Below are 113919 nucleotides of genomic sequence, written 5' to 3'. Positions count from 1 at the left end.
ATTTTATGTTTTTTGTTTTTACTGCTCTTTGAGAGTTTTTTAATTGGTGTTTCTAGCTCAAAATTCGCTCTCAATACAGCCTCGGAAGTCGAATTGATAACGTCTACAATCGCGGAGCTGCCTTCTGTTTTTTTTGCGATTGCAACGAGCGCTTGGCGTAACTCCTCCAGCAATTGTGTGTCCTGATTTAATCGATCCAGAGTGAGAAAATTTTTGAAGTCGAAGGTTTCTACAAAGATGTTTGTTACGCCCAAAACGTTATTGAATAAATCTTCTTCGCCACGAGGACCTAGCGAAACAACGATTTTATTACTTCCGTTTATCTCGATCTTGGGCAGCAAGGTCATGAATATTTGAGTAATGTGATGGCTCAACTGACGTATACGAACACCCTCGGTGAGAGCGGATGCATCACTTTCTTGCAGAACAAGCAGGTTTAAATTCATGGCAGTGTTCACTTCAAAAAACTAACGATTATCAGGCATGCCGTATAATTTAAGGTAGCCATCTCTTGTGTCAACCTGCGGTAATGGGTTTTTGTGAATCGGTGAAGGCATGTCGCCGTTGTTTCTTGCCGCGTGCTTATCTGTAATTTTTTGTTCCGTAGCTTTAGCTTGAAGTCGTGTCTTGTTTTTCTCGACAATCACTGCCTTGTAGCGCCCTGCTTGGGGCTGGTTTAGCACATTGAGCTGTTGGTTTGCACGAGGTGATGTGCCATTTTTATTTAATGGACGCCCGCTGATTCCCGGCTTCATCATCCGGCCAGTTTTCGAATCAACGATGACATAGACGTGATTAGGGTTTTTGCTTGCATGGCTGTTTCCGTGGACCTTTCCACTGCCTCCACACGTCAGCCCTAATGGATCGATCCAGCCAAAGGGGTTATCGGCATACAGGTAATGATTGATGCCCCCCGCCAACCCAATCGGATCCGGCGTCGTAAACCGCCCCACATCCGGATCATAAAACCTGAACGTATTGAAATGCAGCCCCGTCTCCCGGTCCAGATACTGTCCCTGAAACCGTAAATTCTGCTCCTCAATGTAATAAGGCTCACGCACCTCTTCCAGCGTGTTGCCCCATACCCGATAAGTCGCCTGCCAGACGCTATGCCCATCGGCCTCGGTCAGTTGTTCCGGCAGCCCATTCAGATCGTTATGGTAGTAGCGAATTTTTTGCAGCGGCCCGCTGCCATCGACACGGGCCAAAGGCTCGTAGCCGTCGTCCTGGTAGACGTAAAGGCTGGTCTGACTGTGTTTATGCTCCTGCAACAACCGCAGGCCATCCCACGCGAACCGGGTTTCGCCCAGCGGATACCCATCGCTGCCATGCTCGGTCTTTTCGATGCGCCGCCCCAGCGGGTCGTAGTTCATCCTGACCACGCTGCCGCTTTCATCACGCACCTCAACCAACCGACTTTCAGCGTCATACGCAAACCGCTGCACGCCACGTTTGGCGCTGCGCTTCTCAATCATCCGGCCAAACGCGTCATAACGATAACGCTTGTCCTGATAGGTCAGCAGCTTGTTATGCACCACCAACCCGGCGCCCGCTTGCGGGCCATCCAGTAAGTTGGCAGCGGCGTCGTAGGCGAAGGTTTCGCGCTGGCCGTGCAGGCTGTCCTGGCTGGCGATGATGCGGCCGGTGGCGTCGTAGTGCAGCAGTTGGCGATGTTGCGCGGCGTGTTGCTGGTCGAGTTTGCCGATCAGGTTGTCGGCGGGGTCGTATTCAAACTGCTTTTGCGCCGCTGAGGGCATCAGCGTTGGCTGGCTGCTCAGGCGGCGTTGGCGTGAGCGCAGGCGGCCGCTGCGGTCGTATTCGCTGCGGGTGGTGAGCTGGCCTTGGGTGCGCAGCACTTCGCGGTGCAGGCGGTCGCGTTCGAAGTCGCTGATGACCTGGCCGTCGAGGTTGATCTGGTGCAGGTGGCCGCTGCCGTAGTAGAGGCGGTTGAGCCAGCGGCCGTCTGGTAGCTGGGTCTGGATCAGGTTACCGAGTTCGTCGTAGTGGTGTTGCAGGTTGCCGGCGGCACTCTGTTCGGCGAGTAACTGGCCGAGGGCGTCGTAGGCAAAGCCCAGGGCCTGCGCTTTGCCTTGCAGGTCGGTGAAGGTGACGGCGGTGAGTTGGTCCAGCGCGTCGTAGCGGTACTCGGTACGGCCATCGTCAGTGGTCTTGGCCGTCAACCGGCCGACGGCATCACGTTCCAGTTGGTGCACGATGGGCGCTGGCGGTGTCTCGGGAACCAGCGCCAGGCCGTCGCCGTAAGGCGCTGCAACGGCAGTCACCACCGTGATGTTATCCAGCCGGTCGTAGTCGTAGCGCTTGGCGCTGCCGTCGAGATCTTGCTGCTCGGTCAGCCGATCCCCGGCGTCCCATGCGAACCGATAGCTTTCACCGTTCTCGTTGACCAGCGCTTGCAGTCGCCCGTAGCTGTCGTAGCCAAACTGCACCTGCCGACCGTGGGCATCGGTGCGTTGGCGTACCTGGCCGCGTCGGTTGTGTTGGTAGAGCGTGGTGTGCCCGGCGGGGTCGGTATAGCCCACCAACCGTCCGCTGGCGTCGCGCTGATACTGCTCGGTGCGCCCATCCGGTAATTGGCTGGTGAGCAAACGCCCCTGGGCGTCATAGCTGAACTGCGTGCGTTCACCCAAGGCATCAGTGATGACCTGCAAATAACCGCGCTCGTCGTAGCTGAAACGCGTCGGGTAGCCCGAGCAATCGATATGCTCGACCAACTGCCCAAACGGGTTCCAGCGCAGTTGTTTGCTTTTGCCAGTGGCATCGATGATTTCTACTGGCTGGCCGTGGGCGTCATAGCGATAGCGGGTGATATAGCCCAGCGGATCGGTCTCGGCGATGCAATTACCGCGTGGGTCGTAGCGGTACTGCCAACTGTTGTCGGCAGCGTCGGTTTCCACCAGCGGCAATGCCCAATGTTCCAGCCACAAGGTCGAATCACTGCGGCCCAGCGGGTCGGTTTCGCCGATCAGGTTACCGCTCTCATCGTAGCTATATTCATAGCGCCCACCCAGCGGATCAGTCGCGCTGAGCAACTGACGTTCGTCGTCCCATTCGAACAGCCAAGTCTGGCCGAGGTTGTCGCTGTACTGAATGATCTGGTGCTGAGTGTTCCAGTGCCGGGTACTGACACGCTGCAAGCCATCGGTAATCCGTGTGATACCCGCCTGCAAGTCATAGTCGAATTGGTAAGCGTCGCCCTCATCGGTCCAGTGCCGGACCACGCGCCATTCCAGGCCTTCAACCAGCGACCATTCATAGAAGCAGCGCAATCCGGTGGGCAGTTGATGCTCCACCATTCTGCGACCGCTGTCGTATGCAAAACGCCGCTGCACCTGACCCGTTGCGTCACGTACTTCAGCCAAATTGCCCGCCGCGTCGTAGCCGTAGCTGACCAGCACGTCACGACGTTGATCGGGATAGAGCCGTTCGATTCGCGTCAAATGACCCTGATCGCGTATCAACTCAACCTGCACCAGATCGAAGGTGTCGCGCAGCCGCACAAGGCGCCCGGCATCGTCATAGTCGACATGGATACGGTTGTCGTTACGATCACCCAGCTGGCTCAAACGCAGATGTGACGGGTTGGCCGCAGTGGGTTCAAACAAACGGTAAAGGCCGTCATCGCTCTCAATCAGCAGTTGCCCATTGAGGTGCCGCCGCACGGCGAGCCCTTCACCGGCACTGAACACTGCGCCGCCAAGGGGGATCCAGCCCATGTCGATCGGGCGACCCTGCTCATCGGTGTAAACCAGCGTGTCGCCGCCTTCGGGATGTGGTTGGATCTCGACGCACACTTCATAGGGCACGCTCCAGCCGGTACCCAGCAGGCTGCCCGCGCGCTCGTCACGGCTGTTGTAAAAGCGTTGCCAGTCGATCGGCAAGATGCCCGGCAGCGCGAAATCCAGTTCCTCGGTATCGCCCAGCACCTTCGCGCCCGTCGCGGCATGCACCGGGTTCGACGAACCCATGGCGGCGTTGGCCGCAGCGCCCATCGCGCTGCTGATGGCCATTGAGGTCACCCCGCCGAGAATCATGCACGGCAGCTTGCTGAAGAATTTGCCCTTGCCGCCCTTGAGCATCAACAACGCCGAGACGGCTAATCCGACGCCAGGCGTCTTGCCGCTGCGAATCTCACGCACCACCACCGAACCGCCGCCAATGGTCACGTTCGATGAAATCAGCCCCGACGACACCACCGTCGCATCGCAGGTACTGCGATCACCACTGCGCACGGCGGGCTGGCCGTTGATCGTGACCTTTTCCGAACCCTCGGCCAGAAACTGCGGCGGCATTGGCGGGTGCTTCATACACACCACCAGGTCCAGCGGCTTGGGCACAGCGCCCGGCGCAGGCGTTGCTACGGTGGGGCGCCACATCTGCGAGAAGAAACCCTCGGCCATGTCCAGGTAGCTGGGTTCCGGCTCAGGTTTGGCTTCTTCCAGCTCGGTACCGGCCGGTGTGACATGGGAACTGATTGCCCCGGCCGCACGGGCGGCAGGCATGTTATTGGTCAGGGTATTGGTGGAGCCGCTGAGAATGTTCGCCTGCACCGTGGGCGGAAACAGGGCGTTACTGAAGGCATCGCATATCTTGGTCAGGCCTTTGTCTGCCCCGCTCTTGCTCATGAGCAGACCGACAATTGTGCCCACCACCGCACCCAGCAGGAAACAGCCGAGCCCGCCGGTGGCGACGGTAATACCGGTAGCAGCAACTACCGCCGCAGTCGCCACGGCCGTGATCGCGATATTGGCCGCCACCTCCAATACACCGCCGAGGATGTCGGCCATCATCGAGGTGTGGGAAAGCGCATCGCCCATGCGGGCTGCCCATAGCGCGTCAGACATTCGAATGGCTCATTAAGAAATAGCGTCGAATGACAGCGAGTTTTTTATTAAAGCCCAGTGCGCCGCCTCGTCATCGCCGAGCTTGTCTGCCTTTACATAACTCAAGGCAAGCATCTTGCGCGTGCCCGGAATCACCACCGCCAGCTGATACTGGAACACCTTGTCATTGCCCTTGTTGAACTGGCTGCGCAACTCAATGCCTTCCACCTCTTGAGCCGCGCCCAAACGCACATCGGCACTCGGTTGGCAGCGCAAGTCCTGCACCTGTTTTTCCAGACGCTGAAGCTGGTCGTTGAAGTTGCTGTGCAGGGTTTCACCCTCGTTGAGCAGGCTGCGGCTGACGATCAGGGAAGTCCCCAATTCCGGGAACTTGAGGATATTGATCGTCGCGTCCTGCAGCTCAGCGGCCGGTAGTTGAAACTGAAACTCATTGATTCGGTACGTCATGGAAGCAGATCTCGTCAGGAGCTTTTGGGCGCGGGGAACGCGGCTTTGATATTGGCATCAATGCTGGATTTTTTGCCTTGGCCATCGGGAGTGGCGCCGGGCCCGCCGCCGTTATTGAGGTGCAACACGCCCTTGGTGTTGAACTCGGCATCGCCGCTGGCATAGAAGCTGATGTTCACACCGGTGAGGTTGATCTGCCCGCTGGCGTTCAACTCCAGAATGCTTTCACCGCACACCAGCCGCAGGTTTTCACCCACTTCGATAACGTAGCTCTGGCTGATGCTGTCGGTTTTGCGCAGGCCCACCGAAAGGATGTCTTCCTGCTTGACGATGCGCACGCGATTATTCCCAATCGTCACCGTCTCGTTATGCCCAATACTCTTGTTCCGGTCATGCCCCACCGAATGGCTCTCATCCACCTCCACCACGATGTCCTGATTGCGCTCGGCGTGGATGTACAGCTGCTCCAGCCCCTTCTTGTCCTCCATGCGGATTTCATTGAAGTTGGCCGGCGTACCGCCCTTGCTTGATCGGCTTTTCATGCCGCTCTGGGTCGCGTTTTCCGGCAGGTCGTAAGGCACGGTCTGCTCGGCGTTGTACACGCGCCCGGTGATAATCGGCCGGTCCGGGTCGCCTTCCAGGAAGCTCACGATCACTTCCTGGCCGATGCGTGGAATCTGCATCGAGCCCCAGTTTTTCCCGGCCCAGGATTGCGACACACGAATCCAGCACGAGCTGTTTTCGTTGGACTGGTCGTGACGGTCCCAGTGAAAGTGCACCTTCACGCGGCCGTACTGGTCGGTCCAGATTTCCTCGCCTTTGGGCCCCACCACCAGCGCGGTTTGCGGGCCTTTGACGATAGGCCGGTGGGTGCTGGCCAAGGGGCGGAAGCTTTGCTGTGCGTCGATGCAGGTCAGGCTGCTTTCGAACTGCGCCGACCCTGAGCCGCCGCCGCTTTCCAGGCTTTCCTGAACGATGTAATAGCGGCAGCCGACGATCAAATATTCGCGGTTCTGGTCCTGGCGGCTGAAGCCGGTGAGGCTGAACAAATGCCCGGAGCCCAAGCCGCGTGCATTGCCGGCGAACTCGATCTGTTCATGCAGGGTTTGCAGGGCTTCGATGCGGGTGCGCGCGTAGTGTTCGCCGTCGGCGCTTTGCACGTAGGTGCCGGGGTAGTCGTACAGCGGGTAGTCGCCGGCGGTGTGCGGGCGCGGCATGGCCGAGCGCACATCAATGCGGGCGCTGGGGCGCTGGAAGTCGTAGTCGTTGAGCTCAAGCGACCCCGGCTGTACCTCCTGCGCCAGGTGCCAGTTGTGCATATGGTCGCGTTCGCGCTGCTGCTCGTCCTTGGGGTAGTACGGAATCGACGCGTAGCCCGGCACCGTGGTGTGGGCGCCGTAGGCGTCGGCCAGCACCAGCACATGACGGTCCTGTTCGTGGCGGAAGAAGTAGTAGATGCCTTCCTGTTCCATCAGGCGACTGACGAAATCGAAACTGGTTTCGCGGTATTGAACGCAATATTCCCACTCGCGGTACGGCCGGCTCAGGGCGTCTTCGAAGTCGGAAAACCCAAGGTCACGAAACACCTGCTTGATGATCTGCGGAATGCTCAGGTTCTGGAAAATCCGGCAGTCCGAGGTGCGGCTCAGCAGCCAGAACCACGGGCGCAGCGTGACCTGGTAACTGGCGAACTGGCCATGATCGATGTTCTGGCTGCAGCGCGCGACGAGGCCGTGGAAATACCGTTCGCCGCCGTCTGCCAGTTGCACGCCGACGCTCATCGGCTTGCCGAGCAATCTGTTGAGGTCGATGTTGGCGTCGAGAGAGGTCAGTTGCAGCTCATAGTTAAACAGCCTGCCCAGCTCCTCGCCGCCGCCCATTTCATTGAGCAACAGTACATCCGGCCCGAGAGGGCTGGTGATTTTGGCCAGGCGTGAGGCTTGGTTGAATAGCATCGGTTAACCCATAAATTGCGTAGTCACTGAAGAAACCTAATCCAATGTGGGAGCTGGCTTGTGTGGGAGCTGGCTTGCCTGCGATAGCATCACCTCGGTCTCACTGACATACCGAGGTGCCTGCATCGCGGGCAAGCCCGGCTCCCACAAAGCCAGCTCCCACATTTTGACCGTGTTTCGTCAGATCAGTCGGCGTCGCTGAAGTCGTAGTGCAATTCATTATCCCGACTGCTGATCCGCACCCCCGCCAGCGCCTTGCCTTCCAGCATGCGCGTGAGGAATTCACGGCTCATGTCCGGCAGCAAACTGTTGGTGAGGATGGTATCGATCATGCGCCCGCCACTTTCGGTTTCGGTGCAGCGCGAGACAATCAGATCAACCACCGCGTCGTCGTAGTCGAACGCGACTTTGTGCGTAGTCTCCACGCGCTTCTTAATGCGGTTGAGTTGCAGGCGAGTGATCGCCTTGAGCATCTCATCGCTCAGCGGGTAGTAAGGAATCGTCACCAGGCGGCCGAGCAGGGCCGGCGGGAAGATCTCCAGCAGCGGCTGGCGCAAAGCCTTGGCGATTTCTTCCGGCTCAGGCACGTTCGCCGGGTCTTTGCACACGCGCGAAATCAGCTCGGTACCCGCGTTGGTGGTTAACAGAATCAGGGTGTTCTTGAAGTCGATCACCCGGCCTTCGCCGTCTTCCATCACGCCCTTGTCGAACACCTGGAAGAAGATTTCATGCACGTCCGGGTGGGCTTTTTCCACCTCGTCCAGCAGCACCACGCTGTAGGGTTTGCGCCGCACCGCTTCGGTCAGCACGCCACCTTCGCCGTAGCCGATATACCCCGGTGGCGCGCCCTTGAGGGTCGATACCGTGTGAGCTTCCTGGAACTCGCTCATGTTGATGGTGATCACGTTCTGCTCGCCGCCGTACATGGCTTCGGCGAGGGCCAGTGCAGTTTCGGTCTTGCCCACGCCTGAGGTGCCGGCCAGCATGAACACGCCAATCGGCTTGCTTGGGTTGTCGAGGCCGGCGCGGGAAGTCTGGATGCGCTTGGCGATCATCTGCAGCGCATGGTCCTGGCCAATGATGCGTTTTTTCAGGTGCTGGTCGAGGTTGAGCACCGTCTCCAGTTCGTTGCGCGCCATGCGGCCCACCGGAATGCCGGTCCAGTCGGCAACCACCGAGGCTACGGCCTGGTAATCCACGGTCGGCAGGATCAGCGGGGTTTCGCCTTGCAGGGCGGTCAGGCGCTGTTGCAGGTCCACAAGCTGTGCGCGCAATTCATCGTTGCCGCTGTCCACAACACCGGCTGTCTCGCGCAAGGTGGCACGGGTGGCGAGCAATTCATCCACCAGTGTTTTTTCTTCGGCCCAACGACTTTCAAGTGTGGCGAGACGCTCACGTTCAGCACTCAATAGCGCTTCGCTGTTGCTCTGGCGCGCACCAATCGCAATGCCGATGGCATGCTCGCGGGCGATGATTTGCAGCTCGGTTTCCAGCGCTTCGATACGGCGGCGGCTGTCGTCCACTTCGGCGGGTACGGCATGCAAGCTGATAGCGACGCGGGCGCAGGCGGTGTCCAGCAGGCTCACGGATTTGTCCGGCAACTGACGCGCCGGGATGTAACGGTGCGACAGTTTTACCGAGGCTTCCAGGGCTTCGTCGAGGATCTGCACCTGATGGTGTTTTTCCATGGCCGAGGCCACACCGCGCATCATCAGCAGCGCTTTGTCTTCCGAGGGCTCGGCGACTTGCACCACCTGGAATCGGCGGGTCAGGGCCGGGTCTTTTTCGATGTGTTTCTTGTACTCGGCCCAGGTGGTGGCGGCCACGGTGCGCAAGGTGCCGCGGGCGAGCGCGGGCTTGAGCAGGTTGGCGGCATCACCGGTCCCGGCGGCGCCACCGGCACCCACCAACGTATGGGCTTCATCGATAAACAAAATGATCGGCTTGGGCGAGGCCTGCACATCTTCGATGACCTGGCGCAGGCGCTGTTCGAACTCGCCTTTCATGCTCGCGCCGGCTTGCAGCAGGCCCACGTCGAGGCTGCGCAGTTCCACGTCTTTCAGCGCAGGCGGTACATCCCCGGCGACGATGCGCAGGGCAAAACCTTCGACGACAGCGGTTTTACCCACGCCCGCTTCGCCAGTCAGAATCGGATTGTTCTGGCGGCGGCGCATCAGGATATCCACCAACTGGCGGATCTCCTCATCGCGGCCAACAATCGGGTCGAGCTTGCCGCTGCGGGCCTGTTCGGTCAGGTCCACGGTAAAGCGCTTGAGGGCTTCCTGCTTGCCCATCGCGCTTGGCGCCATCGCACCGCTGGCTTCACCCGGCACGGCGCCGGCGTTGAAACCGTCGCTGGCGGTAAGGGCGTTTTCCGGCGAGTCGCCGACGTACTCGTCAAATCGCTCGCTCAAGGCTTCGGGCTTGATTTTGTCGAACTCCGAAGACAGGTTCAGCAGCGCATGGCGCAGGCTTGGCGTCTTCAAAATACCCAGCACCAGGTAGCCGGTGCGCACCTGGCTTTCGCCGAACATCAGGCTGCCGTACACCCAGCCGCGCTCCACGGCTTCTTCCACATGGGAGGACAAGTCGGTGATCGACGTCGAGCCCCGTGGCAGGCGGTCCAGCGCTTCGGTCAGGTCACGGGCCAGGCGTGCCGGCTCGACGTTGAACTGGCGGATGATGCGGTGCAGGTCCGAGTCCTGCAATTGCAGCAACTGGTGAAACCAGTGGGCCAGTTCCACATACGGGTTACCGCGCAGTTTGCAGAACACGGTGGCGGCTTCGATGGCCTTGTAGGCCACGCTGTTGAGTTTGCCGAACAGTGCGGCGCGACTGATTTCACCCATGCTCTGGATTCCTTGAGGTGGTGGCCTGATCGGCATAGTGCCGGGCCAGGATTAGGTCGTTGGCGTCCTGTTCGGGCTTGCCGAGCCAGGTGTTGAAGCCCAGGCGGAAGCTGCCGTTGAGTTGCAGCGCCGGTACTTCGGGTTGTTGCAGAATCAGGTTCAAGTCCCAGTCCAGTTCATGGCCCAGGTACTCGGCGACCCACGCCACCAGCTCGTTGAACGGCTGGCTGCCAGGGAGCATGCCCATGTAGTCATCCAGCTTGAGCGGCCCCAGACGGATGCGGAATTTATGCTGGCGGTCCCACACATGGCTGCCCAGGCAAAAGTCCACGCCCAGCCTGTTCGCGCTCACACTCACGCGGCTGCGCTCGGGCAATTCCAGCCATTGGCCGACGTATTCTTCGATCTCTACCGGCAGGCCGAAGTACTCGCCGAGGATTGCTTTTAAACCATCCGGGTAGCGGGTTTGCGCCGACAAGTGGCCGCTGTAATGCAGCTTCGCCGTGTCGGGAATCAGCCCCTGATTGAGCAAGCTCGGCATACCCCGGCCACTGAGCGCGGCGAGGCGTGCAGACCAGTAGTCATCGTCCGGCCGGTCGTGGCTGACCGTCGGCCGCGCCTCGGCCCATGCCCGATAAAACAGGCTGAGCAGGCGGTGGTGGAACACGTCCAGGAACTGTTTGCTGGTGCTGTCGGCGTTGTTGCGCTGACGCTCGCGCACGTATTCAGTGATGTGCAGCGGCAACGGGCCGTTGGGGCCACCGAGGCCGAAGAAGAATTGCTCCAGCCGTGCGGGTTTTCCGTCACCGCCGGGGTCGACCGATGCCAGGGTGGCGGGGGCAAAGGTGCAATCGGCCTGCTGACCGAGACGCAGCGGGTCGTCCGTTAAACGCAGGGAATGGCCCAGGCGCGGCAGCTGTGGCGATTCGCACTCGATACGCCGCAGCGCCTGGAAGAAATCGTATTCCCAGGGCTCCTGATGCATCGCATCCAGTGTGTTCACAGGGTCGGACGACGCCCGGGCTTGGCTTTCCATCGCATGATCTCGCCGCGTTCGGTGGTACGGATCACCGTCTCGGTAAAACTGTTGATCGACACGTAACGTGCCAGGAAGCGTTCCAGCACCGCACCGAGCAGGAATACGCCGGTGCCGCGAAACGCGTTTTCATCAAATTCCAAAGTGATTTCCAGGCCACGGCCAAACACGATCGGACCGGGCATCGGCAAACGTCGGGTCACCGCTTTGCTGCTGACTTCACGCAGGCCTTCGATCTGCAATTGCAGCGCGGCGTCGTTGCTGTCGCCATACAAGCGCAGCAGTTCGCGCAAGGCGCCGGCGCCCTGGCCCTGTTCACTCAGCGACAAATAGTTGAGCGACAACTGGCTGATCAGGCGCCAGGCTTTTGCGTCGTGGGCATGGCTGGCGCGCGGGCGGCTTGGGCCTGCGACGCAGCGCACCGACAACACCGGGGCGCTGTCGGCCAGCGTGAAATCAGTCTTGCCGTTGCCCACGCTCATAAACAGCGGCAGGTCGCGGTTGGTGCACAGCGCAATCACGCCGAGCTGGCGCAGGTCGTGGCCATAAGGGGCTTGCCGACTGTCCACCAGGCTCACGAAGGTTTCGCTGCCCACATACGTCGAGCGCGGGCCGTTACGACGCTGGTCGCTGGACAACACGCGGGGTTCGCGGCGTACGGTGTAATAGGCTTGATCGCGACCATAGCGCGACGGGTCACGCACGGCATAAAACGGCAGGAACGGTTGCTCCGGCCCGGTGCCGTGGCCGGTGAGGCCGCTTAGCGAGTGAATCTCGAAATCCATGGGCCGGGTGCGGTCGGCAATCACATGGTGCTCGTTGACCCGGTCGGACAAGTGAATACGGTCCACACGCTTGGGGAACAGGTTGATTGCCGGCGTGCAGAACGGCATGAACTGCGCCGCGCCGACGCTGCCTTCCAGGCTTGGCTCGTGACGGTCGAACAGCACGATCAACTCCAGCTCCTGGCCATCGCAGCGTTTGACCGCTCGGCTCAGCTCGGCGAATTCGACGAACAGAAAGCGATGGGGCAGGGCGAAGTATTCCTGCAGCAGCCGATAGCCCTGGAACGCGCGCGCCACCACGGGCATGGCCGCGTCGGCATCGTCAAAACCTCGTGAGCGCAACGCGTCTGGCGGCAGACGTTCCACCCAATCGCCACCGGGCTTGCGCGCAAACACCGCGCAGGCATTGCCGAGCAGTTGTTCGTAAAGGCGAAATGGTTGTTCATCGGCGCCGCTGAGGTACAGCGGCAGATTGTCCAGGTCGAGGCTGTTGAACGGCAGTTCGGCGCCGGTGCGCAAGGTCAGGCGCAAACCGGCTTTGGCCTTTGGCTCGCTCGCAGCCAGGCGGCCCAACACGGCGGCGGGGTTGCCGAAGTACTCGGCATTGCTGACCTGCAATGGCCACAACGTTACCGGGTGCGCGGTGCGGTATTCGCAGCAGGTCTGGGTTTCACGGCCCAGGGCGGCGCGCAATACGGTGTCGCGCGGCAGCGGAAAACCGCTGGCCAGCGAGCCTTCATCCGGGTCGGTCTGCAACTGCACCACGGTCATCGACGGCGTCGGCGCCAGGTAGTGCGGGTAGGCGATTTCCAGCAGGTTATGGGTGAAGGTCGGGTACTCGGCGTCGAGCTTGAGCTGCACGCGGGCGGTGAGGTAGGCAAAACCTTCGAGCAAGCGTTCGACGTACGGGTCGGCGCAGTCCATGCCGGACAGGGTCAGCCGACTGGCGATCTTCGGGTATTCCTTGGCGAACTCGGCGGCGCTTTCGCGCACATGGTGCAGTTCCTGGTTGTACAGCTCCAGCAGGCGCGGGTTCATGGGCGCCTCCGCTGGTCGGCATTCACCACGCGGACATGGCCGGACTCCAGGTCCAGGTCGGTTTGCAGCAGCAGGCGTAACGGCACCGGCTGCGCCCACAGGTCGCCTTCGATCTCGAAACTCAGCGCGTTGTGGTTCATTTCGCCATGGCCGACGCGGGCTTTGACGCGCAGGGTGTGGCGCAGAATGCGTGGCTCAAAGGTGGCGATGGCCTGGTAAATCAGGGCTTCCAGCGCTTTGATATCGACGCTGGAAACACTGTTGCCCGCCAGCGCCGGCAGGCCGTAATTGACCACTGAAGTACCGGCCGGGGTGTGCAAGGTGGCATCGGCATCGAGCAACGATGTGGTGTTGAGCAGCCACGCCAGGTCGCGCAGCACCGAGGCTTTCAATTGGGTCAGAGACAGCACGCGTTTGTCGGCGCTTTCCTTGGGGTTGGTCGGGTCGTCGTCGGTCAGCCGGTCCAGCAGGGACGGTTGCAGACGGTCGCGGGAAGCGATTTCAGTTACCACCAAAGCAGCTCCACGGACGGGTTGCGAGAAGAACAAAGTGGCTGTGGCCGTGGCGCAAAGCCACGGCCACCAGGGCTATCAGCGTTTGGTGTTGGAGCGGATGTTCCAACCAAACTTGATCGCGCCGCCGTCTTTGGTGCCGTCGGCTTTCTGCGGCTGGTAGTCGACCATCACTTGGGCGAAGTTCAGGGTGACGTTCTCGGTCAGGCGGTCATCGGTACCCGAACCGCCGGTGCTCAGGGACGTGACCAGCACTTCTTCCAGGTTGATGATCATGTACTCGACCTGGCTTTCGCCACCGGCCTTGCGCACGGTCAGCTTGACCTTGTCGATGTGCTTGCCGCTGGCGCAGTGCATCATCAGGTTGGGCGACGCCTTGTCGACGTACTTGGTCAGCGACAGGTCCTGGATATTCACCTTGCCCGCGCCGCCACCACCGCCCACGTGCATGTTGCCGGACTGGGCCATGCCCCAGCTCCAGTTCAATACGTCGATTTCGTCCTTGTGGGCCTTGTCCATGGACTCGCCCTTGATGTCGCCGATCTTGATGAAAATATCAACAGCCATGTTTTCTCCCTGTGTGGCCCATGCCACGATATTTGTTTAAGCCCAATGGGGCTGTGCTTTTCTGTGGGAGCTGGCTTGCCTGCGATAGCATCACCGAGGTGTGACTGATACACCTCGGCGCCTGCATCGCGGGCAAGCCCGGCTCCCACAGAAGAGCCGGTTCAACCGTTATTTATGCGCTTTTTGCCGAAGGCAGCTTCGATACCAGGCGCAACGACACGGTCAGCCCTTCAAGCTGGTAGTGCGGGCGCAGGTAGAACTTCGAGTTGTAGTAACCCGGGTTGCCTTCGACTTCTTCCACGATCACTTCGGCAGCAGCCAATGGATGCTGGGCCTTGGTGGTTTCGGTGGAGTGGGCCGGGTCGCCATCGACGTAGTTGAGGATCCAGTCCTGCAACCAGCGCTGCATCTCGTCCTTCTCTTTGAAGGAGCCGATCTTGTCGCGCACGATGCACTTCAAGTAATGGGCGAAACGGCAAGTGGCGAACAGGTACGGCAAACGCGCGGCCAGGTTGGCGTTGGCGGTGGCGTCCGGGTCGTCGTATTCGGCCGGTTTCTGCAACGATTGGGCGCCGATGAACGCGGCGAAGTCGGTGTTTTTCTTGTGCAGCAGTGGCATGAAACCGTTCTTCGCCAGCTCCGCTTCACGGCGGTCGCTGATGGCGATTTCGGTTGGGCACTTCATGTCCACACCACCGTCATCGGTAGGGAACGTGTGCGCCGGCAGATTTTCCACTTCACCACCGGACTCGATCCCACGGATGCGCGAGCACCAGCCGTAGTGCTTGAACGAACGGTTGATGTTCACCGCCATCGCGTACGCGGCGTTGGCCCAGGTGTACTTGGAGCTGTCGGCGCCGTCGGTGTTTTCTTCGAAAGCGAAGGCTTCCACCGGGTCGGTCTTGGCGCCATACGGCAGGCGCGCCAGGAAGCGCGGCATGGTCAGGCCGATGTAGCGCGAGTCTTCCGATTCACGCAGCGAGCGCCAGCCGGCGTATTCCGGGGTGGTGAAGATCTTGGTCAGGTCGCGCGGGTTCGACAGTTCCTGCCACGAGCCCATGCCCATCACGGTCGGCGAGGCCGCAGCGATGAAGGGGGAGTGCATGGCGGCGCAGACTTTCGACAGCTCGCCCAGCAGTTCCACATCCGGTGGCGACTGGTCGAAGTAGTAGTCGCCCACCAGGCAACCATACGGTTCGCCGCCGAACTGGCCGTATTCTTCTTCGTACATCTTCTTGAAGATCGGGCTCTGGTCCCACGCCGTGCCCTTGAATTTCTTCAGGGTCTTGTGCAGTTCCGGCTTGGAGATGTTGAGCACGCGAATCTTCAGCTGCTCATCGCTTTCGGTGTTGTTGACCAGGTAGTGCAGGCCACGCCAGGCGCTTTCCAGTTGCTGGAAATCCTGGTGATGGATGATCTGGTTGACCTGGGCGGTCAGCTTGGCGTCGATGGCGGCGATGATCGATTCGATCGACTTGATCGCGTCATTCGAGACCAGGTCGGTTTGCGCCAAGGCTTGTTCGGCCAAGGTGCGCACGGCGGTTTCCACGGCTTCGCGGGCACGCTCGGTCTTGGGCTTGAACTCTTGCAGCAGCAGGTTGGCGAACTCGCTGGCTTCTTCGGTGGCGCCCAGGATCTGGGAGCCTTCGCGGGCGGTATTCTCGGTCATGATTACTGGTTCCCTGCCGGCTTCGGCGCGCTCGCAAGGGCCTGCAACAGTGCCGGGTCCTTGATCGCTTTCATGATGATTTCTTCAGCGCCGGTCTTGCCGTCCATGTAGGTCAGCAGGTTGGCCAGCTGAGTGCGGGCTTCGAGCAGTTGGTTCAGCGAGTCGACCTTGCGGGCCACGGCGGCCGGGCTGAAGTCGTCCATGCTTTCGAAGGTGATGTCCAGGCTCAGGTTGCCTTCGCCGGTCAGCTCATTCGGTACATGGAACGCGACGCGGGGCTGCATGGCCTTGAGGCGCGAGTCGAAGTTGTCGACATCCACTTCAAGAAACTTGCGGTCGGCCACAGCGGCGAGCGGCTCGGCAGGCTTGCCGGCGAGGTCGGCCATCACGCCCATTACGAAGGGCAGCTGGACCTTCTTCTCGGCGCCGTAAAGCTCGACGTCGTACTCGATCTGCACTCGAGGCGCGCGGTTGCGCGCAATGAATTTCTGAGAACTTTGCTTCGCCACGATGCTGCTCCTGGTCGCTTGAGCGACGGTGTTGTTACTGCACGGTCCGGCGGCTTACTCGCTGTCCGGGCCGCGCAGGTTTTCAAATTGGGACATGCCGTCGGGAATCAGATTGCGCACGATCGCCGCAAAGTCGGCGTGCACCAGATGTTTCGCCCGGTTCAACAGCACCGGCAGCGGGCTCGAAGGCTCGTGCCGGGTGTAGTACGCAAGGATCTTGTCGAGGCTGCGCAGCACGTCATCACGGGTGGCGATGTCGCCAGCGGGGCGAGGGGCTGCGGGTGCGGCGGCGTACTCGACCGAGGGGGCATTGTCGTCACTGACGGCCTCGGGTTCGCTGCTGCTGTCGGTGCCAGGCACCGCTTGGTTGAGTATGTGCAGGGCCTGCTTGAGCGGTTGCTTCAAGCCGCTCAAGTCCACGCCTTGGGCGGAACCGACTTGATCGTTGACCTGTTGTTCGATGGCTTCGCACGCCGCGCGCGCCGCGCTCAGGGCATCGCGGGTGGCCTGCAGCTGTTCGGGGTCGCTGTCGAGGAACGCCGCGTTGAGCTGCTGGCTGCCGAGCTGTTCATCGGCAAAAATCTGCAGGCCGCTGGCGTTGAGCGCCGCGCGCAGGCTCACGGGCCCGAAGGTGCGCGAGCGCGTGAGGATGCTTTCGCGCAGCAGACGAATGGTGGTGTCGCTCGTCAGGCCGGACAGCGCGTTGACGCGCACGGTAGGGTCGTTATCGTCGTCGGCATCCAGGCGCGGGTGCAGGTCGGCCCAGTATTCGCGCAGCAACGCGTTGATCAAGGTAAGGACTTCAGCCAGCCCGGCCACACCCTGAAGGGCGAGGGAGCTTTGCAGCAGGAAATGGGTGATGCGCAGGTCTTTGCTGCGTTGCAGCAGGTCGAGGCTTTGCTGCTGGATGCTGCGCCACTCCGGCGGTTCGGCGGGCAGGATCGAGTCGCCCATGCTGCGCTCGGGTTGGCCCTTGGCGTCACGTTCCAGCTGGAGAAATTGCGCGTCATATTCCATGTCTTCGCCACACGGCGAAGTCGCGGAAACGGCGGTGAGCAGCAACGGCACATCCACTGAATTTGATCTCCCTATCAGCCCGTTAGATGGCGGGCAACGCATGCACTAGTTGCGCGATGAACTAGGCATGTTTTCTTGGTCATAGTGGAACTTTGAATTCAAGTTGATTTCAAAGTGCCATCACTGGTGTTCAAGAAGTTGTGCATTTTTGGTGTAGTAGTTGGGCCTTGTCAAGGTAAGCTATTCGCCCTCTGTGACAGATGTGCGGTGTTTAACAACCTGCGCGACTGGTGGGTCTAGTGGCACACCGGAACAGGATTTTTGTCATGGAGCCCAGTTAAGATCAGCGATCATGCTGACAAAAGCAGGTTGTGAGGGTCGTTTGCACGACCTGGTGGGACTCCTCGGGAAGCGTAGCCCCGGGGATCGACTGCGCGCGAAGTATCAGCAAGGAGGCAAGATGTCGCTGTGTTTGACTATTACTAGTTATCACAAGATCACCCCTGGGCAGTGCCCCGAAAAGTCCTTGAACCAGGGCTCGATGGCGATCGGCCGCAGTTCCGACAATGACTGGGTATTGCCCGACCCAGAGCGTCTGGTCTCTTCGCAACACTGTGTTATTCAATACAAAGAGGGCCGTTATTATTTAACCGACAACAGCACAAACGGTGTCGAGTTGGTTAACGCCGGTATTCGTTTGCGCCGGGGTAATAGCGAGCTGTTGCAGGATGGCGAGTTGATCCGCATCGGCGATTACGAAATTCAGGCGCGCATTGATTTCAGCGTGCAAGCCGTTGATAGCCAACCGTTTGCCGGTGACTCGCCGAATAGCTTTGAAGCGCTGATGGGCGCCGTGGTCAACACGCCAACGCCGGTTCCTGTGATCGCGCCGCAGTTTCAGGGCGCCTCGTCGATGGATACCTTGCCGGACCTGTTCGACTTCCTCAGCCCGACCGCCGTGCCACCGCCGACCGTGGCGGACCACGTGCCCTCCGAGCAGCACGATTTCCGTCCGCCGACGCCCGTTTCAGTACCGCTGGTCGAAAAGCCGGTGGTCTCGGCTTCCGTGATTCCCGACGACTGGGACCTGTTTGCCGATACACCACCCGCCCCCGTCACCTCTGCGCCCGCTGCAATCATCCAGCCGCCACCTGTGGTTGAGCCTGCGCTCCCCGTGGCCGAAACGGCGCAGCAAGCTGATCTGCTGAACGCGTTCCTGCGCGGTGCCGGCCTCGACCAACTGCGCCTCGACAAAGCCCAGGCGGAAGCCCAAATGGAAAGCATCGGCCGCAGTTACCGGCTGATGGTCGAAGGCCTGATCGACGTACTGCGTGCGCGGGCCAGCCTCAAGGGCGAGTTCCGCATGCAGCAAACCATGATCCGGCCCGCCGAAAACAATCCGTTGAAATTCGCCCCGAATGCCGACGAAGCCTTGTTGCTCCTGCTGCGCCATGGAAACCAAGCGTTTATGGCGCCGGACGCCGCGGTGCGCGACAGTTTCGACGACTTGCGCGCCCACCAGTTGGCAGTGATGGCCGGGGTGGAAGCCGCAATCAAGCACCTGCTGACGCGCTTTGAGCCGGGTCAGCTGGAAGAGCGCATGGGCAAGCCCGGCGGGCTGTCGAGTATTTTCAACGGCTCGCGCCAGGCCCAGTACTGGCAGCAGTTCACCGAGCTCTACAGCAATATTTCCCGCGAGGCCCAGGAAGATTTCCAGGACCTTTTCGGCCGCGAATTCAGCCGGGCTTACGAAGAACACAGTGCACGACAGCGTCGCTGACCACCTGTAACACATGGATTTAACGGATAGCTAAATACGTCATTGAGGACGCAGGATGATTCCCAGGTTTCTACTCGCAGTTGCCACCGCGTTGCTGTTGACGGCGTGTGCCAAGGATGCCGCCAAACCCGACACCACCGCCGAGCTGCACTTTCACGCCATTGCCGGGCTCAACCCGGGCGCCAATGGCCAGGCCGCCCCGGTGCGGGTGCGCATTTTCGAACTGAAAAACGCCGCCACTTTCGGCCGTTCCGATTACTTCGCGCTGGCTGACCGCGCGCAATCCACGCTCGGCCTGGACCTGCTTGATCAGGACGAAGTGATGGTGCAACCCGGCCAGCAACTGAGCATCAAGCGCGACCTCGATCCTTCCACGCGCCAGATCGGCTTGCTGGTCGGCTATCGCGAACTTGACCGCGCGCAATGGCGCACGGTGATCGATGTGCCGGCGCGCCAATACACCGAATACCAGATCAGCCTCGATGTGCACGCCGTGCGTGCCGACGTCGTGGTTCCCCCCGCAAGCACTGCCCAATAACAAGAGATCGGAGCCCCCATGTCCTGGAACAATCGCGTGGTCTGGTCGGAAGGCATGTTCATCGGAACGCAGCACTTCCAGCAGCATGACCGTTACCTGGAAAACCTGATCGATGCGCGCAGCCGCCCGCTGTCGGCGGGTGCCTGGGGTTTTTCCGAGTTACTGATCGATCAGGGCCTGTTGGCCCAGGGCAAGCTGGCGATCGTGTCGGCGCGAGGCCTGCTGCCGGATGGCACGCCGTTCAATATTCCTCAGGATGATGTGGCGCCGAGCCCGTTGAACATTGACGACAGCCTGCGCGACGGGCTGGTCTATCTGGCGCTGCCGCTCAAGCGAGCGGGCGCCCGTGACACCGTGGATGAAGGCGAAGCGCTGGAAGCGGCGCGTTATGTGAGCCAGGTGCGCGAAGTGCGCGACGACAACGCGCCGTTCGAAAACCGCGCGCCTGTGGCTGTCGGCTCCCGCGCTCTGCGCTTGCTGACTGCCCAGGATGGCGTCAGCGATTACGCCGCCATCGGGCTGGTGCGCATCAAGGAAAAACGCGCCGACCGCGCGCTGGTGCTCGACGACACCTACATCCCGCCCGTGCTGGATGTGGCTGCGAGCAAACCGCTGACCGCGTTTCGCAGTGAACTGCTCGGCTTGCTGCACCAGCGCGGCGAAGCGCTGGCGGGCCGCGTGGTCGCCTCGGGCGCCGGGGGCGCGTCGGAAATTGCCGACTTCATGCTGCTGCAACTGGTCAACCGCGCGCAACCGTTGATCCAGCATTTGAGCCAGCTGACTCCGCTGCACCCGGAGCGTTTTTTCAGCGAACTGGTGAGCCTGGCGGGTGAATTTTCGACGTTCTCCACCTCTGGCCGACGCCCGCAGGAATACCCGCAATACCAGCACGACGACTTGGCGCTGAGCTTCGCGCCGGTGATGCAGGCGCTGCGTGAAGCGCTGTCGATGCTGATTGACAGCAAAGCCACGCCAATCCCGATTGTGGAAAAAGCCTACGGCATTCACGTGGCGATGCTGGCCGACAAAACCCTCATCGACAATGCCAGCTTCATCCTCGTGGTGCGCGCCGATGTGCCCGGCGAAACCCTGCGCGCGCGCTTCGGCCAGCAGAGCAAGGTCGGCTCGGTGGAGCACATCCGCGACCTGGTCAACCTGCAACTGCCGGGCATCGGCTTGCTGCCGTTGCCGGTGGCGCCACGCCAGTTGCCTTACCACGCGGGCTCCACTTATTACGAGCTGGACCGTGGCAGCGAACACTGGCAGCAACTGAGCAATTCCGGTGGTTTTGCCTTCCATATCGCCGGGCAGTTCCCGGGCTTGAACCTGGCCTTCTGGGCGATCCGAGGATAATCCGCGATGCATCCCAATGATGATGAACGCACCCAGTTCATGCCGCGTCCGGGTGGCCGCTCGCCTGAACCTGCAAACGGGCAACCTGCTCGCGCGGAACCGGCCCCTTTGTCCATGCCCGCCGCGCCGATCCTCACCGGTAAAAGCCATGGCCTGAACCCGCTGGAAAGCGCCGCCGGCCCGCTCCTGGCTTTGCTGACGCGCCTGCGCAACACCATCGCCCACCCGGCGCCGGCCAGTTTGCGTGCGCAGCTGCTGGCCTATCTGCGCCAGTTCGAAGAGCGCGCCGAAGCCGCCGGTGTAGCGCGCAACGAAGTGCTGCTGGCGCGTTACGCGCTGTGTACTGCGCTCGACGAAGCCGTGCTGAGCACACCATGGGGCAGCACCAGCGACTGGGGCAAACAGAGCCTGTTGATCACCGTGCACAACGAAGCCTGGGGCGGCGAAAAAGTCTTCCAGTTGCTCGACCACTGCCTGCAAAGCCCGCGCGAACGTTTGTACCTGCTGGAGCTGTTGTACCTGTGCATGTGCCTGGGTTTCGAAGGCCGCTACCGCGTAATGAACGACGGTCGCAGCCAGTTGGAAGCCCTGCGTGAACGCACCGCCGCGGCGATTCGCAGCGCGCGTGGCGAGCATGAGCGCGAGCTGTCGCCGCACTGGCGCGGCGTGACCGTGGCGCGCGATCGCCTGGCGCAATTCATGCCGCCGTGGATCGCCGTGGCCATCGGCCTGGCGCTGCTGCTGGCGTTGCTGTTCGGGCTGCGCCTGAAGCTGGCGTCGGATGCCGAGCCGGTGTTCAAGAATATCCATGCCCTTGGCGAGATCCCGGTGCAGGCCATCGATCGCCCGGTGGTGCAGCCAAAAGTGGTGGAACGGCCGCGTCTGGCGGGCTTCTTGGTGGAAGACATCAAGGCCGGTCGCGTCGCCGTCGAAGACAAAGTGGATCGCTCAGTCGTGACCATTCGCGGCGATGAGCTGTTCCCTTCCGCCAGCTCCAGCATTGTCGACGACTACCAGCCACTGATGCTGCGCATCGCCGACGCCATCCGCAAGGTCAAGGGCCAGGTGCGCGTGACCGGGCACAGCGACAACCGCCCGATTGCCACGCTGCGCTTCCCGTCCAACTGGGCCTTGTCCGAGGCACGGGCCAAATCCGTGCTGGAGATTCTGGCGGCCAAGACCGGCCAGGCGGACCGCTTCAGTGCCGAGGGCAGAAGCGACACCGAGCCTGTGGCAACGAACGCTACCGCCGAGGGCCGTGCCCGCAATCGTCGGGTTGAAATCACCGTATTGGCGGAGGGCGTCGAGTGAAGGCGTTTTTCAGTTTCATGATTCGCTGGGTGATCCCGTTGCTGGGCCTGATCGCCCTGAGCCTGATTATCTGGTTTGTCGGGCCGCTGCTCGATGTGCTGATGCCGGAAGGGCGCCGCTGGGCGCTGATCATTCTGGTGTTTGCCGTGTGGATCGCCTACCGCGTGTTCCGCGTTATCCAGGCCCGTCGACAGGCTGCTGAAGTGATGCGCAGCCTGGCGGCGGAAACCCCGGCTGACCCCAATTCTGTCGCAACTGCCGAAGAACTCAGCACCCTGCGCCAGCGCATGGACGAGGCCCTGACGCTGCTCAAGAAAGCCAAGCTCGGTGGCGACGAGCGCCGCAACCTTTACGAGCTGCCGTGGTACGTGATCATCGGCCCGCCGGGTTCGGGGAAGACCACGGCGCTGGTCAATTCCGGCCTGCATTTTCCGCTGGCCGCGCAGCTGGGCGCCGGTGCGGTGCGCGGCGTGGGTGGCACGCGTAACTGCGATTGGTGGTTTACCGATCAGGCGGTACTGCTCGACACCGCCGGGCGCTACACGACTCAGGACAGCAACTCCACGGTGGATAAAGCCGCGTGGCTGGGCTTCCTCGACCTGCTGAAAAAGCAGCGTTCGCGTCGCCCTATCGATGGCGCTTTTATTGCCATCAGCCTGTCGGATTTGCTGCTGGGCACGGACGCCGAGCGCGCTGCCCACGCCGCCGCGATCCGCCTGCGCATCCAGGAGCTGTACACCCAATTGGGCGTGCGCTTCCCGATCTACCTGATGCTGACCAAGCTTGATCTTGTGCCCGGCTTCATGGAGTTTTTCGACAACCTGAGCAAGGAAGACCGCGCGCAGGTGTGGGGCATGACCTTCGCGCTGGACGACGGCAAAAACACCGACAGCCCGCTGGCCCATCTGCAAAGCGAATTCGCCGGTTTGGAGCAACGCCTCAACGAACGTTTGGTCGAGCGTCTGCAACAAGAGCGCGACCCGGCGCGGCGTGACCTGATCTACGGCTTCCCGCAGCAGTTCGGCGCTTTAAAGGATTGTCTGCAAAGCTTCCTCGAAGGCGTGTTCAAGCCCAATGCTTTTGAAGAGCGCGTGTTGCTGCGCGGTGTGTACTTCACCAGCGGCACCCAGGAAGGCAGCCCGATTGACCGCCTGATCGGCGCCATGGCCCAGAGCATGAACCTGGACCGCCAGCACCTGGCGCGCCAGAGCGGCACCGGGCGCAGTTACTTCATCGAAAAACTGTTCACCGCCGTGGCCTTTGCCGAACGCGGGCTGGTGGGGGTGAACCCCAAGGTCGAACGTCGACGCAAGTGGATTGCGCGCGGTGTGCTGGCCGCCACTGTTGTTGGGGTGCTGGTGGTCAGCAGCCTGTGGTGGGTGAGTTATCGCGCCAACCAGGCGTATATCGCGCAGGTCGATCAGAAAGTCGCGCCACTCGGCCAGGCCGTGCAAACCCTCAGCCCGGCGCAGCGCGATGTACTCGCCGTGCTGCCGCTGCTCAACGCGGTAAAAGGCCTTGCCGGCGATTCACCGAACTGGGCCGAAGGCTTGGGCCTGTATCAGGGCGACATGCTCGAAGCCGAGTCGGGCAGCGTGTACCGCAAGCTGTTGATCGCCGTGTTCGCGCCGCGTCTGGTGACGCGTATCGAGGAGCAACTGCACGGCGGCGGCAATTCCGACTTCCTCTACGAAGGCCTCAAGGCCTACCTGATGCTGGCGGATGCCGAGCATTACGACCCGGACTTCATCAAGGCGTGGATCGCACTGGACTGGGACCGCAGCTTGCCGCGCGACCTGCCGGCCGATCAGCGTCAGGCGTTGACCACCCATTTGCAGGCCTTGTTCGAACGCCATCCACCCAATGCGCGCCTCGACCCACGGCTGATCGACGACCTGCGTCGACAGCTGCAACAACTGCCGGTGGCCCAGCGCGTGTATGACCGGGTCAAGCGTCAGAAACTGCCCGACGGCATCCCGGATTTTCGGATCAACGAAGCCGCCGGCCGTGACGCCGCGCTGGTGTTCAGCCGCAAAAGTGGCAAGCCGTTGGGCGAGCCGTTGAGTGGTTTTTTCACCGCCAAGGGCTATCGCCAGGCCTTCCTGCTGAGCAGCCTGAACCAGACCGGCACCCTCGCCGAAGAGCAATGGGTGCTCGGCCATGAGCAGGCCGATCAGCAAAATGTGGTGAGCCTGGCCGGTGATGTGCGCCGTTTGTATTTCCAGGACTATCAGCGCCAGTGGGACGCGCTGCTGGCCGACATCGACTTTGTGCCGATTACCAGCGTGGCCCAGGCTGCCGACGTGCTGCGGGTGATTTCCGGCCCGACCTCGCCATTAAAAAAACTGCTGGTGGCCGTGGCCAGGGAAACCGATCTGCAAGCCGAAGAACGCCAGCTGGCCGCCAAAGGCGTGCCGGTGGAAGGCGGCGTCGACAAGCTTAAAGAGCGCCTCGGCAACTTGCTTGGCCAGGAGCAACAGACGGCCAGCAAGCCCGAAGCGGCGGATGATCCGGTGACCGCGCACTTTGCCGAACTCAACAGCATCGTCAGTAAAAACGAAGGCGAACCGGCGGCCATCGACGGTCTGCTGGCCGATATGAACGCGCTGTATGTGCAGGTCAGCGCCATGGTGGGCGCCAGTGGCGATGCGTTGCTCGGCGAAGCGAAGAACCAGGCCGCGGCGGCTGCCACGCGGGTCAGCCTGAATGCCGAACGCCAGCCGCCGTTGGTGCAGGGCATGGTCAAGTCGGTGGTCAATTCCACCACCAACAGCATGATGGGCGGGGTGCGTAACCAGCTGAATGCGGCCTGGGTCAGCGAAGTGGTGAATGTGTATCGCCAGTCCCTGGCCGGGCGTTACCCGATGTCGCCGGGCAGTGCCCGCGATGCAACGCTGGATGACTTCGGCCAGTTCTTCGGCGTGGGCGGGGTGATGGATAATTACTTCCGCAAATACCTGCAGCCTTACGTGGACACGTCTACTCAGACGTGGCGCTGGCAGCCGGGCGCGGCGCAGAAGCTCGGCATCGCGCCGGGCGTATTGCAAACCTTCCAGCGGGCGGCGGCGATTCGTGATGCGTTTTTCCGCGCCGGTGGCACTCAGCCGATTGTGCGTTTCGAACTCAAACCGGTGTCGATGGACCCGACCATCACTCAGTTCCTGCTCGACCTCGATGGCCAGCAATTGAGCTACGACCACGGCCCGAGCCGCCCGGTTGCGATGCAATGGCCGAACCCCGGCAGCATTGGTGTGGTGCGTATTTCGATCATGCCGCCGTCGGCCAGCGGGCGTTCGGGCGTGACCCTTGATGGTCCGTGGGCCTGGTTCCGCCTGCTGGAACAATCGGACCTCACGGCGGGTAATTCGCCGGACCGCTTCAACCTGCGCTTGCGGGTTGATGGCGCGAGCATCGCCTATGAGCTGCGCGCGAACAGTGCCTTCAACCCGTTCAAGAGCCGTGTGCTCAGCGGCTTCAGCCTGCCGGAGCGGCTATGACGACGCCCGGTTTCTACGGCAAATTGGCCAGCCGCGGGGACTTTGTCAGCCGCGCCTTGCCCCAGAGTTTTATCGGCCCTTGGGACAGCTGGCTGGCGTCGGGTTTGCTCGCCAGCCAGAACAGCCTCGGCGGCGACTGGCTCAACGTGTACCTGGTCAGCCCGCTGTGGCGTTTTGTGCTCGCGCCGGGCGTGTGCGGGCCGGATGCGGCGGCGGGTGTGGTGATGCCGAGCATTGATCGCGTCGGGCGCTATTTCCCGCTGGCGGTGGTGGCGTTGCTGGATCACGACACCAATCCCGCTTCCTTGGTCGGCGGCCCGGACACGTGGTTCGAGCAGGCCGAGGAGCTGTTGCTCAGCACTCTGGATGCCGGTGCCACCTTTGAAAGCTTCAGCGATGGCGTCGACAACCTCGGCATTCCAGCCAGCGAGCTGCGCGCAGCAGACAGCCGCTTTGCCGGCCTGCAGCGGGTGGCCGCCACCGTGCCTCACAGCCGAATGACCGCACTCGCAGAATTTGCCTGCGAAGGCGCGAGCCTGTGGTGGGGCCGAGGTTCCGAACGTATTTCCCCCGGTTTATTGCGGTGTCAGGGCCTGCCTGCCGCCAGCGATTTTGCGCAGTTTTTGCTTGGACAAGAAGGTGTGGTGTAGATGGGCTCGACGTTCAAATCCGCAAGCAAAAGCCATGTGGGCATGGTTCGCCAGGTCAACGAAGACGCGTGCCTGGACCTGCCGGAAAACCGCCTGTGGGTGGTAGCCGACGGCATGGGCGGCCATGCGGCAGGCGACTACGTCAGTAGCCTGATTGTCGACAGCCTGCGCAATGTGCCGGTGGGCCGTTCCCTCGATGAATACTCGGCGGCGCTGCGCAATGACCTGATTCGCATCAACGCCGCCGTGCGCGAAGAAACCGCCAACCGTGGCGTGACCATGATGGGCAGCACCGTGGTGGTGTTTGCCGCCCGTGGTTTGCGCGGCGTGTGTTTGTGGGCGGGCGACAGCCGCCTGTATCGCCTGCGCGACGGCGTGCTGGAAAGCATCTCTCGCGATCACAGCTACGTGCAGGACCTGCAAGACAGCGGCCTGCTCAGCGAAGCCGATGCCCGCGTGCACCCGCGCGCCAATATCGTGACCCGCGCAGTGGGCGTGGAAGCCCAGCTGGAGCTGGCGGTGGTCGACCTGCTGATCGCCCCCGGCGACAGCTACCTGCTGTGCAGCGACGGCCTGAACAAAACCGTCGAAGACCACGAAATAGGCGAAGTTCTGGGCCATGACGCGCCGGATGAAATCGTGCGCAGCCTGGTGCACCTGGGGCTGAACCGGGGCGCGCCCGACAACATCACCGCCATTGTCGTGAAGGTCTCGCCATGAACATCGTGATTCCGGGTTATGACATCGACGGCGAGATCGGCGAAGGCGCCATGGCCAGCGTGTACCTGGCGACCCAGCGCTCACTGGAGCGCAAAGTGGCGCTGAAGGTGATGGCGGCGGCGCTGGCGGCCGACCCGAGTTTCTGCGAGCGTTTTTTGCGCGAGGGCAAAACCCTGGCGCGCTTGTCGCACCCGCACACGGTGACCATCCATGACATCGGCAATGTCGGTGAGCTGTATTACATGGCCATGGAATACCTGCCCAATGGCACGCTCAAAGAGCGCATCGCTGCCGGGCTGACGCCGGAGCAGGGCCTTACCTACATCCGCCAGATTGCCTCGGCGCTGGGTTATGCCCACGCCCAGGGGCTGGTGCACCGCGATGTCAAACCGGCGAACATTCTGTTCCGCGCTGACGGTACGGCGGTGCTGTCGGACTTCGGTATCGCCAAGTCGCTGGATGATCGCACCCAATTCACTCAGGCCGGTTTTGCCGTGGGCACGCCGAGCTACATGAGCCCGGAACAGGCGCGAGGCCAGGAGATTGACGGCCGCGCCGACCTGTATGCGTTGGGCGTGGTGCTGTATGAAATGCTCGTCGGCAAGCTGCCGTATAACGGCACCGATGCGCTGTCGACGGCGCTGGCGCACCTGACCGAACCGTTGCCGGAACTGCCGGTACACCACGGGCGATATCAGGACGTGTTGCGCAAGTTGTTGGCCAAAGACCCGGCCGAACGTTTCCCGGATGCGGCGGCGTTGCTGAGGGCGCTGGACCAACTGCCGGCAGAGTCGCTGGAAGCCACGCTGGTGCGGCCGCTGCCGATTCCGCTGAGTTTTGATCTGGCCGGCATCACGCCCGAATCCATCGAGATTCCCACCGACAAGCCCCAGCCCCAACCGGTGCGCCAACCCGTGGTCACACCGACGCAGCACCGTGCCGTTTCCGAGCAGCGCCGTGGGCCGGTGTTGGCGCTGGCGGCCGTGGCCGTCGCGGTTGCGCTGGCCATTGGTGGCGCCAGTTACTGGTGGTTGAGTGGCGGCGATGCGCCCGCCAAACCGCCCGTTGCCGTGGTCCCGAAAACCCCGCCGCCGGAGTTGAAGCCGGTGGTGGTCGAAGTCGATGGCGGCCAGCGGCCTCTGCTGATGGCGGGCAAAAAAACGCTGTTCCAGCGTGTGCTCAGCAAGCCCGGCGCGAAACTCTCCCATGACGCCGGTGGTGCTTCAGGCGAAGGCCTGCCGGCGTTTTCCGTGCTCTACGTTTACCAGCGCAAGGATGTCGACGGCAGCCCGTGGATTCGCGTCGGCGCCGCCACTGACGGGCGCAGCGACGGTTGGCTGCCGGCCTCGCAAGTCAGCGACTGGAAGCAAAGCCTGGTGCTCAAGTTCACCGAGCGTTCGGGCCGGGCGCCGGTGATGTTCCTGCGCCAATCGGCTGAAGTCGAGAAGCTGCTGGCTGACCCTGCCGCGGCCAAGAGCGTGTTGGCCGAGGCGCAGAAAAACGGCGAAGACAATCAACGGGTGTTAGCGCTTGAGCCAACCGCCAGCGCCGTCCCGCAGAACCAGTTCTACCTGCTGCCGATCTTTGATTCCAAAGAGAGCTTCGACGAAAATGGCCAGCCGGTGCAGTTGCTCAATGTGGCCTCCATCGACCCGGGCAGTGTGGCGGCCAAGCCTGCCACGCGGGCGATAAATTCCAGTGCCAACGCCGATGCCTTCCGCACCGCCGTAGTGCTGGTGGTGGACACCACTGTGTCGATGCAACCCTACATCGACCAGGTTCGCGACGTGGTGCACGAGCTGCAAACCCGCATCGCCGAACGCGGCGAGCTCGACAGCGTCAGCTTTGGCCTGGTGGGCTTTCGCAACAGCATCAAGAAAACCCCGGGCCTGGAATACGTCGCCAAAACCCTGATCACCCTCGACCAGGGCCGCGACCCGCAACGCTTTCTCGACATGGCGCGCCAAGTCAAAGCGTCCACTGTGTCGAGCCACTCGTTCAACGAAGACGCGTTTGCCGGGGTGATGCAGGCGGTGGACGGCATGGATTGGTCGGGCTACGGCGGTCGCATTATTTTGCTGGTCACCGATGCCGGCGCCCTGCGCAAGAACGACCCGTTCGCCACCACCCAGATGAACGAAGCCGAAGTACGCCAGGCCGCGCTGGGCAAGCAGATCAAAATCTACGCCCTGCACCTGCGCACCGACGCCGGCAAGAAAACCCATGCAGGCGCCGAAAGCCAATACCGCATTCTCACAGCCGACGCCAACCCGCAGATTGGCGACCTCTACACACCCGTGCCGGGCGGCGATGTGCACAAGCTGGGTGAGCGTGTCGATGAGATCGGCAGCGTGTTTGCCAACCTCGTCCATCAGGTGCGTAGCAACACGCCGCAGCCGGTGCCATTGCTGAGTGCCGCACCGACTCTGGCCGACAAATCCGCCGCCGTCGGCTACGCGATGCACATGGACTTCCTCGGCCGCAAAACCGCGAGCCAGGCGCCGCAACTGGTCAGCGCCTGGACCGCCGACCGCGACCTCACCAACCCGGCACTGCCGGCGTTTCAAGTGTGCGTGATGCTGACCAAATTGCAGCTCAACGACCTGCAGCAATCGCTGAAACTGATCGTGGACGCGGCGCGCAAAACCCAGACTTCGCCCAAGGACTTCTTCCAGGAAATCGCCAGCGCCTCGGCCTACATGAGCCGCGACCCGCAAGCCCTGCGCAAGGGCGGCAACCTGGCTGACGGCGGCATTCTCGGTGAATACCTGGAAGGCCTGCCGTACCGCAGCAAGTCGCTGAACATGACCCAGGACTTGTGGTTGTCGTTGAGCGTGGCTGAGCAGGAAGACTTTATCGACGAACTGGACTCGAAAATCCGTCTCTACGAAACCTTCCACAATGACCTGGCCAACTGGGTCCGTTTCGGCGATGCCGAGCCGGGCGATGCGTTGTACCGCGTTCCGCTGTCGACGCTGCCGTAATGCTGAATCTGAACGCAGTGCACAAGAGCCGGGGTGTCGGTAGCCAGCGCTATAGCCTGGTGATTCCGGCGTTGACGCTGCGCGCGGGTGAGCAAGTGGCGATTGTCGGGCCGAGCGGTTGTGGCAAAAGTACGTTGCTGGATCTGCTGGCGCTGGTGTTGGCGCCGGATCAGGTGGGGCAGTTTGAGTTCCATCAGCAGGACATTGGCGGGCTGTGGCGCGCGGATCAGCAGTCTGCCCTCGCAGCCCTGCGAGGCCAGCACTTGGGCTATGTGTTGCAAACCGGCGGGCTGCTGGGCTTTCTCGATGTGCGCGGCAATATTGCGTTGTCTCGCCAGCTGTTGGGGTTGAAGGATGACGGCAGCGTGGTGCGCCTGGCCGAGAGACTGGAAATCAGTGACCAATTGGCCAAGAAGCCGTCCGCGTTGTCGGTGGGTCAGCGCCAACGCGTGAGTTGCGCGCGCGCCCTGGCCCATGCGCCGCAACTGGTGCTGGCCGACGAACCGACTGCGTCCCTCGACCCGTTGAACGCCGAGCGCGTGATGCAGGCGCTGTTGGCTCAAGCCCGCGAACACCGCGCGGCCTGTGTGATCGCCACCCATGACGAACCCCTGGCCCGCGCCAGTGGCTTGCAGGTGCGGCGCATCAGTTGCCGTCGCGACACCGACGGCGGCGTCACGGCCACCCTCGGGGAGGCGTGCTGATGCGTATCGGTCTGGTGGCGTCGCTGGCCTGGCAGGATTACCGCAACGACGCGTGGCTGTCGGCCTGTTCAGTGCTGGCGTTAGTCGCGGTCATCGCGCCGTTACTGGTGTTATTCGGCCTGAAATTTGGACTGGTTAGCAGTTTGACCGAACGTTTGGAGACCGACCCCGCCACCCGTGAAATTATTCCGTTGGGCGGCGGTCGATTCAGTCGCGTATTTGTCGAGCAGCTTGGCGGGCGCGGTGATGTGGCGTTCGCCCTCCCGCGTACGCGGCAGATTGCGGCGACGGCGCAGGTGGGCACGTTGACTCTGGAAATGCTGCCGACTGCGCCGGGTGATCCTTTGCTGAGCGGCTTGCCGGTGCCGAAGGGGTTGGACCAGGTCGTGTTGAGCCACACCGCCGCCGAGAAGCTCGCGGCGCGGCCTGGCGACTGGCTGGAAACCAGCTTTGCGCGGCAGGTGGCGGGGCGCGTCGAAGCGCAGCGCACGCGGGTGCAGGTGCTGGCGGTATTGCCCCTGGAAGCCTTCGCCCGAGACGGTTTATTGGCTGATTTAAGCCTGCTGGAGGCTGCAGAAGATTACCGCGATGGTCGCGCTGTACCCGCCTTGGGTTGGGAAGGTGAAGCGGTGGGTGTGGGTGAGCAGCGGGTGTACCCGGCGTTTCGCCTGTACGCGCGCAGCCTCACCGATGTGGAACCGCTGCGGGTGTATTTCGCCGCGCAGAATCTGTTGGTGTCGACGCAGGCGAACACCATTGCCCAGGTGCAATCCTTGAGCCGCAACCTGTCAATTGTGTTTTGGGTCATTGCCGCGCTCGCATTGGCGGGCGCGTTTGCGGCGATTTTCGCCGGGGCGCTGGCGGCGGTGGCGCGCAAGCGTCGGGAGTTGTCGGTGTTGCGCCTGTTGGGGTTTTCCACCGGCGGGTTGTTGGTGTTTGTGGTGCTGCAGGCGCTGTACAGCGCAGGCTTCGCCGCCCTGTTGAGTGCCGGGCTGTATGGGTTGGCTGACGCGGCGTTGAACAAGCTGTTTGTGCAGGTGCCGGGCGAGTACGCCAGCCACCTGTTGGCGCGGCATTACGGTGTGGCCCTGGCGGCTGTTTTCGGCGTCAGCGCCGTGGCGGCGGCGTGTGGTGGTTGGCGAGTGGCGCGTATCCAGGCTTCTGAAGGAATCAGAGATGTATAAGTTACTGGGCGCCGCCGTGGCGCTGAGCCTGGCCTCGATGGCCTGGGCTGATGAGGCGAGCGACAAACTCGACAATCCAAAACCGCTGGCGGATGACGTGAGCCTGCCGCTGCCGTGCGAAGGCAGCATGGTGTTTCGCTACGCCTACGTGCTGGCGCAAGGCACCCTGGATGACCGTGAAATCAGCCTCGGCTACCCCTTTGCTGAAGGCGAGGCGGGCTATCAGCAATCGTTTATTTCCGGCTACCGCCGCGACTTCATCAATGGCCAGTTCACCCTCAAGGACCTGCCCAAAGACTGGAACAAGGTCATCGCGCCGCTGATGCCGAAGACCGACGCCAAAACCCCGCTCAAGCCCATGCTGTACTTCATCGGCAAGTACGAGGTGACCGCGCGCCAATACGCCGCCGTGATGGCGCAGGCGCAGTCTTTGGCGAGCAATGAACCGGCGCCAGCCTGCGACATTCCCACGGGTATGGCTGCGCGTTTGCCAAAGGTGAAGCTGTCGCGCTTTGAGGCCGAGCGCTTCTCGGCGGTGTACAGCGCCTGGCTGATGAAATACCACCGTGAGTTATTGCCGGTGAGTGGGCGTGGTTCTTCAGCCGAAGACGGCGGCCTGGGTTTTGTGCGTTTGCCGACCGAGGTGGAGTGGGAGTTCGCCGCGCGCGGTGGCCAGGCGGTGAGCCGCCAGGATCTGGAAGGGCGCCTGTTTCCTCGGCGTGTTGAAGGGAGCGAAAGCGACGGCCCATTGGGTGATTACGCAGTGTTCAATCAGGTCGCAGGCGGCACCGGTCAGGCCGCGCGCTTGATGCCGATTGGCACCAAATTGCCCAACCCGATCGGTATGTTCGACGTGATTGGCAACGCCGCGGAAATGGTCCAGGAGTCCTTCCAACTGGTGCATGCCGGGCGCCGTCAGGGCACTTACGGCGGCTTTGTGGTCAAGGGCGGCAACTACCTGGAAGGCGAGGGCACGTTGTTTACCGGCATGCGCCGCGAGTACCCGTTGTTTGCTGCCGACGGCACCGAACAGAGTAACGAGACCACCGGATTTCGCGTGGCAATTGGCGCGCTGTCGGCGCCGCGCTCGCGCTACAAGGAATTGTTCGAGCAGTGGCAGAAAGAGGGCCGTCTGGCCTCGCTGACCGACGCCATCGATGACGCCCAGGACCCAACCAAACGCCTGGACAGCATCATCGCCAGCAGCGTCGACCCCAAGCTGCAAGCCGAACTCGGGCTGGTCAACGAAGAGCTCAAGCGCAACGTTTCGCTTATCGCCCAACAGCGCGAGGAAGCGGCGGGCAACCTGATTCAGTCGGCTGCGTTGGTGGCCGAGACCATCAGCAACTACAACATCCGCTTGGCCAACCTGCAGAAAAGTCGCCAGCAAGCCAAAGACAATAAGGATGAGGCCAGCGCGCAGCTGTTCGACATGGCCATCACCAATGGCCGCAGCGCCCTCGACGGCGCCGTGGCGATTTATATCGACAACCTGGCCACCGGCACGCGCTACACCGATGCGGTGATCCAGGCGCAGTTTCAACGGATCAAGGAAGAGTTGGATCGCAAGCCAGTGCTCGGCAAGAGCCTGGTGACGCGCGCGACACTGTTCGTTCGCCATGTCGGCAACTACCGCAAGCAACAGCGGGCCGACCCGGCAACGATCTTGAAGGAATTGCTCGCAGCAAGCGGTCAGCGGTCTTGACCGATGGCTGTATAGCGAGCTTGGAAGGGACTCAGGCGGCGGTGGGCCGTGCTGGGCAAGTCAAACTTAAAAGAGAACACACCTATGCTTTTTTCACGTAAGGCGGTTTCCAAGCGTCACCTGCTGCTGATCGCGGCCGGTTTCAGCACCGTGCTGACCGGTTGTGCCACGTCGCCAGCCTCCAAGGTCGCGTCGAGCACCAAGGTCGAGTACTACCCGAACTGCTACGAGCCGGTGCAGCACTTGCGTGCAACCGATTCGAACATGACCAAATCGGTCGTGACCGGTGCGGCCATCGGCGCAGCCGGCGGTGCACTGCTGGGCGCCCTGACCGGCGACTCCGACAAGCGCGGCCGTAACGCAGCCATCGGCGCAGCGGGCGGTGCCCTTGCGGGCGGCGCGGCGGGTTACTACACCGAGCGTCAGAAGCAGATCACCGATGACAACCAGCGCATCGCGTCGTACTCCACCGACTTCAACAAAAGTGCGTCCGACATCGACCGCAGCACCGCGTACGCCAAGGCGTCCCAGCAGTGCTACCAGAGCGCGTTCACCAAGCTGGTGAATGATCGCAAGGCCAAGACCGTCAACGACACCGAAGGCCGCAAGCGCCTGGCGGAAATCGTCTCCGGCCTGAAAGAGTCGAACGACCTGATCGTTGCGGTTAACGGTAAGGCCAGCGAAGACCTCAACAACTACACCCAGGCCTACGAGCAAGACCTGCAACAAGTGGGCGTGCAGCGTGCCGACGTAGTGACTGTCGCCAGCGCCGACACCACGCCGCCAGTGGCTCCGGCCAAAGGCAAAAAAGCCGTGAAGCCGGCGAAAAAAGCGGTGCTGCCAACCGTGCCGAAAGAAGCGGTGACCACCGAGAAGAGCATCCAGACCGTGCAGGCCAAGCAAGCTGAAAGCAAGCAAGTGGCCAGCGCCGGTAAAGCGCAGATCGAAGGCACTTGCCGCGACCCGAACCTCGCCGACTGGGCGCCGGTGCCGTGCCCTAACGTTTAAGTAACATGCTGCTATAAGCGTCAAACGCCAGCCGATCTTCCGCTAATGCGCAAGATCGGTGGCGTTCTCTTTGCAAATCGTTACACTGCTTCGGCCACTTAATAATGATACCGAGGCCGTTTGCATGAAATTTCGTCTTTTGTTGTGGGTGCTTGGCCTGATGATGGGCAAAGCCAGCCGCACCAATCCTGCCTTCCAGCAACAGTTGGGTGACAAAGACCTGGCGTTCCAGTTGCAGACCCTCGACGGCAAGGTTGCCCGTCACTTCATCGTCAAAGACCAGCGCATCACCAGCCGCTCGGGCGTTCACCCGGCGCCGGCGTTTGCCATCGCATTTAAAGATGCCGCCTTCGGCTTCGCCACGATGCAGGCGAAGAACAAGCAACTGGCGTTCATGACGGGGATCCAGGACAAGACGATCCAGATCAAGGGCAACCCGGCGCTGGTGATCTGGTTCCAGGGGCTGACCAAGTATTTGAAGCCGAAGAAAAAGAAGTAGGGCTTTCAGATAGACCGAGGTGGATTCATCGCAGGCAAGCCAGCTCCCACATTTGACGGTGTTCACATATCAAAATGTGGGAGCTGGCTTGCCTGCGATAGCGGTCTGACAGGTGGGAAATTCAGCCCTGGCTGAACTGGGATGCCAGTTCGCGCAACAACACCTCAGCATCCAACACCTTACCCACCACTTCCTCCGCCTTGTCCCGGCTCAAGCCCAGGCGCTCAAGCAGTGCATCCGGAATCGCCTCGTCCGGCCCGGAGCCAATGCCGCGGCTGCGCAACAAGCGCACTGCCAGGCACACCAGGTTCGGGTACTCGGCGTATTGGCCGTCGTAGCTCGGGTCGTGCTGGAAGCGCAGGGCGGTGGACAGTTCGTCCGGCATGTCCCAGTAGCGCATCAGCCAGGCGCCGATTTGCTCGCGACTGATGCCCAGCAAGTGTTGCTCGACGTAGCTGTGGCACAGGTGCGGGTTGACCTCCAGGTGACGGCAGATCAGCGAGAAGTGCGGCGGGAACACGTGGGCCAGCAGCAAATAACCGAAGTTGTGCAACAGGCCTGCGAGGTACGTCAGGCCCGCTTCGGGGCGCTGGGCGCGCGGCATGGCGCGGGTCAGGCCTTCGATCACGGCGGCGGTGTAGATCGACTGGTGCCAGTACGGCGTCGACTGATGCGGGTGGTCTTTGGGCAGGCTCAGGGTTTTGCCCAGGGCCAGGCCCAGCGCCAGGTTGATCACCAGATCAAAGCCCAGCACGCGCACGATGGCGTCTTCCACCGAACGAATTTTGCCCGGTGAGGCGTAGTACGGCGACGCGGCCCAGCTCACCACTTGGGCGGCCAGGGCCGGGTCGGTTTCGACGACGCCGGTGATGTCATCGATGGTGGCGTTGGGGTCGACGCGCAGCTTGATGATCTTCTGCGCAGTGTCGGCCAGTGGCGGAATTTCGAGGGTTGCTTCCAGGCGCTGCTGGATGCGGCGGGCGGTGAACGCCTGCATGGCCTGGGTGATTTCCTCGCGGTCATCATTCGGGCGGTCAAGGTTGGGGCGAATGTTGCTCAGTGGCTCGCCGAAGTGGCCGGCGCTGGCCTTGGTGAGCATGGTCTTGAAGTCACCGCTGGCGATTTCCAGCAACAACCCGGCTTCGCCCGAGTGCACCAGCAGGCTCGGCTCGTTGAGCAGGCTGCCTTCGTACAAGCAGGGTGAAGTGGTCAGTGCGGGCAGGCCCGGCAGCAGGCTCAGGTCATGCTTGCCCAGCATGCGCTCGACACGATCCGGCGACACGGCCGTGAGGCGGCGGCCGGTCAGTTCGGCGAGGCGGTTAAGGTCAAGCAGTTGGTTCTGGGGGAACAGCACCATCAGCGCGCCAACGGCATCTTCCAGCAAGACTGCCTGGACCTTTTGCGCGGGATTCAGGCCAGGTTGCTCTGCAACCTCCGTGAACGGAATAGCGAGCTTTGCGAGCAGAGCCCGAATGACCGGCGGTGCGGTCAGTGGGGCTGTGGCGAGGGCAACTTCTGACATGGCCTGATCCAAATTCGTACAGTCATCGAAGTATAACCAGCTTGATACAACTGTAGGTTGGATAAGTGAGTCAGGCGTCACACTTGGCCGTATTGCTGCCCATGTCGCAGCCAGCGATCGAGCAACGGGCTGACATGCTCCGGCCAGCGCTCGAGCAGCGCTTGCGCCGCATCGCGCACGGCGGGTAACAGGTCGGCGTCGCGCATCAGGTCGGCGACCTTGAATTGCAGCAGGCCGGTCTGGCGTGTGCCGAGCATTTCGCCGGGGCCACGCAGTTCGAGGTCTTTTTCGGCGATGACAAAACCGTCGTTGGTTTCGCGCATGATGCCCAGGCGCTGACGCCCGATCTGCGACAGCGGCGGATGGTACAGCAGCACGCAATGGCTGGCGGCGCTGCCCCGACCGACGCGGCCGCGCAATTGGTGCAGCTGCGCGAGGCCCAGGCGCTCGGGGTTTTCGATGATCATCAGGCTGGCGTTGGGTACGTCCACACCGACTTCGATCACGGTGGTGGCCACCAGCAATTGCAGGTTGCCAGCTTTGAATTCGGCCATCACTGCGGCTTTTTCCGCTGGCTTCATGCGGCCGTGAATCAAGCCGACCTTGAGTTCGCCAAGGGCGCTGGTGAGGTCTTCAAAGGTGGTTTCGGCAGCCTGGCACGTCAGCTCTTCGGATTCTTCGATCAACGTGCACACCCAGTAGGCCTGGCGCCCTTCAGCGCAGGCGCCACGCACGCGCTCGATCACTTCCACACGACGGGTGTCAGTGACCAGCACGGTGTTGACCGGGGTGCGACCGGGCGGCAGTTCATCGAGGATCGATGTGTCGAGGTCGGCGTAGGCGCTCATCGCCAGGGTGCGCGGAATCGGTGTGGCGGTCATGATCAGCTGGTGCGGGTTCATCCGGCCGCCCACGCCCTTCTGACGCAGCGCCAGGCGCTGTTGCACGCCGAAACGATGCTGTTCGTCGATGATCACCAGCGCGAGGTTCTTGAACTGCACTTCATCCTGGAACAGCGCGTGGGTGCCCACCACCATCGGCGCGCCGCCGGCGATTTGCTCGAGGGCAGCGGCGCGGACTTTGCCCTTGAGCTTGCCGGCCAGCCATGCGACTTCCAGGCCCAAAGGTTCGAGCCAGCGTTTGAAGGTGATGAAGTGCTGCTCGGCAAGAATTTCGGTGGGCGCCATCAGTGCCACCTGATAACCGGCCTCCAGCGCCTGCAACGCGGCGAGCGCGGCGACCACGGTTTTGCCCGCGCCCACGTCGCCTTGAATCAGCCGCAGCATCGGTTCGTGCTGGCTCAGGTCATAGGCGATTTCATTGCCGACGCGTTGCTGGGCACCGGTCGGCGCAAAGCCAAGGTTGGCCAGGTATTGCGCAGGCAGGCGCGTGGCTTTAGGCATTGCCGGTGCACGCAGCGAGCGCATGCTTTCGCGCAGCCGTTGCTGGGACAGTTGATGCGTCAGCAGTTCTTCGAAAGCCAGACGGTGTTGGGCCCAGTGATGACCCAAGGCCAGCTCATCGACATCAGCATCGGCCGGCGGGTGATGCAGGTAACGAATCGCATCGTCCAGCGACGCCAATTGGTAGTCGCGGGCCAGCTCCAGCGGCAGCCAGTCGGGCAGGCTTTTCGGGCCAAGCATCGTCAGGGTCTGCATGCACAGCTGGCGCAGGCGTTGCTGGGTCAGGCCTTCGGTGAGCGGGTAGATCGGTGTGAGCGTGGTATCCACCGGCGGCGGCTCGTCGCCGGTAATGGCGCGGTATTCCGGGTGGTAGATCTCCAGGCCGGAGGCGCCGGGGCGCGCTTCGCCGTAGCAACGCACGCGAGTGCCGCGCTTGAGGCCTTCTTTCTGGGCGTTGCTGAAATGGTAGAAGCGCAGGCTCAGGCCGCCGGTGCCGTCTTGCAGGCGCACCACCAGGCTACGCCGCTTGCCCATCACCACATCCGCGCCGCTGACGGTGCCTTCGACCACTGCGTCCTGGCCGGGGCGCAACTGCCCGATGGGCACCACGCGGGTACGGTCCTGATAGCGCAAGGGCAGGTGGAACAGCACGTCCTGGAGATTTTCCAGGCCGACCTTGGCTAGTTTCTCGGCCATGGCCTCACCGACACCCTTGAGTGCCGTCACCGACACCTGCGACAGCTCAGTCATACGTCTACTTAGCTCGCAGCAGGCGGCTTGGCCACCGAACACAGGCGGATCGAGTCGGCGAGGATCTCAATGGCTTTCGGGCGCGGGAAGCTGGCACGCCAGGCGATCGCCACGGTGCGAAACGGCACCGGCGGCGTGAGTGGGCGCACAGCAATGACGCCGGGGGCGTAGTGATGGCTGTCCACCGCCGACAGCGGCAGGATCGAAATGCCCAGGCCGGAGGCGACCATGTGGCGAATGGTTTCCAGGGAGCTGGACTCCACGGTGGTGTGCTTGGCGCCGTCGTTGCCCTTGGCCAGGGTCGGGCAGGCTTCCAGCACCTGGTCACGGAAGCAGTGGCCTTCGCCGAGCAGCAGCAGGCTCTTGTCGTTGAGCAGGCTGGCGTCGATGGTGTCTTTTTGCGTCCACGGGTGCGAGGCCGGCATCAGCACGTAGAACGGCTCGTCGTAGAGCGGCAGGGTCAGCACGTCTGCCTCGTTGAATGGCAGGGCGATGATGATCGCGTCCAGCTCGCCGTTGCGCAGTTTGTCGCGCAGCACGTGGGTGAAGTTTTCTTCGATATACAGCGGCATCTGCGGCGCGACGCGGTGCAGTTGCGGAATCAGGTGCGGGAACAGGTACGGGCCGACGGTGTAGATGGCGCCGACTTTCAGCGGTGCCGTCAGCTGGTTTTTGCCGGCCTGGGCCAGCTCACGAATGCTTTGCGCTTGTTCCAGTACCTTCTGGGCCTGGGCAACGATGCCTTCGCCGACCGGAGTCAGGCGCACGGCGCTCTTGCTGCGCTCGAAAATCAGCACACCGAGTTCGTCTTCAAGCTTTTTCACACCCACCGACAGCGTCGGCTGGCTGACATGGCAACGCTCGGCCGCGTGGCCGAAGTGCTGCTCTTGAGCGAGGGTCACGATATAGCGTAATTCTGTAAGGGTCATAGCGAGCGTCCATGAGGTTGCGGGCCAAGCATACCGGCTGCAATCGATAGACGCACGTTATCAGACGCCTTGAGGTTTGCGACACCGCTAATCGGGTGTCGCAGGCCCTTTCAATCACTCAGTTCTGCGGGTATTTGAACGTAAAGGTCTCGGTGAACGGGCCCCACCATTCAGGTACGCCGGTTTCCTTGTCGACATGGTGGAAGAAGCCCTTGATCTGCGGGCTCTCGTAGCGCAGCACCACGGTATAGGTGCCGGGGCCGTCCATCTTCACGTTGTTGGCGTAGTGGGCGCCGTCTTTGGCCACCATCGGCAGCAGCGTGCCGATTTCCTTGTAGTTCGGCGAGCCCTGCTTGACCAGCGAGTAGCTGATGCTCAGGTACGGAATCCACTCACCGTTGGCGAACCCGTATTTGTTGTCGGCGGTGGCATGTACGTCGGTTTCGAGGTGGACCGAATCTTTGTCCATCACCATGCCTGGCGGCATCGGCGCCATTTCGATGCCAGTCAGGTAGGACGAGGCGATCTCCATGTCGTGGGCCTGCACGGGCCCGCCAATCGGATACTCACGCGCTTGGCTGTAAGTGGAAAACGCCAGGGTGGTGGCGAGTGCCAGTGCTGCGGCGACGGGTTTGTACAGGTGCTTCATGGGTGACGCTCCAGGGTGGGTGTTCATGATTGGGAGGGGCGGGAGTGAATCAGGCGGCTGCCAAGCACCAGGACGGCGAGTGTGATCAGCCAGGCGAACAACTGAATGCCCAAGGGGCGGTCGGTGTAGCCGGTCATGGCTTGCAGGGCCCGGCCGCCGAGGCTGGCGTCGGAGACCAGCCAAGAGGTATCCCAGAGCTGATAGCCCCAGGCGGGAATCAGGTTGATGCCAGCCAGAATCGCGGCGGCGCGCCCGGCCATGCCGGCGGCGAGCACGGCGATCATCCAGCTGGTGACCGAGAACAGCCGCTTGAGGCTGATGACCAGCAGGCCGCGGTACAGCAACCACGACAGCGCGCCGCCACCAGCAATACCGAGCAGGCCACCGATGAGCATGGTCAGGGGCTCGGTGTGGGTCGAGGCGGCGATGCCATACAGAAACAGAACAATCTCCGAGCCTTCGCGCAGCACCGCAACGGTGATGACCACGGCCAGGGCCAGCAGGGATTTGTCGCCTTTTTGCACGGCCAGGCCGGTGCTGCGCAGCTCGTTCGCCAGCTCACGGCCATGGCTGGCCATCCACAGGTTGTGCCAGCCCAGCATGACCACGGCGACGATCAGAATGGCCGCGTTGAAAATCTCCTGGCCGAAGCCGTCCAGCGCTTGCGTGATGGCGCCGGTGAACAACGCCAGAATGCCGGCTCCGCAAACGCCTGCAGCGATCCCGCCTGCGATGAATAGCCCGCGCCGGGCCAGGCCTTGGGTGGCGGCCATGACAATGCCGATTACGATCCCGGCTTCCAGCACTTCTCGAAACACAATCAACAGGCAAGCGAGCATGGCTTACTCCTTGGCTTCAACGGCAGTGACGGTGCCTTTGGCCTGGTCCGGGTGGTAATCATCGAAAAAGCTGTAGGTGCCAGGGTGCATCGGCCCGGCGAATACCGTGATGGTGTTGCCGGGCACGACGATTTTTTCGAACTTCATGTCGTAGCTTTCGAACTCGTCCACGCTGTCGTCGTTATTGGTTAGCTGGATGCGAAAGCGTTCGCCGGCCGGGACCGTGAAGGTCGAGGGCGAAAAGGTATGGTTCTGGACGGTCAGGGTGACCACCTGATCGGCATGGGCTGCGCAAGACGCGCCAGCGAGCGCGAGCAGTAGGGCGGGGATGCGCAGGGAGCGGGGCATCGCGAAAACCTCTCAAATGAGAACTGTTCGCGCATGCTTGGCTTTGTATTGAAATGTTACAAGTGAAGGTGCATGACATCGGTCATGCATTCAGCTGCGGTTCAGCAGCCGTAGAGCGAGGAGATAAAAGAGGGGTAATGGGCACCGGCGGGTGCCCATCGGGAGTGGCTCAGCGGCGACGCTTCTCGATGTTGTAAACAAACGGCGCGACGATTTCGACGCTGCCGCCTTTCAACATGTCGGCCGGTGGCTTGGGCAATGGCTGGGCACGACGAATCATGTCCAGGGTTGCACGGTCCAGGTCGGCGTTGCCGGAGCGGCCCACCAACTCATAGGACAGCACGTTGCCTTCGGCATCGACCACAAAACGCAGGCGGTTCAAGCCTTCCTTGCCACGCTGCTGTGCGCCTGGCGGGTACTTCTTGTACTTCTGCAGGTGTGCCAGCAGGGTGCCTTCCCAGGAAGCTTTGGCAGCAACCTGTTGCGGCGATGGGCCAGGCACCGGCTGGGCCGATTTTTCTGCGGGCGCGTTGGTCGGTGGGGTTTCGCTCGGCGGCTCTTCGGACGGTTTCTCCTTGGGCGGCTCGGGCTTCTTCTCCACAGGCTTGGGCGGCGCAGGCTTGGGCTTGGGTTTGACCGGCTTGGGCACCTGGATCGTTGGCTTCGGTGCCTCGGCCAGTTTCGGCAGGGGCAGCTCTTCCACCGGTGCAGGCGGTTGCGGCGGCGTGATCACCTTGGGCGGTGCCGGCGGCGGTGGGGCTGGCATCGGTGCCAGGTCAATGACCATGGCAGCCGGCGGCAGCAACACCTGATGTGGCGCGGACCACTGGAGCGCGATGATGATCGCGACGGCATGCACGCCCAGCACGACGGCAAGGCTGGCGCCATACCGCGTCAGTTTGTGGCGCGTCGTGATCATTTCTTGGCTGCCGTCTCAAGTCCGACCAGGCCTACCTTGAGGTAGCCGGCTGCCCGCAGGGCATCCATCACGCTCATCAGGTCGCCGTAGTCCACGCCTTTGTCGGCCTGGAAGAAGATCGTCGTGTCTTTCTTGCCTTGGGTCTTGGCGTCGAGCACCGGGCCCAGGGTTTCAGCTTTGACTTCTTCTTCGCCCAGGAACAGGCGTTGGTCCGCCTTGACGCTGAGGAAAATCGGCTTCTCCGGCCGCGGCGCAGGCTTGGCGCTGGACGCGGGCAGGTCGACCTTGATGTCCACGGTGGCCAACGGTGCGGCCACCATGAAGATGATCAGCAGCACCAGCATCACGTCGATAAACGGCGTGACGTTGATCTCGTGGTTCTCGACGAGCTCGTCGTCGCCTTGATTCAAATGCAGGCCCATGGCCGATTACCCCACTTTCACCATGTGCGGTTGCGAGCTGCGCTCGGTAGGCAGGTGATCGAGGTCGCGGCTGACCAGCAGCAGGACTTCTGCCGACGCGTCCGACACCTGGGCCTTGTAGCCGGCAATCGAACGGGCGAAGACGTTGTAGATCACCACCGCCGGAATCGCGGCTACCAGGCCCAGGGCAGTTGCCAGCAGGGCTTCGGCGATACCGGGGGCAACAACGGCGAGGTTGGTGGTCTGGGTTTTGGCGATGCCGATGAAGCTGTTCATGATGCCCCACACGGTACCGAACAGGCCGACGAAGGGCGCGGTAGAACCGATGGTTGCGAGTACGCCGGTGCCGCTGCTCATGTTACGGCCGCAGGCTGCAACCAGGCGCTCCAGGCGGAAAGCGACACGTTCCTTGATGCCTTCTTTTTCACGGGTGTTGGCTGACAGGCGCATTTCTTCCAGTGCGTCGTGCACCAGCAGGTTGGCCAGGGTGCCCTGCTTGGTCGCGGTGCTGCTCGCTTCCTTGAGGGTGGTAGCTTTTTTCAGGTGGACGATTTCAGTGCGCAGGCGGCGTTTGGCGCCCAGCAGCTCGAAGCCCTTGGAGATCCAGATGGTCCAGGTAATGATCGAGGCGATGGCCAGGCCGATCATTACGGCTTTTACCACCACGTCAGCGTTCTGGTACATGCCCCATGGCGACAGGTCGTGTGCCATGCCCAGGCTGTTGTCTTCTTCCAGCACCACACCCGAATCGTCAGCGGGGGCCGGGGTGGCAGCCTGCGTCGGGTCGGTGGCTGCAGGTGTCGCAGGTGCTGCCGGCGTCGCCGTGTTGTGTTCGGCTGCGGCTGGAGCAGCGGGGGCGGTAGCGTCAGCGAATGCGGCGGTCGGTGCCAGCAGAACGCTGAACAGCATCGCGGCAATCGCACGCCAGGCGCGGGATGGGCTGTGAGGCTTGGTTGGCGAAGCGGGGTTTGTATTACGTGTCATGCTGGCCGGACCTGAGAGAAAAAATGAGTGATCGTCCTGCCAGACCCGAAGAAAGGTCGAGGACAAATGGGTGGTCATTATTGCAAGTAATTCTTGTTAACAGAAGTAATACAGTTACTTTATTTGTCCTTTTGCTGGCCGCCGGTCATGTCCCGCGGCTAATCTGCGCCTTTAAGAATGGAGTTTTGTGATGTCTGCGCCTTCTGTTGTGATTGCCGGTTGCGGCGATGTGGGTAGTCGGCTGGCTAGCCAATTGCTGGCCTCGGAATGGGAGGTTCACGGCCTGCGCCGTGATGTTTCGAAGCTTCCCGACGGTGTGATCGGCATTGCCGGCGACCTGTTCAACAAAGATTGCCCAGATACCTGGCCGATCGGCGGGGTGGACTATTTGGTGTACTGCGCCGCGGCCACCGACCACGACGAGGCCGGTTATCGCGCGGCTTATGTGCAAGGGTTGCAGCATGTGCTGGAGTGGCTTGGCGACTACGGCCAGGCGCCGAAACACCTGTTGTTTGTTTCCAGCAGCAGTGTGTATGGGCAGCAGAAGGGTGAGTGGGTCGACGAAACGTCCGACACTCACGCGCAAGGTTATTCAGGCAAAGTGATGTTGGAAGCCGAGCAAGTGGCGCTCAACAGCGGTATTCCGGCGAGCATCGTGCGCTTGACCGGCATCTACGGCCCGGGCCGCGAATGGCTGTTGACCCAAGTGCGCCAAGGCTATCGCGTGGCGATCGACCCGCCTTTATATGGCAACCGGATTCACGCGGATGACGCAGCAGGCTTGCTCGCGTTTTTGTTGCGGCATGTGGAGCAGGGTGGTGCGTTGGACAAGGTCTACATCGGCGTGGACGATGCGCCCGCGCCGTTGGCCGAGGTGGTGGGCTGGTTGCGTGAGTATCTGGGTGTGACGGAGTGGGCGGACGACGCCAGTGTGCGGCGTGCGGGGAGCAAGCAGTGCAGTAATGCGCGGGCGAAGGCGTTGGGTTGGGTGCCGACGTATCCGACTTATCGCGAGGGGTATGCGGCGATTCTCAAGGGCTGAGGCGCGGTCAAAAATGTGGGAGCTGGCTTGCCTGCGATAGCTTCACCTGATTGCTCAGCTACACCGAGGTGATGCCATCGCAGGCAAGCCAGCTCCCACACAAGCCAGCTCCCACATTTGGATTCAGATCATGCTGGTTATTGCTTTTCCAGCAGCCACTGCCGTGGGCCGGGGGTGAACTGGGGCACTTCATCCGCCTGCGCCGTATTCACCGCCTGGAAGATTTCCAGCTTCTTGCCCTTGCGCGTGAAGATCCACGGGTTGCCCTGGCCGTTCAGTTGCAGCCAGATGCTGTCGTAGCCGCCGCTCATGGACGCGCAGTCGCCAGCCAGGCACAGCGAATACTGATCAACGCCAGGCAAGCCTGCCACTTTGCCATTCGCCTGGAACTGCACAATGGCGCCGTCACCGTTGCCGTCTTTGATCTTCCAGTCGCCGCCGAGGTAGGCCGCATAGAGTGCCCGTTCGAAGTTGGCACCTAAAGGTGCGCCTTCCGGAGCGGGGTCTTTGGCACGGGCGAACAGTTGCTCGGGCTCATTGTCGTTGGCCACTTGCAGCAGTTGTTTGCCTTTGCGCTTGAGTTCGGTGGCGGAGCTGCCGTAGAACTCGACGCTCCAGGCGCCGGATTTTTCACCGAGCAACTTGCCTTCAGCTACTTCAAAACCGTTGTAGTAGCGGGCCTGCGAAGCCTTTGGATTCACCTCCCATTCGAGGTTCGGGCCGAAGGTTTGCAAGGCTTCACGCAAAGGGCCGCCCTTGGCTGCCGCATCGATGGCGGCCTGGTTGACCCAGGTGCCGCTTACATCCAGGTCGGCGGGGTTGGTGGCACAGCCGCCAAGCAACAGGGCGAGCAACGAAGAAGCTACAAGCGCTTTGCGCATTACGAAATCCTTCTGAAACGAAGTCGGCGCAGCCTGGACAGGCTGCGCCGGGTGTTTTACTCGATGACCAGAATCGCGTCCATCTCAACCTGCGCGCCCTTTGGCAGGGCAGCAACGCCAATGGCGGCGCGGGCTGGGTAAGGTTGGTCGAAGTACTTGCCCATGATCTCGTTGACCTTGGCGAAGTGGCTCAGGTCGGTGAGAAAGATGTTCAGTTTGACGATGTCTTTAAACGAGCCGCCAGCCGCTTCGGCCACTGACTTGAGGTTTTCGAAGACCTGTACGGTCTGTGCTTCAAAACCTTCAACCAGTTCCATTGTTTTTGGGTCCAGCGGGATCTGGCCGGACATGTAGACGGTGTTACCCGCCTTGATCGCCTGGGAGTAAGTGCCGATGGCGGCCGGGGCTTTGTCGCTGGTGATAACGGTCTTGGTCATGTGTGACTCCTTGTAAGAGGTTTATTAGGCACGCATACGGGTGATGCGGATGACCCCGGTCAAGGCGCGCAGTTTCTTGATCACGCGGGCCAGGTGCACGCGGTCGTGTACGCTGACCACCAGTTGGACCACGCTGATGCGACCATCGCGCTCGTCCATGCTGATTTTCTCGATATTGCCGTCGGCCGCGTTGACGCTGCTGGCTAACAGGGCGATCAGGCCGCGCTGATGCTCCAGCTCCACGCGCAACTCGACGTTGAATTCGCCGGTGACATCCTTGGCCCACGAGAGCTGGATGCATTTTTCCGGGTTGTGACGGATTTCGGTGATATTGCGGCAGTTGTCCAGGTGCACGACCATGCCCTTGCCCGCCGACAGGTGGCCGACAATCGGGTCGCCCGGGATCGGTGTGCAGCATTTTGCGTAGCTGAGCACCAAGCCCTCGGTGCCGCGAATCGCAAGCGGGCCCTCGGGGCTTGGCAGCTGCTCGCCTTCGCCAAGCAAGCGGCGAGCGACCACATAGGCCATGCGGTTGCCCAGGCCGATGTCTTCGAGCAAGTCTTCGATGGTTTCCTGGCGATACTCGTGGAGCATCGCTTGCACGCGCTCCTGCGGGATTTTGTCCAGAGCGCTGTCGAAACCGTTGAGCACCTTGTTCAGCAGGCGTTCGCCCAGGCTGATGGACTCGGAACGGCGCTGCAGCTTCAGGGCGTGGCGAATGTGCGTACGCGCCTTGCCGGTGACCACGAAGTTGAGCCATGCCGGGTTCGGACGCGCGCCCGGGGCGCTGACGATCTCCACCGTGGAGCCGCTTTGCAGCGGCTCGGACAACGGCGCAAGACGACGATTGATCCTGCAGGCGATGCAGCTATTGCCCACATCGGTGTGCACCGCATAGGCAAAGTCGACCGCCGTGGAGCCTTTGGGCAGCTCCATGATCCGGCCTTTGGGCGTGAACACGTAGACCTCGTCCGGGAACAGGTCGATCTTCACGCTTTCGATAAATTCCAGGGAGTTGCCGGCACGTTGCTGCATTTCCAGCACGCCTTTGACCCATTGGCGGGCGCGGGCATGGGTGCCTTTTGGCTGCTCGTCACCACTGGATTTGTACAGCCAGTGAGCGGCGATGCCATTGTTGGCCATTTCTTCCATTTCGCGTGTGCGGATCTGGATCTCTATCGGCACACCATGCATACCAAACAGCGTGGTATGCAGCGACTGATAGCCGTTGGCCTTGGGAATTGCGATGTAATCCTTGAAGCGGCCCGGCAGAGGTTTGTACAAATTATGTACAGCGCCCAGCACGCGGTAGCAGGTGTCGACCTTGTCGACGATGATCCTGAACGCGTACACGTCCATGATCTCGTTGAAGGCCCGGCGCTTGCCGCGCATCTTCTTGTAGATGCCGTAGATGTGCTTCTGCCGGCCGCTGACTTCGCCCTCAATCTCGTCGATCGCCAGGCAATGGCTCAGCGACTCTTCGATCTTGTTGACGATTTCCTTGCGGTTGCCCCGGGCGCGTTTGACGGCCTGGTAGATGCGCGCCGAACGCATCGGGTGCATGGCTTTAAAGCCGAGGTCTTCGAATTCGATACGAATGGCGTGCATGCCCAGCCGGTTGGCGATGGGCGCGTAGATTTCCAGGGTTTCCTTGGCGATGCGCCGGCGTTTTTCGCCGGACAGCACTTCCAGCGTGCGCATGTTGTGCAGCCGGTCGGCCAGCTTGACCAGAATCACCCGAATGTCGCGGGCCATGGCCATGGCCATTTTCTGGAAGTTTTCCGCCTGGGCTTCGGCCTTGGTCTCGAAGTTCATCTGGGTCAGTTTGCTGACCCCGTCGACCAGTTCGGCCACGGTTTCGCCAAATTGCGCGCTGAGCGCTTCCTTGGCGATGCCGGTGTCTTCGATCACGTCATGCAGCATCGCGGCCATCAAACTTTGATGGTCCATGTGCATGTCGGCAAGAATATTTGCCACGGCAAGAGGATGCGTGACATACGCCTCGCCACTGCGGCGGCGTTGGCCGTCGTGGGCTTGTTCGGCGTAGAAATACGCTCGGCGGACCAGGTTGACCTGGTCTGGGCCGAGGTAGGCCGATAAGCGATCGGCGAGGGCGTCTATGCTCGGCAAAGTGTGAACTCCTGCCGTTGGCTGTGACCCCGCGCCGTGCTACGTCGACCAGGCATAGGCTTAGACGGCCTCGTTGGACTCGTCCTCGAACGCTGCAAACAGCGGTTCGTCTTCAACGATTTCGGCGTTGGCGATGAACTCGTAGCTCATCAGGCCTTCAGCGATTTCGCGCAGGGCGACTACGGTAGGCTTGTCGTTTTCCCACTGGACCAGGGGCTCTTTGCCGCCAGTGGCCAGTTGACGGGCACGCTTGGTAGAGAGCATGACCAGCTCAAAGCGGTTATCCACGTGTTCTAGGCAGTCTTCAACGGTTACGCGGGCCATGGTATTCCTCGGAGCGAATGCAAGATGCGCGCTGCCCGGTTGGGCGAGCGGACTAAACAGTTTAAAAAATCACCAGCGTTAAGGGAAGCGCTGATTTTTCCCGCGTCCTCGCAAAACCGCTACAAGTGCCAATGTAAAGCCCTTGCAGCGGTTTTGGGAAGAGCCAATCAGCCGAGCAGTTCGGCGAGTAATTTGCCAAAACGTTGCTGTTGACGCTTTTGCTGAAGCTGATTGGTGCGGAAAATCGCCTTCAAATCGTCAAGTGCGTGGGCAAAATCGTCGTTGATGATCAGGTAGTCGTAGTCGACGTAGTGGCTCATTTCGCTGACGGCTTCACGCATGCGGCCTTCGATGATCTCGTCACTGTCCTGGCCACGGTTGGTCAGGCGCTGGTGCAACGCTTGCAGCGACGGCGGCAGGATGAAGATCGAGCGCGCCTTGGGCATCAATTGGCGCACTTGCTCGGCGCCCTGCCAGTCGATTTCCAGGATCAGGTCGTGACCTTCGTCCAGAGTCTGCTGCAGGTGGCTCTGGGACGTGCCATAGAGGTTGCCGAACACTTCGGCGCGCTCGAGGAAGTCGCCGTGTTCGATCATTTTGACGAACTCGGTGCGCTCGACGAAGTGATAGTGCACGCCATTCACTTCACCCGGGCGCATGGCGCGGGTGGTGTGGGACACCGAGATGCGGATTTGCTCGTCAGCGTCGGTCAAGGCCTTGACCAGGCTGCTCTTGCCCGCGCCCGAGGGGGCGGAAATGATGTAAAGGGTGCCGGTGCTGTGGGTCATGGAGGTTGCCTTACTCAATATTCTGTACTTGTTCGCGCATCTGCTCGATCAACACTTTGAGGTTGACCGCAGCCGTGGTGCTGCGCGGGTCAAATGCCTTGGAACCGAGTGTATTGGCTTCGCGGTTGAGTTCCTGCATCAGGAAGTCCAGACGCCGACCGGCGGCACCGGCAGATTTCAGCACCCGGCGCACTTCAAGGATGTGGGTGCTCAGGCGGTCGAGCTCTTCTGCCACGTCGCTTTTCTGAGCGAGCAGGACCATTTCCTGTTCCAGGCGCACCGGGTCGAGGTCGGCCTTCATGTCGGTGAAACGGTCGAGGACCTTCTGGCGCTGGGTGGCGAGCATCTGCGGCACCAGTTCACGCAGGGTCACCACGTCTTCTTCGATTGAGGTCAAACGCTCGCTGATCAGGCGGGCCAGCTCTGCGCCTTCGCGTTCGCGGCCGGCCTTGAGTTCCTTCAAGCCCTGGTTGAAGAGGGCGAGGGCTTCGGCGTTGAGGGCTTGCGGGTCGGTGGCGTCGGCCACCAGCACGCCTGGCCAGGCGAGTACTTCCAGCGGGTTCAGCGCAGCGGGTTGCTTGATCAGACCGGCGATGGTTTCGGCGGCGGCGACCAATTGCGCAGCGCGGTCACGGTCAATCTGCAGCGGCTTGCCGGTGGATTCTTCGGTAAAACGCAGGGTGCATTCCAGCTTGCCCCGGGAGATGCCCTGGCGCAGCGCTTCACGCACAGCGCCTTCGAGGTCGCGGAACGATTCCGGCAGGCGCAGGTGCGGCTCCAGGTAGCGGCTGTTGACCGAGCGCAATTCCCAGCTCAGGGTGCCCTGGACGCCGGCTTTTTCGACGCGGGCGAAGGCGGTCATGCTGTGCACCATGGCGGTACCTCGCGATGCAGTCCCGCAAATACGGGCTGATGGTTAAGAAGGCGCAGGATTGTAGCGCAGTGGGACGAGCGCGCCCAAACAATGGGCGACAGGTCGATCATTCGTAACCGGATTTTTTAGAAGTGCCCCGAAACGGTTCGCGGCTCTATAATGCTCGGCAGTTTTTCGTCCTTCGTACAGGTATCCCCTATGAAACGTCCAAGTGGTCGCGCTGCCGATCAGCTCCGCTCGATCCGCATCACCCGCAACTACACCAAACACGCCGAGGGATCTGTACTGGTCGAGTTTGGCGATACCAAAGTCATCTGCACCGTCAGCGTCGAAAACGGCGTGCCGCGTTTCCTTAAAGGCCAGGGCCAGGGTTGGCTGACCGCCGAATACGGCATGTTGCCGCGCGCCACCGGTGAGCGTAACCAGCGTGAAGCCAGCCGTGGCAAGCAAGGCGGCCGCACCCTGGAAATCCAGCGCCTGATCGGCCGTTCCCTGCGCGCAGCCCTGGACATGTCCAAGCTGGGCGACGTGACCCTCTATGTCGATTGCGACGTGATCCAGGCTGACGGCGGCACCCGCACGGCGTCCATTACTGGCGCCATGGTTGCTCTGGTTGATGCCCTCAAAGTGATCAAAAAGCGCGGCGGCCTGAAGGGCGGCGACCCGCTCAAGCAGATGATCGCTGCCGTTTCGGTGGGCATGTACCAAGGCGAGCCTGTGCTGGACTTGGACTACCTGGAAGACTCGGCCGCCGAGACCGACCTGAACGTTGTGATGACCAGCACCGGTGGTTTCATTGAAGTGCAGGGCACCGCAGAAGGCGCGCCATTCCAGCCTGCTGACCTGAACGCGATGCTGGCCCTGGCCCAGAAAGGCATGACCGAAATCTTCGAACTGCAGAACGCCGCACTGGCTGACTGAGCCCGCCTCAAGGAGAAGCGCCATGAATGACAACAGCCAAATGCCCGTGCCCACGCCGTCCTACGAAGTGCGCCAGGGAGCAATGTTGTGCCATCTCGCGGCGTTTCTCGGGTTTGTGTTCCCCTTTGGCAGTGTCGTGGGGCCATTGATCCTGTGGCAGATGAAGAAGGAAGTGGACCCGTTCATTGATGATCAGGGCAAGGAAGCGTTGAATTTCCAGATCACCGTGGCCATCGCCTGGATCGTGTGCATCGTGCTGGCCTTCGCGGTTATCGGTTTTTTCCTGATGACTGCCCTGGCCATCGCCAGCGTGGTGCTGACGATCATCGGTTCGATCAAAGCCAACAAGGGCATCGCCTATCGCTATCCCTTGACCTGGCGACTGGTCAAATAATGAGCGCCCACAAAAAAACCGACAGCGATGTCGGTTTTTTTGTGCCTGGAAAAAGACCTTAGATGGTCAGAGTCCAATCGTAGTCCACGATCAGCGGCGCGTGCTGCGAGAAGCGTGGCTGACGCGGCAAGCGTGCGCTGCGTACAAAGCGGCGCAGGCCCGGGGTCAACAGCTGGTAGTCGAAACGCCAGCCCAGGTTGAGCATCTCGGCCTGTTCGTTATCCGGCCACCAGCTGTACTGGTCGCCTTCACGGCTGACTTCGCGCAGGGCATCCACATAACCCATGTTGCCGACAATCTCGTCCATCCAGGCCCGTTCCGGCGCCAGGAAACCCGGAGATTGCTGGCTGTCGCGCCAGTTCTTGATATCCAGCTTTTGTTGCGCCACGTACAGCGAGCCACAGTAAATGTACTCGCGACGTTTGCGTCGCTGTTTATCCAGGTAACGGGCGAAATCGTCCATTAGCTTGAACTTCTGGTTCAAGTCTTCATCGCCGTTCTGCCCCGAAGGGAGCAGCAAGGTCGCGATGCTGACCTTGTCGAAATCGGCTTGCAGGTAGCGCCCGTAGCGGTCGGCTGTCTCGAAGCCGAGGCCGCTGATGACCGCCTTGGGTTGCAACCGCGAATACAAAGCCACACCACCTTGGGTGGGCACTTCGGCATCGCAGGCATAAAGGAAGTAGCCATCCAGTTGGAAGGCTGGGTCGTCCAGTTCAAAGGCGGAGGCGCGGGTGTCCTGCAGGCAGATGACGTCGGCATTCTGTGCTTGCAGCCAACTGAGCAAACCACGCTCGACTGCAGCCTGAATACCATTGACGTTCACACTGATGATCCGCATAAATGGCCCCAAAAATCGCGTGCGTGTATGATACACGCCGTCTACCTAATTAGCTAAATCCGTGGTATCTGAGGCTTTTTTCATGCAGGCGTATCAACGCGATTTCATTCGTTTTGCCATCGATCGCGGCGTTTTGCGCTTCGGTGAGTTCACTCTGAAGTCCGGGCGCACCAGCCCGTACTTCTTCAATGCAGGCCTGTTCAACTCGGGATCGGCTCTGGCTCAACTGGGTCGTTTCTATGCGGCGGCCATCGTTGAAAGCGGTATTTCCTTCGACGTGCTGTTTGGCCCGGCCTACAAGGGTATTCCTCTGGCGGCCGCGACTGCGGTGGCCCTGGCTGAGCACCACGGCAAAGATTTGCCGTGGTGCTTCAACCGCAAAGAGGCCAAGGCCCATGGTGAAGGCGGCAGCCTGGTGGGCGCACCGCTCACGGGTGATGTGCTGATCATCGACGACGTGATCACCGCCGGCACCGCCATTCGTGAAGTGATGCAGATCATCGCTTCCCAGGAAGGCGCCAAGGCTGCCGGCGTGCTGATCGCGCTGAACCGCCAGGAACGCGGCAACGGTGAGTTGTCGGCGATCCAGGAAGTGGAGCGTGATTTCGGCATTCCGGTGGTGAGTATCGTGTCGTTGAACCAGGTATTGCAGTTCCTGGAAGATGACCCGCAGCTCAAGCAGCATTTGCCAGCAGTTCGTGCATACCGCGAGCAATTCGGCGTCTGACGTAGATCCCCTGTGGGAGCGGGCTTGCCCGCGATAGCGGTGTCTCAGTCGACAGAGTTGTTGAATGTTCCGCCGTCATCGCAGGCAAGCCAGCTCCCACATTTGGACCGCGTGCAAATAAAAAGCCCCCGCTCAATTCAATTGAGCGGGGGCTTTTTGGTTTTCAGCGATTAAGAGCGCTTGCGGTTACTGATCAGCGTGCCCATGCCGGTGTCGGTGAAGATCTCCAGCAGCACCGCATTCGGCACCCGGCCGTCGATGATCAACGAACTGCCCACGCCGCCCTGCACCGCTTCCAGTGCGCAACGGATCTTCGGCAGCATACCGCCGTAGATGGTGCCGTCGGCGATCAGTTCGTCCACTTGTTGAGTGGTCAAACCGGTCAGCACCTTGCCTTCCTTGTCCATCAGACCGGCGATGTTGGTCAGCAGCATCAGCTTTTCAGCCTTCAGTGCTTCCGCCACTTTGCCAGCCACCAGGTCGGCGTTGATGTTGTAGGACTCACCGTTGGCACCCACGCCAATTGGCGCGATTACCGGAATGAAGTCGCCTTTGACCAACAGGTTCAGCAGGTCGGTGTTGATGCCGATCACTTCGCCCACCTGGCCGATGTCGATGATTTCCGGCTGGGTCATTTCCGGCGTCTGGCGGGTCACGGTCAGTTTTTTCGCGCGGATCAGCTCAGCGTCCTTGCCGGTCAGGCCGATGGCGCTGCCGCCATGACGGTTGATCAGGTTGACGATGTCTTTGTTGACCTGGCCGCCGAGGACCATCTCCACCACGTCCATGGTCTGCGCGTCAGTGACGCGCATGCCATCGATGAAGTGACTCTCGATCGACAAGCGCTTGAGCAGGTCGCCGATTTGCGGGCCGCCGCCGTGCACCACCACCGGGTTGATCCCGACGGCTTTCATCAACACGATGTCGCGGGCAAAGCCGGTTTTCAGCTCGTCGCTTTCCATGGCATTGCCGCCGTACTTGATCACCAGCGTCTTGCCGACGTAGCGTCGAATGTAAGGCAACGCTTCGGACAGGACCTTGGCAGTGTTGGCAGCGGCTTCGCGTTCGAGGGTCATTCAGGGCTCCGGTAAAAAATCAGAACGGTAATTGGAGATCAGGGGCAACACGTTTCAACTGGGCGTGGAACACGTCCTTGATGCGCTGCAACTCAGCCTCGGTATCCGCCTCGAAACGCAGGACCAGCACCGGTGTGGTGTTGGACGCGCGAACCAGGCCCCAGCCTTTGGCGTAATCGACTCGCACACCATCAATGGTGGTCAGGTTGGCGCCTTCGCCCCATTGCGCATCGTGCAGTGCGTCAATGATGCTGAATTTGCTCTCCTCGGTCACATGGATATTGATCTCTGGCGTAGAAATATCATTCGGGAAGGTCTGAAACAGCTCTTCGGCAGTGGATTTTTCCTTGCTGAGGATCTCCAGCAGACGGGCGGCGCTGTAAATACCGTCGTCAAAACCGAACCAGCGCTCCTTGAAGAACACGTGACCGCTCATTTCGCCGGCCAACAGGGCGCCGGTTTCCTTCATTTTCTTTTTGATCAACGAGTGGCCGGTCTTCCACATTAGCGGGCGACCGCCGTATTCCTTGATCAGCGGCGTGAGGCGGCGGGTGCACTTCACGTCGAAGATGATTTCGGCGCCTGGGTTGCGCGCCACCACATCACGGGCAAACAGCATCAGCAGGCGGTCCGGGAACACGATTTCGCCAGTCTCGGTGACAACGCCTACGCGGTCGCCGTCGCCGTCAAAGGCCAGGCCCACGTCAGCCCCGGTTTCCTTGACCTTGGCGATCAGGTCCACCAGGTTTTCAGGCTTGCCCGGGTCCGGGTGGTGGTTGGGGAAGTTGCCATCGACCTCGCAGAACAACGGGATGACTTCGCAGTTCAGGGCTTCGAGCAATTGCGGGGCGATCACGCCAGCCGCGCCGTTACCGCAATCCACAACCACTTTCAGGCGGCGCGCGAGCTTGACGTCGCCGGTGATTTCATCCGAATAGCGCTGAAGAATGTCGACTTTGGTGATGCTGCCTTCGCCGCGGGTCAGGTCGTTGGTTTTGAGGCGCGTGTGCAGGGCCTGGATCTGTTCGTTGGCCAGGGTGTCACCGGCGATGACGATCTTGAAGCCGTTGTAGTCCGACGGGTTGTGGCTGCCGGTCAACATCACCCCGGATTTACCGGCCAGTACGTTGGCGGCGTAGTACAGCGCAGGGGTCGGCACCAGGCCGACATCGCTCACATGGCAGCCGCTGTCGGCCAGGCCCTGAATCAGCTGCTCCACCAGCTCCGGGCCGGACAAGCGGCCGTCACGGCCTACCGACACGTTGGGTTCGCCTTGGGCCAGGCTTTGGGCGCCGATGGCGCGGCCGATCCAGTAGGCGGTTTCGGCGGTCAGGGTCTTGGGCACGACGCCACGAATGTCGTAGGCGCGGAAGATGCTGTCGGGGAATGTCGGGGCTACTCGGGCTGCGGTACTCATCGCGGGGGGAAACTCCATCTGAAAGGGGCAAAGCTGGCCTGAATGTGGCTGACCGGCGGGCTCAAACTGAAGGGTATGACGGCGTTTTCGGCAGAGAGTTCGTGGTGCAAAAGTGCCATCGGCGTACTGGCTCCGCCTTGGCTTTCGCGTAATTAATTGATTTTATTGATTAAATCTCGCTGATTAACGCCGCGCATTCTTCATCCTGAAACGCCGGCCGGTGGCATCTGGCCGGACAACAGCGTCCGGCCAGATTCAGCTTAGTCAGTGGCTGCCGGAATGCCCGAAACCGCCCGCGCCGCGTTGCGTCTCGTCGAACTCTTGAACGAGTTCGAAGTGCGCCTGTACCACCGGCACCAGTACAAGCTGGGCGATGCGCTCGCCGATGGCGATGTTGAACGCGGTCTGGCCACGGTTCCAGCACGACACCATCAGTTCGCCCTGGTAGTCGGAGTCGATCAGGCCGACGAGGTTGCCCAGCACGATGCCGTGTTTGTGGCCCAGGCCGGAGCGCGGCAGGATCAGCGCCGCCAGGCCCGGGTCGCCGACGTAGATCGACAGGCCGGTGGGAATCAAAAGGGTCTGGCCCGGCTCAAGGACGGTGTCTTGTTTGAGCATGGCGCGCAGGTCCAGGCCGGCGGAGCCCGGTGTGGCGTAGGCCGGCAGCGGGAATTCAGTGCCGATGCGGGGGTCGAGGATCTTGGCTTGCAAAGCGTGCATGGAAATTAAACCTGGTTCAGCCGTTGGGCGATAAAAGAGATCAGTTGGCGGGCAATCTTGCCCTTGCTGGTCTGGGCGAAAAGGGTGGCGTGCAGGTCGCGGTCGATCACGCTGCAGGCGTTTTCCTCACTGTTGAAGCCGATGCTCGGGTTGGCGACATCATTGGCAACGATCAGGTCGAGGTTTTTGTCTTTCAATTTGCGTGCTGCGTAGTCCAGCAGGTGTTCGGTTTCGGCGGCAAAGCCAACGCTGAACGGGCGGTCCGGACGCGTGGCGATGGTGGCCAGAATGTCCGGGTTGCGCACCATTTGCAGGAGCAGGCCGTCGCCGCTTGTAGGGTCTTTCTTCAGTTTTTGCGGGGCGACGACTTCCGGGCGGTAGTCCGCAACCGCTGCCGAGGCGATAAACAGGTCGCAGGGAATTGCCGCTTCACAGGCCGCCAGCATGTCGCGGGCGCTGACTACGTCGATTCGCGTGACGCGATCAGGGGTCGGCAAATGCACCGGGCCAGTGATCAGGGTGACACGTGCGCCTGCCTCGACCGCCGCTTCCGCCAAGGCAAAGCCCATTTTTCCTGAGCTATGGTTGGTGATGTAGCGCACCGGGTCGATGTTTTCCTGGGTCGGGCCAGCGGTGATCAGCACGTGCTTGCCGGTCAGGGCCAGGTGCTGGAAGCACTCAGCAGCGCACAGCGCGAGGTCGGTGGCTTCGAGCATGCGGCCCATGCCGACGTCGCCGCAGGCCTGGCTGCCGGACGCCGGGCCGAACACCTTGAGGCCACGGCTTTGCAGCAGTTGGGTGTTGGCCTGGGTGGCCGGGTCGCGCCACATGGCCTGATTCATGGCCGGGGCGATGGCGACGGTGGCGTCGGTGGCCAGTACCAGGGTGGTCAGCAGGTCGTCGGCGATACCTTGGGCCAGGCGGGCGATCAGGTCGGCGGTGGCCGGGGCGATCAGCACCAGGTCGGCCCATTTGGCCAGTTCTATGTGGCCCATGGCGGCTTCGGCCGCCGGGTCCAGCAGGTCCAGGTGAACCGGGTGGCCGGACAAGGCCTGCATGGTCAGTGGGGTGATGAACTCACTGCCACCACGGGTCATGACCACGCGCACTTCGGCGCCTTGGTCCAGGAGCCTGCGAACCAGCTCTGCGCTTTTGTAGGCGGCAATGCCGCCGCCGACGCCGAGAACGATGCGTTTCCGATACAGACGCTGCATTGGTTTGCCTTTCCAGTTCAGTGATGCCAGTTCAGTGACGCCTGCAAAGCCCCCTCCCCAGGGGAAATGGCAGGCAAAAAAGAGGGCTTACGATAACACAGCGTCCGTTCAGCAACAGCGGCGCACACGGCGCATATGGATGGAAGGGAGGTGGGATGAGTATTCGCGATTGGCCTGTGGCGGAGCGTCCACGGGAGAAGCTGTTGGAGTGGGGCGCGGCGAGTCTGTCTGACGCCGAGCTGTTGGCGATCTTCCTGCGGACCGGAGTTTCCGGGCGCAGCGCGGTCGACCTGGCGCGTCATCTGCTGGCGCAATTTGGTGGCCTTCGCCCGCTGCTTGAGGCCAGCCAGACGCTCTTCAGCCAGCATCTGGGCTTGGGCCCGGCAAAGTTTGCCCAGTTGCAGGCGGTGCTGGAAATGTCGCGGCGCCACATGGCCGAACGGCTGCGCGCTGACTCGGTGCTGGAAAGCCCGTTGGCCGTGCGTGATTACCTCAAAGCCCTGTTGCGCCATGAGCCACACGAGATTTTCGGCTGCCTGTTTCTTGACTCAAAACACCGGGTGCTGGGCTTCGAGGCGCTGTTTCAAGGCACCATCGACACGGCGGTCGTGTATCCACGGCAGGTGGTCAAACGCGCCCTGGCGTACAACGCGGCGGCGCTGATCCTGTGTCACAACCATCCTTCCGGGAGCGTCGAGCCGAGTGCAGCTGATCGAAAATTAACCAAAATGCTGCAAAAGGCGCTGGAAACCGTCGATGTGCGGGTGCTGGATCACATCATCGTCGGCGATGGCGACCCGCTGTCGATGGCGGAATTTGGCTGGATCTAGCCCCGCCCGCCAGGGCGGGGCTGAATCTCATGGCTTGACGCTGACTTTGGAGTAGTCCTGGCGGCCGAACGGGCTGACCTGGTAACCCTCGACATTCTTGCGCGTCAGGGCGAAGGCCGTCGGGTGCGCCAGCGGCAACCACAGGGCCTGTTGCTGGATTTGCGCCTGGGCCTGTTGATACAGCTTGCTGCGCACGCCTTGTTCGCTGGTGGTTTTGCCGGCGCTGATCAGCTTGTCCAGAGCCGGGTCGCAGTAGCGGGCGAAGTTGGTGCCGGATTTAACCGCCGCGCAGGAGAACTGCGGGGTCAGGAAGTTATCCGGGTCACCGTTATCGCCGGCCCAGCCCATGAACAGCAGGTCATGTTCGCCAGCCTTGGCGCGGCGGATCAGTTCGCCCCACTCAATCACGCGGATCTCGGCCTGGATGCCGACTTTGGCCAAGTCCGCCTGCAGCAGTTGGGCGCCGAGGTTCGGGTTGGGGTTCAGCAGGCTGCCCGTCGGGCGAGTCCAAATGGTGGTTTTGAAGCCATCCTTGAGCCCGGCGCGGTCCAACAGGGCCTTGGCCTTGGCAATGTCCTGCGGGTAACCCGGCAAGTCCTTGGCGTAGCTCCAGGTATTGGGCGGGTAAACACCGTTGGCCGCTTCGGCGGTGCCTTCAAACACGGCCTTGAGGTAGCTGGCTTTGTCGAACGCCAGGTTGATTGCCTGGCGCACTTCCGGCTTGTCCAGCGGCGGGTGCTGGCTGTTGATGGCGACAAACGCGGTCATGAAAGCGGCGGTTTTTTCGACCTTGAGTGCCGGGTCTTTCTGGGCTTCGCCTACGTCCAGCGGTTTGGGCGAGAGCGCGATCTGGCATTCATCACGGTGCAGTTTCTGCAGGCGCACATTGGCGTCCGGGGTGATGGCGAAGATCAAGTTATCCACAGCCGGTTTGCCGGCGAAGTAGTCCGGGTTGGCTTTGTAGCGCACCACGGCATCTTTCTGGAAGCGCACGAAAACGAAGGGCCCGGTGCCGATTGGCTGACTGTTGAGTTTTTCCGGCGTGCCGGCCTTGAGCAGTTTGTCGGCATATTCAGCCGGGTAGATTGAGGCAAAGCCCATGCTCAGGGCGGCGAGGAAGGTAGAGTCGGCGTGGTCCAGGGTGAAGCGCACAGTCAGAGGGTCGAGGGCGTCGATCTTCTTGACCAGTGTCGGCAATTGCAGGGACTGCGCGTGTGGGAAACCGCTCTGGGCGATCTTGTGCCACGGGTTGGCCGGATCGAGCATGCGTTCGAAGCTGAAGCGCACGTCTTCGGCGGTCAGGGTGCGGCTTGGCGTGAAGTACTCGGTGCGGTGGAATTTCACGTTCGGGTGCAGCTTGAAGGTGTAGGTCAGGCCGTCCGGCGAAACGTCCCAGCTATCCGCCAGGCTCGGCACCAGCTTGCCGCTGTTGGCGTCGTAGTCCACCAAGCGGTTCATCAGCACGTCGGCTGAGGCGTTGGTGGTGGTCAGCGAGTTGTATTGCACCACATCGAACCCTTCGGGGCTGGCCTCGGTGCAGACGCTCAGATTGGTGGCCGCAAAGGCCGCCGGAGCGATAAATAGAGGGGCGAGCAATAGCGGTAGGGCAGCGAGGCGCATATTCGGTTTCCTTTACAGATCGAAGGCCCATCTGCAAGTGCAGTCTGGAAAAGTCCTACCGTAGTGGTCTGATTGATAAATGACTAGCCCATTTTTGCCTGTGCTTTTGCCGCAAATGCTGTTTTGATGGCGCCTCAGCGCGTTTGGCTGTGCACTTTCCAGTGCGCGCGGGCGTTGTAAATCATTCTGTGCGACGAGTGGTCGGCTGTTCCAGCGGCCCCCAGTAGCAACGGTTCAGGCGCCTTTTACCAGGATTTACGCCAGTAAAAACTCACGGGCTGTTGTTGCACCGGGGTCTTTCTGGTATAAAGCAGCGCTCTTTTCTAGGGGCCCGGTTCCTTCGCTTGTAGGTGTAGCCGGTAAGACCCTAAAGAAACGCGGCGCCTGGCGCCAAATGACTGAGAGATTAAGCGGCCAACCCATGCCGGGTTGGGCATGTGGTTTTAGAGGGCTGAGGCATGTCGAGAGTATGTCAAGTTACCGGTAAGGGTCCGGTGACTGGGAATAACATTTCCCACGCAAATAACAAAACCCGTCGTCGTTTCCTGCCAAACCTGCAGCATCACCGCTTCTGGGTTGAAGAAGAGAAACGTTTTGTCCGTCTGCGCGTATCCGCTAAAGGCATGCGCATCATCGACAAGCGTGGCATCACTGTCGTGCTGGCCGAAATCCGTGCCGCTGGCAAGATCTAAGGAGCTCTATCATGCGTGAATTGATTCGAATGATCTCTAGCGCCGGTACTGGTCACTTCTACACTACCGACAAGAACAAGCGTACTACCCCGGACAAGCTCGAAAAGAAAATGTTCGACCCGCGCGTTCGCAAGCACGTGATCTACAAAGAAGGCAAAATCAAGTAATTGATTTTCCTCCTTGTGAAAAAAAGCCCGTCTCTCACGAGTCGGGCTTTTTTTTGCCTGGTGTTTACCTGATCGTTCCCATGCTCTGCGTGGGAATGTTGCCCCGGACGCTCCGCGTCCCGCTTTGGCGCAAAGTCCGCCACTTGCGCAATGGTGACGCGGAGCGTCACAGGATGCTTTCCCACGCAGAGCGTGGGAACGATCAAACGATAGATTTTTTTGCCTGCGATTTGCTGATCAAGCTTTCTGTTCAAACACCACGTAGATCTTGCGGCACGCTTCCAGCACTTCCCAGGTGCCGCTGAACCCGGCCGGGATCACGAAGCGGTCGCCGGCACGCAAGGTCTTGGCGTTGCCGTCGGCATCGCGCAGCACCGACACACCCTGCACAATTTCGCAGTACTCGTGCTCGGTGTAATTGACCTTCCACTGCCCGACTTCCCCTTCCCACACGCCGGCGCTCATCTGGCCGCACGGGCTGTTGTAGTGGTTATAAATCGTTTGCTCGGGATCGCCCTTGAGGATTTTCTCGGCGGCGGGGCGGTAGCGGTCTGGGGCGGTGTTGGCTTGGCTGAAGTCGACGATGTCCTGGATGCTCATGTGCGTGTCCCGTCTGGCCTGCGGTTGGAGAGCCCAAAGTCTATGTTTATTAAAATGAACATCGCAAGGGCGTTTAGCGGTGTTATGTCAAATATATTGAAACACCCCCGGCCGCTGGTTTAGGGTGGCAGCTGCCTTGAGCCGAACAGCAGGCTGGCCGGGCAAGAATTCTTTGAGGCTGCCGGGGGACATCACCTGGCCCTTGTATTCAATAAGAGGAGGACACTCGCATGACCACCCTGACCCGTGCCGATTGGGAACAACGCGCCAAGGATCTGAAGATCGAAGGCCGCGCCTACATCAATGGCGAATACACCGCCGCCGCTTCCGGTGACACCTTCGAATGCATCAGCCCGGTCGATGGCCGCTTGCTGGCCACGGTTGCCAGCTGTGACGCCGCCGACGCCCAGCGCGCCGTGGAAAACGCCCGCGCCACCTTCGATTCCGGCGTCTGGTCGCGCCTGGCGCCGGCCAAACGCAAGGCCGCCATGCTCCGTTTCGCCGCGCTGCTCAATGCCAATGCCGAAGAGCTGGCGCTGCTTGAAACCCTCGACATGGGCAAGCCGATCTCCGACTCCTTGGGCATTGACGTGCCTGGCGCAGCCAATGCCCTGAGCTGGAGCGGCGAGGCGATCGACAAGATTTACGACGAAGTCGCCGCCACTCCGCACAACCAATTGGGTCTGGTGACCCGCGAGCCCGTCGGCGTGGTCGGCGCCATTGTGCCGTGGAACTTCCCGTTGATGATGGCCTGCTGGAAGCTGGGCCCTGCGCTGTCCACCGGTAACTCGGTGATCCTCAAACCGTCTGAAAAATCCCCGCTGACCGCCATCCGCATCGCTGCCCTGGCGGTTGAAGCCGGCATTCCAAAAGGCGTGCTGAACGTGTTGCCGGGTTACGGCCACACCGTGGGCAACGCGTTGGCTTTGCACATGGACGTCGACACGCTTGTGTTCACCGGTTCCACCAAGATCGCCAAGCAGCTGCTGATTCGCTCCGGCGAGTCGAACATGAAGCGTGTGTGGCTGGAAGCGGGCGGCAAGAGCCCGAACATCGTGTTCGCTGATGCCCCGGACCTGCAGGCCGCTGCTGAGTCCGCTGCGGGCGCCATCGCCTTCAACCAGGGCGAAGTGTGCACCGCCGGTTCGCGCCTGCTGGTCGAGCGTTCGATCAAAGACAAATTCCTGCCGCTGGTGATCGAGGCCCTCAAAGGCTGGAAGCCAGGCAACCCGCTGGACCCGGCAACCAACGTCGGCGCTCTGGTGGACACCCAGCAGATGAACACCGTGCTGTCCTACATCGAAGCTGGCCACGCCGACGGCGCCAAGCTGGTGGCGGGCGGCAAGCGCACCCTGGAAGAAACCGGAGGCACTTATGTCGAGCCGACGATTTTCGACGGCGTGACCAACGCCATGAAAATCGCCCAGGAAGAGATCTTCGGCCCGGTCCTGTCGGTGATCACCTTCGACAGCGCGGAAGAAGCGATCAAGATCGCCAACGACACCGTCTACGGCCTGGCAGCCGCCGTGTGGACCGCGGATATTTCCAAGGCGCACCTGACCGCCAAGGCCCTGCGCGCCGGTAGCGTGTGGGTCAACCAATACGACGGCGGCGACATGACCGCGCCGTTTGGTGGCTTCAAACAGTCGGGTAATGGTCGCGACAAGTCGTTGCACGCGTTCGACAAGTACACCGAACTGAAGTCGACCTGGATCAAGCTGTAAGCAACACCGCAGATCCCCTGTAGGAGCAAGCCTGTGTGGGAGCTGGCTTGCCTGCGATAGCATCACCGAGGTGTGGCTGACACACCGAGGTGCCTGCATCGCGGGCAAGCCCGGCTCCCACATAGGTTCGCTCCTACAGTTCGTTTTGATCCCTCAAAAAATTATCCACAGGAGCGTGGAAATGCGTTGGGCGACTTATTTCGCCGTTCTTGCCTCGGTGCTCAGCGTTGGCCTGGCGCTGGGTGTCAGCATGCCGCTGGTGTCCCTGCGCCTCGAAGGCTGGGGCTACGGCAGTTTCGCCATCGGCGTGATGGCGGCGATGCCTGCGTTCGGCGTGTTGCTGGGCGCCAAGGTGTCCAGCCGACTGGCCTCATGGCTGGGCACCGCCAACCTGATGCGTCTGTGCCTGTGGGCGGGCGCCGTCTCCATCGGCTTGCTGGCAATCCTGCCCAGTTATCCAATATGGCTGGTACTGCGATTGATGATCGGCGTGATCCTGACCATCGTGTTTATTCTCGGCGAAAGCTGGATCAACCAGTTGGTGGTGGAGCAATGGCGTGGCCGGCTGGTGGCGTTGTATGGCTGCAGTTATGCCTTGAGCCAGTTGTCGGGGCCGCTGCTGCTGGGGGTGCTGGGTACTGACCATGATTACGGCTTCTGGGTCGGCGTGGGCCTGTTGATGGTCGCGCCGCTGCTGTTGCTGGGCCGTTCCGGCGCGCCGACGGCTGAATCCTTCAGCGTCACCTTTGGCGACTTGTGGCGGTTCTGCCAGAGTCTGCCGGCGATTGCGTGGGCCGTGGCGCTGTTCGCCGCGTTCGAAGCGATGATTCTGACGCTGTTGCCGGTGTATTGCCTGCAACAGGGCTTCAGCGCCGAGATCGCTTTGGCGATGGTCAGCACGGTGGTGGTCGGCGATGCGTTGCTGCAACTGCCGATTGGCGCGCTGGCGGACTACTTGCCGCGGCGCACGCTGTTCCTGAGTTGTGCGGTATTGCTGTTGGTGTCGAGCCTGGCCATTCCGCTGTTGATGCACACGCTGTTGATCTGGCCGGTGTGGGTGCTGTTTGGCGCCAGTGCCGGCGGGTTGTTCACGCTGTCGTTGATCCTGATCGGCGAGCGCTACCGCGACGATGCGCTGGTGCGCGCCAATGCGCATATCGCGCAACTGTGGGGGATTGGTTGCCTGATCGGGCCGTTGGTGGCGGGGGCGGGGAGCCAGTGGATCAGCGGGCATGCGTTGCCGCTGTTGATGGCGGCCGGTGCGCTGGGCCTGGTGGTGCTTCTGCTGCGCCAAGGCGCGTTCGGCGCCGCACAACCTGCCTGACCTTGAAACGCAATCAACTGTGGGAGCTGGCTTGCCTGCGATGGTGGTGTATCAGGCCATAAATAAGTGGCTGACCCACCGCTATCGCAGGCAAGCCAGCTCCCACAGTTTTAATCTCCTCTGGTTTCAGAGCATTCGCTCAAGCCCGACAGAAGTGGCAAACCAGGCATTAAACCGCCGCCACCAACTGCCCGGCTCGCGAGTCAGCGTATGTATCTGGCCGTTATCTTCGGTCACCCACACCACGTTGCCGTCCTGCAATTTCGCCTCATAACTCAAGGCTGGCGCCATGCCCTGTAACGCCAGGTTACGCACGTGCTCCGCCAGTTCCGGGCTGTCCACCAGCACCCCAACCTCGGTATTCCACAGCACCGAGCGCGGGTCGAAATTGAAGGAGCCGATAAACGACTTCTCCCGATCAAAGATCATCGCCTTGCTGTGCAGGCTGGAGTCCGAGCCGTGGAAGCTACCCCGGCGAAACAAGTGCGGGCCACTGCCGCCGCTCGGGTCGCCCGGCTGGCGGCGCAATTCGTAGAGTTTTACGCCGTGCTCCAGCAGCGCCTTGCGATAGGGCGCGTAGCCGCCGTGCACGGCCGGTACGTCGGTAGCCTCCAGGGAATTGGTCAGCAGGCTCACCGAGACACCCGCATCCGCCCGGCCAGTCAGGTACACCAGCCCCGGTTGCCCCGGCACGAAGTACGCCGAGATCATCATCAGTTCATGATTGACGCCTTCCAACTCCGGCGCCAGTTGCGTGGTCAGCAGCAGGCGTGGGTCCGGCTCGGCCGTGGCCAGCACTTTGCTCGGCGCGTCCCATAGCGCCTGGTTCCAGGCCCAGATCAGCTCGCGGCGCCAGATGTTCATGCGCGGCTGGGTTTTATAGGTGCGCAAACGGTTGTACAACGCGTGGTTCTTCTGGCGCGACTCGGCCAGCGACGCTTCCAGGCGCACTCGGGCCGCCGCCAGGTCGCCCTTGGACGGGGCGCTGGAGACGAAATCATCAATGGGCTTGCTCAGCGCACTGTTCCAGTACTGGTCGAAGCTGTGGCCCAGTTGCTCCGCGACCGGCCCGACGCTGAGCATGTCGATGTCGGTGAAATTCAGGTTGGGTTCGGCATCGAAATACTCATCGCCCAAATTGCGCCCGCCGACGATGGCCACGCTGTTGTCCGCCAGCCACAGCTTGTTGTGCATGCGTCGGTGTTGCAGCGAGAGGTTGAACAGGCGCCCCATGGCCCGCGTTACGCCGGTGCTGCGCCCCAGGTGCAACGGGTTGAACAGGCGAATCTCGATCTTGGGGTGGGCGGCGAGGGTGGCAATAATCTGGTCAAGGCCGTCGCTGGTAGTGTCGTCCAGCAAGATGCGGACGCGCACGCCACGGTCGGCAGCCTTGAGCAGCTCATCCACGAGCATGCGAGTGCTGATGCCGTCGTGGACGATGTAGTACTGCAGGTCGAGGCTGGTCTGGGCGTTGCGGATCAGCTCGGCACGGGCCATGAAGGCTTCGCTGCTGTTGGGCAGCAGACGAAAGCCGGAGCGGCCTTGATACGGCGCCGCCTGGGCCTGGATCGAGCGGCCGAAGGAGGATTGCGCGGCGGGCAGGGCGTCGCTGGGTATGCGCGGTGAATCCACTGTGGCGCAGCCGCCCAGGGCGAGGGCGCCCAACAGGAAAAACGGTAAAAGCCGTCGAATCATCAAGGGCGCTGCTTCCAGGTCAGGGCGATTGTGGGCATATGACGGCTATTTCCCATGAAAGGTCAGTCTGCCGCCTCTGCCAGCATCTGTATTGCGGCGGCACCGACCTTGCGCACGGCTTCTTCAATCTGCGGCGTTGGCTTGGCAGCGTAGTTCATGCGCAAGCAGTTCCGGTACTTGCCCGACGCCGAGAAGATGCTGCCTACGGCCACCTGAACGCCTTGTTCTACCAGCAGGCGGTTGAGCTTGAGGGTGTCGAAGCCTTCCGGCAGCTCCACCCACAACATAAAGCTGCCCTGAGGCCGGCTGGCGCGGGTGCCGGCCGGGAAGTAGCGGCTGACCCAATCCAGCATCAAGTCGCGATTGCGCTGGTATTGAGTGCGCATCCTGCGCAAATGCGGCTCGAAATGGCCGCCTTTGAGAAACTCGGCGATGGCAATTTGCGGCTGGGTCGCCGTGGAGCCGGTGCTGATGTATTTCATGTGCAGCACCCGTTCCAGGTAGCGACCCGGGGCGACCCAACCAATGCGCAGGCCTGGCGCCAGGGTTTTCGAGAATGAGCTGCAAAGCAGTACACGGCCATCCTCATCGAAAGATTTGATGGTGCGTGGTCGCGGGTAGCTGTAGGCCAATTCGCCATACACATCGTCTTCGATGATTGCCACGTCAAAGCGCTGGGCCAGGGTAAGCAGCGCCTTTTTGCGCGCCTCCGGCATGATGTAGCCCAAGGGATTGTTGCAGTTGGGGGTCAGCTGGATGACCTTGATCGGCCACTGTTCCAGCGCCAGTTCCAGGGCGTCGAGGCTGATGCCGGTGATGGGGTCGGTGGGGATTTCCAGGGCTTTCATGCCCAGGCCCTTGAGGGTTTGCATGGCGCCGTGAAAGCTCGGCGAGTCCACCGCGACGATATCTCCAGGCTCGCAGATCGCGTGGATGCTGGCGGACAGCGCCTCATGGCAACCGGTGGTGATCACAATGTCTTCGGCGGTGAGCTGGCAGCCGGAATCCAGAGACAGTCGGGCGATTTGCTCGCGCAACTCCATACAGCCAAGGATATTGTCGTAATACAGACCCGGCAGGTCCTGGCGACGGCTCACGCGCGCCAGGCTGCGCAACAGGGGTTTCATCGTCGGTGACAATACATCCGGCATGCCTCTGCCCATCTGTATTACGCCTTTGCGCGGCACTGCGCGAATCAGCTCCAGCACTTGGTCCCATTGGGAAATTTCCACCGGGCGCTGGGCCGGGCGGCCTACTTCCGGCAAGGCCGGCAGGTCACGCCCCACGGGCACAAAATAGCCTGACTTGGGCTTGGGCATCGCCAAGCCATTGTCTTCGAGCATGCGATAAGCCTGTTGCACGGTGCTCAGGCTGACCCCGTGTTCCACACTCAATGCACGGACTGACGGCAAGCGATCGCCGGGGCGGTAAAAGCCCTGTTCGATGCGCGTGCCCAGCAATTCGGCGAGGTTGACGTAGAGGGTCATGGCGGTCGCTCCTGAAGGACCAGTACAGATAGGGGGAAAATACAGGATTCAGGCGCCGACAGGCAGTGTCTGTATGGATTTAATAAAAGAGGGTTGAATCTGTAATGGTTTTGCCCGTGCGCTCACTCTAGTCACTCATGGCAACAAGCAAATGAGGGGCAGCAAAATGAGCGGCATGAGCGATGCGCGGTTGGCGTTACACGGTCAGGAATTGGTGGCGGGGCAAGAGCAGGCGACAGCGCCACGCACTATCAGCGGCTGGAGTCTTTTCTGGCACCGTCGCCACACCCGTAAAGCCTTGCTGACACTGACCCCAGAGCAGTTGCGCGATATTGGGTTGACCGCCGAGCAGGCCCGCCAGGAAGGCCTTAAACCCTTCTGGCGCAGCTGATTCACACCAGTTCTTTGAGCCGGTGCCACAGCATCCCCAAGGCCAACAGCGGCGAGCGCAGGTGCTTGCCGCCAGGGAAGGTGATGTGCGGCACTTGGGCAAACAGATCGAAGCGCCCCTGTTGCTGGCCGCTGATAGCTTCGGCGAGCAGCTTGCCGGCCAGGTGCGTGGCGTTGAGGCCGTGGCCCGCATAGGCCTGGGCGTAATACACATTCGGTTGGTCCGCCAGCCGGCCGATCTGCGGCAAGCGGTTGGCGCCGATGCCGATCATGCCGCCCCATTGAAAGTCGATTTTCACCTCGGCCAATTGCGGGAATACCTTGAGCATTTTCGGCCGCATATAGGCGCCGATGTCCTGCGGGTCGCGTCCGGAATAATGGCAGGCGCCGCCGAACAGCAAGCGTCGGTCGGCGGACAGTCGGAAGTAGTCCACCGTCACGCGCTGATCGCACACGGCCATATTTTGCGGCAGCAGGTCGGCGGCCTGGGCTTCGCTCAACGGCTCGGTGGCGATGATGTAACTGCCGGCTGGCAGCACTTTGCCGCTGAGCTGGGCGTTCAGGCCATTCAGGTAGGCGTTGCAGGCCAGCACGAGGGTCCTGGCGCGCACGTTGCCCTGAGCGGTGTGCACGTTGACCTCGGGGCCGTAGTCGATGCGCGTGACTTCGGATTGCTCGAACAGCGTCACGCCCAATTGCTGGGCGACCGCCGCTTCGCCGAGCGCCAGGTTCAGCGGATGTAAATGCCCCGAGCCCATGTCGATCATGCCGCCCACGTAGCGGTCGGAGCCAATTACGCTGTTCATCTCACTGGCTTGTAACAAGCGCACGTCATGGCGATAGCCGAGGTCGCGCAGTTCTTCGGCGTCTTCGGCCAGGCCTTGCAGGTCGCGCGGTTTGTTGGCGAGGTCGCAGTAGCCCCACGTCAGGTCGCAGGGGATTTGGTAGCGTTCGACGCGTTCGCGCACGATTTCGACGGCTTCCAGGCCCATCAACTTCATCTGGCGCACGCCGTCGGCGCCGATCACGTTGGCGAACTGATCCAGTCCGTGGCCGACACCGCGAATCAACTGGCCGCCGTTGCGTCCGCTGGCGCCCCAGCCGATCTTGCGCGCCTCCAGCAGCACCACGCTGAAGCCGCGTTCAGCCAGCTCCAGCGCAGTGTTCAGCCCGGAATAACCGCCGCCCACCACGCACACATCGGCGCGCACTTCGCCCGTCAACGCCGGGTAATCGGGTTGCGGCACGCTGCTGGCGGCGTAGTAGGAAGCGGTGTGCCGGGCGCTGGCAGTCATGGGGAGCATCCCTGTTTGGAAAATTTGACGCAGGATACAGCGGTCGGACGAAGCTGTCTGCGCGGGGCTTTTTGCGGCAGAATTCACGCCTATTCGCGGTTCGGTAAGTGTTTCGATGAGTTGCAACAGTCAGAAAATCAGCGCGCTGCGCAGGCAGATTCCTTCGTTCGAGTGCGTCCCCGGTTGCCACGACTGCTGTGGGCCGGTGACGACATCGCCCGAGGAAATGTCGCGCCTGCCGCGCAAGACCGCCGCCGAGCAGGACGCTGCGATGGACGAGCTGAACTGCGTGCACCTGGGGCCGAACGGCTGCACGGTGTATGACGAGCGGCCGCTGATTTGTCGGTTGTTTGGCACCACCAAGACCTTGCCATGCCCGAATGGGCGTGGGCCGGTGGAGCTGATTCATCCGCGGGTGGAGAAGCAGATTCATGAATACATGGCGAGCACGCGGCAAGTACTGGTCTAGCTCGGTCAATGTGGGAGCTGGCTTGCCTGCGATAGCGGTGGGTCAGTCAGTACATATTTCGCCTGACAGACCGCCATCGCAGGCAAGCCAGCTCCCACATTTTTTGATCGTGTTCTATCAGTCAGTCCGGAATCGGCAGGTTAAGGCTCTCCTTCACCTCTTCCATCACGATATAGCTCTTGGATTCGCGCACATGCGGCAGCTTGAGCAGGATATCGCCGAGCAATTTCCGATAAGACGCCATCTCCGAAATACGCGCCTTCACCAGGTAGTCGAAATCCCCCGACACCAGATGGCACTCCAGCACGTGGGGCAGTTTCAGCACCGCGCGGCGGAATTCTTCAAAGGTGTCGCCAGACTTGTAATCCAGGCTGATCTCGACAAATACCAGCAAACTCCCCTTCAAATGCTGCGGGTTGAGCCGTGCGTTGTAGCCCATGATGATGCCTTCGCGCTCCAGACGGCGTACTCGCTCGGTGCACGGCGTGGTCGACAGCCCGACCTTTTCCCCAAGCTCGGTGAACGAAATTCGCCCGTCCGTTTGCAGGATACGCAGGATATTGCGGTCGATCTTGTCCAGCTCCCGCTTGGTCTGGGTGTTGGTACGCATAGGGGATACGCCTCTGTGAAAAGGGTTTTTGCCGAGAATTGTCGCCAAATATAGGTGCTTATATAGTGAAATGCACTGGCAATAGTTTTTTACACTGCGCTCATCATTGCTCGAATAACACACGTCAGCGGCAGAGCCCGCGATGAGGATATAAAAATGCGCGTTCTGGTCTTGGGTAGCGGCGTGATTGGTGTGACCAGTGCCTACTATTTGGCGCGGGCCGGCTTCGATGTCGTCGTGGTCGACCGCCAGCCAGCCGCTGCCATGGAAACCAGTTTCGCCAACGCCGGCCAGGTCTCGCCTGGCTACGCCTCGCCATGGGCTGCACCGGGTGTGCCGCTCAAGGCCATCAAGTGGCTGCTGCAACGCCACGCGCCGCTGGCGATCAAGGCCACCGCTGATATCGACCAATACCTGTGGATGGCGCAGATGCTGCGCAACTGCACCGCCAGCCGTTATGCGGTGAACAAGGAGCGCATGGTCCGCCTGTCCGAGTACAGCCGCGACTGCCTCGACGAATTGCGCGCCGAAACCGGCATTTCCTACGAAGGCCGTAGCCTCGGTACTACCCAATTGTTCCGAACCCAAGCCCAGCTTGATGGCGCCGCCAAAGACATCGCCGTGCTGAAAGAGTCCGGCGTGCCGTTCGAGCTGCTGGACCGCGCCGGGATTGCGCGCGTTGAACCGGCCCTGGCCAGCGTCACCGATATTCTCGCGGGCGCACTGCGCCTGCCAAACGACCAGACCGGTGACTGCCAGATGTTCACCACGCGTCTGGTCGAGATGTGTAAACAGCTGGGTGTGGAATTTCGTTTTGAACAGGACATTCAGCGCCTCGACTACGCGGGTGATCGCATCAACGGTGTGCTCATCGACGGCAAGCTGGAAACCGCCGACCGCTACGTGCTGGCCCTCGGCAGCTACTCGCCCAAGTTGCTCAAGCCGCTGGGCATCAAGGCGCCGGTGTACCCGCTCAAGGGTTACTCGCTGACCGTGCCGATCACCAACCCGGCGATGGCCCCGACTTCGACCATTCTCGACGAGACCTACAAGGTCGCGATCACCCGTTTCGACAACCGCATCCGCGTCGGTGGCATGGCTGAAATAGCCGGTTTTGACCTGTCGCTGAACCCGCGTCGGCGTGAAACCCTGGAGATGATCGTCAACGACCTTTATCCTCAGGGCGGCGATTTGACCGAAGCCAGTTTCTGGACCGGTCTGCGCCCGACCACGCCCGATGGCACGCCGATTGTCGGTGCCACCCCGTTCAAGAACCTGTTTCTGAATACCGGCCACGGCACGCTCGGCTGGACCATGGCCTGTGGTTCCGGCCGTTTGCTGGCTGACCTGATGGCGAAGAAAACGCCGCAGATCAGCGCCGCCGGCCTCGATATTTCCCGTTACGGTAACCACCAGGAGTCCGCACAACATGTCAATCCAGCGCCAGCTCACCAATGAGCGCATGAGCCAGATCGTTGTTCACAGCGGTACCGTGTATCTGGCAGGGCAAGTCGGCGACGACATGAGTGCCGGGATTGAAAAGCAGACCCGTGAAACCCTGGCCAATATCGAGCGTTTGCTGGATCTGGCTGGCACCGACAAGACCAGGTTGCTGTCGGTGACGATCTACCTGAAAGACATCGACGCCGATTTCGCCGGCATGAACGCGGTGTGGGACAAGTGGCTGCCTAAAGGCGTCGCTCCGGCCCGTGCAACCGTCGAAGCCAAATTGTGCGAACCGGACATTCTGGTAGAGCTGTCCGTCGTGGCGGCGCTGCCTTAAACACAGATCCCTCTTGCGGTGCCGACGTGTTTGTCGGCGCCGGTTTTTTCTTCACTTTGCCGCCTAGAAGCCTGCCGCCATGCGTCCTGCCCGTGCCCTGATCGACCTCCAAGCCCTGCGCCATAACTATCAACTGGCCCGTGAAGTCACGGGGGCCAAGGCGCTTGCCGTGGTCAAGGCCGATGCCTACGGCCATGGCGCCGTGCGCGTGGCTCAGGCGTTGGAAGCCGAGGCGGATGGGTTTGCGGTCGCGTGCATTGAGGAAGCCTTGGAGCTGCGCGCCGCCGGCATTCGTGCGCCGGTGCTGTTGCTGGAAGGTTTTTTTGAGGCGGACGAGTTGCCGCTGATCATTGAGCATGATTTCTGGTGCGTGGTGCATTCGCTGTGGCAACTGGAGGCGATTGAGCACGCCAGGCTGAGCAAGCCGCTGACCGTCTGGCTCAAGCTGGATTCGGGCATGCACCGTGTCGGCCTGCACCCCAAGGACTACCACGAGGCGTATCAGCGCCTGCTGGCCAGTGGCAAAGTCGCCAAAATCGTACTGATGAGCCACTTCGCCCGCGCCGACGAGCTCGATTGCGTGCGCAGTAACGAGCAGGTCGCGGTGTTCGAGGCGGCGCGTCAGGGGTTGTCGGCTGAAGTGAGCCTGCGCAACTCGCCGTCGGTGATGGGTTGGCCGAGTGTGTCCAGCGACTGGGTGCGCCCGGGCATCATGCTCTACGGTGCGACGCCGTTTGGCGAGGATCAGGCCATCGCCGCGCGTTTGCAGCCGGTGATGACCCTCGAATCGAAAGTGATCAGTGTGCGCGAACTGCCGGCCGGGGAGCCGGTGGGCTACGGCGCCAAGTTCATCACACCCAAACCGATGCGCATCGGTGTGGTTGCCATGGGCTATGCCGACGGTTACCCGCGCCACGCCCCCACCGGCACGCCGGTGTTGGTGGCGGGGCAGCGCAGCCAATTGCTCGGGCGTGTGTCGATGGACATGCTGTGCGTCGATCTCACCGACGTGCCACAAGCCGGGCTCGGCTCCACGGTGGAGCTGTGGGGCAAAAATATCCTCGCCAGTGACGTCGCCGCCGCCGCCGAGACCATTCCCTACCAGATCTTCTGCAACCTGCGCCGCGTGCCAAGGCTCTATTCCGGCGCTTGAGGCGGGACGACGAGCCAAGCCTTCCAGGATTTAGGCCCAAGTGTTGTAAATACTGAACGCTGTCGCCATGATAACGCTCAATTACAACAAAGCTGAATCCTAGGAGGCTCCTGCATTGGACGTCGGCGAACGACTGCAATCCATCCGTAAACTGAAAGGTCTTTCCCAGCGTGAGCTCGCCAAGCGCGCGGGTGTCACCAACAGCACCATTTCGATGATCGAAAAAAACAGTGTCAGCCCCTCAATCAGCTCCTTGCGCAAGGTGCTGGGCGGCATCCCCATGTCCATGGTCGAGTTCTTTTCCGAGGAGATCCTCCAGGAAATACCGACGCAGATCGTCTATAAAGCCAATGAGCTGATCGACATCTCTGACGGCGCCGTCACCATGAAACTGGTGGGCCGGGCGCACCCGACACGGGCGATTGCGTTTCTCAACGAAATCTACCCACCGGGCGCCGACACGGGCGAAGAAATGCTCACCCACGAAGGCGAGGAAACCGGGATTCTGGTTGAAGGGCGTCTGGAATTGGTGGTCGGCCTTGAAACTTTTGTGCTCGAAGCTGGCGATAGCTACTACTTTGAAAGTACCAAGCCCCATCGTTTCCGCAATCCGTTCGACGTGCCGGCGCGACTAATCAGCGCAGCCACACCCGCGAACTTTTGACAGAAGAGGCGTGCTGCCAGCGTTGCAGACACGCCCGTCGCAGTAACCGTACGGCTGAATCTCCCTTTATTTAATAGGGTTGTTTCGGGCTTGCGGGCTAACCGTTATAATTTCGCCGCCTGCGAAACCGTGGCCGCAGGCGTGAATAGCCACCATTGAGGGTGAACGCGTGAACCTAATTATGAAAATGCTGGCTGCACCAGCAACCGTACTGGCCCTATGGGCTGTCAGCGCTCAAGCTGCGACCAATGATGAAATTGCCAAGCGCCTGGAGCCTGTCGGCCAGGTTTGTGTTCAGGGCCAGGAATGCAAAGGGATGGAGGTTGCAGTGGCAGCGGGCGGCGGCGGCGGTGCGAAAACGCCGGACGACGTGATCGCCAAGCATTGCAACGCCTGCCACGGTACCGGCCTGTTGGGTGCACCGAAAATCGGTGACGCCGCCGATTGGGGCAAGCGCGCCAAGGAGCAAGGCGGGGTGGATGGTCTGCTCGCCAAGGCTATTACCGGCATCAACGCCATGCCACCAAAAGGCACCTGCAGTGATTGCTCGGACGACGAGCTCAAGGGTGCAATCGAGAAGATGTCGGGCCTGAAATAAACCGATCTTCGCCAAAAAGCCGCTGACCAGCGGCTTTTTTGTGCCCAGGATTTGTATTTCCAGGCTGTTCATTGCAGCAAAGACCCGGCAAGCTCGGTCCAACCCCTAATCATGGAATGTTCAGGAGGGTCGGATGGTGCAGTTGTGTTCAATCGAGCAAGCAGTTGACGACGTGCTGGCGCGCTTGCCGGCGCATATCCACATGGGCATGCCTCTGGGGCTGGGCAAGCCGAACCTGTTTGCCAACGCGCTGTACCGGCGCATCGCCAAATTGCCCGAGCGGCAATTGACGATCTACACCGCGCTGAGCCTGGGCCGCCCGCCTTTCGGCGATGGTTTGCAGAAGCGCTTTCTCGAACCCTTCATCGAGCGGGTGTTCGGTGATTACCCCGAACTGGATTTCCTCGCCGACCTGCACAAAGACAAACTCCCCGCCAATATCCGCGTGCAGCAGTTCTTCATGCAGCCCGGCAGCCTGCTCCACAGCACGTCGGCCCAACAGGACTACGTCAGCAGCAACTACAGCCATGCCGCCCGTGACATCAACGCCGCCGGCCTGAACCTGGTGGCGCAACTGGTGGCCAGCAGCACCGAACACCCCGACCGCCTGAGCCTGAGCTGCAACCCGGACATCACCCTCGACCTGCTGCCGATGATCGAGAAGCGCCGCGACGCGGGTGAAACCATTCTGGTGGTCGGCCAGGTCCACAGCGATTTGCCCTACATGCCCGGCGACGCCGAGCTGGGCATGGACGCCTTCGACTACCTGATCGACGCCAAGGACAGCACCACGCTGTTCTCCACGCCGAACATGCCGGTGGGGTTTCAGGATCATTTCATTGGCCTGCACGCCAGCACCCTGGTGCGCGACGGCGGCACCTTGCAGATCGGCATCGGCTCCATGGGTGACGCACTGACCGCCGCCTTGCTGGCGCGCCAGGCCGATAACGAGGCCTACCGCCTGCTGCTGACGGACCTCGATGTGTACCAGTGGGCGCCGTTGATCAGCCGAGAAGGCGGCGTCGACCCTTTTGCCCGTGGCCTCTACGGTTGCAGCGAAATGTTCGTCAACGGCCTGCTGGTGCTGGCGGATGCCGGGATCATCCGGCGCAAGGTTTACCCGGATGTCGCGACTCAGGAACAAGCCAACGCAGGCACGCTGGATGACGCCGCCCAGCCCGATGGCGTGTCGATCCACGGCGGTTTCTTCTTAGGGCCACGTAGTTTTTACCAGCGCTTGCAGGAAATGACCCACGCCAAACGCCTCGAATTCAACATGACCCGCATCAGCTACATCAACGAGCTGTACGGTCAGGAGGAACTCAAGCGCCTGCAGCGACTGGACGCACGGTTTATCAACAGCGCAATCATGGTGACCTTGCTCGGCGCGGGTGTGGCGGACCAGTTGGAAGACGGCCGCGTGCTCAGCGGTGTCGGCGGGCAATACAACTTTGTTGCGCAAGGCCATGCACTGGAAGGTGCGCGCTCGATCCTGATTTTGCGCAGCTGGCGCGAGTCGGCGGGGGAGGTCAGTTCCAATATCGTCTGGGAATACGGCCACTGCACGATTCCCCGGCACCTGCGGGATATCGTGATTACCGAGTACGGAATTGCCGACTTGCGGGGGCAGACGGATGCCAAGGTGATCGAGGCATTGCTCAACATTACCGATTCACGCTTCCAGGATGAGCTGATCGAACACGCGAAGAAGGCCGGCAAGTTGTCCAAGGATTTCCAGCTGGATCCGCGCTTTGCCGACAACACGCCAGAACGCTTGAAAGCCATTCAGGCTAAACACCGGCGGTTGTTCCCGGAGTATCCGTTGGGCAGTGATTTCACCGATGAAGAGCGGGATTTGTTGCGGGCGCTGAACTGGCTCAAGAGCAAATTCAAGCTGACGGAGATTCTGGAGCTGGGCAAAGCCGCGCTGGATGCGCCGGAGCCGGAGGCGTTTCCTGAGCATCTGAAGCGGATGCGGTTGAACAACCCGGAGGGGCTGAAGGAAGACCTCTACCAGCGGTTGCTGCTCGCCGGTTTACAGGCCACCGCCCACTAAAAACCAACACAAAACTAACTGTGGGAGCTGGCTTGCCTGCGATAGCGGTGTGTCAGGCGACAGAGATGTCGACTGTCAGGCCCTCATCGCAGGCAAGCCAGCTCCCACATTTTTTACTGCGGTGTTATCGAGTCACTCGATAAAGGTAACCACGCCACCGGCCAACGATTTAACCCGCGCCAGCGATTCAACCCGATAACCCTGCGCATCCAGCTCCGCACGGCCGCCCTGGAACGACTTCTCGATCACGATTCCCAAGCCAGCCACGGTCGCACCGGCCTGCTTGATGATCGAAATCAGCGCCTGGGACGCCTTGCCGTTGGCCAAAAAGTCATCGATCACCAGCACGCGGTCGCTGCTGGTCAGGTGACGCGGGGAAATCGCCACGGTGCTTTCGACTTTCTTGGTGAAGGAATACACCGTCGCCGACAGCAGGTTTTCAGTCAGGGTCAGGGACTGTTGCTTGCGGGCGAAGATCACCGGCACGCCGAGGTTCAGGCCGGTCATGATCGCCGGCGCGATGCCCGACGCCTCGATGGTGACGATCTTGGTGATGCCCGAGTCCTTGAACAGCGCGGCGAATTCGTCGCCGATCAGTTTCATCAGCGCCGGGTCGATCTGGTGGTTCAGAAAGGCGTCGACCTTGAGTACCTGATCGGAAAGCACGATGCCTTCTTCGCGAATTTTCTTGTGCAGTGCTTCCACGGAAAGCTTCCTCTAATGGCGCGCGGTGCGCCGAAAGTAGATTAAAAAGTAGTCGATTCTAGCGCTTTAACATCGCGCGTATATCCGCCAAGGCGGTGTTGCCGCGAACGGCCTTCACCTCGGTGGGGGTGTCGTCATTGCCTTCCCAGGCCAGGTCGTCCGGCGGCAGCTCATCGAGGAACCGGCTGGGTGCACAGTCGATGATCTCGCCGTATTGCTTGCGCTTGGCGGCAAAGGTGAAAGCCAGGGTCTGACGCGCGCGGGTAATGCCCACGTAGGCCAGTCGGCGTTCTTCCTCGATGGTGTCAGCTTCAATGCTGGAACGGTGTGGGAGAATTTCCTCTTCCATGCCCATGATGAACACGTAGGGGAATTCCAGGCCCTTGGAGGCGTGCAAGGTCATCATCTGCACGCCCTCGGCGCCATCTTCCTCTTCCTGCTGGCGTTCGAGCATGTCGCGCAGCACCAGCTTGCCGATGGCGTCTTCGACGGTCATCTCGCCTTCTTCGTCCTTCTCCAGCGTGTTTTTCAACGCCTCGATCAGGAACCAGACGTTGCCCATGCGGTAATCCGCGGCCTTGTCGCTGGAGCTGTTGGTGCGCAGCCAGTTTTCATAGTCGATGTCCATGACCATGCTACGCAGCGCGCTGATCGGGTCTTCGCCGGCACACTGCTCGCGCACCTTGTCCATGAAGCGCTTGAAGCGCGCCAGGCGGTCCGTGAAGCGCGTGTCCAGATGTTCGCCCAGGCCGATTTCGTCGGTGGCGGCGTACATCGAGATCTTGCGTTCGGTCGCGTAGTTGCCGAGCTTTTCCAAAGTGGTCGAGCCGATTTCGCGGCGCGGCACGTTGATCACGCGCAGGAACGCGTTGTCGTCGTCCGGGTTCACGATCAGGCGGAAGTAGGCCATCAGGTCTTTCACTTCCTGGCGTCCGAAAAAGCTGTTGCCGCCCGACAGGCGATACGGAATCTGGTGATGCTGCAGCTTCAGCTCGATCAGCTTGGCCTGGTAGTTACCGCGGTACAGGATCGCAAAGTCGCTGTACGGCCGGTCGGTGCGCAGGTGCAAGGTCAGCAGTTCGACGGCCACGCGCTCGGCTTCGGCGTCTTCGTTGCGGCAGCGGATCACGCGAATCTCATCGCCGTGGCCCATCTCGCTCCACAGCTGTTTTTCAAACTCGTGGGGGTTGTTCGAAATCAGCACGTTGGCGCACCGCAGAATGCGGCTGGTGGAGCGGTAGTTCTGCTCCAGCATCACCACTTTCAGGGACGGGTAGTCGACCTTGAGCAGCATCAGGTTTTCCGGGCGGGCGCCGCGCCAGGCGTAGATCGACTGGTCGTCATCGCCCACCACGGTGAACTGGTTGCGCTTGCCGATCAGCATTTTCACCAGCAAATACTGGCTGGCGTTGGTGTCCTGGTATTCGTCCACCAGCAGGTAACGCACCTTGTTCTGCCATTTTTCGAGAACGTCGGCGTGTTCCTCGAACAGCTTTACCGGCTGCAGGATCAGGTCGTCGAAGTCCACCGCATTGAACGCCTTGAGCGTGCGCTGGTAGTGGGTGTAGACGATGGCCGCGGTCTGTTCCTTGGGGTTGCGCGCGTTTTCCAGGGCCTGGGCGGGCAGGATCAGGTCGTTTTTCCAGGCGCCGATCATGTTCTTGATCTCATCCACGCCGTCGTCGCCTGCGTATTCCTTTTGCATGATGTCGGTCATCAGCGACTTCACATCGGTCTCGTCAAAGATCGAGAAGCCCGGCTTGTAGCCCAGCCGCGCGTGCTCCTTGCGGATGATGTTCAGGCCCAGGTTGTGGAAGGTACACACCGTGAGGCCACGGCCTTCGCCGCCCTTGAGCAGCGTGCCGACACGCTCCTTCATTTCCCGCGCCGCCTTGTTGGTAAAAGTCATGGCGACGATGTACTGAGCGCGGATGCCGCACTGCTGGATCAGGTGCGCGATCTTGCGGGTGATCACGCTGGTCTTGCCGGAACCGGCACCGGCGAGCACCAATAGAGGGCCGCCGACGTAGTTCACGGCTTCTTGCTGCCGGGGATTGAGTCGGGACATAAAGAGTTCAGGGAGTCGTCTATCAAAAGGGCGGGCATTTTAACAGGCTCGCAGGATTCTGCTCTCACAGAACGACAGTGTGACGTACCACTCGATCTAAATTTGCCGGTTTTGATACTTTGCCGCAGGATGTGGTGGGCTTTTTTCGGCTAAGGTTGCGATTAAGGTCCGTAGTCTGCGTGTTTGATAATTACTATCATTGGTGATTGTCAGGCCGCACGTCATAATGCCCGCCGCCAACGAAATCTTGCAGAGTCTAGGGAGCTAGCTTGTCTACGCCTGTCGAACCCTTGCGTTTGCTGCTACTGGCCGATGAGCCAGCGTGGGCAGCGTTGTTGCGCGAGTGCCTGGTGCCGATGGGCGAAGGGGCTGTGCTGATCAGTGCACCCAACTGGGACTCGGTGAGTCGTCTGTTCGATGACGACCACGGTGCCGTGTTATTGACCACACCTGGCTTGCAACCCGGCCCAGGCCGCTGCAGCTTGCCGTGTGTATTGCTGTTGGAGCAGGAACCGCTGGTGTCGCCGCTGGGCGTCAGTGACTGGCTGGTCCATGACGGTTTGGACGCCGATACGCTGCGCCGCTGCCTGCGCCATGTTCGCGAGCGCGGCGTGCTGGAAAACACCCTGCAACGCCTGGCCGAACAGGACCCGCTGACCGGTATCGCCAATCGCCAGGGTTTCCAGACCTTGCTGGCGGCGCGTCTGGCGGAAAACGAAGGTCGCGGCCTGGCGCTCGGCCATCTGGACCTCGATAACTTCCGGCATGCCAACGATGCCCTCGGCCACCAGGCGGGTGACCGGTTGATCCTGCAAGTGGTGTCGCGGCTCAAGAGCCAGCTCGAAGCCGGGGACCAACTCGCGCGTCTGGGCAGCGATGAATTCGCCTTGCTGATCGACACCCGTCGTGCCCCTCAGCGCGCCGAGTGGATGGCTGAGCGCATCACCGAAGCCATGGCCGAGCCCTATTGGGTGGATGGCGAAAGCTTGCTGATCGGCTGCAGCCTCGGCGTGGCCCATGCGCGCGCCCGCGCCGGTGCCGACCCGTTGATGTGGCACGCGCATATCGCCATGCAGCAAGCCAAGAGCACTCAGGGCTGCACCTTTCATATCTTCAACGAACGCATCAACCGCAACGCGCGCAGCCTGGCCGACCTGGAAAGTGAACTGCGCCGTGCGTTGCGTCGTGATGAACTGGAGCTGCATTACCAGCCGCGCCTGGACCTGGACGACGGGCATATCGTCGGCCTGGAAGCGTTGGTGCGCTGGCGCCATGCCGAGCGAGGCCTGTTGCCGCCGAGCGAATTCGTGCCTTTGGCCGAGCAAAGCGGGTTGATCGTGCCGCTGGGCTACTGGGTGATCTCCCGCGCCTTGCGCGACATGCAAGACCTGCGCGAACGTGGCCTGCCGCCGTTGCACATGGCGGTGAACCTGTCGTTTCGCCAGTTCCAGGACAGCCAGTTGCTGTCGACGTTGAGCCGGTTGATTGCCGAGCGTGGCGTGGAAGCGCAATGGCTGGAATTCGAGCTGACCGAAACCGCCGTGATGCGCCGCAGTGATCTGGTCAAGCAGACCATGGACGCCCTCGGGCGGCTCGGTGTGCGCTTTTCCCTGGATGACTTCGGCACCGGTTTCTCATCATTTGTGCACCTCAACAGCCTGCCGATTGCTTTGTTGAAGATCGACAAAAGTTTCGTTGGCGGCATGGAAGAGCGCGAAGAGAACCGCAAGCTGGTGCACGCCATGATCAACCTGGCGCACAACCTGAATCTGGAAGTGGTGGCTGAAGGGGTGGAAACCCCGGAGCAGTTGGCGTTGCTGAGGTTGTTTGGTTGTGATCAGGCCCAGGGGTATTTGATCAGCAAGCCGTTGCCGTTGCCGGAGTTGGTGGAATACCTGACGTTCGGCAAGAGCCAGCAGGCGCTATTGGGCTGAGTGTTGTAAACCCAATCAAAAAATGTGGGAGCTGGCTTGCCTGCGATAGCGGTGGGCCAGCCAATAAGTCCTTTGCTTGACACACCGCCATCGCAGGCAAGCCAGCTCCCACATTGGCCGAGTACATTTTTCAGTCTGGCTGCATAGCCGGGAACTGTGCACGAACCTGCGGCTCCCGCCGAATCATCCGCCTCATCTTCACCTCAAACGCCCAGGTCAAACTCACCGCCGCACACGCCAGCCCCAGCGCCAAACCCCACCAAACACCCGTCGGGCCCCAGCCCCATGTTAACGCCATCAACCACGCGGACGGTGCACCAATCAGCCAATAGCACCCCAAACCCACCAGAAAGGTGGTCTTGGCGTCTTTCAGCCCGCGAATGCAGCCCATGGCGATAGTCTGCACGCCGTCGAACAACTCAAACCAGGCCGCGACGGCCAACAGGCTGACGGCCAGCACGATCACGTCATGGAAGGCCGGGTCGTTATGATCAAGGAACAGCCCTATCAGCGGGTCGGAAAACAGCCACAACACCACGGCAAATCCCAACATCACCGCCGCACCAAAGCCGATGCCGACACGCCCGGCCAATCGCGCGTCATGCAACTGCCCGGCACCGTAATGCTGGCCGATGCGCATGGTGATCGCGTAGGACATCCCCGCCGGCACCATGAACGCCACCGAGACGATTTGCAGGGCAATCTGATGCGCTGCCAATTGCGTGCTGCCCATGGTGCCCATGCACAGCGCCGCGAAGGCAAACAACCCGACTTCCACCGCGTAAGTGCCGCCAATCGGCAGGCCCAGGCGCCACAGCTCGCGCAAATACTGGGTGTTGAGGCGCAGCAGACCCTTGCCGAGCGGGTAGGCCGTGTAAGCCCGGTGAATGCGGATGTACCACCACAGCGCCAGTGCCATGCAGTTGGCGACAATGGCGGTCACCAGGCCGATACCCATCAGCCCCAGTTTCGGCAGGCCGAACATGCCCTCGATCAAGGCATGATTGAGCAGGTAGTTGAGCACCGTGCCGCAAAGGCTGATCACCATCACCGGCGTGGCTTTGCCAATGGCGCTAGTGAAACCGCGCAAGGCCATGAAGCTCAGGTAGCCAGGCAGGGCGAAGGGCAGGATCGTCAGAAATTGCCCCGCCGCGTGCACGTTGGTTTCGGTCTGGCCGAACATCAGCAGCACCGGTTTGAGGTTCCACATCAGCAACCCCGCGCCCAATGCCATCAGCCAGGCCAGCCAAAGCCCGGCCTGCGTCAGTCGGGTGGCGCCTTCGATATCGCCAGCGCCATGCCGGATGGCGACGAGGGTGCCTACAGCCGCAATTACGCCGATGCTGAAAATCGCCACGAACGAATAACTCGCCGCGCCCAGGCCACCACCGGCCAGCGCTTCGGGGCTCAGGCGCGCCATCATCAGGGTGTCGGTCAGCACCATCAGCATGTGCGCCAACTGTGAGGCAATCAACGGCCCTGACAGCCGCAGAATGGCCCAAAGTTCGGTACGTGCAGGATGTTGCATGATCATCGCGCTCAAAAAGTCAGAGGGTTGGGGAAGGGTTGATTCTCGGCGCTTTCAGCCCATTGCACAAAAGGATAAAAGCGATGGCGTGCATGATTAAAACTCATGTAAGAGCGATTCTGGTAGGGTTTGGGCATTGCGCCGTCGGAGCTTTCCCTATGTCTCGTCGTCTACCTCCGCTTTATGCCCTGCGTGCTTTTGAAGCCGCCTCGCGGCACAACTCTTTCACCCGCGCGGCAGAAGAGCTGTCCATTACTCAAAGTGCGGTGAGCCGACATATCCGCACGCTTGAAGAGCACTTTGCCTGCCGTCTGTTCCAGCGCAGCGGACGCACCTTGCAACTCACTGAAGCCGCGCGCTTGCTGCTGCCCGGCGTGCGCGAAGGCTTCGCAGCGCTGGAGCGGGCTTGTCACACGTTGAATGCCGAAGACGACATCCTGCGCATGAAAGCGCCGTCGACCTTGACCATGCGTTGGTTACTCGCGCGACTCAGTCGTTTCCGGGCTTTGCAGCCGGGCAACGAGGTGCAGCTCACCAGCGCGTGGATGAGCGTGGATGAAGTGGACTTCAATAACGAACCTTTCGACTGCGCGGTGCTGTTGAGCTACGGGCATTTTCCGGCGGACTGGGAGGCGAGCTACCTGTTCCCCGAACTGCTGATTCCGGTGGGCGCGCCCAACTTGTTGAATGATGGCCCGTGGGACGTAAACCGCTTGGCCGCCGCCGAGCTGCTGCACCCCACCCCCGATCGTCGCGACTGGCGCAACTGGCTGGAGCGCATGGGGTTGTCGTCCCAGGTTTCACTTAAGGGCGGGCAGGTGTTCGACACGCTGGAGCTGGGCATGATCGCCGCCGCGCGGGGTTATGGCGTGTCCATGGGCGACCTGTTGATGGTGGCCGAAGACGTGGCCCAGGGTCGATTGAGCTTGCCTTGGCCGACGGCAGTGGCGAGTAGGGAAAATTACTATCTGGTGTGGCCGAAAACCCGTCCCGGCGGCGAGCGTTTGCGCCGGTTGGCGGAGTTTCTTCAAGGTGAAGTCAAGGCCATGGAACTGCCCCAGGTTGAGCGCCTCGATTGACCATTCGTGCAATCGTTTGCGCGATACCCCTGCGAATCGCTCAAGTATTCGCTGTGCCCGCCGAAGAAGGTGTGTTGGAGCCTTCTCGCCTCGACGTTTCCCACCAGATAATTTGCCGAGTAGCGCTATGAGATCAGGATGATCCTGGCCTCGGCCAGGAGCTTTTATGTCTCAACCCCGCGCTCGGATCGCCTCCCAGTTAGGCCTCGCATTGGCCGTTATTTTGGCTGTCGTCATCAGCGGCAGCACGGTTTTCGCCTTGCGTTCCCTCGACTCCGCCAACCTCGACACCCGCGAGGAACACTTGGCGAGCGAGGCGCGCTTGCTGGCCGACCAACTCAATACCTTCCACAGCACCTTGCGCGAAAGTACCCAGCGTTTGAGCGGGCTGTTTGAAAAGCGCTTCGGCGCGGGCTTGAGTGTACGGGCGGACCAGCCGGTGACCGTGGCCGGCGTGCAGACTCCGAGCCTGTACCTGGGCCAGGACGTGCTGAACAACAACTTCGATGAAGTGGACGAGTTCAAGCAAATGTCCGGCGGCGTGGCCACGGTATTCGTGCGCAGCGGCGAAGACTTCATCCGCATCAGCACCTCGCTGACCAAGCAGGATGGCAACCGCGCCATCGGCACCGTACTCGACCACCAGCACCCGGCTTACCAACGCCTGCTGGCCGGTCAGAGTTATGTAGGCCGCGCGGTGCTGTTTGACCGTTCCTACATGACCCAATACAGCCCGGTGCGTGATGCCAGCGGCAAAGTCATCGCCGTGCTGTTTATCGGTTTTGATTACACCGACGAGCAGAAAGCCCAGTTCGACAACCTCAAGCGCTTCCGCATCGGCCAGACCGGTTCCCTGGCGCTGCTGGATGAGCAGAAGCACTGGCTGGTACCACCGGCGGGCGTGCAGGCGCTGGATCAGGCGATTCCGGTGATGCTCGACCTGGCCAAGAAACCGGGTGAAGGCCGCTTCTGGAGCGACAAGAACGAAGATTTCTACAGCGTCTCGGTACCGTTCGAAGGCGGGCCGTGGTCGGTGGTGGCAAGCATGCCGAAATCGGAAATCCGCGCCGTCACTTGGGCTGTCGGAATTCGCTTGGTGATTGGCAGCGTGCTGGCGATGTTGCTGGCGGTGGGCGCGGCGGTCTGGTTGCTGCGCAGCAAATTGCAGCCCCTGAGTGATCTGGTGCGTCAGGCCGAAGCCTTGGGGGCGGGCGATTTGAGTGCGCGCTTGAACGTCTCCAGCAACGATGAAATCGGCCAGTTGGCGGGCAGCTTCAACCAGATGGGTGAAGCGCTGTCGACCATGGTTTCGCACATTCGCACGGCGGCCGAAGAGGTCAACAGTCGGGCGCAGGCGCTGTCCGGGTTGTCCGGCGGGGCCTATGAAGGCATGGAGCAGCAGTCCGGCGAAATAACCAGCATGGCCGGCGCGGTGGAAGAGTTCAGCGCTACCTCGCTGAACATCGCCGACAACATGGGCAACACCGAGCGCCTGGCTCAGGAAAACGCGCAGCAGACCCGGATTGGTCGTAACTCGATGCAAGAGGCGTCGTCGTCCCTGGAACATATCGCCACTTCCCTGAACAGCACGGCCACGGTGATCAACACCTTGGGTCAACGCTCCCAGGAGATCGGCGGGATCGTCGGCGTGATCACCTCGATCGCCGAGCAGACCAACTTGCTCGCGCTCAACGCTGCCATCGAAGCGGCCCGCGCCGGTGAGCAAGGCCGTGGTTTTGCCGTGGTGGCCGACGAAGTGCGCAACCTGGCGTCGCGTACCCGTCAGGCCACTGACGAAATTTCGGTGATGATCCAGAGCATCCAGCAGGAAACCGGCAACGCCATCAGCACCATGGAACACGGCAACACGCTGATGCAGGAAGGCCTGTCGCGTAACGCTGACGTGGCTTCGGCCCTGGCGCGCATTGATGAGCAAAGCCGTTCGGCTGGTCAGCAATTCGCCGCGATTACCACCGCGACCCAAGAGCAGAGCAGCACCGCGACCTTGCTCAGCAGCAACCTGCAAAGCATTGCACTGGCCAACAGCGAGCAGCGCGAAGTGGTGTCGAACCTGGCGGTTACCGCCAAGGAACTGGAAACCCTGGCGGCCGGCTTGCGCCATGAAGTGGACCGGTTTCGTTAAGGTTTAGCGCTCGCCCAGGCCTGGGTCAACGCGCTTGCCGATGTCTTTGAGACGCGCCAGTTGATCGACCATCCCTGGCGCTTCATCCAGGCTGCTGACGAAGGTCCACAGGTAGGTCATCACCGCGTAGATGTGGCCAGCCTTCACCGCTGGCGACAGGGCCAATTGGCTGATCGCGACCACAAACAGCAGGGCTGCCAGCGTGCCGATAAACAGGAAGGCGGCGGCCTCGCGGTCAGACAGCCAGATGCGCAGGCGCGACAGCACGTGATAGTGACGCTGCAACGTCTGCGCGCCGACCTTTTCCACCAGGCCGATTTCCTTCTCCAAACGGTCGTTCAAGCGCTCATGCAACTGCTGATTGCGACGCGCAAAGCGTGGTAGCAGGGTGGTGCACAGCAGTAAAGCCGTCAGGCACGCCAGGCCAATCCACGGTTCGATCACCAGCAACATCACCGCCGCACCGACGATGGACACCAGTGCCGTCGCGATGATGGGCACGTGTTTTTCGAAGAAATCCACAAAGTCCCGCGCCAGCACTACCCGTGCTGCGGCCCGTGACGTGCTGTGGTTTTGCAGGCGTTGATTGAGGATCACCGGCACCGCGAGGTCGGCGTAGATGCGCGTAAAGGTGCGCGTGTCCAACGCACGGCGTGCCGCGCCCACGACCCAGAACGCCAGCACCACAGCGGCGTAGAACAGCGCGCTGCCGGCATCGCCACGAATGATCGAGTCCACCGCGAACCCTGCAAACAGCGGATACGCCAGTAGCAGCGCGTTCTCCAGCGCCACCAGCGACAGCGTGCAGAACAGCTTGCCGGGGTAGGCCTTGGCGATTGCCTTGAGGGTTTGGCTGGCGGATTGCTGGCCAATTTTCTGGCTTTCTTCGATCAGGATTTGCGGTGTGACGGATGACATGGGGTGCACCAAAGGAGTGTAAGACGCTATTATTGAGCGACTGCTCAAGTATCCTTGAGCGACCGCTCAAAAAGCAAGCGCCGCTCATCTAGCGGCGCCTGAAGGAATTGCCCATGTCGCGTATCGACCGTAAAGACCAGATCATCGCCGCCGCCCTGGAGCTGTTTCGCAGCAAGGGTTTCGCTGATGTGTCCACCCGTGACCTGGCTGAACATGCCGGGCTGTCGCGTAGTCACGTTTATCACTATTTCAGCGACTGGAATGAGTTGCGCCGCGAAGCCTTTGTGCGCTTTGCCAACGAGCAACTGGATGAAGTGCGCGCGCCGTTGGTGGGCCTGCCGCCGCAGGAAGCGCTGGTCGGATTTTTGCGCGACTGCCTGCCAAGTACCGCCGACGCAGGCTGGGCGCTGTGGCTGGATGCCTGGGATGAGGCGATGCATGACCCGCAAATGGCCGAGGCCTATCTGGTGATCAACGCCCAGTGGCAAGGCATGCTCGCTGAGGTGATCGAGCGGGGCGTGGTTGCCGAAGTGTTCCGCTGTGATTCGCCGAAACGCGCCGCCCGGCAGATCTTTGCTGTGGCGATGGGGTATGCCGATGATTTGATGCTTAAACCGTCCACTGAGTCTGCAGAAGCGGCGCTGGATGAGGTGATGGAGGTGGCGCGGTTGTTGTTGGGTTTCTCCGCCCCGGCAACTACATAACATTCGACGGCTGCCAAATCCCACTGTGGTGAGCAGGGCTGGTTTTTGTGGCGAGCGGGCTTGTTGTGGTGAATGGGCTTGTTGTGGCGAGCGGGCTTGCCCGCGTTGGGCTGCGCAGCGGCCCCAGAACCCGACGACACGGTCTATCAGTTGAACCGCAGCGGCCGAATTGGGAGCGCTTCGCACTCCAACGCGGGCAAGCCCGCTCGCCACAACAAGCCCGCTCGCCAGGGCAGGCCCGTTCACCACAACAGACCTGCTTGCCACAGGGAGTCAGCTCAATGCCGCTGGTCGATATTGCAGCGCTTCGGCCAAATGATGCCGGGCGATGTTCTCAACCTGTTCAAGGTCAGCCAGGGTGCGCGCGACTTTGAGCAACCGATGGGCTGCTCGCAGCGATAAGGTCAGCCGTTCGCAGGCGCTTTCCAGCCAGCCTTCGTCAGCCTTCGCCAGTTTGCAGTGCGTGCGTAATCCCGGTAGATCAAGGAAAGCGTTGGCGCAGCCCTGGCGCTTTTGCTGGCGCTCGCGGGCTTCGGCGACTTCTGCCGAAGCCTTTGCCGTGTTGTCACCGGGTTGTTGGGTTGGATTGAGCGCGGTGGTTTCCCGGGCGACGGTGAGGTGCAAATCGATCCGGTCCAGCAACGGCCCTGAAAGTTTGTTGCGGTAGCGCTGGATCTGCTCCGGTGTGCAACGACAGCGACCGCTGGGTTCGCCCAGGTAGCCGCAAGGGCATGGGTTCATCGCCGCGACAAGCTGGAAGCGTGCCGGGAAACTGACTCGGTCACGGGCACGGGAAATCACGATTTGCCCCGACTCCAAAGGTTCGCGCAGCACCTCCAGTACCTTGCGATCGAATTCCGGCAGCTCGTCCAGAAACAGTACGCCGTGATGGGCCAAAGTAATCTCACCCGGTTGCGGCTTCGACCCGCCGCCCACTAGGGCCGGCCCTGAGGCGGAGTGATGCGGCTGACGAAACGGCCTGTGTGGCCAATGGCTCAAAGGTGCCAGGCTGACCACTGACTGAATCGCTGCCACTTCCAGGGCTTCCTGCTCGCTCAAGGGCGGCAGCAGGCCGGGCAGGCGGCTGGCGAGCAAGGTCTTGCCGGTGCCCGGCGGCCCGCTGAACAGCAGGTTATGCGCGCCGGCTGCGGCAATCAGCAGCGCGCGTTTGGCCGCCAGTTGACCTTGCACCTCACTCAAGTCCGGGTAGGGCTTGTTCAGGTACAGCAAACCGTCGGACTTGTACGGCTCAATCGGCACATGCCCATTCAGGTGCGCCACCACTTGCAGCAGGTGATCCACCGCAATTACCTTCAACCCCGACGCCAGGCAAGCCTCCTCGGCATTCGCCCGTGGCACTATCACGGTGCGCCCGGCCTTGCGTGCCGCCAGCGCTGCCGGCAACACGCCTTTGACCGCGCGCACTTCGCCGGACAGCGCCAACTCGCCCAGGCACTCCACGTCGTCGAGCATCAATGATGGGACTTGCACGCTGGCCGCCAGAATCCCCAGGGCAATCGCCAAATCAAAACGCCCGCCGTCCTTGGGCAGGTCGGCGGGCGCGAGGTTGAGGGTGATGCGCCGGGCCGGGTATTGCAGCGCGGAGTTGAGGATGGCGCTGCGTACGCGGTCCTTGCTCTCCTTGACGGCGGTTTCGGGCAGGCCGACCAATGTCAGGGACGGCAGACCATTGGCCATGTGCACTTCAACGGTGACGGCTGGGGCTTCAACGCCAATTTGGGCGCGGCTGTGGACAATGGCGAGGGACATGCTCGTTCCTTGAAAGGGAGGCCGCTTCCTGCGGGTTTTTTCAAGGGTAGACGAGGTGGGGAAAGGTGAGGCGGGGGAGGTTTTACAGAACGTATCCAGAGTGGATCACAACGCTTTATGTGGGAGCTGGCTTGCCTGCGATGGCGGTCTATCAGTTAGCCCTGTGATATCTGGCCCACCGCTATCGCAGGCAAGCCAGCTCCCACAGGGGCCGAGTTTATTCAGCAGTGGGCGGCGTTAACTTGGCTTCCAGCTCGGCCACTTTCGCCTCCAGGCTCTCCAACCGTGCACGCGTGCGCACCAACACCACCATCTGGCTATCAAACTCCTCCCGGCTCACCAGGTCGAGTTTGCTGAAGCCGCTTTGCAGCAGCGCCTTGAACTGGCTTTCGATTTCGTTGCGGGGCAGCGGGGTGTCGCCGCTGAACAGGCGAGAGGCGTGGCCGCTCAGGGCGTCGAGGAGGTCTTTGGGCGCGAGCATGGGAAATATTCCGGAAAACTGTTGGCCGGCAGTGTATCACGCAGCGTCTATAGTCTTTTTCAGCGCCGGCCACGCACGCTTTTCGCGCAGCGTACCGGGCAGTCGCGCACTGTTTGAGTGCGCATTGGTGTTGCCGGAAAGCCCCGCAGGTGGGCATAAGTGGGCAAAGGACTGATTTCAGTGATTTTTACGGAGCTGGCAAGGTTTCTGCTTAGACGATCATGACCCATGCACTGATGCAGTCGCTGTGACGAATGCAGTGCGCCGACGGATCAGGGGTACAGGTTTCGTCACCAGTGGTTCGCTGGCGTCGCAACGGTAAATGCCGAGGCGACGACGCGTTACAAAGCCAGGCACTGCGCTTAGACTTGAGACGGGTTTGTTTTCCTGGGGCAAGTCCACCAATTCGGGAGAGAGTTTTCATGAAGCTAGTCACTGCCATCATCAAGCCGTTCAAGTTGGACGATGTACGCGAGTCGTTGTCCGAGATCGGCGTGCAGGGCATTACCGTTACTGAGGTCAAAGGCTTCGGTCGGCAGAAGGGTCACACCGAGCTGTATCGCGGCGCGGAATACGTGGTCGATTTTCTGCCAAAGGTGAAGATTGATGTCGCCATTGACGACAAGGATCTTGACCGGGTTATCGAGGCGATAACCAAGGCGGCCAACACCGGCAAGATCGGTGACGGCAAGATCTTCGTGGTCAATCTGGAACAGGCTATTCGCATCCGTACCGGCGAAACCGATACCGACGCAATCTAAGCCGCCAAACCCCCAACGCCCCAGGAGAAAACAATATGACTCTGCGTAAATTCGCAGGGCTAGGAGCCCTGTTGTCCCTCGTAATGCCGGCCCTGGCATTGGCGGCGGACCCAGTCCCAGCTCCAGTCCTCAATTCCGGCGACACGGCGTGGATGCTCACATCCACCGCGCTGGTACTGTTCATGACCATTCCGGGCCTGGCGCTGTTCTACGGCGGCATGGTTCGCTCCAAAAACATTCTGTCGGTGATGATGCAGTGCTTCGCCATCACCGGCCTGATCTCCATCCTCTGGTTCGTGTACGGCTATAGCCTGGCGTTCGACACCACCGGTATGGAAGCAGGCGTCGTCAACCTCAACTCGTTTGTGGGCGGCCTGTCCAAACTCTTTCTCTCGGGTGTGACCCCGGCCAGCATCACCGGCCCGGCGGCGTTGTTCCCTGAGTCGGTGTTTGTCACCTTCCAGATGACGTTTGCCATCATTACTCCTGCGCTGATCGTGGGTGCTTTCGCCGAGCGTATGAAGTTCTCCGCGATGCTGATCTTCATGGGCATCTGGTTCACCCTGGTTTACGCGCCGATTGCTCACATGGTGTGGGGCGGTCCGGGTTCGTTGCTGGGCGACTGGGGCGTGCTGGACTTCGCAGGCGGCACCGTGGTTCACATCAACGCCGGTGTGGCTGGCCTGGTGGCGTGCCTGGTACTCGGCAAGCGCAAAGGCTTCCCGACCACCCCGATGGCACCGCACAACCTGGGTTACACCCTGGTCGGCGCCGCCATGCTGTGGGTTGGCTGGTTCGGCTTCAACGCAGGCTCTGCTGCTGCGGCCAACGGCACTGCCGGCATGGCGATGCTGGTTACCCAGATCGCTACCGCTGCTGCGGCGCTGGGCTGGATGTTTGCTGAGTGGGTCACCCACGGTAAGCCAAGCGCACTGGGCATCGCCTCGGGTGTGGTTGCAGGCCTGGTAGCAATCACTCCGGCTGCCGGTACTGTGGGCCCGATGGGCGCTCTGGTGATCGGCCTGGCGGCTGGCGTCGTGTGCTTCTTCTGCGCCACGACCCTGAAACGCAAACTGGGCTACGACGACTCCCTGGACGCCTTCGGCGTGCACGGTATCGGCGGTATCCTCGGCGCAATCCTGACCGGCGTGTTCGCTGCACCGGCGATGGGCGGCTTCAACGCCACCACCACTGACATCGCGGCGCAAGTCTGGATCCAGTGCAAAGGCGTCGGCTTCACCGTGATCTACACGGCCATCGTGACCTTCATCATCCTCAAAGTGCTGGATGCGGTCATGGGCCTGCGGGTTACCGATGAGGAAGAGGCGGTCGGCCTCGACCTGGCGCAACACAACGAACGCGGCTACAACTTGTAAGTACGCGTAAAAAAGATGCCCGGCTTGCCGGGCATTTTTTTGTCTGGCGTTTGTCAGTGATAGGGCGCTGTACCGGTTTTTGCGCAAAGTTTGTGATGGAGCGCACACGGCACTTTTCAGCGTGTGAAAGTCTTACAGGTATGTAGGCGTATTCGACACTTTGTTTTTTCCCAGAGCGCGCTAGAATGCGCGCCGATGGGCGGAGAACTGTATGTGGCAACAGACCCTGATAACCCTGCGGGCCAAGCCCCGGGGCTTTCACCTGGTGACGGACGAGTTGCTCGCCGGCTTGCCTGAATTAAAGGCGTGCCGTGTGGGCCTGTTGCATCTGTGGCTGCAGCACACCTCGGCCTCGTTGACGGTCAACGAGAATGCCGACCCGGCGGTTCGCCGTGACTTCGAGCGTTTTTTCAACTCGCTGGTGCCGCAAGGGCGTGCAGGGTTCGAACATGACGACGAAGGTCCGGATGATCTGCCGGCGCACTTCAAGGCCAGTCTCCTGGGCTGCCAGCTGAGTTTGCCGGTGAACGCCGGCCGCTTGGCGATGGGGACCTGGCAAGGTGTTTATCTGGGCGAGCACCGTGATCATGGCGGTGCTCGTAAAGTCCTCGCCACGTTGCATGGTGATGAGGCATAAGCCACTGGTTAACCAGTGGATGTTGATTTTTTTCCGGCGACCTCGACAGAGGGTGAAGCTGGGCTATAACTAATCTGCTTTTCGCAAGTCATGAGGTAGAACATGAGCGACGATGATCTGGAAAACGACGAACTCGAATCGGGTGACGAAGACGATACCGAAGAAGGTCTTGAGGCAGCGGTCGAAGACGTTGCTGACGAGGGCGATGACGGTGGCGAAGACGCACCTGCCAAAGCAGCCAAAGGCAAAGCCAAGGCTGCAGTGTCGGTAGACGAGCTGCCAAGCGTTGAAGCCAAGAACAAAGAGCGCGATGCGCTGGCCCGTGCGATGGAAGAATTCCTCGCTAAAGGCGGCAGAGTGCAGGAAGTCGAGGCCAACGTGGTGGCTGATCCACCGAAAAAGCCTGATAACAAGTACGGCAGCCGACCTATCTGAGGTCAGTTATCGCTTGTAAGAAAAAGCCCGCCGTCGCTGCGGGCTTTTTCATGCCTGGAATAAATCCTCTGTGGGAGCTGGCTTGCCTGCGATGGCGGTCTATCAGCTGGCTCTGTGATGTCTGGCCCACCGCTATCGCAGGCAAGCCAGCTCCCACAGGGGTTTAGTGTTGGTTCCAGCTACGAAGCAAGGGCGGCAGCTCGGTCAGGTTGCGAATCTGCGCATCTGGAGCTGTCTCGCCCTCCCAGGCCTTGCCCGTCGGGTTAAACCACACCGCCCGCAGCCCTGCCTGTTGCGCCCCGGCAATGTCATCGCCAGGGTGATCACCAATATGCACCGCCTGGCTCGCCTCCACACCGCCACGCTGCAACGCTTCCTGAAACAATCGCGCGTCCGGCTTGGCGATGCCGATGTCTTCAGCGCGCAGGGCAAAGTGGAAGTAATGTGCCAGGCCTACGCGCTGTACGTCCGCGTTGCCGTTGGTGATCACCCCCAGCAGAAAGTGCTCGCGTAGGGCTTGAAGCATCGGCTCTGCTTCAGGAAAGGGCGTGAGCTGGTGCCGCACGTGGATGAACGCCTCGTAGCACACGTCCGCCATTTCAGTGGCCTGCGGCTGTGGATAACCCGCCTCTTCAAACGCGTGCATCAGCACGCGGTGGCGCAGAATGCTGATGCGGTATTTCAGCTCGGGATGGCGCTCCAGCACGGTCTGGCGCAGCTTTGCGAAGTGCTCCAGCGGCAGGTCGCCCACTTTGGAGGCGTTCACCGCCAGCCACTCGCGCATCGACGCTTCGGCGCCGATGATGACGGGTACGTTGTCCCAGAGTGTGTCGTCCAGGTCGAAGGTGATCAGCTTGATACTCATGAGTCGCCGCCCTTGATGCGTTTGGCCCGTGGATGGGCGCTGTCGTACACCGTTGCCAGGTGCTGGAAGTCGAGGTGGGTGTAAATCTGCGTGGTCTTGATGTCGGCGTGGCCGAGCAATTCCTGCACGGCGCGCAGGTCCTGTGATGATTCCAGCAGGTGGCTGGCGAAGGAGTGGCGCAGCATGTGCGGGTGCAGGTTTTGCCCCAGCTCACGCTCGCCGGCCGCCTTGACCCGCAGCTGAATGGCGCGTGGACCGAGGCGTCGGCCTTGCTGGCTGACAAACACCGCGTCGTCCGCCGGGTTGGTCAACAGGCGCAGTGGCAGCCACAGTTGCAAGGCTTCGCGAGCCTTGCGCCCCACGGGCAGCACGCGGGTTTTGCTGCCCTTGCCGAGCACTTGCACCAGGCCGTCCGCGAGGTCGAGCTGATCGAGATTAAGGCCGGTCAGCTCCGACAGGCGCAGGCCCGAGGAGTAGAACAACTCCAGAATCGCCTGGTCACGATGGGCCAGGAAGTCGTCCTCGACGGCGCCATCCAATAGTTGAAGGGTGCGGTCCGTATCCAGCGTCTTGGGCAGGCGCCGCTCGCCCTTGGGCGGCGATAGGCCATTGGCCGGGTCGTGGTCGCACAGGCCTTCGCGATTGAGGTAGTGATAGAGCCCACGCACCGCCGACAGCAAGCGCGACAGGCTGCGCGAAGACTGACCAGCCTGGTGCAAACGCGCGATCAGGCCACGCAGGCTCTGGATATCCAGGGCCTTCCAGCTGCTGATGTGATGTTTTTCGCAGTACGCCAGGACCTTGTTCAAGTCCCGCCGATAGGCTTCCAGTGTGTGGGGTGACACCTGGCGCTCGTTGCGCAGGTGAGCGCAGTAAGCGTCCAGTTGCCGTTCCATGGCTAGCGCACCGCGCGCAGGGCGGTGGTAAAGCGCGGCAGCACGCGGCCCAGCACTTCGGCGATGTAGGTCAAAAACAGCGTGCCCACGGAGCTTTTATAGTGCGCAGGATCACGGCTGGCGATGGCCAATACGCCGTGCAGGCCTTGGTGGCTGAGGGCGACGACGGCGGTGGAGCCGATCTGTTTGCGCTGTTCGGCACCAAACAGAAAGTCCAGCTCGTGCTCACGCAAGGTACCGCTGATGGTCTTGCCTTCGGAGAGCAAGCCGCCAATGGCGGTCTGTGCGTCGCTGCCGCTGACCCAGCGGCCCACCGGCATCGGGTTGTCGCTGAACAGGATCAGGCTGACAAAAGGCACCTGAAAGTCCTGGCGCAGGCTGTCTTCCACGGCGATCACCGTTTCTTCCAGGCTGGTAGCGTCCATCAGCGTCAGAATAAGGCGCCGGGTCTTGTCGAAAAGGCGGTCATTGTCGCGGGCAACGTCCATCAGCTGTGAAAGCCGATGGCGCATTTCGATATTGCGCTCGCGCAGTATCTTCATTTGCCGCTCCACCAGCGACACGGTATCGCCGCGCTGGTGAGGGATGCGCAAGGCCGGCAGCAGTTCTTCGTGCTCGACGAAGAAGTCCGGATTAGCCTCAAGGAACGCCGCAACTGCAGCGGCCTCCAGACTTTCACTTGGAGATGCTTGGGCGGGTACTTGAGGCTTATCGGTCATTGGCTTGGCTCACTCATAGACGGACCTGTCCTTCGTATACACGCGAGGCCGGCCCGGTCATTAATACCGGGTGGCCAGGGCCTGCCCATTCGATGGACAAACGCCCACCAGGCAGGTCGATCAGCAGGGGCGAATCCATCCACCCCTGGCTGATCGCGGCCACGGCAGCGGCGCAAGCACCGGTACCGCAGGCCTGGGTTTCGCCGGCGCCGCGCTCCCACACGCGCAATTGCGCGCGGGAACGGTCGATCACCTGCAGAAAACCCACATTCACCCGTGCCGGAAAGCGCGGGTGGTGTTCGATCTTCGGCCCCAGTTCATGCACCGGGGCATTGTTGATGTCGTTGACGCGCAGCACGGCATGGGGATTGCCCATGGACACGGCGGCGATATCAACGCTTTTGCCATCAACGTCCAGCGCGTAGCTGGCTGCCTGCTCGGTAGCCTGGAACGGGATGTCCGCCGGCACCAGGCGTGGCGCGCCCATGTTGACGCTGATCTGGCCGTCGCTGCGGATATCCAGCTCGATCACACCGCTTTTGGTCTCGACGCGAATCTGGCGCTTGGCAGTCAGGCGCTTGTCCAGCACAAAGCGCGCGAAGCAGCGCGCACCGTTGCCGCACTGTTCCACTTCGGAACCGTCGGAGTTGAAGATCCGGTAACGGAAATCCACCTCCGGGTTGCTCGGCGCTTCCACCAGCAGCAACTGGTCGAAACCAATGCCGGTGTGGCGATCGCCCCACTGTTTAGCGTGTTTGGGCAGGATGTGCGCGTGCTGGCTGACCAGGTCCAGGACCATGAAATCATTGCCCAGCCCGTGCATTTTGGTAAAACGCAGCAGCATGGCTTACTCCGGCAGCAGGCTTTCGCCAGCATACAACTCGGCTACCGTCTCGCGGCGACGCACTTCAAACGCTTGATCACCGTCCACCAGCACCTCGGCGGTACGGCCGCGGGTGTTGTAGTTGGAACTCATGACAAACCCGTAGGCACCGGCCGAATGCACGGCCAGCAGGTCGCCTTCTTCCAGCGCCAACTGACGATCCTTGGCCAGGAAGTCGCCGGTTTCGCAGATCGGGCCGACGATGTCATAGGCGCGCGCTTCGCTGTTGCGAGGCGTCACGGCGGTGACATTCATCCAGGCCTGATACAGCGCCGGGCGGATCAGGTCGTTCATCGCCGCGTCGACGATGGCGAAATCCTTGTGCTCGGTGTGCTTGAGGTACTCGATCTGGGTCAACAGCACGCCGGCGTTGGCGACGATGTAGCGGCCCGGCTCGAACATCAGCGTCAGGTCACGGCCTTCAATGCGCTCGCGCACCGCTTTGATGTAGTCGGCGATCAGCGGCGGCTCTTCGTCGCGATAACGCACGCCTACACCACCACCGAGGTCGATGTGGTGCAGGTAGATGCCGCATTCGCCGAGGCGGTCGATCAACGCCAGCAGGCGGTCGAGGGCGTCGAGGAAGGGTGGCAACGTGGTCAGCTGCGAACCGATATGGCAATCCACGCCCAGCACTTCCAGGTTTGGCAGTTGGGCGGCGCGGATGTACACGTCCTCGGCGTCGGCAATGGCGATGCCGAACTTGTTCTCTTTGAGACCGGTGGAAATGTACGGGTGGGTGCCGGCATCGACGTCCGGGTTGACGCGCAGGGAGATCGGCGCGCGAACGCCCATCTCGGCGGCCACGACCTGCAGGCGTTCCAGCTCGTCGGTGGATTCGATGTTGAAGCAGTGCACACCCACTTCCAGCGCGCGGCGCATGTCTTCGCGGCTTTTACCGACGCCGGAAAACACGATCTTTTCAGGCTTGCCACCGGCCGCCAGTACACGTTCCAGCTCGCCACGGGAGACGATGTCAAAACCGGCGCCCAGGCGTGCCAGGACATTCAGTACACCCAGGTTGGAGTTGGCCTTGACCGCGTAGCACACCAGGTGTGGAACGCCGTCCAGTGAGTCGGTGAAAGAACGGTATTGGGCTTCGATATGCGCACGCGAGTACACATAAGTCGGGGTGCCAAAGCGCTCGGCAATCGCGGACAACGCCACGCCTTCCGCGAACAGCTCGCCGTCCCGGTAGTTAAAAGCGTCCATGGAGTTCCCTTATTCGTAGGTGTCGTGCTTGTGCGCTTTTGATGGCTTTTGCGACGATTGCGCCTGGTCATTCGGGTCTTTGCTGTCATCGGGCAGGTACAGCGGGCCTTTTTGACCACAGGCACTAACGAGGCAAGCGACCGCGACGAGCGCAGCAAGGGAAGAGATCAGGCGCTTCATGGCGAAATCCTTGAATATGCATTAATTGCGCCCGAGTATACCGACCACCCGCCAGCTTGCCTATGCGCCGGAATACCCGTCCGGCGGGGGTTTGCCGAGATAGTTGAGAAGCAGGCTACGCTGGCTGAGGAATTTTCATGCAGCTGGCGCGGATGAAATCAGTATCCTTTGCAATCGGCGAAGCTCGCCCGTATCGTGCGGCGCTTGAGCAAGACCAGACACTTTTGAGGTTGCCACAATGAGTTTGACCGAAGCCCGTTTTCACGACTTGGTGGATTCGACCCAGCAGGCGCTGGAAGATATTTTCGACGACAGCGGCCTGGACGTGGACCTCGAAAACTCGGCCGGCGTGTTGACCGTCAAGTTCGAGAGCGGCCAACAGTTGATCTTCAGTCGCCAGGAACCGCTGCGTCAGCTGTGGCTGGCGGCGCGCTCCGGTGGTGTTCACTTCGACTATGACGAAGAAAGCGGTAAATGGCAGTGCGACAAGAGTGAGGAGCTGTTGGGTGAAATGCTCGCGCGCCTGGTCGAGGAATATACCGGCGAAGCGCTGGACTTTGATGAGTTGGGGCAGGACGAGATCTGACCGTGACCCAGCCTGCACCTGTACGTCCGCCCAAGCCGCTGTTCAGCAATGTCAGCCCGGCGGTGCCGTCACCTTGTATCAGTTTGTGTCGCCTGGACGATCAGAAAGTCTGCCTCGGTTGCTTCCGCCACGTGGAAGACATCCGTGAATGGCGCTCCGCCGACGATGCCCGCCGCCGGGTGATTTGCGCCCAGGCTGAGCAGCGCAGGGCGCACGCCTGAGGTCGCCTTGTTTATTTGTGTCGCTGTGGTAGTGTCCGGGTACGCCTCAACTCATCGAGGCCCGTGAGAACCCCGCCTTTTTCTGGCGGGGTTTTGCTTTTTTGTGCAGAAAAAAGGAGTCTGCCTGAATCATGACCGCACCTTCCATCATCCTCACCCGTCTGGACGTGCAGCGTCTGGAGCAACTGATCGACCGCCTGGGCGACGAGTTTCCTGGCGTAGAAGCGTTGCAAGCCGAACTCGACCGCGCTGAAGACGTGGTTGGTCACGATGAAGTGTCTGCAGGTGTCGTGACTATGAACTCCAGCGTGCACTGCCGTGAGCAGAGCAGCGGCAAGGACTACCACCTCACCCTGGTCTACCCGAAAGACGCGAATGCCGACGAAGGCAAGATTTCGATCCTCGCACCTGTGGGCAGCGCGTTGCTGGGCTTGCAGGTGGGTCAGCACATTGACTGGCCGGCACCCGGCGGCAAGACCCTCAAGCTGGAATTGCTCAATGTTGAAGGCCAGCCTAAAGACGGCGGCGCTTTCGCTCTTTAAATTTGGCTCAGCGCTGAATTGAGTGACAGTTCCAGCTCGGCCTTGTAGCGCAAATACAGATTGCTCGGGCTTTGCACATCACCGAGCAGCCCGGACAAATCCAGGTCAGTGATGTAGCAGCGGTAACGCTCGGTTTCCTGGCGTTGCCCGACGATCTCCTGGGCGACCACTGCAAACAGCTGGTCGCCAAACTCCAGTTCGGAAAACTCTCGCTGATTGCAATACAGGGTAATTCCCACCTGACCCGGTGCGGCCTTGCCGATAATCGCCTGCACGTCATAAAACGCTTTGTTGGCGGGGGTGGAAGGGGCGGGTCGCGGTTCGATGCCGCGCGCGCGTAAGCTTCCCGACGGCAACAGTTGGTAATACAAGATTTGCACTTCGCCCAGCGGCTGTTGCGAGTCGAGGGGCGAGAGCGCTTCGCGGCGAAAGAGGATGGATTGCAGAAAACGCTGCAGTGGCGCCAACAAACTCTGCTCATCATGGAACGGCAAGCGCTGCTGCCAGAGCGCGTTGAACTCATCCAGCACGTACAGCTCGGCGAAACCTTCGTTGACCCGGTAGAACACCTGCACGCAATCGGCCAGCCCCATGGGCAGCAGCAGCGCGAGGTCATGGTCTTCCAGCGCCCTGGCGTCCAGGTGCAGTGGGCTATATGCCGCCAACTCTTCACTGAGATAGGCGATCAGCGCGTCCTGAGTCGGCAGTGACACATGCGTGGCCTGGCCCGGCATCAATTCCATGACGTGATAGTGCTGCTGCACTTGAAGCAGGTAACGATGATTGCTTTGGCCGAGCAGCAGGTTTTGCGCGGTATCGAAAACCTCCTCCACGCGCTGGGCAATGAACTGCGCACGGTTGTGACAGAAGCAGCGCACTCGCAGCCGGGGAAGATGGTCCGGCGGCAGCTGATTGAGGTAGTCGCGCAGGCAGTCGAGCAGTGCGTGCGGGCCGTCGTAGCGGCTGACCATCACCTCGTTCCAGCTGTTAAGCGTGACCTGGTCTAGGGTCAGTACCAGGTTGTCGCGCACACCGGCGTAGCTCAAGGAGTCGGTGCGCTCGGTGGTCATCAGGATGTTCAGGTCGCGGTGATGCTTGAGTGGGTCGACGCCAACGTTGATCAGCAGCAAGACTTCTTCCGGCACGGCCGAGCGCAACAGGCGCTCTTCATCGACGCCCGTCAGGGGCAGGGCGATGGTCTGTTGCAGACTGCCCAGCAGGTTGAACAGCTCGAATTCGGTCATGTCGCTGACGCCCGGGTGCAGCGCCAGGCGGGTGCTGCTGTCAATCACGCCGTTGCGGTGGCACCAGGTGAGCATTTCCAGCAGGTCGCGGCTGCGCTTGATCGGCGCGAAGTGCTCCCACTCCAGGGCCGTGAGGTTGCCGTTGTACAGGCCCCAGTGGTGCTGGCCCGGTTCTTTGCGATTGGGCGATTGCACCAGCGTCAACGTGTCTTCGGCCAGGTCTGGAGCAATGCCTGGGTTGATGAATTCGACTTTGCCGGCCTTGCGTTCAAACGCGGCATACAGGCGGCGGCCCAGCACATTCAGGTCGCGCTTGTTGATCAGGCTGGCGGTTTGCTCGGTGCGGGCGAATTGGGTCAAAAACCGGTAGCTGTAATTCAGCTCATTCACCAATGCGCGGCGCTCCGAGGCGACCTGACGCACTTTCCACTGGCTGCGGCTGTCCAGCAAGGCCAGTTGGCGCTGGTCCCAGCCCCATTCATGGGCCAGACGCTCGAGCAGCAAGCGCTGCCAGCTGGTACTGCGCTGGCCGGCGCTGAGCTTGCGGTTGACCTTCAAATACAGGCTGCGGCGTACCAGTTCCAGGCGTTCCGGCTCGTTGCGCGCCTTGAGGTATTCCTCGATACGGCGGTAGACCACGATGTATGGGTCCAGCTCATCCAGGTCCATCTGGTTGGCAAACACCGCGCGTTTAAAGCGCAGGCTCAGGCAATGCACGTTCGGGTGCTCGCTGGCGTAGACCTCGGTCAGCAGCAGCTTGAGCACCGACTTGTAGGGCGACTCGATGCCCTTGAACAGCTGCCACAGCCCGGCGCCGATAAATTCCCCTGGCGGGATATGCGCCAGATGACCGAGGTCGAGTGTTTCATCCGCGCGGATAAAACGTTTGGAGATCAGCGCGTGAGTAAATTCGGCGTAGCGGCTTTCTTCGTAGACCGGTACCAGCCACCAGATGGGCGTGCGGCCGGCCAGCCAGATGGCGGTGCGGTAGAACTCGTCCAGAAGCAGGTAGTGCTGGGTGGTGCCGCAATCGTCGGAGCTCAGTTGCGTGTCGCGTTCGCCCAACACAAAGCGCGTCGGCTCGATCAGGAAAAAGTGCGCCTCGGCGCCCATGGTCTGGGCCCAGACTTCCAGCAACTGGCATTTTTTGCGCAGCTCGGCCAGTTCGTTTTCACTCAGGTTCGGCGCGTGGCACACCCACACGTCCATATCGCTTTGGTCCGCCTGGGCCAGGGTGCCAAGGCTGCCCATCAGAAACAGGCCGTGGATGGGCCGGGGTGGGTTGCCATGGCGCGGCTTGTAGGAAAACGAACGGGTCAGGCGCTGAGCTTCGGTCAGGGCTTGGGCGTCGGGTTCGAAATTCGACAGCCCGGCGGGCGTGCTGCTCGACACATAGCCTGGCAACAGCGGGTGATTGACGTGAAAAAACAGTGGCAGCAGCGTCAATACGCTTTGCTGGCGCGGGGTCAGCCCCTCGACGGCTCGCGCCATGCGGCCTTCGTTGAGGGCCATGAAGCGCGCGCGCAGCTGGGCCAGCACCTTGCGGTCGATGCCTTCGTCCAGGTCGGGGCGGATTTCATGGGTGCGGGTCATGTCGAACTCGGTGGCTCGCAGGGCCCGACGTGGGCGGCCGTGTAGGAGTTTACAGACAGAAGCGTAGGAGGTTTAGAGGGAAATGGTTTTTGGCGTCAGAATTTTGAGTAATCCACAGCAACGCCCTCGGAATCCGCAAGGGGCGGACTCCATGGGCGGTTTCAGGTGTTACGCGGCTTCTTTGGTGGAGGCGGTGGTCAAGATGGTCAGCAGGGTTTGGGCCTGCTCTGCAGCGTCCCGGCCAAGGCTGGTCAGGTAGCCGCCGTCCGGTTGGTCGATAAGCCCTTTCGCGTGGAGGCGCTTGGCAGCGGCGATGGCAGTGGGTGCGGCGGTCTGGTGGACTTTCAGACCTTCCTGGGTGCTGCCCAGGCTGAAGAGTGTAAGGATTTCCAGTTCGGCAACCAATTCAGGGGTATACGACATAAGGACTCCAGACTTTCTAAGAATTTATTAGAGGCTAGCAGGGCATAAGGTGAACGCACTTTGCTGAACTGTCCAGCCGGTTGTGGGAGCTGGCTTGCCTGCGATGCTGGCGACTCGGTTTAACGGTTGCGCAGAGGCGATGCCATCGCAGGCAAGCCAGCTCCCACAGGGATCAGCACCCGCCTGGAGTTTTGGATGTTATTGGTTCTCTGGCGGCAATTCGGGCAGGGCCCGCAGCGCTGTTTCGTACCATTCGGTATCGAATGCGCGGTCTTCTTCGAGCATTTTGTCGATTTCGACGGCCAGCACGTGGGCCATCAGGTTGAGGATGTCATCCCGCTCGTAGCCCACCAGGGTCAACTTGTTGAATGTCGCTTTGGCCGCAGGCGGGTTGTCGCTCTCAAGCTGGTTTTCGATCGCCTGGATCAGCGTGCTTTCGGTGAAATCTTCTTCGTCGTTGTCGATATCGGTTGGCTCGCTCATGGCAGGCTCCTCAAGGAAAGGCCGCCAGTCTACGCCCATTCAGACGGGTGATGCTGCTGGTCAGGACGGGCCCTGGGATCTATAACTCTTGCAGCCAACCCCACACCCGGCCTGGAGGCAGTCGCAATGCTCAAGCTCTACGGATTTTCGGTCAGCAACTACTACAACATGGTCAAACTGGCACTGCTGGAGAAGGGGCTGCCGTTTGAAGAGGTGCCGTTTTACGCGGGCCAGACCCCCGAAGCGCTGGCCGTGAGCCCTCGGGGCAAAGTGCCGGTGCTGGGCGTCAAACAGGGTTTTATCAACGAAACCAGCGTGATCCTTGAATATATCGAGCAAACCCAGGAAGGCCCTGCGTTGCTGCCTGGCGAGCCGTTTCAGCGCGCTCAAGTGCTGGCGCTGTGCCGGGAAATCGAGCTGTACATCGAACTGCCTGCCCGCGCGTGTTTCGCCGAAGCGTTTTTCGGCATGCCGGTGGCGGAAGCGATCAAGGAGAAATCCAAGTCCGAGCTGTTGCTCGGGATCGCTTCGTTAGGTCGGCACGGCAAGTTCGCGCCCTATGTGGCGGGGGAGAGCTTCACGATTGCGGATGTGTACTTTATGTACAGCGTGAACCTCGCCTGCGCGGTGGGCGAGAAGTTATTTGGGCTGGATTTGCTGGCTGAAATGCCTGCGGCGAAAGCGTTGCTGGAAAAGCTGCATGCAATGCCGAATGCACAGAAGGTGGCGGCGGACAGGGAGGCGGCGATGCCGGCGTTTATGGCGATGATAGCGGCCAAGAAATAGATTCTCGGTGCCTATGAAAAAGCTATCGCGGGCAAGCCCGCTCCCACACTTGACCGAGTTCCAAGCTGGAATGCAGTCAAATGTGGGAGCTGGCTTGCCTGCGATGCTTTTAGCTTTCAGCGGCTGGCGAGCAGTGCCTGGCCGCGCACGACAGCTGCCTTCACCTGCGCCGGCGCAGTGCCGCCGATGTGATCACGGGCATTCACCGAACCCTCCAGCGTCAGCACCGCAAACACATCCTGCTCGATCTGGTCACTGAACTTGCGCAACTCTTCCAGGCTCATTTCCGCCAGATCTTTGCCGGTGTCCACACCATACTTCACGGCGTGGCCAACGATTTCGTGGCAATCACGGAACGGCAGGCCACGGCGCACCAGGTAGTCCGCCAGGTCGGTCGCGGTGGAAAACCCGCGCAGCGCCGCTTCACGCATGATCGCGTGCTTGGGCTTGATCGCCGGGATCATGTCGGCAAACGCGCGCAGCGAGTCGCGCAGTGTGTCGGCGGCGTCGAACAGCGGTTCCTTGTCTTCCTGGTTGTCCTTGTTGTAGGCCAGAGGCTGGCCTTTCATCAGGGTCAGCAGGCCCATCAGCGCGCCGAACACACGGCCGCTCTTGCCACGTACCAACTCCGGCACGTCGGGGTTTTTCTTTTGCGGCATGATCGAGCTGCCGGTGCAGAAGCGGTCCGGCAGGTCGATGAACTGGAACTGCGCGCTGGTCCACAACACCAGCTCTTCGGAGAAACGCGACAGGTGCATCATCGCGATGCTGGCGGCGGCGCAGAATTCGATGGCGAAGTCGCGGTCCGACACGCCGTCCAGAGAGTTGCCGCCCACGGCGTCAAAACCCAGCAGTTGCGCGGTGTATTCGCGGTCGATCGGGTACGTGGTGCCGGCCAGTGCTGCGCTGCCCAGCGGCATGCGGTTGGCGCGTTTGCGGCAATCCACCAGACGCTCGTAATCGCGGCTGAGCATTTCGAACCAGGCCAGCAGGTGGTGGCCAAAGGTCACGGGTTGTGCGGTTTGCAGGTGGGTGAAACCGGGCATGATGGTGCCCGACTCACGCTCGGCCTGCTCCAGCAGCCCTTTTTGCAGGCGGGTGATTTCGCCCAGGATCAGGTCGATTTCATCGCGCAGCCACAGGCGGATATCGGTGGCCACTTGGTCGTTACGGCTGCGACCGGTGTGCAATTTCTTGCCGGTCACACCGATACGGTCGGTGAGGCGAGCCTCGATATTCATGTGCACGTCTTCCAGGTCGACGCGCCAGTCGAACGTGCCGGCTTCGATCTCACCACGGATGGTGGTCAGGCCGTCGATGATGCTGTCGCGCTCGGCGTCAGTCAGCACGCCGACTTTCGCCAGCATCGTGGCGTGGGCGATGGAGCCCATGATGTCGTGGCGGTACAGGCGCTGGTCGAAGGTGACGGAGGCGGTGAAGCGGGCGACGAAGGCGTCGACGGGTTCACTGAAGCGGCCGCCCCAGGACTGGTTGGTCTTGTCGGTGCTCATGGATTCGCTCGTGATCTGCTTAAAAGAGGCGTGGAGGTGTGCCGCCGATAATAACAGGGTTGCCCGTGGAGGCGGTGCTGCGGGTGGTCGGCATTTTTATTTGCGCCACAGATGGCTAAGTGCCTTGCCGCCGACCGCGTCCGGGACGAGACTGCAAGCAGAGGCTTATTGATGCGATATTTTACGAATGAGCTATATCGTCTCAGCGAGCGTCTACAGTTGGACTGATAGTGTGTGAATGCACCAAAGTCGGGTGATGCGGTCATAGCCCAGACTATCCATTAAAAAAGGGGGGTATTCGGATTGTGTATCAGCAAACCCTATGACGATGCGCAAAGGCAGCAGGTCTTGGGCGTTATTGAACAGGTCCGGGTAAATTTGGGTGCCGCTCTCGGGGCACTTTTTGCCGCTCGCGCTAGTCTTAGCGTGGATCGCTGTGACGCAAGTCACCGCACCTGTCTACGCTATCCTTGTGCGAGACTCACGCAGGAATCCAGCGCAATATGAATGTCCTGATCGTTGATGACGAACCCCAAGCCCGCGAGCGACTGAGCCGTTTGGTCAGTGAGCTTGAGGGCTATACAGTCCTTGAACCCAGCGCCACCACGGGGGAAGAGGCGTTGACGCTGATCGACAGCCTCAAACCGGATGTGGTGCTGCTTGATATCCGCCTGCCAGGCCTTGATGGCCTGCAAGTCGCCGCTCGCCTGAGTGAGCGAGAATCGCCGCCTGCGGTCGTGTTGTGCGCCGCGCAGGATGAGTTTCCCGAGCAGACGCTGGAAGACAGTGGCGTTGCCTTCCTGCTCAAGCCGGTCACGGGCGAGGCATTGCTCAAGGCCCTGAAAAAGGCCGAGCGCCCCAACCGCGTCCAGCTCGCCGCCCTGACTCAGCCCGCCGCTCAAAGTGGCAATGGGCCGCGTAGCCATATCAGCGCACGGACCCGCAAAGGTATCGAGCTGATCCCGCTGAACCAGGTGGTCTATTTTATTGCCGATCACAAGTACGTGACCCTGCGTCACGAGGCTGGCGAAGTGTTGCTCGATGAGCCGCTCAAGGCGCTTGAGGATGAGTTCGGCGACCGCTTTGTGCGTATCCACCGCAACGCGCTGGTGGCGCGAGAGCGAATAGAGCGTCTGCAACGCACGCCCCTGGGACACTTTCAGCTGTTTTTGAAAGGGCTTAACGGCGATGCCTTGATCGTCAGCCGCCGCCACGTCGCTGGCGTGCGCAAAATGATGCAGCAGCTTTAGCCCGAGGGCTGTGGCGCGGCCTCTAACCCTTATCCCGGTGCGACGCGGCCAGGGAGGCCCCGCACTTGCTGATTCAAATCAAAGCGTGTTTGCCTGAGCTGTTATTATCTGCCGTATCTATTCAGTACGGATTGATCCATGTCCTCTCGCGAAATCCGCATCGCCACCCGTAAAAGCGCCCTTGCCTTGTGGCAGGCCGAATACGTCAAAGCACGCCTTGAGCAGGCCCATCCGGGCCTCAAGGTTTCCTTGGTGCCCATGGTCAGTCGCGGCGACAAGCTGCTTGACTCGCCACTGTCGAAGATCGGCGGCAAGGGTTTGTTCGTCAAGGAACTGGAAACCGCGCTGCTGGAGAACGAAGCCGACATCGCCGTGCATTCGATGAAAGACGTGCCGATGGACTTCCCGCAAGGCCTGGGCCTGTATTGCATCTGCGAGCGCGAAGACCCGCGCGACGCCTTTGTGTCCAACACCTACGCGTCCTTGGATGAGTTGCCGTTGGGCAGCATCGTCGGCACGTCCAGCCTGCGTCGCCAGGCGCAATTACTGACCCGGCGCCCGGACCTGCAGATTCGCTTTCTGCGCGGCAACGTCAATACCCGCCTGGCCAAGCTGGATGCCGGTGAATATGACGCGATCATCCTGGCGGCGGCTGGCTTGATCCGCCTGGGTTTTGAAGACCGTATTACTTCGGCGATCAGCGTCGAAGACAGTTTGCCGGCAGGCGGGCAGGGCGCGGTGGGCATCGAGTGCCGCACCGCCGACAGTGAAATCCATGCATTGCTCAAACCGCTTGATCACGCCGACACCGAAGTCCGTGTCACGGCCGAACGCGCACTGAACAAACACCTCAATGGCGGCTGCCAGGTACCAATCGCCTGCTACGCCGTGCTCGAAGGTGAAAATATCTGGCTGCGCGGTCTGGTCGGTGATCCTGAAGGCGGTTTGTTGCTGACTGCCGAGGTGCGCGGGCCACAGCGTGATGCCACAGCCTTGGGCATTCAGGTCGCGGAAGAACTGTTGGAAAAAGGCGCCGGCGCCATCCTGCAAAAAATCTACGGCGAGGCGGGTCCACAGTGACCCAATGGCGTGTGCTGCTGACGCGGCCTGCCGAGGAGTCGATGGCCCTGGCGGCGTCGTTGTCCGAAGCCGGTATCTTCAGCAGCAGCTTGCCTTTGCTGGGCATCGAACCGCTTCCTGTTACACCTGAACAGCAAGCGGTCTTCCGTGACCTGGGCCGTTATTGTGCGGTGATCGTCGTCAGCAAGCCTGCGGCGCGCCTTGCCGTGGCGCAACTTGAGCGAGCATGGCCACAGTTGCCATGGTTCAGTGTCGGCGCAGCCACCGGGCAGGTGCTTGCCGAACATGGCCTGAATGTTAAGTACCCCCCTACTGGCGACGACAGCGAGGCCTTGCTTCAATTGCCCGCCTTGCGCGAGGCTATTGCACGCCCTGATGCCCGGGTGCTGATCCTGCGCGGCGAGGGTGGCAGGGGGCTGCTGGCTGAGCACTTGCGCGCGAGAGGTGCTAGTGTCGATTATCTCGAGTTGTATCGGCGCTTCCTGCCGGTTTACACCGGCGCAGAGTTGATGGAACGCATCCAGTTGGAACGCTTGAACGGCCTGGTGGTCAGCAGTGGGCAGGGTTTTTTACACCTGCAGGCCCTGGCCGGCGGCGATTGGCCGCAGGTGGCGCAGTTGCCGTTGTTCGTGCCCAGCCCGCGTGTGTATGAAATGGCGCGCGCTGCTGGCGCCGAAAAAGTTGTGGATTGTCGCGGCGCGAGTGCCGCGGCTTTGTTAGTGGCGTTGCGCAGTTCTGCCCCATGAAGCAGGCCGCCCCCACTCTCTGATACGCAAAGGACGGATACGTGAGCGAAACAGCCTTGCCTAAAGATGAAACCCAACCCGCACTTGATGCGCCGGTTGAGTCACAGGTCACCGCGCCACGCCGTGGCAATGGCCTGGCAATCCTCGCCCTGTTGCTCGGCGCCGCAGGTGTTGCCGCCGGCGGTTGGGGGATCTGGCAGGTCCGCGCCCTGCAAGCCAGCAGCCAGCAGCAGCTGGGCCAGGTGCAGACGCTCGATGATCAATCCCAGTCCCTCAAGCAGAGTCAGCAACAACTGGCTGCACGCCTGGCGCAGTTGCCTGCGGGGGACGAGCTGGAGGAGCGCCGCCGCCTGGTCGCCCAGTTGCAGGGTGATCAGCAGCGTTTGAGCCAGCGTCTGGAAACCGTGCTGGGCGCCAGCCGACAGGACTGGCGACTGGCCGAGGCCGAGCACTTGATCCGCCTGGCCAGCTTGCGTTTGTCCGCCTTGCAGGACATCAACAGTGCCCAGTCGCTGGTACAGGGCGCCGACGAGATTCTTCGTGAACAAAGCGATCCGGGTTCCTACGCAGCCCGCGAACAATTGGCCAAGAGCCTTGCCGCGCTGCGCAGCACCGAACAACCGGATCGCACCGGCCTGTACCTGCAATTGGCGGCGCTGCGTGATCAGGTCGTGCAACTGGCGGCGATCGCACCCGAATACCAGCTCACTGAACCTGGGTCTGATGGGCGCCCGACTACGGATACAGACAATCGCTGGAGCCAATGGTGGGAGCAGATTTCCCGCTACTTCCGCATCAATTTCAACCCGGACGACAACATCCGCCCTCTACTCGCCGGCCAAGGCTTGAACCAGGTACGCCTGGCCCTCAGCCTGGCCCTGGAGCAAGCGCAATGGGCGGCGCTCAATGGCGAAACAGCGGTATACAGCCGCTCGTTGGGTGAAGCGCGCAGCGTGCTGCAAGACAACTTCAATCAGGACAACCCGCAGAGCAAGGCCATGCTGGCGCGTATTGCCGAGCTTGAGCCCAAGGCGGTTTCCGTGGTGACCCCCGACCTGGCCGCGAGCCTGGCGGCTGTGCAGGCCTATCTTGAGCGCCGTCATCTGTCTGCCGATGAAGCCAAGTCGTCGGCGGCCGCGCCGGCGGCCCAGGAGTAGAGCCGATGAAGCGTTTCTATGTGGTCCTGGTGCTGGCGATTGCGATCGCCTTGGCGCTGGCTGTGGGCATTTCCAAACACACCGGTTATGTGCTGATTACTTATCCCCACGTGTTGCATTACGAATCGAGCGTGTGGGCGACGCTGCTGGCGTTGTTTGCCATCGGTCTGGCGATCTACCTCGTTCGCGTGCTCATAAGCCTGGTTACTACTTCCGGAGGTGTGGTTAACCCGTGGTCTCGGCGTAATCGCAGCCGCCGCGTGCAGATTGCGATCGAGCAGGGCCAGATGGACCTCGCCGAAGGCCGCTGGGCCAGTGCCGAGCGCCATTTGCATCGCGCTGCCGAGGCGGAGCGCCAACCCTTGCTGTACTACCTCGGCGCGGCCCGTGCGGCCAATGAACAGGGCCGTTATGAAGAGTCCGACGGTTTGCTGGAGCGCGCCCTCGAGCGCCAGCCCCAGGCGGAACTGGCCGTCGCCTTGAGCCATGCGCAATTGCAGATGGACCGTGGCGATACGGAAGGTGCTCTGGTCACCTTGCAGGCGATGCATGAGCGTCATCCGCATAACCCGCAGGTCTTGCGTCAGTTGCAGCGCCTGCATCAGCAGCGCGGCGATTGGTCGTCGGTGATTCGCCTGCTGCCCGAACTGCGTAAAGACAAAGTACTTCCGGCTACCGAGTTGGCCGAACTGGAGCGTCGCGCCTGGGGCGAGAACCTCGGCCTGGCCGTCCAGCGTGAAGAGCAGGGCGAAGCGGGGTTGCAGTCCCTTGAACGGGCGTGGGAGCAACTGACTTCCGCCCAGCGTCAGGAGCCACAACTGGTCTTGGCGTACGCTGAACAATTGCGTCGGCTGGGCGCGGATGCAAAGGCCGAAGAAGTGCTGCGCGGTGCAATCAAGCGCGGTTACGACAGCCATTTGATTCGGCTTTATGGGCTGCTGCGCGGCAGCGACCCGGCCCGGCAACTGAAGTTTGCCGAAGGTTGGCTAAAGGACCATTCGGATGACGCCAGCCTGCTGCTGACCCTTGGCCGGCTTTGCCTGCAAAACAGCTTGTGGGGCAAGGCGCGGGACTACCTGGAAAGTAGCCTGCAAGTGCAGCGCAACCCTGAAGCCTGTGCCGAGCTGGCACGCCTGCTGGCACAATTGGGCGATACCGAGCGTAGTAATCAGTTGTTCCAGGAAGGCCTGGGCCTGTTGGACAGCCGCCTGCTGGCATCGCCGTTGCCAGTGCCTGCGCGCGTTTAACGTAGGAAAAAAGCGAAGGTTGGCCCGGATATTTCGTGGGGCCAATCTTCCATACGCTTTGGAAGCTAAGGTCTAAAGCGCTACGTAGCAAATTCCTACCGCCATCCGCCCAAAGTCATCCAGGTTCTGACGGCATATCCCTATGCTCTCGCGGAATTGTCTGCGTCAGTGCGTATTGAAAGCGGTCGGGCCTTTCCTCTACCGTAACGGCCTATCTCTTGCGGTACGGATAAAAATGTCTTTGGCACCTTCACGCTCCCTGTTTCTCCTGGCGTTCATGGCTGGTGCGCTGACGTTGGGTGCGTCGTTTTATCTTGAATTTGGCGCGCTGCTCCGGCCCTGTTTCCTGTGCCAGATGCAGCGCCTCTACCTGGCCACTTTCACCCTGATCAATCTGGTCGCGGCAGTTCATAGCCCCAAGCGCACCACGGCCTACCTCTATGGGCTGGCGAGTATGGGCTGCGCGCTGCTTGGCGCCATCACGGCGGTGCGCCAGGTGCTGCTACAAAATGCCACGCCTGAGCAGGCGTCGGATTGCTGGCCCAGTGTGCAGTTCATGATTGAAAACCTGTCGTTTTGGCAGGCGCTGCAATCGACGGTCAGAGGCACTGTCGACTGCGTTGAAATCAGCTGGACGCTGTTTGATTTGAGCCTTCCGGAGTGGAGCCTGTTGTTCTTCCTGTCGATGTTGATCCTGGGCGTCATGCAGTTTTCACACTCGCTCTCGAGCCGCCGCTTGCAGCTCGTGCAGCACTGAAAATGCGTTGTGGTGTGTAGGACAGGATTAAACACTTGTATGAACTTTCTCTCCTGCGTACCTTGAAGCCATAGTCATGCGGGCATAATCTGGCCCGCACGCGTTAATGAAACCGTTTGTCAGACGCGGCCTTGTCCGCCTGCTGCTCTACCCCTGAAGTATTGAGCGGTCACCGGGCAGCAGCGCCCCTATAGGGAAGAGAGATCATCATGCTGGAAAGTTGTCAGAATGCTCAGGAACGCTGGGGTGGTGTGCACAAGCTGATCGACAGCTGGTTGAAGGCACGTCACGAACTGGTTCGGGCCTTTGATGCTCTCGGCGCAAAGCCCGAAGCATTGGCTGAGAATCGCGAACCGTTGCAGGATTTTTGCGGTGTGTTGGTGGACTACGTGTCTGCCGGCCATTTCGGTGTTTACGAGCAACTGACCAAAGAGGCGGAAGCCTTTGACGATCAGCGTGGTCTGGACTTGGCCGAAACCATTTACCCGCGCATCGATGTCATCACTGAAAAGCTGCTGGCATTCACCGACCTGTGTGATGCCGGTAATTGTGTTGCTGAAAAATTCAAGGAATTGGGCGGGCTGCTTCACGAGCGTTTCGAGCTGGAAGACTGCTTGATCGAAGTGCTGCACAACGCCCACAAGGAAGAGTCCGCCACCCAGGTTTGACCCCTGCGGGCGAGATAAAAAAAGGTGCGCATGGCGCACCTTTTTTATTGGGTCAGTGGCGAGTGCCAAGCAACTCGATTTCGAAAATCAGGGGTGTATACGGCGGGATCAACTCTCCAGCGCCGTCGGCGCCATAGGCCTGGGCGGATGGAATCACCAGGCGCCACTTCGCACCCACCGGCATCTGCTGTAACGCGCTGCTCCAGCCGCTGATCACACTGTCCAGGCGAAACCATTGCGGTTGAGTGCTCTTGTCAAAGACGGTCCCGTCGGGCAGGCGGCCCACATAGTTTACTTGTACCTCATCATTGGCTGACGGCTTGCTGCCTGTGCCGGGCGACAGCTCGGTGAGCAGGATGCCATCTGCCAATTCACGCACGCCATTCGCGGCTTTTTCTTTGGTCAAAAATTGTTGTTCGGCGGCAAGTGCTTTTTCACTCTGCGGTGCCTGAGCATCAGCAGCGCTTTGCGCTTCGTGTTGCGCGAGAATCTGCTCGATACGCGCGTTATCCAATGCCAGTGGCTTGCCTTGATAAGCTTGTTTGAGGCCATCGAGCAGCGCCTGAATCTGCAGGTCGGGGACTTCCTGGCGCAAGCGCTCACCGAGGCTTGCGCCCAGGCTGTAGGCGAGGTCATGCGGGTCTTGCGTAGTAGTTTTTGGTGGCGCTTGCTCGCCTGCATTGGCCACCGAAATCGCCAAGCCAAGCACTAGAAAAAGGTAACGCGACATGGGCATGCTCCCGCCGAAAGTGCGACGGATTATGCCAGTGTGAGTGCTTAAAAAGTGCCGCGGTTTTTCGTTATATCGATAAGAATTTTCTCACGGTGCAACGCAAGGCAAACGATACTGTCAACATGCCCTAGCGGCGGTAAGAGCAGAGGGCTAGTATGAGCCGCACCCACGTCAGCCAGGAGGTAAACCATGTCGGCCAAACAGAAGCCTGTTAATACCCCGTTGCATTTACTCCAACAACTCTCGGGCAGCTTGCTCGAACATCTGGAAAGCGCTTGTTCCCAAGCCTTGGCCGATGCAGAAAAACTGCTCGCCAAGCTGGAAAAACAACGCGGTAAAGCGCAAGAAAAGCTGCATAAATCCCGCACCAAACTGCAAGACGCCGCTACTGCCGGCAAGGCCAAGGCGCAAGCCAAAGCCAAAGACGCTGTCAAAGAACTTGAGGACCTGCTGGACGCCCTCAAGGATCGCCAGGCTGAAACCCGCACCTACATTTCCCAACTCAAAAAAGATGCTCAGGAAAGCCTGAAACTGGCCCAGGGCGTTGGTCGTGTGAAAGAAGCTGTGGCTAAAGTACTGGGTACTCGTACCCCGGCAAAAGCGGTTTCCGCGAGCACAGCGAAAAAGCCTGCGAGCAAAGCAGTTGCTGCCAAGGCGCCAGCTAAAGCTGCAGCCAAGCCAGCTGCCAAATCGGCTGCTGCAAAACCAGCCGCC

General features: G+C 61.2%; 104 protein-coding genes and 1 pseudogene (1 of these 105 cut by a window edge). 50 read left to right on the top strand and 55 right to left on the bottom strand.

Translation table 11 applies throughout. The features are described 5' to 3' along the window. From BFW87_RS10695 to tssA, 12 genes are all read right to left on the bottom strand, one after another. Positions 1 to 446, bottom strand: partial view of a hypothetical protein gene (locus BFW87_RS10695; protein ID WP_254865866.1) — the 5' portion only. 202 nt of this gene lie to the left of the window's left edge; the window shows 446 of its 648 coding nt (coding positions 1–446); it begins with the start codon at positions 444 to 446; its stop codon lies off the left edge, out of view. Positions 447 to 467: 21 nt separating this feature from the next. Continuing rightward, positions 468 to 4862, bottom strand: coding sequence for an RHS repeat-associated core domain-containing protein (locus tag BFW87_RS10690; protein ID WP_176159727.1), 4395 nt, complete (start codon positions 4860 to 4862; stop codon positions 468 to 470). Positions 4863 to 4874: 12 nt separating this feature from the next. Then, on the bottom strand, positions 4875 to 5309 hold the full coding sequence (locus BFW87_RS10685) for a DcrB-related protein (protein WP_078739804.1): 435 nt from the start codon (positions 5307 to 5309) through the stop codon (positions 4875 to 4877). Positions 5310 to 5323: 14 nt separating this feature from the next. After that, complete coding sequence (locus BFW87_RS10680) at positions 5324 to 7264, bottom strand: type VI secretion system Vgr family protein (RefSeq protein ID WP_078739803.1); 1941 nt, start codon at positions 7262 to 7264, stop codon at positions 5324 to 5326. Between the two features lie 185 nt (positions 7265 to 7449). Next, positions 7450 to 10113, bottom strand: a complete 2664-nt coding sequence (gene tssH, locus BFW87_RS10675; RefSeq protein ID WP_078739802.1) for a type VI secretion system ATPase TssH — start codon at positions 10111 to 10113, stop codon at positions 7450 to 7452. Beyond that, the gene (tssG, locus tag BFW87_RS10670; RefSeq protein ID WP_078739801.1) at positions 10106 to 11149 is read right to left on the bottom strand and encodes a type VI secretion system baseplate subunit TssG; all 1044 of its coding nucleotides are present in this window, start codon (positions 11147 to 11149) and stop codon (positions 10106 to 10108) included. The genes tssH and tssG overlap by 8 nt, the downstream gene beginning before the upstream one ends. After that, a complete protein-coding gene (gene tssF, locus BFW87_RS10665; RefSeq protein ID WP_078739800.1) occupies positions 11113 to 12972 on the bottom strand; it encodes a type VI secretion system baseplate subunit TssF in 1860 nt (619 codons plus the stop codon). Before tssF ends, tssG begins: the two co-directional genes overlap by 37 nt. Then, positions 12969 to 13484: a type VI secretion system baseplate subunit TssE gene (tssE, locus tag BFW87_RS10660; RefSeq protein ID WP_005792513.1), complete on the bottom strand. Its 516-nt coding sequence runs from the start codon at positions 13482 to 13484 to the stop codon at positions 12969 to 12971. Before tssE ends, tssF begins: the two co-directional genes overlap by 4 nt. A 78-nt stretch (positions 13485 to 13562) precedes the next feature. Then, positions 13563 to 14051 carry an Hcp family type VI secretion system effector gene (locus BFW87_RS10655; RefSeq protein WP_078739799.1) on the bottom strand — a complete coding sequence of 163 codons (489 nt, stop codon included), beginning with the start codon at positions 14049 to 14051 and terminating at the stop codon, positions 13563 to 13565. Between the two features lie 172 nt (positions 14052 to 14223). After that, positions 14224 to 15720 carry a type VI secretion system contractile sheath large subunit gene (gene tssC, locus BFW87_RS10650; protein WP_078739798.1) on the bottom strand — a complete coding sequence of 499 codons (1497 nt, stop codon included), beginning with the start codon at positions 15718 to 15720 and terminating at the stop codon, positions 14224 to 14226. Between the two features lie 2 nt (positions 15721 to 15722). Continuing rightward, on the bottom strand, positions 15723 to 16229 hold the full coding sequence (gene tssB / locus BFW87_RS10645; RefSeq protein ID WP_078739797.1) for a type VI secretion system contractile sheath small subunit: 507 nt from the start codon (positions 16227 to 16229) through the stop codon (positions 15723 to 15725). A 54-nt stretch (positions 16230 to 16283) separates the two neighbouring features. Continuing rightward, positions 16284 to 17303: a type VI secretion system protein TssA gene (gene tssA, locus BFW87_RS10640; RefSeq protein WP_078739796.1), complete on the bottom strand. Its 1020-nt coding sequence runs from the start codon at positions 17301 to 17303 to the stop codon at positions 16284 to 16286. A 403-nt stretch (positions 17304 to 17706) separates the two neighbouring features. Here tssA and tagH point away from each other — a divergent pair, with 403 nt between their 5' ends. From tagH to BFW87_RS10575, 13 genes are all read left to right on the top strand, one after another. Continuing rightward, positions 17707 to 19026: a type VI secretion system-associated FHA domain protein TagH gene (tagH, locus tag BFW87_RS10635; protein WP_078739795.1), complete on the top strand. Its 1320-nt coding sequence runs from the start codon at positions 17707 to 17709 to the stop codon at positions 19024 to 19026. Positions 19027 to 19081: 55 nt separating this feature from the next. After that, entirely contained in the window at positions 19082 to 19564 is a 483-nt protein-coding gene (gene tssJ, locus BFW87_RS10630; RefSeq protein ID WP_078739794.1) for a type VI secretion system lipoprotein TssJ, read from the top strand. A gap of 18 nt (positions 19565 to 19582) precedes the next feature. Further along, complete coding sequence (gene tssK, locus BFW87_RS10625) at positions 19583 to 20917, top strand: type VI secretion system baseplate subunit TssK (protein WP_078739793.1); 1335 nt, start codon at positions 19583 to 19585, stop codon at positions 20915 to 20917. A 6-nt stretch (positions 20918 to 20923) separates the two neighbouring features. After that, positions 20924 to 22228 (top strand): DotU family type VI secretion system protein, encoded by a 1305-nt coding sequence (locus BFW87_RS10620; RefSeq protein WP_078739792.1) that lies wholly within the window; start codon positions 20924 to 20926, stop codon positions 22226 to 22228. Then, positions 22225 to 25725, top strand: coding sequence for a type VI secretion system membrane subunit TssM (gene tssM, locus BFW87_RS10615; RefSeq protein WP_078739791.1), 3501 nt, complete (start codon positions 22225 to 22227; stop codon positions 25723 to 25725). The genes BFW87_RS10620 and tssM overlap by 4 nt, the downstream gene beginning before the upstream one ends. Then, positions 25722 to 26375, top strand: a complete 654-nt coding sequence (gene tagF, locus BFW87_RS10610; RefSeq protein WP_078739790.1) for a type VI secretion system-associated protein TagF — start codon at positions 25722 to 25724, stop codon at positions 26373 to 26375. Before tssM ends, tagF begins: the two co-directional genes overlap by 4 nt. Continuing rightward, positions 26376 to 27095 carry a PP2C family protein-serine/threonine phosphatase gene (locus tag BFW87_RS10605; RefSeq protein ID WP_078739789.1) on the top strand — a complete coding sequence of 240 codons (720 nt, stop codon included), beginning with the start codon at positions 26376 to 26378 and terminating at the stop codon, positions 27093 to 27095. It abuts the gene before it with no gap. Then, positions 27092 to 30079, top strand: a complete 2988-nt coding sequence (locus BFW87_RS10600; protein ID WP_078739788.1) for a serine/threonine-protein kinase — start codon at positions 27092 to 27094, stop codon at positions 30077 to 30079. Before BFW87_RS10605 ends, BFW87_RS10600 begins: the two co-directional genes overlap by 4 nt. Further along, positions 30079 to 30783 (top strand): ABC transporter ATP-binding protein, encoded by a 705-nt coding sequence (locus BFW87_RS10595; protein WP_078739787.1) that lies wholly within the window; start codon positions 30079 to 30081, stop codon positions 30781 to 30783. The genes BFW87_RS10600 and BFW87_RS10595 overlap by 1 nt, the downstream gene beginning before the upstream one ends. Beyond that, on the top strand, positions 30783 to 31967 hold the full coding sequence (locus BFW87_RS10590) for an ABC transporter permease (protein ID WP_078739786.1): 1185 nt from the start codon (positions 30783 to 30785) through the stop codon (positions 31965 to 31967). Before BFW87_RS10595 ends, BFW87_RS10590 begins: the two co-directional genes overlap by 1 nt. Next, positions 31960 to 33672: a formylglycine-generating enzyme family protein gene (locus BFW87_RS10585; protein WP_078739785.1), complete on the top strand. Its 1713-nt coding sequence runs from the start codon at positions 31960 to 31962 to the stop codon at positions 33670 to 33672. Before BFW87_RS10590 ends, BFW87_RS10585 begins: the two co-directional genes overlap by 8 nt. An 84-nt stretch (positions 33673 to 33756) precedes the next feature. Then, entirely contained in the window at positions 33757 to 34680 is a 924-nt protein-coding gene (tagQ, locus tag BFW87_RS10580) for a type VI secretion system-associated lipoprotein TagQ (protein ID WP_078739784.1), read from the top strand. A gap of 124 nt (positions 34681 to 34804) precedes the next feature. After that, a complete protein-coding gene (locus BFW87_RS10575) occupies positions 34805 to 35179 on the top strand; it encodes a helicase (RefSeq protein ID WP_078739783.1) in 375 nt (124 codons plus the stop codon). A gap of 121 nt (positions 35180 to 35300) precedes the next feature. On the opposite strand, the gene BFW87_RS10570 is transcribed toward BFW87_RS10575, so the two are convergent. The 9 genes from BFW87_RS10570 to exbB form a co-directional block, all read right to left on the bottom strand. After that, the gene (locus BFW87_RS10570; protein WP_078739782.1) at positions 35301 to 36701 is read right to left on the bottom strand and encodes an aminoacyl-tRNA deacylase and HDOD domain-containing protein; all 1401 of its coding nucleotides are present in this window, start codon (positions 36699 to 36701) and stop codon (positions 35301 to 35303) included. Positions 36702 to 36778: 77 nt separating this feature from the next. After that, the gene (gene recG / locus BFW87_RS10565; RefSeq protein ID WP_078739781.1) at positions 36779 to 38854 is read right to left on the bottom strand and encodes an ATP-dependent DNA helicase RecG; all 2076 of its coding nucleotides are present in this window, start codon (positions 38852 to 38854) and stop codon (positions 36779 to 36781) included. Between the two features lie 8 nt (positions 38855 to 38862). Then, positions 38863 to 39783 carry a hydrogen peroxide-inducible genes activator gene (locus BFW87_RS10560; protein ID WP_078739780.1) on the bottom strand — a complete coding sequence of 307 codons (921 nt, stop codon included), beginning with the start codon at positions 39781 to 39783 and terminating at the stop codon, positions 38863 to 38865. A gap of 118 nt (positions 39784 to 39901) precedes the next feature. Further along, positions 39902 to 40432 carry an iron transporter gene (locus BFW87_RS10555; protein ID WP_078739779.1) on the bottom strand — a complete coding sequence of 177 codons (531 nt, stop codon included), beginning with the start codon at positions 40430 to 40432 and terminating at the stop codon, positions 39902 to 39904. Positions 40433 to 40455: 23 nt separating this feature from the next. Beyond that, positions 40456 to 41271 (bottom strand): FTR1 family iron permease, encoded by an 816-nt coding sequence (locus BFW87_RS10550; RefSeq protein ID WP_078739778.1) that lies wholly within the window; start codon positions 41269 to 41271, stop codon positions 40456 to 40458. Positions 41272 to 41274: 3 nt separating this feature from the next. Beyond that, positions 41275 to 41619 carry a cupredoxin domain-containing protein gene (locus BFW87_RS10545; RefSeq protein WP_078739777.1) on the bottom strand — a complete coding sequence of 115 codons (345 nt, stop codon included), beginning with the start codon at positions 41617 to 41619 and terminating at the stop codon, positions 41275 to 41277. A gap of 169 nt (positions 41620 to 41788) precedes the next feature. Then, entirely contained in the window at positions 41789 to 42538 is a 750-nt protein-coding gene (locus tag BFW87_RS10540; protein WP_078739776.1) for an energy transducer TonB family protein, read from the bottom strand. Next, positions 42535 to 42960 (bottom strand): TonB system transport protein ExbD, encoded by a 426-nt coding sequence (gene exbD / locus BFW87_RS10535; RefSeq protein ID WP_003195519.1) that lies wholly within the window; start codon positions 42958 to 42960, stop codon positions 42535 to 42537. Before exbD ends, BFW87_RS10540 begins: the two co-directional genes overlap by 4 nt. A 6-nt stretch (positions 42961 to 42966) precedes the next feature. Further along, positions 42967 to 43944 carry a tonB-system energizer ExbB gene (gene exbB / locus BFW87_RS10530; RefSeq protein WP_078739775.1) on the bottom strand — a complete coding sequence of 326 codons (978 nt, stop codon included), beginning with the start codon at positions 43942 to 43944 and terminating at the stop codon, positions 42967 to 42969. Between the two features lie 190 nt (positions 43945 to 44134). Between exbB and BFW87_RS10525 the strand changes: the two genes are divergently transcribed. Further along, on the top strand, positions 44135 to 44986 hold the full coding sequence (locus BFW87_RS10525) for an SDR family oxidoreductase (protein ID WP_078739774.1): 852 nt from the start codon (positions 44135 to 44137) through the stop codon (positions 44984 to 44986). 137 nt (positions 44987 to 45123) lie between these two features. Here BFW87_RS10525 and BFW87_RS10520 read toward each other — a convergent pair whose 3' ends face one another. The 6 genes from BFW87_RS10520 to BFW87_RS10495 all read right to left on the bottom strand — a co-directional run bounded on the left by BFW87_RS10520 (position 45124) and on the right by BFW87_RS10495 (position 50420). Next, positions 45124 to 45867 carry a hypothetical protein gene (locus BFW87_RS10520; protein ID WP_078739773.1) on the bottom strand — a complete coding sequence of 248 codons (744 nt, stop codon included), beginning with the start codon at positions 45865 to 45867 and terminating at the stop codon, positions 45124 to 45126. Positions 45868 to 45923: 56 nt separating this feature from the next. Further along, positions 45924 to 46304 (bottom strand): RidA family protein, encoded by a 381-nt coding sequence (locus tag BFW87_RS10515; RefSeq protein ID WP_078739772.1) that lies wholly within the window; start codon positions 46302 to 46304, stop codon positions 45924 to 45926. Between the two features lie 24 nt (positions 46305 to 46328). After that, positions 46329 to 48434 carry a bifunctional GTP diphosphokinase/guanosine-3',5'-bis pyrophosphate 3'-pyrophosphohydrolase gene (gene spoT / locus BFW87_RS10510; protein ID WP_058424246.1) on the bottom strand — a complete coding sequence of 702 codons (2106 nt, stop codon included), beginning with the start codon at positions 48432 to 48434 and terminating at the stop codon, positions 46329 to 46331. Between the two features lie 60 nt (positions 48435 to 48494). Then, positions 48495 to 48758 carry a DNA-directed RNA polymerase subunit omega gene (gene rpoZ, locus BFW87_RS10505; protein WP_003176920.1) on the bottom strand — a complete coding sequence of 88 codons (264 nt, stop codon included), beginning with the start codon at positions 48756 to 48758 and terminating at the stop codon, positions 48495 to 48497. 167 nt (positions 48759 to 48925) lie between these two features. After that, positions 48926 to 49546 (bottom strand): guanylate kinase, encoded by a 621-nt coding sequence (gene gmk, locus BFW87_RS10500; protein ID WP_017253726.1) that lies wholly within the window; start codon positions 49544 to 49546, stop codon positions 48926 to 48928. 10 nt (positions 49547 to 49556) lie between these two features. Beyond that, positions 49557 to 50420, bottom strand: coding sequence for a YicC/YloC family endoribonuclease (locus BFW87_RS10495; RefSeq protein WP_078739771.1), 864 nt, complete (start codon positions 50418 to 50420; stop codon positions 49557 to 49559). A 198-nt stretch (positions 50421 to 50618) separates the two neighbouring features. Between BFW87_RS10495 and rph the strand changes: the two genes are divergently transcribed. Next, positions 50619 to 51341, top strand: a complete 723-nt coding sequence (rph, locus tag BFW87_RS10490; protein ID WP_003213280.1) for a ribonuclease PH — start codon at positions 50619 to 50621, stop codon at positions 51339 to 51341. A gap of 22 nt (positions 51342 to 51363) precedes the next feature. Beyond that, the gene (locus BFW87_RS10485) at positions 51364 to 51735 is read left to right on the top strand and encodes a DUF4870 domain-containing protein (RefSeq protein WP_078739770.1); all 372 of its coding nucleotides are present in this window, start codon (positions 51364 to 51366) and stop codon (positions 51733 to 51735) included. 58 nt (positions 51736 to 51793) lie between these two features. Here BFW87_RS10485 and BFW87_RS10480 read toward each other — a convergent pair whose 3' ends face one another. Then, positions 51794 to 52573 carry an exodeoxyribonuclease III gene (locus BFW87_RS10480; protein ID WP_003195493.1) on the bottom strand — a complete coding sequence of 260 codons (780 nt, stop codon included), beginning with the start codon at positions 52571 to 52573 and terminating at the stop codon, positions 51794 to 51796. 82 nt (positions 52574 to 52655) lie between these two features. On the opposite strand from BFW87_RS10480, the gene pyrE reads away from it, so the two are divergent. After that, the gene (gene pyrE / locus BFW87_RS10475) at positions 52656 to 53300 is read left to right on the top strand and encodes an orotate phosphoribosyltransferase (RefSeq protein ID WP_078739769.1); all 645 of its coding nucleotides are present in this window, start codon (positions 52656 to 52658) and stop codon (positions 53298 to 53300) included. Between the two features lie 170 nt (positions 53301 to 53470). On the opposite strand, the gene argB is transcribed toward pyrE, so the two are convergent. The 4 genes and pseudogenes from argB to coaBC form a co-directional block, all read right to left on the bottom strand. Next, a complete protein-coding gene (gene argB, locus BFW87_RS10470) occupies positions 53471 to 54376 on the bottom strand; it encodes an acetylglutamate kinase (protein ID WP_078739768.1) in 906 nt (301 codons plus the stop codon). Between the two features lie 19 nt (positions 54377 to 54395). After that, positions 54396 to 55811: pseudogene (locus BFW87_RS10465) on the bottom strand (phosphomannomutase/phosphoglucomutase); the annotation flags it as partial. A 246-nt stretch (positions 55812 to 56057) separates the two neighbouring features. Next, complete coding sequence (gene dut, locus BFW87_RS10455; protein WP_078739766.1) at positions 56058 to 56513, bottom strand: dUTP diphosphatase; 456 nt, start codon at positions 56511 to 56513, stop codon at positions 56058 to 56060. A 5-nt stretch (positions 56514 to 56518) separates the two neighbouring features. Then, a complete protein-coding gene (coaBC, locus tag BFW87_RS10450) occupies positions 56519 to 57727 on the bottom strand; it encodes a bifunctional phosphopantothenoylcysteine decarboxylase/phosphopantothenate--cysteine ligase CoaBC (RefSeq protein WP_016970585.1) in 1209 nt (402 codons plus the stop codon). A gap of 155 nt (positions 57728 to 57882) precedes the next feature. Between coaBC and radC the strand changes: the two genes are divergently transcribed. After that, complete coding sequence (gene radC, locus BFW87_RS10445) at positions 57883 to 58557, top strand: RadC family protein (protein WP_078739765.1); 675 nt, start codon at positions 57883 to 57885, stop codon at positions 58555 to 58557. Positions 58558 to 58584: 27 nt separating this feature from the next. On the opposite strand, the gene BFW87_RS10440 is transcribed toward radC, so the two are convergent. Beyond that, the gene (locus BFW87_RS10440; RefSeq protein ID WP_078739764.1) at positions 58585 to 60177 is read right to left on the bottom strand and encodes an ABC transporter substrate-binding protein; all 1593 of its coding nucleotides are present in this window, start codon (positions 60175 to 60177) and stop codon (positions 58585 to 58587) included. Positions 60178 to 60635: 458 nt separating this feature from the next. On the opposite strand from BFW87_RS10440, the gene rpmB reads away from it, so the two are divergent. Beyond that, positions 60636 to 60869 (top strand): 50S ribosomal protein L28, encoded by a 234-nt coding sequence (gene rpmB / locus BFW87_RS10435; protein ID WP_003176907.1) that lies wholly within the window; start codon positions 60636 to 60638, stop codon positions 60867 to 60869. An 11-nt stretch (positions 60870 to 60880) separates the two neighbouring features. Next, positions 60881 to 61036, top strand: coding sequence for a 50S ribosomal protein L33 (rpmG, locus tag BFW87_RS10430; RefSeq protein ID WP_003176906.1), 156 nt, complete (start codon positions 60881 to 60883; stop codon positions 61034 to 61036). A gap of 237 nt (positions 61037 to 61273) precedes the next feature. Here rpmG and BFW87_RS10425 read toward each other — a convergent pair whose 3' ends face one another. Beyond that, positions 61274 to 61636 (bottom strand): cupin domain-containing protein, encoded by a 363-nt coding sequence (locus tag BFW87_RS10425; RefSeq protein WP_078739763.1) that lies wholly within the window; start codon positions 61634 to 61636, stop codon positions 61274 to 61276. A gap of 230 nt (positions 61637 to 61866) precedes the next feature. Here BFW87_RS10425 and BFW87_RS10420 point away from each other — a divergent pair, with 230 nt between their 5' ends. Continuing rightward, positions 61867 to 63360, top strand: a complete 1494-nt coding sequence (locus tag BFW87_RS10420; RefSeq protein WP_078739762.1) for an aldehyde dehydrogenase — start codon at positions 61867 to 61869, stop codon at positions 63358 to 63360. Between the two features lie 181 nt (positions 63361 to 63541). Further along, positions 63542 to 64684, top strand: coding sequence for an MFS transporter (locus tag BFW87_RS10415; protein ID WP_078739761.1), 1143 nt, complete (start codon positions 63542 to 63544; stop codon positions 64682 to 64684). Between the two features lie 126 nt (positions 64685 to 64810). On the opposite strand, the gene BFW87_RS10410 is transcribed toward BFW87_RS10415, so the two are convergent. Beyond that, positions 64811 to 66379, bottom strand: a complete 1569-nt coding sequence (locus BFW87_RS10410) for a phospholipase D family protein (RefSeq protein WP_078739760.1) — start codon at positions 66377 to 66379, stop codon at positions 64811 to 64813. Between the two features lie 62 nt (positions 66380 to 66441). Continuing rightward, entirely contained in the window at positions 66442 to 67866 is a 1425-nt protein-coding gene (locus BFW87_RS10405; protein ID WP_078739759.1) for a PLP-dependent aminotransferase family protein, read from the bottom strand. 166 nt (positions 67867 to 68032) lie between these two features. On the opposite strand from BFW87_RS10405, the gene BFW87_RS10400 reads away from it, so the two are divergent. Then, the gene (locus BFW87_RS10400) at positions 68033 to 68257 is read left to right on the top strand and encodes a DUF1127 domain-containing protein (RefSeq protein ID WP_078739758.1); all 225 of its coding nucleotides are present in this window, start codon (positions 68033 to 68035) and stop codon (positions 68255 to 68257) included. Between the two features lies 1 nt (position 68258). On the opposite strand, the gene BFW87_RS10395 is transcribed toward BFW87_RS10400, so the two are convergent. Then, positions 68259 to 69551: an NAD(P)/FAD-dependent oxidoreductase gene (locus BFW87_RS10395; protein ID WP_078739757.1), complete on the bottom strand. Its 1293-nt coding sequence runs from the start codon at positions 69549 to 69551 to the stop codon at positions 68259 to 68261. Positions 69552 to 69666: 115 nt separating this feature from the next. On the opposite strand from BFW87_RS10395, the gene BFW87_RS10390 reads away from it, so the two are divergent. After that, complete coding sequence (locus BFW87_RS10390) at positions 69667 to 70020, top strand: YkgJ family cysteine cluster protein (RefSeq protein ID WP_003176897.1); 354 nt, start codon at positions 69667 to 69669, stop codon at positions 70018 to 70020. A gap of 121 nt (positions 70021 to 70141) precedes the next feature. Here BFW87_RS10390 and BFW87_RS10385 read toward each other — a convergent pair whose 3' ends face one another. After that, a complete protein-coding gene (locus tag BFW87_RS10385) occupies positions 70142 to 70630 on the bottom strand; it encodes an Lrp/AsnC ligand binding domain-containing protein (protein ID WP_003176896.1) in 489 nt (162 codons plus the stop codon). 156 nt (positions 70631 to 70786) lie between these two features. Here BFW87_RS10385 and dadA point away from each other — a divergent pair, with 156 nt between their 5' ends. From dadA to BFW87_RS10355, 6 genes are all read left to right on the top strand, one after another. After that, entirely contained in the window at positions 70787 to 72088 is a 1302-nt protein-coding gene (gene dadA / locus BFW87_RS10380; protein ID WP_078739756.1) for a D-amino acid dehydrogenase, read from the top strand. Further along, positions 72060 to 72413 (top strand): RidA family protein, encoded by a 354-nt coding sequence (locus BFW87_RS10375; protein ID WP_078739755.1) that lies wholly within the window; start codon positions 72060 to 72062, stop codon positions 72411 to 72413. Before dadA ends, BFW87_RS10375 begins: the two co-directional genes overlap by 29 nt. 79 nt (positions 72414 to 72492) lie before the next feature. Next, the gene (gene alr, locus BFW87_RS10370) at positions 72493 to 73566 is read left to right on the top strand and encodes an alanine racemase (RefSeq protein ID WP_078739754.1); all 1074 of its coding nucleotides are present in this window, start codon (positions 72493 to 72495) and stop codon (positions 73564 to 73566) included. 115 nt (positions 73567 to 73681) lie between these two features. Continuing rightward, positions 73682 to 74230 carry a cupin domain-containing protein gene (locus BFW87_RS10365; protein WP_049710945.1) on the top strand — a complete coding sequence of 183 codons (549 nt, stop codon included), beginning with the start codon at positions 73682 to 73684 and terminating at the stop codon, positions 74228 to 74230. A 181-nt stretch (positions 74231 to 74411) separates the two neighbouring features. Beyond that, positions 74412 to 74828, top strand: coding sequence for a c-type cytochrome (locus tag BFW87_RS10360; protein WP_078739753.1), 417 nt, complete (start codon positions 74412 to 74414; stop codon positions 74826 to 74828). A gap of 133 nt (positions 74829 to 74961) precedes the next feature. Then, the gene (locus BFW87_RS10355) at positions 74962 to 76884 is read left to right on the top strand and encodes an acetyl-CoA hydrolase/transferase C-terminal domain-containing protein (protein WP_078739752.1); all 1923 of its coding nucleotides are present in this window, start codon (positions 74962 to 74964) and stop codon (positions 76882 to 76884) included. Positions 76885 to 77016: 132 nt separating this feature from the next. On the opposite strand, the gene BFW87_RS10350 is transcribed toward BFW87_RS10355, so the two are convergent. Further along, positions 77017 to 77589, bottom strand: coding sequence for a xanthine phosphoribosyltransferase (locus BFW87_RS10350; RefSeq protein WP_010207474.1), 573 nt, complete (start codon positions 77587 to 77589; stop codon positions 77017 to 77019). Between the two features lie 58 nt (positions 77590 to 77647). Next, a complete protein-coding gene (rep, locus tag BFW87_RS10345) occupies positions 77648 to 79657 on the bottom strand; it encodes a DNA helicase Rep (protein WP_078739751.1) in 2010 nt (669 codons plus the stop codon). A 269-nt stretch (positions 79658 to 79926) separates the two neighbouring features. Here rep and BFW87_RS10340 point away from each other — a divergent pair, with 269 nt between their 5' ends. Beyond that, on the top strand, positions 79927 to 81591 hold the full coding sequence (locus BFW87_RS10340) for a putative bifunctional diguanylate cyclase/phosphodiesterase (RefSeq protein ID WP_078739750.1): 1665 nt from the start codon (positions 79927 to 79929) through the stop codon (positions 81589 to 81591). A gap of 130 nt (positions 81592 to 81721) precedes the next feature. Here the strand turns inward: BFW87_RS10340 and BFW87_RS10335 are convergent, their stop codons facing one another. After that, entirely contained in the window at positions 81722 to 83125 is a 1404-nt protein-coding gene (locus tag BFW87_RS10335; protein WP_078739749.1) for a NorM family multidrug efflux MATE transporter, read from the bottom strand. Positions 83126 to 83277: 152 nt separating this feature from the next. On the opposite strand from BFW87_RS10335, the gene BFW87_RS10330 reads away from it, so the two are divergent. Both BFW87_RS10330 and BFW87_RS10325 read left to right on the top strand, forming a co-directional pair. Then, the gene (locus tag BFW87_RS10330; RefSeq protein ID WP_078739748.1) at positions 83278 to 84198 is read left to right on the top strand and encodes a LysR substrate-binding domain-containing protein; all 921 of its coding nucleotides are present in this window, start codon (positions 83278 to 83280) and stop codon (positions 84196 to 84198) included. A 166-nt stretch (positions 84199 to 84364) separates the two neighbouring features. Continuing rightward, entirely contained in the window at positions 84365 to 86341 is a 1977-nt protein-coding gene (locus tag BFW87_RS10325; protein ID WP_078739747.1) for a methyl-accepting chemotaxis protein, read from the top strand. A gap of 3 nt (positions 86342 to 86344) precedes the next feature. Here the strand turns inward: BFW87_RS10325 and BFW87_RS10320 are convergent, their stop codons facing one another. Further along, positions 86345 to 87259: an ABC transporter six-transmembrane domain-containing protein gene (locus BFW87_RS10320; protein ID WP_078739746.1), complete on the bottom strand. Its 915-nt coding sequence runs from the start codon at positions 87257 to 87259 to the stop codon at positions 86345 to 86347. Between the two features lie 113 nt (positions 87260 to 87372). Here BFW87_RS10320 and BFW87_RS10315 point away from each other — a divergent pair, with 113 nt between their 5' ends. After that, positions 87373 to 87963: a TetR/AcrR family transcriptional regulator gene (locus BFW87_RS10315; protein WP_078739745.1), complete on the top strand. Its 591-nt coding sequence runs from the start codon at positions 87373 to 87375 to the stop codon at positions 87961 to 87963. 273 nt (positions 87964 to 88236) lie between these two features. Here BFW87_RS10315 and BFW87_RS10310 read toward each other — a convergent pair whose 3' ends face one another. Next, positions 88237 to 89733, bottom strand: coding sequence for a YifB family Mg chelatase-like AAA ATPase (locus BFW87_RS10310; protein WP_078739744.1), 1497 nt, complete (start codon positions 89731 to 89733; stop codon positions 88237 to 88239). 217 nt (positions 89734 to 89950) lie between these two features. Further along, positions 89951 to 90214 carry an accessory factor UbiK family protein gene (locus tag BFW87_RS10305; RefSeq protein ID WP_078739743.1) on the bottom strand — a complete coding sequence of 88 codons (264 nt, stop codon included), beginning with the start codon at positions 90212 to 90214 and terminating at the stop codon, positions 89951 to 89953. A 422-nt stretch (positions 90215 to 90636) separates the two neighbouring features. Here BFW87_RS10305 and glnK point away from each other — a divergent pair, with 422 nt between their 5' ends. From glnK to sutA, 4 genes are all read left to right on the top strand, one after another. Next, positions 90637 to 90975: a P-II family nitrogen regulator gene (glnK, locus tag BFW87_RS10300; RefSeq protein ID WP_002555808.1), complete on the top strand. Its 339-nt coding sequence runs from the start codon at positions 90637 to 90639 to the stop codon at positions 90973 to 90975. A 35-nt stretch (positions 90976 to 91010) separates the two neighbouring features. Then, positions 91011 to 92351: an ammonium transporter gene (locus BFW87_RS10295; protein WP_078739742.1), complete on the top strand. Its 1341-nt coding sequence runs from the start codon at positions 91011 to 91013 to the stop codon at positions 92349 to 92351. Positions 92352 to 92562: 211 nt separating this feature from the next. Then, entirely contained in the window at positions 92563 to 92988 is a 426-nt protein-coding gene (locus BFW87_RS10290; protein ID WP_078739741.1) for a secondary thiamine-phosphate synthase enzyme YjbQ, read from the top strand. A gap of 102 nt (positions 92989 to 93090) precedes the next feature. Then, positions 93091 to 93423, top strand: a complete 333-nt coding sequence (sutA, locus tag BFW87_RS10285; protein ID WP_078739740.1) for a transcriptional regulator SutA — start codon at positions 93091 to 93093, stop codon at positions 93421 to 93423. 163 nt (positions 93424 to 93586) lie between these two features. Here sutA and BFW87_RS10280 read toward each other — a convergent pair whose 3' ends face one another. From BFW87_RS10280 to lptM, 6 genes are read right to left on the bottom strand one after another with little or no spacing between them, the layout of a single operon-like run. After that, a complete protein-coding gene (locus BFW87_RS10280; RefSeq protein ID WP_078739739.1) occupies positions 93587 to 94288 on the bottom strand; it encodes an HAD family hydrolase in 702 nt (233 codons plus the stop codon). After that, the gene (gene xerC, locus BFW87_RS10275; protein ID WP_078739738.1) at positions 94285 to 95184 is read right to left on the bottom strand and encodes a tyrosine recombinase XerC; all 900 of its coding nucleotides are present in this window, start codon (positions 95182 to 95184) and stop codon (positions 94285 to 94287) included. The genes BFW87_RS10280 and xerC overlap by 4 nt, the downstream gene beginning before the upstream one ends. Positions 95185 to 95186: 2 nt before the next feature. Next, a complete protein-coding gene (locus BFW87_RS10270; RefSeq protein WP_078739737.1) occupies positions 95187 to 95903 on the bottom strand; it encodes a DUF484 family protein in 717 nt (238 codons plus the stop codon). Positions 95904 to 95916: 13 nt separating this feature from the next. Next, a complete protein-coding gene (gene dapF, locus BFW87_RS10265; RefSeq protein ID WP_078739736.1) occupies positions 95917 to 96747 on the bottom strand; it encodes a diaminopimelate epimerase in 831 nt (276 codons plus the stop codon). A gap of 3 nt (positions 96748 to 96750) precedes the next feature. Then, the gene (lysA, locus tag BFW87_RS10260) at positions 96751 to 97998 is read right to left on the bottom strand and encodes a diaminopimelate decarboxylase (RefSeq protein WP_078739735.1); all 1248 of its coding nucleotides are present in this window, start codon (positions 97996 to 97998) and stop codon (positions 96751 to 96753) included. A gap of 9 nt (positions 97999 to 98007) precedes the next feature. Then, a complete protein-coding gene (gene lptM, locus BFW87_RS10255; protein ID WP_078739734.1) occupies positions 98008 to 98178 on the bottom strand; it encodes an LPS translocon maturation chaperone LptM in 171 nt (56 codons plus the stop codon). Between the two features lie 238 nt (positions 98179 to 98416). Between lptM and cyaY the strand changes: the two genes are divergently transcribed. The 3 genes from cyaY to rnk all read left to right on the top strand — a co-directional run bounded on the left by cyaY (position 98417) and on the right by rnk (position 99527). Further along, positions 98417 to 98764: an iron donor protein CyaY gene (gene cyaY / locus BFW87_RS10245; RefSeq protein ID WP_078739732.1), complete on the top strand. Its 348-nt coding sequence runs from the start codon at positions 98417 to 98419 to the stop codon at positions 98762 to 98764. A 2-nt stretch (positions 98765 to 98766) separates the two neighbouring features. Further along, positions 98767 to 98985 carry a DUF1289 domain-containing protein gene (locus BFW87_RS10240; RefSeq protein WP_078739731.1) on the top strand — a complete coding sequence of 73 codons (219 nt, stop codon included), beginning with the start codon at positions 98767 to 98769 and terminating at the stop codon, positions 98983 to 98985. 131 nt (positions 98986 to 99116) lie between these two features. Further along, positions 99117 to 99527, top strand: a complete 411-nt coding sequence (rnk, locus tag BFW87_RS10235) for a nucleoside diphosphate kinase regulator (protein WP_078739730.1) — start codon at positions 99117 to 99119, stop codon at positions 99525 to 99527. On the opposite strand, the gene BFW87_RS10230 is transcribed toward rnk, so the two are convergent. From BFW87_RS10230 to BFW87_RS10220, 3 genes are all read right to left on the bottom strand, one after another. Continuing rightward, positions 99524 to 102364 carry a class I adenylate cyclase gene (locus BFW87_RS10230; RefSeq protein WP_078739729.1) on the bottom strand — a complete coding sequence of 947 codons (2841 nt, stop codon included), beginning with the start codon at positions 102362 to 102364 and terminating at the stop codon, positions 99524 to 99526. The genes rnk and BFW87_RS10230 overlap by 4 nt on opposite strands. A 168-nt stretch (positions 102365 to 102532) precedes the next feature. Next, positions 102533 to 102787, bottom strand: a complete 255-nt coding sequence (locus BFW87_RS10225; RefSeq protein WP_078739728.1) for a TIGR02647 family protein — start codon at positions 102785 to 102787, stop codon at positions 102533 to 102535. A 198-nt stretch (positions 102788 to 102985) separates the two neighbouring features. Next, a complete protein-coding gene (locus BFW87_RS10220) occupies positions 102986 to 103270 on the bottom strand; it encodes a hypothetical protein (RefSeq protein WP_078739727.1) in 285 nt (94 codons plus the stop codon). Between the two features lie 126 nt (positions 103271 to 103396). Here BFW87_RS10220 and BFW87_RS10215 point away from each other — a divergent pair, with 126 nt between their 5' ends. Continuing rightward, positions 103397 to 104056, top strand: coding sequence for a glutathione S-transferase family protein (locus tag BFW87_RS10215; RefSeq protein ID WP_078739726.1), 660 nt, complete (start codon positions 103397 to 103399; stop codon positions 104054 to 104056). Positions 104057 to 104172: 116 nt separating this feature from the next. Here the strand turns inward: BFW87_RS10215 and argH are convergent, their stop codons facing one another. Continuing rightward, on the bottom strand, positions 104173 to 105567 hold the full coding sequence (argH, locus tag BFW87_RS10210) for an argininosuccinate lyase (RefSeq protein ID WP_078739725.1): 1395 nt from the start codon (positions 105565 to 105567) through the stop codon (positions 104173 to 104175). A 503-nt stretch (positions 105568 to 106070) separates the two neighbouring features. On the opposite strand from argH, the gene BFW87_RS10205 reads away from it, so the two are divergent. The 7 genes from BFW87_RS10205 (at position 106071) to BFW87_RS10175 (ending at position 112472) form a co-directional block, all read left to right on the top strand. Next, positions 106071 to 106817, top strand: a complete 747-nt coding sequence (locus tag BFW87_RS10205; protein WP_078739724.1) for a LytR/AlgR family response regulator transcription factor — start codon at positions 106071 to 106073, stop codon at positions 106815 to 106817. A 138-nt stretch (positions 106818 to 106955) separates the two neighbouring features. Next, complete coding sequence (hemC, locus tag BFW87_RS10200; RefSeq protein WP_078739723.1) at positions 106956 to 107897, top strand: hydroxymethylbilane synthase; 942 nt, start codon at positions 106956 to 106958, stop codon at positions 107895 to 107897. Further along, complete coding sequence (locus BFW87_RS10195) at positions 107894 to 108643, top strand: uroporphyrinogen-III synthase (RefSeq protein WP_078739722.1); 750 nt, start codon at positions 107894 to 107896, stop codon at positions 108641 to 108643. Before hemC ends, BFW87_RS10195 begins: the two co-directional genes overlap by 4 nt. Before the next feature lie 41 nt (positions 108644 to 108684). Further along, a complete protein-coding gene (locus tag BFW87_RS10190) occupies positions 108685 to 109800 on the top strand; it encodes a uroporphyrinogen-III C-methyltransferase (RefSeq protein ID WP_078739721.1) in 1116 nt (371 codons plus the stop codon). A 5-nt stretch (positions 109801 to 109805) separates the two neighbouring features. Continuing rightward, positions 109806 to 111047 carry a heme biosynthesis protein HemY gene (locus BFW87_RS10185; RefSeq protein ID WP_078739720.1) on the top strand — a complete coding sequence of 414 codons (1242 nt, stop codon included), beginning with the start codon at positions 109806 to 109808 and terminating at the stop codon, positions 111045 to 111047. Between the two features lie 235 nt (positions 111048 to 111282). After that, positions 111283 to 111804 carry a disulfide bond formation protein B gene (locus BFW87_RS10180; protein ID WP_078739719.1) on the top strand — a complete coding sequence of 174 codons (522 nt, stop codon included), beginning with the start codon at positions 111283 to 111285 and terminating at the stop codon, positions 111802 to 111804. A gap of 209 nt (positions 111805 to 112013) precedes the next feature. Next, positions 112014 to 112472 (top strand): Rsd/AlgQ family anti-sigma factor, encoded by a 459-nt coding sequence (locus BFW87_RS10175; protein ID WP_078739718.1) that lies wholly within the window; start codon positions 112014 to 112016, stop codon positions 112470 to 112472. Between the two features lie 52 nt (positions 112473 to 112524). On the opposite strand, the gene BFW87_RS10170 is transcribed toward BFW87_RS10175, so the two are convergent. Then, positions 112525 to 113202 carry an FKBP-type peptidyl-prolyl cis-trans isomerase gene (locus tag BFW87_RS10170; RefSeq protein WP_078739717.1) on the bottom strand — a complete coding sequence of 226 codons (678 nt, stop codon included), beginning with the start codon at positions 113200 to 113202 and terminating at the stop codon, positions 112525 to 112527. 192 nt (positions 113203 to 113394) lie between these two features. Here BFW87_RS10170 and BFW87_RS32245 point away from each other — a divergent pair. Next, positions 113395 to 113919, top strand: a 525-nt coding sequence (locus BFW87_RS32245; protein WP_254865865.1) for an AlgP family protein, incomplete at its 3' end; no start/stop codon positions are given.

Origin of the sequence: Pseudomonas fluorescens (genome assembly GCF_002022275.1) — a bacterium.
In the GTDB taxonomy this organism is placed as follows: Bacteria; Pseudomonadota; Gammaproteobacteria; order Pseudomonadales; family Pseudomonadaceae; genus Aquipseudomonas; species Aquipseudomonas fluorescens_AJ.
This window is presented reverse-complemented; position numbering and strand designations above follow the sequence as displayed.

Excerpts from the sequence above, each read along its gene's own strand:
- BFW87_RS10690 (WP_176159727.1), bottom strand. The coding sequence starts at position 4,862 with ATGTCTGACGCGCTATGGGCAGCCCGCATGGGCGATGCGCTTTCCCAC.
- BFW87_RS10685 (WP_078739804.1), bottom strand. The coding sequence starts at position 5,309 with ATGACGTACCGAATCAATGAGTTTCAGTTTCAACTACCGGCCGCTGAG.
- BFW87_RS10680 (WP_078739803.1), bottom strand. The coding sequence starts at position 7,264 with ATGCTATTCAACCAAGCCTCACGCCTGGCCAAAATCACCAGCCCTCTC.
- tssH (WP_078739802.1), bottom strand. The coding sequence starts at position 10,113 with ATGGGTGAAATCAGTCGCGCCGCACTGTTCGGCAAACTCAACAGCGTG.
- tssG (WP_078739801.1), bottom strand. The coding sequence starts at position 11,149 with ATGGAAAGCCAAGCCCGGGCGTCGTCCGACCCTGTGAACACACTGGAT.
- tssF (WP_078739800.1), bottom strand. The coding sequence starts at position 12,972 with ATGAACCCGCGCCTGCTGGAGCTGTACAACCAGGAACTGCACCATGTG.
- BFW87_RS10655 (WP_078739799.1), bottom strand. The coding sequence starts at position 14,051 with ATGGCTGTTGATATTTTCATCAAGATCGGCGACATCAAGGGCGAGTCC.
- tssC (WP_078739798.1), bottom strand. The coding sequence starts at position 15,720 with ATGACCGAGAATACCGCCCGCGAAGGCTCCCAGATCCTGGGCGCCACC.
- tagH (WP_078739795.1), top strand. The coding sequence starts at position 17,707 with ATGTCGCTGTGTTTGACTATTACTAGTTATCACAAGATCACCCCTGGG.
- tssJ (WP_078739794.1), top strand. The coding sequence starts at position 19,082 with ATGATTCCCAGGTTTCTACTCGCAGTTGCCACCGCGTTGCTGTTGACG.
- tssK (WP_078739793.1), top strand. The coding sequence starts at position 19,583 with ATGTCCTGGAACAATCGCGTGGTCTGGTCGGAAGGCATGTTCATCGGA.
- BFW87_RS10620 (WP_078739792.1), top strand. The coding sequence starts at position 20,924 with ATGCATCCCAATGATGATGAACGCACCCAGTTCATGCCGCGTCCGGGT.
- tagF (WP_078739790.1), top strand. The coding sequence starts at position 25,722 with ATGACGACGCCCGGTTTCTACGGCAAATTGGCCAGCCGCGGGGACTTT.
- BFW87_RS10605 (WP_078739789.1), top strand. The coding sequence starts at position 26,376 with ATGGGCTCGACGTTCAAATCCGCAAGCAAAAGCCATGTGGGCATGGTT.
- BFW87_RS10600 (WP_078739788.1), top strand. The coding sequence starts at position 27,092 with ATGAACATCGTGATTCCGGGTTATGACATCGACGGCGAGATCGGCGAA.
- BFW87_RS10595 (WP_078739787.1), top strand. The coding sequence starts at position 30,079 with ATGCTGAATCTGAACGCAGTGCACAAGAGCCGGGGTGTCGGTAGCCAG.
- BFW87_RS10590 (WP_078739786.1), top strand. The coding sequence starts at position 30,783 with ATGCGTATCGGTCTGGTGGCGTCGCTGGCCTGGCAGGATTACCGCAAC.
- BFW87_RS10585 (WP_078739785.1), top strand. The coding sequence starts at position 31,960 with ATGTATAAGTTACTGGGCGCCGCCGTGGCGCTGAGCCTGGCCTCGATG.
- tagQ (WP_078739784.1), top strand. The coding sequence starts at position 33,757 with ATGCTTTTTTCACGTAAGGCGGTTTCCAAGCGTCACCTGCTGCTGATC.
- BFW87_RS10575 (WP_078739783.1), top strand. The coding sequence starts at position 34,805 with ATGAAATTTCGTCTTTTGTTGTGGGTGCTTGGCCTGATGATGGGCAAA.
- BFW87_RS10570 (WP_078739782.1), bottom strand. The coding sequence starts at position 36,701 with ATGTCAGAAGTTGCCCTCGCCACAGCCCCACTGACCGCACCGCCGGTC.
- recG (WP_078739781.1), bottom strand. The coding sequence starts at position 38,854 with ATGACTGAGCTGTCGCAGGTGTCGGTGACGGCACTCAAGGGTGTCGGT.
- BFW87_RS10560 (WP_078739780.1), bottom strand. The coding sequence starts at position 39,783 with ATGACCCTTACAGAATTACGCTATATCGTGACCCTCGCTCAAGAGCAG.
- BFW87_RS10555 (WP_078739779.1), bottom strand. The coding sequence starts at position 40,432 with ATGAAGCACCTGTACAAACCCGTCGCCGCAGCACTGGCACTCGCCACC.
- BFW87_RS10550 (WP_078739778.1), bottom strand. The coding sequence starts at position 41,271 with ATGCTCGCTTGCCTGTTGATTGTGTTTCGAGAAGTGCTGGAAGCCGGG.
- BFW87_RS10545 (WP_078739777.1), bottom strand. The coding sequence starts at position 41,619 with ATGCCCCGCTCCCTGCGCATCCCCGCCCTACTGCTCGCGCTCGCTGGC.
- BFW87_RS10540 (WP_078739776.1), bottom strand. The coding sequence starts at position 42,538 with ATGATCACGACGCGCCACAAACTGACGCGGTATGGCGCCAGCCTTGCC.
- exbD (WP_003195519.1), bottom strand. The coding sequence starts at position 42,960 with ATGGGCCTGCATTTGAATCAAGGCGACGACGAGCTCGTCGAGAACCAC.
- exbB (WP_078739775.1), bottom strand. The coding sequence starts at position 43,944 with ATGACACGTAATACAAACCCCGCTTCGCCAACCAAGCCTCACAGCCCA.
- BFW87_RS10525 (WP_078739774.1), top strand. The coding sequence starts at position 44,135 with ATGTCTGCGCCTTCTGTTGTGATTGCCGGTTGCGGCGATGTGGGTAGT.
- BFW87_RS10520 (WP_078739773.1), bottom strand. The coding sequence starts at position 45,867 with ATGCGCAAAGCGCTTGTAGCTTCTTCGTTGCTCGCCCTGTTGCTTGGC.
- BFW87_RS10515 (WP_078739772.1), bottom strand. The coding sequence starts at position 46,304 with ATGACCAAGACCGTTATCACCAGCGACAAAGCCCCGGCCGCCATCGGC.
- rpoZ (WP_003176920.1), bottom strand. The coding sequence starts at position 48,758 with ATGGCCCGCGTAACCGTTGAAGACTGCCTAGAACACGTGGATAACCGC.
- gmk (WP_017253726.1), bottom strand. The coding sequence starts at position 49,546 with ATGACCCACAGCACCGGCACCCTTTACATCATTTCCGCCCCCTCGGGC.
- BFW87_RS10495 (WP_078739771.1), bottom strand. The coding sequence starts at position 50,420 with ATGGTGCACAGCATGACCGCCTTCGCCCGCGTCGAAAAAGCCGGCGTC.
- rph (WP_003213280.1), top strand. The coding sequence starts at position 50,619 with ATGAAACGTCCAAGTGGTCGCGCTGCCGATCAGCTCCGCTCGATCCGC.
- BFW87_RS10485 (WP_078739770.1), top strand. The coding sequence starts at position 51,364 with ATGAATGACAACAGCCAAATGCCCGTGCCCACGCCGTCCTACGAAGTG.
- BFW87_RS10480 (WP_003195493.1), bottom strand. The coding sequence starts at position 52,573 with ATGCGGATCATCAGTGTGAACGTCAATGGTATTCAGGCTGCAGTCGAG.
- pyrE (WP_078739769.1), top strand. The coding sequence starts at position 52,656 with ATGCAGGCGTATCAACGCGATTTCATTCGTTTTGCCATCGATCGCGGC.
- argB (WP_078739768.1), bottom strand. The coding sequence starts at position 54,376 with ATGACCCTCGAACGCGAAGCCGCTGCCAACACTGCCAAGGTCCTGTCC.
- dut (WP_078739766.1), bottom strand. The coding sequence starts at position 56,513 with ATGCACGCTTTGCAAGCCAAGATCCTCGACCCCCGCATCGGCACTGAA.
- coaBC (WP_016970585.1), bottom strand. The coding sequence starts at position 57,727 with ATGCAGCGTCTGTATCGGAAACGCATCGTTCTCGGCGTCGGCGGCGGC.
- radC (WP_078739765.1), top strand. The coding sequence starts at position 57,883 with ATGAGTATTCGCGATTGGCCTGTGGCGGAGCGTCCACGGGAGAAGCTG.
- BFW87_RS10440 (WP_078739764.1), bottom strand. The coding sequence starts at position 60,177 with ATGCGCCTCGCTGCCCTACCGCTATTGCTCGCCCCTCTATTTATCGCT.
- rpmB (WP_003176907.1), top strand. The coding sequence starts at position 60,636 with ATGTCGAGAGTATGTCAAGTTACCGGTAAGGGTCCGGTGACTGGGAAT.
- rpmG (WP_003176906.1), top strand. The coding sequence starts at position 60,881 with ATGCGTGAATTGATTCGAATGATCTCTAGCGCCGGTACTGGTCACTTC.
- BFW87_RS10425 (WP_078739763.1), bottom strand. The coding sequence starts at position 61,636 with ATGAGCATCCAGGACATCGTCGACTTCAGCCAAGCCAACACCGCCCCA.
- BFW87_RS10420 (WP_078739762.1), top strand. The coding sequence starts at position 61,867 with ATGACCACCCTGACCCGTGCCGATTGGGAACAACGCGCCAAGGATCTG.
- BFW87_RS10415 (WP_078739761.1), top strand. The coding sequence starts at position 63,542 with ATGCGTTGGGCGACTTATTTCGCCGTTCTTGCCTCGGTGCTCAGCGTT.
- BFW87_RS10410 (WP_078739760.1), bottom strand. The coding sequence starts at position 66,379 with ATGATTCGACGGCTTTTACCGTTTTTCCTGTTGGGCGCCCTCGCCCTG.
- BFW87_RS10405 (WP_078739759.1), bottom strand. The coding sequence starts at position 67,866 with ATGACCCTCTACGTCAACCTCGCCGAATTGCTGGGCACGCGCATCGAA.
- BFW87_RS10400 (WP_078739758.1), top strand. The coding sequence starts at position 68,033 with ATGAGCGGCATGAGCGATGCGCGGTTGGCGTTACACGGTCAGGAATTG.
- BFW87_RS10395 (WP_078739757.1), bottom strand. The coding sequence starts at position 69,551 with ATGACTGCCAGCGCCCGGCACACCGCTTCCTACTACGCCGCCAGCAGC.
- BFW87_RS10390 (WP_003176897.1), top strand. The coding sequence starts at position 69,667 with ATGAGTTGCAACAGTCAGAAAATCAGCGCGCTGCGCAGGCAGATTCCT.
- BFW87_RS10385 (WP_003176896.1), bottom strand. The coding sequence starts at position 70,630 with ATGCGTACCAACACCCAGACCAAGCGGGAGCTGGACAAGATCGACCGC.
- dadA (WP_078739756.1), top strand. The coding sequence starts at position 70,787 with ATGCGCGTTCTGGTCTTGGGTAGCGGCGTGATTGGTGTGACCAGTGCC.
- BFW87_RS10375 (WP_078739755.1), top strand. The coding sequence starts at position 72,060 with ATGTCAATCCAGCGCCAGCTCACCAATGAGCGCATGAGCCAGATCGTT.
- alr (WP_078739754.1), top strand. The coding sequence starts at position 72,493 with ATGCGTCCTGCCCGTGCCCTGATCGACCTCCAAGCCCTGCGCCATAAC.
- BFW87_RS10360 (WP_078739753.1), top strand. The coding sequence starts at position 74,412 with ATGAAAATGCTGGCTGCACCAGCAACCGTACTGGCCCTATGGGCTGTC.
- BFW87_RS10355 (WP_078739752.1), top strand. The coding sequence starts at position 74,962 with ATGGTGCAGTTGTGTTCAATCGAGCAAGCAGTTGACGACGTGCTGGCG.
- rep (WP_078739751.1), bottom strand. The coding sequence starts at position 79,657 with ATGTCCCGACTCAATCCCCGGCAGCAAGAAGCCGTGAACTACGTCGGC.
- BFW87_RS10335 (WP_078739749.1), bottom strand. The coding sequence starts at position 83,125 with ATGATCATGCAACATCCTGCACGTACCGAACTTTGGGCCATTCTGCGG.
- BFW87_RS10330 (WP_078739748.1), top strand. The coding sequence starts at position 83,278 with ATGTCTCGTCGTCTACCTCCGCTTTATGCCCTGCGTGCTTTTGAAGCC.
- BFW87_RS10325 (WP_078739747.1), top strand. The coding sequence starts at position 84,365 with ATGTCTCAACCCCGCGCTCGGATCGCCTCCCAGTTAGGCCTCGCATTG.
- BFW87_RS10320 (WP_078739746.1), bottom strand. The coding sequence starts at position 87,259 with ATGTCATCCGTCACACCGCAAATCCTGATCGAAGAAAGCCAGAAAATT.
- BFW87_RS10315 (WP_078739745.1), top strand. The coding sequence starts at position 87,373 with ATGTCGCGTATCGACCGTAAAGACCAGATCATCGCCGCCGCCCTGGAG.
- BFW87_RS10310 (WP_078739744.1), bottom strand. The coding sequence starts at position 89,733 with ATGTCCCTCGCCATTGTCCACAGCCGCGCCCAAATTGGCGTTGAAGCC.
- BFW87_RS10305 (WP_078739743.1), bottom strand. The coding sequence starts at position 90,214 with ATGCTCGCGCCCAAAGACCTCCTCGACGCCCTGAGCGGCCACGCCTCT.
- glnK (WP_002555808.1), top strand. The coding sequence starts at position 90,637 with ATGAAGCTAGTCACTGCCATCATCAAGCCGTTCAAGTTGGACGATGTA.
- BFW87_RS10295 (WP_078739742.1), top strand. The coding sequence starts at position 91,011 with ATGACTCTGCGTAAATTCGCAGGGCTAGGAGCCCTGTTGTCCCTCGTA.
- BFW87_RS10290 (WP_078739741.1), top strand. The coding sequence starts at position 92,563 with ATGTGGCAACAGACCCTGATAACCCTGCGGGCCAAGCCCCGGGGCTTT.
- sutA (WP_078739740.1), top strand. The coding sequence starts at position 93,091 with ATGAGCGACGATGATCTGGAAAACGACGAACTCGAATCGGGTGACGAA.
- BFW87_RS10280 (WP_078739739.1), bottom strand. The coding sequence starts at position 94,288 with ATGAGTATCAAGCTGATCACCTTCGACCTGGACGACACACTCTGGGAC.
- xerC (WP_078739738.1), bottom strand. The coding sequence starts at position 95,184 with ATGGAACGGCAACTGGACGCTTACTGCGCTCACCTGCGCAACGAGCGC.
- BFW87_RS10270 (WP_078739737.1), bottom strand. The coding sequence starts at position 95,903 with ATGACCGATAAGCCTCAAGTACCCGCCCAAGCATCTCCAAGTGAAAGT.
- dapF (WP_078739736.1), bottom strand. The coding sequence starts at position 96,747 with ATGCTGCTGCGTTTTACCAAAATGCACGGGCTGGGCAATGATTTCATG.
- lysA (WP_078739735.1), bottom strand. The coding sequence starts at position 97,998 with ATGGACGCTTTTAACTACCGGGACGGCGAGCTGTTCGCGGAAGGCGTG.
- lptM (WP_078739734.1), bottom strand. The coding sequence starts at position 98,178 with ATGAAGCGCCTGATCTCTTCCCTTGCTGCGCTCGTCGCGGTCGCTTGC.
- cyaY (WP_078739732.1), top strand. The coding sequence starts at position 98,417 with ATGAGTTTGACCGAAGCCCGTTTTCACGACTTGGTGGATTCGACCCAG.
- rnk (WP_078739730.1), top strand. The coding sequence starts at position 99,117 with ATGACCGCACCTTCCATCATCCTCACCCGTCTGGACGTGCAGCGTCTG.
- BFW87_RS10230 (WP_078739729.1), bottom strand. The coding sequence starts at position 102,364 with ATGACCCGCACCCATGAAATCCGCCCCGACCTGGACGAAGGCATCGAC.
- BFW87_RS10225 (WP_078739728.1), bottom strand. The coding sequence starts at position 102,787 with ATGTCGTATACCCCTGAATTGGTTGCCGAACTGGAAATCCTTACACTC.
- BFW87_RS10220 (WP_078739727.1), bottom strand. The coding sequence starts at position 103,270 with ATGAGCGAGCCAACCGATATCGACAACGACGAAGAAGATTTCACCGAA.
- BFW87_RS10215 (WP_078739726.1), top strand. The coding sequence starts at position 103,397 with ATGCTCAAGCTCTACGGATTTTCGGTCAGCAACTACTACAACATGGTC.
- argH (WP_078739725.1), bottom strand. The coding sequence starts at position 105,567 with ATGAGCACCGACAAGACCAACCAGTCCTGGGGCGGCCGCTTCAGTGAA.
- BFW87_RS10205 (WP_078739724.1), top strand. The coding sequence starts at position 106,071 with ATGAATGTCCTGATCGTTGATGACGAACCCCAAGCCCGCGAGCGACTG.
- hemC (WP_078739723.1), top strand. The coding sequence starts at position 106,956 with ATGTCCTCTCGCGAAATCCGCATCGCCACCCGTAAAAGCGCCCTTGCC.
- BFW87_RS10185 (WP_078739720.1), top strand. The coding sequence starts at position 109,806 with ATGAAGCGTTTCTATGTGGTCCTGGTGCTGGCGATTGCGATCGCCTTG.
- BFW87_RS10180 (WP_078739719.1), top strand. The coding sequence starts at position 111,283 with ATGTCTTTGGCACCTTCACGCTCCCTGTTTCTCCTGGCGTTCATGGCT.
- BFW87_RS10175 (WP_078739718.1), top strand. The coding sequence starts at position 112,014 with ATGCTGGAAAGTTGTCAGAATGCTCAGGAACGCTGGGGTGGTGTGCAC.
- BFW87_RS10170 (WP_078739717.1), bottom strand. The coding sequence starts at position 113,202 with ATGTCGCGTTACCTTTTTCTAGTGCTTGGCTTGGCGATTTCGGTGGCC.